Genomic DNA, 110,606 nt, shown 5'->3' on the forward strand with positions numbered 1-110,606 from the left:
GCCGATCCCACCGTTACCCCTATTCAGCCGGCGCTCATCCGTCCGCGCATGGAGGTGCTCGTCTACGGCGCCGGCGCGCTCGGGAGCCTCGTGGGCGGGCTGCTGGCGCGCGAACACGACGTGACGCTCGTCGGGCGCGACCCGCACATGCGGACGATCCGCGAGGACGGGCTCCGGATCGACGGCGAGGTCGACGTCCGCGTCGCGCCGCGCGCGCTCACCGACGGGACGCACCGCGCGGCCGACCTCGCGCTCGTCACGACGAAGGCGTACGACACCGACGCGGCCGCGAGAGCGCTCGCGACCGGCGAGTACGACGCGGTCTGCTCGCTCCAGAACGGCCTCACGGAGGAGCGGCTGGTCGCCGCGCTGGACGCGACGGTCCTCGCGGGCACCGCGAGCTACGGTGCCCGGTTCGCGGAGCCGGGACGGATCACGTGTACCGGCGCCGGCGAGGTCGTCGTCGGGGCGCTCTCCGGCGGCGCGAGCCCCGCCGCCGAGCGGGTCGGCGCCGCCTTCGCGGCGGCGGGCATCGAGACCGTCGTCGCCGACGACATACCGGCGCGCCGCTTCGAGAAGCTCGCCGTCAACGCCGGTATCAACGGCCCCTCGGCCCTTTCTCGGACCGAGAACGGACCGACCCTCGACGGGCCCGCGGGCGGAGTCGCCCGCGAGGCGGCACGCGAGACGGCCCGCGTCGCCCGAGCGGCCGGGGTCGACCTCGACGACGACCGCGCGGTCGACGCGGTCGAGCGCGTCGCCGCCGACACCGCAGCGAACCGGTCGTCGATGTACGAGGACGTCGCGAACGGGCGCCGCACCGAGGTCGACGCCGTCTACGGCGCGGTCGTCGACCGGGCGGACCGGCGCGGCGTCTCGGCGCCGACCTGTCGGACGCTCGCGTCGCTGCTCCGCGGCTGGGAGACGGAGCGCGGGCTCCGGTAGCCGCGGACGCGCTTCGGACGGTTGCTAAAAGACGGGCGGCGTTCGGGGTCGCTGCGCGCTCAACACCACTCCTCGAGGATGGTCGCGTCGGTCTCGTCGACCGACACCCACGCGTCCTCCCGCGAGACGTCCGCGATGACGAGCTCCGGCCGCGACGACGAGGAGTCGATGGACGCCATCACGTCCGGCGCGTCGGCGGCGTCGAGCGCCGGGTCCGTCGGCAGCGCCGTCCGACCGCGGTCGGGGTCCGGGTCGTCCCAAGGAGTGGAACTCCGTGACATGGTTGTGAATAGTTCACAGTACGTATAAGAGTTCCGAACCGGCCCGGTGTCGGCCGTCGGATCGGAGATTCCGGCGACTGCCCGCCGACGTATATCCCGAAAAACCGCCTCTCGGGCGACGATGTGCCCGAACGTGTCGATTTTCTCACCGGCTTTCGGGCTTTGGTGGGACGCCGGCGGACGGGACTGATCGCCGCGCGCCGTCGTCGCGGCTCGGTGATCCGCCTCCGCACACCTTCGCAGTATACAAGAGGTGGCACGCTGAAAGGCGGGCATGAACGTCGCAGACGCCATGACGCCCCGGTCGGAGCTCGTCGTCGTCGAGATCCCCGGGAGCCGCAACGACGTGTTGGAGTACATCCAAGAACACGGGTTCTCGTCGGTCCCGGTCGTGAAAGACGTCGACGGCGAGGAGGTGTACCGCGGGCTCGTCACGCGCGACGACCTGATCGATCAGCCGGACGAGGACCAGCTGGCGCTGCTGATGCGCGAGGTCCCGACCGTGGGGGCCGACGACGACCTCGTCGACGCCGCGCGGACCATGGCCGCCGAGGAGTCGCGGCGGCTCCCCGTGGTCGACGGCGACGAGCTCGTCGGCATCCTCACCGTCACCGACGTGGTGCGGGCGATCGCCCGCGGCGAGGTCGACGGCGAGACCCGCGTGGGCGAGCTCGCGACCCGCTCGGTCAACGCGACCCACGCCGGGACGCCGCTGCCGGTCGCGGAGCGGGAGATCGGGCTCTCCGGCGTCCCGTACGCGGTCGTCCTCGACGACGAGGCCGCGGTCGCGGGGATGCTCACCGAGGTCGACATCCTCGAGGTCGCCCGCGTCGTCGAGGGCGAGGCGAGCACCGGCGACTCGATCGCCGAGGAGGACTCGGAGTGGTCCTGGGAGGGGATCAAGGCGACCGGCGCCCGCTACCTCCCGACCCGGAACGTCGAGATTCCCGCCGAGGCCGTCCGCCACTTCATGACCGCGGACCTCATCACCGTCAACGCCACGCGGACGGCCAAGGAGGTCGCCCAAGAGCTCATCAGCAACGACATCGAGCAGGTGCCGCTCGTCTCGGGCACGGAGATCGAAGGGATCGTCCGGGACGTGGACCTGCTGGAGGGGCTGTAGATGGCCGCGGACGCGCTCGCCGAACTCGCGAAGCGCCGCGGGTTCTTCTTCGGCTCGAACGGCGCGTACGGCGGCACGGCCGGCTTCTACACGTTCGGCCCGCAGGGCGCTGCCCTGAAGCGAAACGTCGAGGACGCGTGGCGCGACCGGTTCACGATCCGCGAGGGGAACCGCGAGATCGAGGCGCCGACGGTGATGCCCGAGGCCGTCTTCGAGGCCTCCGGCCACTTGGAGGGGTTCGACGACATGCTCGTCGAGTGCCCCGAGTGCGGCGAGTCCCACCGCGCCGACCACCTCGTCGAGGACGCAACCGACATCGAGGACGCCGAGGCGCTCCCCGGCGAGGAGGTCGCTGAGCTGATCGCCGACAACGGGATCGCCTGCCCGGCCTGCGGCACCGAACTCGCCGGCCAGCCGGTCGAGGCGTTCAACCTCATGTTCGCGACCGACATCGGCCCCGGCGACGCACAGCCGGGCTACCTCCGCCCGGAGACCGCGCAGGGGATCTTCGTCGAGTTCCCGCGGCTGAAGGAGTACGCCCGCGGGAACCTCCCGTTCGGGATCACCCAGATCGGGCCCGCCTACCGTAACGAGATCTCGCCCCGCGGCGGGCTCCTCCGGCTCCGCGAGTTCACGCAGGCCGAGTTGGAGCAGTTCATCGATCCCGAGGAAGACGAGCCGCCGCTCGACCGCGTTCGCGATGTCGAGGTCCGACTGTACCCCGCGACGGAGCAGGAGGCCGACGACGGCGAGTACCTCGACACGACCGTCGGCGAGGCGGTCGACGAGGGCGTCATCGGCTCCCCGTGGGTCGGCTACTACCTCGGCGTCGCCCAGGAGTGGTACGAGCGCGTCGGCGTCGACCTCGACCGGTTCCGCTTCCGCCAGCACCTCGCGGGCGAGCGCGCCCACTACGCCGCCGACTGCTGGGACGCCGAGAGCGAGGTCGACGGCGACTGGATCGAGATCGCCGGCTTCGCCTACCGCGGCGACTACGACCTCTCGAAGCACGACGCTCACGGCGACGACTCGTTCACCGTGTTCAAGCGCTACGACGAGCCGAAGACCGTCGAGCGCGCGACCGTCGACCCCGACATGTCCGTCCTCGGCCCCGAGTTCGGCGGCGACGCCGCCGCGGTCGCCGAGGCGCTGGAGACGCTCGCCGAGCGCGACCCCGACGCCTTCGACGGCGAGACGGTCGCGGTCGACGTGGACGGCGAGACGCGCGAGGTCGACGCCGACGTCGCGAACTTCTCGGTCGAGGCGGTGACCGAGAGCGGCGAACACATCACCCCCCACGTCGTCGAGCCGTCGTTCGGCGTCGGGCGGACCGTCCAGACGCTGCTCGCGCACGCCTACGAGACCGACGAGGTCGACGGCGAGGAGCGCACCTACCTCTCGCTCGACCCCGAGGTCGCGCCGCAAGACGCGGCCGTCTTCCCGCTCGTGACGAACGACGACCGGCTCACCGCGCTCGCCGACGAGGTGGCGGGCGACTTGCGGGCCGCCGGGCTCGCGGTCGCGTACGACGACTCCGGCTCGATCGGCCGACGCTACCGCCGGCAGGACGAGGTCGGCACCCCGTTCTGCGTCACGGTCGACCGCGACGGCATCGAGGGCGACGGGGCCGACACCGTCACGCTCCGCGAGCGCGACTCCGCGGCGCAGGTCCGGATCCCGGTCGCGGACCTCGCGGACGAGCTGACCGCGCTGCGCGAGGGCGAGCCGTTCGCGTCGGTCGCCGACCGCTACGACGCGGTCGCCACCGACGTCGAGACCGAGGGGAACTGAGGGCGTGACGCTCCCGGCCGCCGAGTGGCGCGAGCGCGTGGAGTTCGAGCGGCGGCTGGTCCACGCGAGCGGCACCCTCTACCCGGTGCCGTACCTCTTGGGCTGGATCTCTTGGGAGGCGACCGGGCGGCTGATGCTTCTCGCCGTCGCGGTCGCGGCCCTCCTCGAGGCGCTCCGGCTCACCGACTCCGTGGGCCCGCTCGACCCGCTGTACGCCGCGCTCGTCCGCGACTACGAGGCCGACGGGGTCGCGGGCTACGCGCTGTACCAGGTCGGCATGGCGGTCGCCGCGCTCCTCTTCGCGCCGGTGTTCGCCGTGCCCGCGATGTGGATGCTCTCCGTCGGCGACCCGATAAGCGGCGGCCTCGGCGAGAACGCCGCCACGGAGCCGAAGCGGCTCTCCGTGGTGGCGGCGATGGTGTTCGTCTGCTTCGGGATCGCGGTCCCGTACGCGATCCCCGAGTTCGGCCCCGACCCCGGCGTGATCGTCGCGCTCGCGGGGGCGATTCCGGCGGCGATCGCCGACGGACTCCCACCGCTCATCTGCGGCGTCGCCGTCGACGACAACCTCACCATCCCGCCCGCCGGGGCCGGCGGGATGTTCCTCGCGGCGGCGCTGATCGCGTAGGGAACGGTAGCGCCGCCGCTCGCCGAAAAGGACTGAGAGAAGCGCCGAGGCGGAGATTTGAACTCCGGTGTCCGAATGGACAGTAGATTTCGAATCTACCGCCTTGGCCAGGCTAGGCTACCTCGGCTCGGTTCCACGTTGACCGGTTCCGCTGTTATGCGTTTCGATCGCGCCCGCGGCGCGGTCCCCGGATCTCTCTCCCACCGCAGTCCGGTATCTCAGTCCGACCGCCCCCCGTCTCCGAGCCGCCGGCCGACCGCGGCGCCGCCGACTCCGGCAACGCTTTTCGGCCCGGCCCCCGTGCGGTCGGTATGGACGTCCCCGAAGCGGCCGGCGCCTGCGGCCGCGTCGTCGACGAGGTCGGCGGCGCGGTCGTCGCCGACCGCGAGTTCCTCGACCGCGTCACGCTCGGCATCCTCGCCCGCGGCCACGTCCTCTTGGAGGACGTGCCCGGCACCGGCAAGACCCTCTCGGCACGCTCGTTCGCGACCGCGCTCGGCCTGGAGTTCTCGCGGATCCAGTTCACGCCGGACCTCCTGCCCGCCGATGTCACCGGCACCAACGTGTTCGACGAGCGCGACGGCTCCTTCTCGTTCTCTCCGGGGCCGATCTTCGCGAACGTCGTCCTCGCCGACGAGATCAACCGCGCGCCGCCGAAGACGCAGGCGGCGCTGCTTGAGGCGATGGAGGAGGGACAGGTGACCGTCGACGGCGAGACCCACGACCTGCCCAGTCCCTTCTACGTCATCGCGACGCAGAACCCCGTCGAGAGCGAGGGCGCGTTCCCGCTGCCGGAGGCCCAGCTCGACCGGTTCACGATCAAGACCTCGATCGGCTACCCCGACGAGGACGGGGAGCTGGAGCTGCTGCGTCGCCGCGCCGGCCGCGTCGAGCAGTCGCCGACGGTCGACCGCGTCCTCGACCCCGACGCCGTGGCGGCGCTGCGTGAGGTGCCGGAGTCCGTCCGCGTCGACGACGACCTGCTGCGCTACGCGGCGTCGCTCGCGCGGGCGACCCGCGAGGACCGCCGCGTCGAGGCGGGCGTCTCCCCCCGCGGCACCCAGCGCCTCTTCGAGACCGCGCGGGCCGCGGCGGTGATCGCCGGCCGGGAGTTCGTCACGCCGGACGACGTGAAGCGCGTCGCGGAGCCGGCGCTCGCGCACCGGCTCGTGTTGACGCCGGACGCGGCGGTCAACGACGTGGACGAGCGCGACGTGATCGCCGACGTCCTCGACCGCGTCGCGGTGCCGACGGTCGAGGCCGCCGAGGCGTAGGCGCCGCGGAGACCGCTCTTCTCGGCGCTACTCAGCGCTCTCGTCCCGCTCCTCCCGCCTACTCCTCTTCTCGCTCGGCCAGCAGCTCGGTCGCCGTGAGCAGCGACTCCAGTTCGATGTCGTGGTCCGCGAGCAACTCTTCAGCGCCCTCCTCGCGGTCGACGACGACCAGCACGCGGTCGACGGTCGCGCCCGCCTCGCGGAGCGCCTCCACGGCGTCGACCGCGGACTGGCCCGTGGTGGCGATGTCCTCGATGACGACGACCTCCTCGCCCTCGTCGAGCCGGCCCTCGATGCGGTTGCCCGTCCCATACTCCTTCGCCTGTTTGCGCGCGATGACGTACGGGCGGCCCAGCTCCGCGGCCGTGACGGCCACGAGCGGCACCGCGCCCAGCGCGACGCCCGCCAGCTTCGCGTCCGTCTCGGCGAGCCGGTCGGCGAACGCCTCGGCGACGAGCGTCAGCGCGTCCGGGTCGGTCTCGAAGAGGTACTTGTCGACGTAGTAATCGCTCGTCCCGCCGTGCGACAGCTCGAACTCGCCGAATCGGACGGCGTCGGCCGCGGTGAGCGCCGCGATCAGCTCGCGTCGTCGGTCCTCGTCTGTCATACGCGGAGGAGGGCCGCGGCCGACAATAAACGGGTCGGAACGCGGAAGCGGTTACCGCTCCGCCTCCCCGGCGCCCTCCGACTCGTCCCGCTCCGCCTCGCCGTCGAGGTCGACGTTCGCGGCGCCGTCGCCGCTCGGTCTGGACTCGCTGCCGTCGCCGAGATCCACGTCGTCGCGCAGTCTGACGACGACGCGATCCGGATCGGCGGCCGCATCCGAGTCGCCGTCCGCGCCCCGATCGCCGTCGCTCGCTCGGCGGACCCGCCTCTCCTCGGGAAGTTCTCCCCACTCGGCGTCAACCGCGGTTCCGACGTGAAGCGTCGGTTCAACGGTCATCCGTAACGAGAGGGTTCCGCTGTGGTCGTCCGCGACGAGGGTGGTCCGCGGCGGTCATTCCCGTTGCGGCCCCCCGTCTCGCGCACTCGGCCGGGCACTCGACGGGGTCCGGTCGCACCGTCCGGAGCGGTGCTTCCACAGTTCATCGGTTCGCTCATCCCGACAAGTACGGACGGGTCCCTGATAATCGTTGCTTCCGAACTCTCGGAAGCAAGATTTTGACTCGCACGCGCTTTCGGCGGCGATCGTCCCGACACGATTTAGGCGGCCCGCTCACAACGGGCCGGTAATGAGTACGCAGGCCGCGACGGCGGACCGGACAGTCGTGATCGGGCTGGAGGTCCACGTCCAGCTCGAGACCGACACGAAGATCTTCTGCGGCTGCTCGACGGAGCCCGCCGAGGACGAGGCGCCGAACACGCGCACCTGCCCGACCTGCCTCGGGCTGCCGGGCGCGCTCCCGGTCCTCAACGAGGGCGCCGTCGAGGCCGCCGTGAAGATCGGGAAGGCGATCGACGCCGACATCCCCGAGACCACCACGTTCCACCGGAAGAACTACTACTACCCCGACCTCCCGAAGAACTTCCAGCTCACCCAGTACGACGCGCCGATCTGCGCCGACGGCGAGCTGGAGGTCCGCGTCGACGGCGACCCGCGGACCATCGGGATCACCCGCGCGCACCTCGAAGAGGACCCCGGAAGCCTCCAGCACGCCGGCGGCTCCATCGAGTCCGCGACCCACACGCTGGTGAACTACAACCGCGCGGGCACCCCCCTCATGGAGATCGTCACGGAGCCGGACTTCCGCTCGCCGGCCGAGACGCGCGCGTTCCTCGCGAAGCTGGAGGAGGTCTTGGAGTACCTCGGCGTCTTCGACCCCGGCCGCGACGGGAGCCTGCGCGTCGACGCCAACGTCTCCCTCGTCCCCGCCGAACACGTCGCCGACGACGGGACGATCGACGGCGACGCGCTCGACGAGGTGAGCCGCGCGGAGGTGAAGAACATCTCCAGCCACAAGGGCGCCGAGCAGGCGCTCGCGTACGAGGTCACCAGACAGGAGAACGTCCTCCGGCGCGGCCGCGAGATCGAACAGGAGACCCGCCACTGGGACGAGGACCGCGGCGTCACCGTCGGGATGCGCTCGAAGGAGGCCGAGAAGGACTACCGCTACTTCCGGGAGGGGGACCTCCCCGCGCTGGAGGTCTCGGACTGGAAGGAACAGATCGCGATCCCGGAGCTGCCCGACGCCCGCCGGGAGCGCTTCCGCGAGGAGTACGGACTCGACCGCGAGGCCGCCTCGAAGCTCACCTCCACGAAGGCCGTCGCGGACTTCTTCGAGGACGTGGCGGGCGAGTTCGACCCCGACCTCGCCGCGACGTGGGTCGCCGACAACCTGCTCGGCGAGCTCAACTACCGCGAGATGGCGATCACCGACGTCGAGGACCGCCTCGACGAGTTCACGCACCTGGTCGAGCTCGTCGCCGCAGACGAACTGACCGTCAAGAACGCCGAGGAGACCGTCTTGCGCGAGATGCTCGACGAGGGCGACGACCCCGAGACGGTCATCGAGCGCGAGGGGCTCGGGAAAGCCGAGAGCGGCGAGGTCGAGGCCGCGGTCGAAGCCGCTATCGACGAGAATCCCGACGCCGTGAGCGACTACCACGACGGCGACGAGGGCGCGATCAACTTCCTCGTCGGGCAGGTGATGCAGGCGACCGGCGGCAGCGCCGACCCCGGACAGGTGAACGGGCTGCTGCGCGAGGAGCTGGACGGCTGAGCCGCGACCGACGCGCCCGCTTTTCCCGCGAACATGGCTATCGTCGAAACCGTCGTCGTCGGCCACGTCGTCGCCCTGCTCCTCCTGTTCGCATGGGCGATCCACGGCCGCGGGAAGGTCGGGCTGATCGCCGGCTACGACGGCGGTCTCCCGCCCGAGCGCGAGGCGGATCTCGCCCGCGACGCGGCGGTAGTCCTCGTCGTCGCCGCGGCCGCGACGAGTCTCATCGTCGTCGACGCGTGGACGGGTGCGGTCCCCCGGCCCGACGTGGCGGTGACGCTCGCGATCGCCGGCGCGGCCGGATGGTTCCTCTGGAAGTGGAACGGCAGCGAGGACCGCCCGGCCGGGTAAGCCGTCACGCGCTCCGCCCCGCCGAAACCGTGCGATTGACGCCCCCGGGCCCGCTACGGCGCACATGGACGTGACCGTCGAGGTCGTCGGCGAGGGGACCGACGAGTACTCCCTCGACGACGACGCGACGTACGACGACCTGATCCGCGCCGCGGGCTACCACCCGCAGGAGGCGTCGGCGCTCGTCGACGGCTCGCCGGTCCCGGGCGACCGCGCCGTCGACGCCGATGCGGTCCGTGTCCTCCGACTGATCAAGGGCGGCGCGACTGACCCCGGCGCGTGACTGGAGAGCGCGACGCGGGCGATTCGCTGGACGCGCTCGATCCACGCGACCTCCCTGACCCGCCCGCGGACGTGACCGTCGAGCCCGCGACGCCCGACGACCGGCTCGACGTGCTCCGAATGCTCGACGCCGCGATGCTGGAGACCGACGCGGCGATCGTCGACGACCGGATCGCGGCCGCGGACGTTCTCGTCGCGCGCTCGACGCGGACCGGCGGGGTCGTCGGCGCGCTGGTCGCGGTGCGGCCCGACCGCGATCGAATTCACGTCGACGCCGTCGCCGTTCGCCGGGCGCGTCGCGGCCGCGGAATCGGCTCCGCGCTCGTCGCCGCGGTGATCGAACGAGGGTCGTCGGACTCGGCCGTCGACGCGGTCACCGCGACGTTCGATACCGACTTAGAGCATTTCTATTCTGGTCTCGGGTTCGCGATTCGGCCGGGAAGCGAGATCGACGACGTCTCGGATGAGACACCGGACCGGCTCCGTGGGCTGGTGTCGGTGAACGACCGCGAGTAATCGTGAACCGGCCGCAAGCGGCGCGTCCGACTCGCGGCTGGCTGAAACTTTTTAGTATGGTATGTGTACACATGTCTCTCACGATGATGCCCGCAACGTCCGGCTCGCTCGACCCCGGTGGTATCGACGTCGAGGCGGTGGACTCGATCGACGGCCCCCGACTCCGACCGACCGCGTCCGCCGGTGACCGACCGGCCGTCGACGATCCCCCTGCCCCCCGACCAACGCGTCCGAATCGACGCCCTCACAACCGAGTGCGAGCTGCTCGCGGCCGAACGTGACCTGCTCGACGAGCGAGTCTAGGCGCTCACGGCCGAGGTGGCGTTGCTCGAAGCCGAGGTCGAGGCGCTCGAAGCGGAGGTGGCGTCGAAGGAGCGGCAGCGCCAGCAGGTGATCGACAACTACGAGTCGATCGTCTCGGCTCGGCGCTCGCCTGACTCCCCGTCCGAAACGGACTCCTCGCAGTCGACGGCGAGCGACGGCTGGCGGCCGTTCGCAGCGGTCGCGTCCCGAATCGGTCGGTTGACCGCGTGGCTGCGACGCGGCCGCGGATAGCCGGTCGTCGCCGACGGTCCGGCGAGTCGGACTGCGGGGATCCGTCCGGCCCCGCATTCGACGTTCATTTCCCGGTCGCCCTCCTCGTGACGGGTATGAGCGATATTTCGCCCTCGGTTTCGGCGGTTCCGTCCCCTCCCGCGGTGATCGAGACATGAGCGGAAAAGACGACTACTACAACCGATCCAAACAACAGGGGTACCGCGCCCGGTCCGCCTACAAGCTGAAACAGCTCGACGAGGAGGCGGACCTCCTCGCCCCCGGCGACACCGTGGTCGACCTCGGGGCCGCGCCCGGCGGGTGGCTCCAGGTCGCCGCGGAGGAAGTCGGTGAGGGCGGGACCGTCGTCGGCGTCGACCTCCAGCGCATCGAGGCCCTCGACGACCACGACGTCGAGACGATCCGCGGCGACATGACCGAGGAACGCACCCGCCACTACCTGCGCGAGGCGGTCGGCGAGCGCGGCGCCGACGTCGTCGCGAGCGACATGGCGCCGAACATGACCGGCGAGTACTCCCTCGACCACGCCCGCTCGGTCCACCTCGCGCGGCAGGCGCTCGACACCGCCGACGAACTGCTCGCGACCGGCGGCGACTTCGTCGTGAAGGTGTTCCAGGGCGAGGACCTCGACGCCTTCCGCGACGACGTGAGCGAGTCGTTCCAGTACGTCCGGACCGTCTCGCCGCCCGCCTCGCGGGACGCCTCCTCGGAGGTGTACCTCGTCGCGAAGGGGTACACCACGTCGCCGGTCGCCGAGGGCGACCGCGTCGAGGTGACGATAGAGGAGGAGGGCGACGAGGGGGACGGCATCGCCTACGTCGACGGCTACACCCTGTTCGTCGACGCCGACGTCGGGGAGACGCTCGCGGTCGAGGTCACCGACGTCAAGCCGCGCTTCGGCTTCGCGGAGCCCGTCGACGGCGCGGAGCCGTCGGCCTGAGCCGGCGCGGTCGGCCGGTCCCTCACGCCCGCGAGTTCGCCCCCGCTCGCGCGGTCGCTATCAGGCGGAATAATCTGACTCTCGATCTTATATATCCCCGCGGGCGAGTGGCGACAAATGAACAGTGACGACGCACGCTCCGGACCCGATCGCGGTGCCGTCGACGGCGACCGCTCGATGGCGACGACCGACTCGGACGCGACCACCGACGGCGGGGTCGCGTCCGGCGAGACGACGGCTCCCGGGTCGGGTGCCGGCGACGAGATTCCGGTCTCGGCGTTCCGTGACGCCGCGGAACGACTCGCAGAGGGCGACCTCGGGGCGCGGTTCCCGGCCGAGGACGCGGACGGCGAGGCGGCGGCGCTCGCGGCGACTCTCAACGAGTTCGTCGAGGACGTGAGCGAGACGGTGTCTGCCGTCGACGGCTTCGGCGACGAGGTCGCGGGCGCGACCGAACACGTCCGGTCGAACGTCGACCGGGCGAAGGCGCAGAGCGACGAGGTGTACGCCGCGGTCGACGACATCGAGGCGGCCGCGACCCGCCAGCGCGACGACATCGCGGCCGCGACGAGCGAACTCCAAACCGTCTCGGCCGCCACCGAGGAAGTCGCCGCCTCCGCGGACGAGGTGGCCGAGACCGCGGCCGGCGTCGCCGAGCGAACCGACGAGGGGACCGACGCCGCGACCGCCGCCATCGAGGAACTCCGCGTCGTCGACGAGCGGACGGAGGAAGCCCTCGACCGGGTCGAGACGCTTGAATCGGAGGTCGCGGCGATCGAGGACGTCACCGACCTGATCCAGGACATCGCCGACGAGACGAACATCCTCGCGCTCAACGCCTCGATCGAGGCCGCCCGCGCCGGCGAGGCCGGGGCCGGCTTCGAGGNNNCCAGCGAGATCGAGTCGTCGATCCGGTCGGTGCGCGCGGAGACGGACGCGACCGTCGCGGAGATGAGCGAGATGCGCGAGCGCGCCGACGAGGGGATAACCACCGCCGAGGAGGCGCTGGAGGCGTTCACCGACCTCGCGGCCGACGTCGAGGAGACGACGAGCGGCGTCGAGGAGATCCGCGACGCCACCGACGACCAGGCGGCCTCGATCGAGGCGGTGGTCGACGCGGTCGAGTCGGTCGGCGACCTCGCCGAGGAGACGGCCGCGGACGCGGGCGACGCCACCGCGGTCGCGCACGCGCAGAAGACCTCGCTGGCGGAGGTGGCCGCCGGCGCGTCGACGCTCGCCGACCGGACCGGGACCTTAGACGACGCGCTCGACGCCTACGACGCGGACGGCGCCGCGGCCGACGACGCGGTCGTCCTCGACTTCTGGCACGCGTTCAGCGGGCGCAAGGCGCGGCTCCTCGACGAGTTCGCGGCCGAGTTCGCCGCCGAGACCGACGGGGTCGCGGTCCGGCCCTCTTCGAAGGGGAGCTACCGCGGCGTGTTCGAGGCGACGCTCGCGGCGGCGGACCGTGGCGATCCGCCCGCGATCGCGCACCTCTACGAGATCGGTACCCAGCGCGCCCTCGACAGCGGGGCGTTCACGCCGGTCGAGCGCCTCCTCGGCGCGGGCGCGTCCGATGCCACCGGCAGCGTCGGGGCGCCCGACGCCGCGGGCGACCCGGCCGCCGGCTTCTCGCCCGACGACCTGCTCGACCCCGTGGCCAACTACTACCGGACCGACGGGGTCCTCCACTCGATGCCGTTCAACGCGTCGACGCCGGTGTTGTACTACGACCGCGCGGCGTTCGAGCGCGCCGGGTTGGACCCCGACGACCCGCCGGAGACGTTCGACGAGGTCCGGCGCTGCGCCGAGCGGCTCGTCGAGAGCGGCGCGACGGAGACGGGAATCACGTTCGCGACGTACTCGTGGTTCGTCGAGCAGTGGTTCGCCGAGGCCGGCGAGCCTCTCGTCGACGCCGACAACGGGCGGGGCGGCACGCCGACCGAGAGCGGGTTCGACGGGCCGGTCGGCGAGCGGGTCTACCGCTGGATCGCGGACATGGCGGCCGACGGCCTCTACCACGACCCCGGTATCGAGGCCCGCGGACAGGCCCGCGAGGCGTTTCACGAGGGGCGCGCCGGGATGCTGATCGGCTCCACCTCCTCGATGGTCGACGTCCGGGAGGGCGCCGCGTTCCCGGTCGGCGTCGGCTACTTCCCGGTCGCCGGCGAGCGGCACGGCGTCGTCGTCGGCGGCGGGTCGCTGTGGGTCGCGGGCGGTGCGTCGCCGGCCAAGCAGCGCGTCGCCGCGGCGTTTCTCGGCTGGCTCGCGGCGCCGGAGCGACAGGCGCGCTGGCACCGCGACACCGGCTACTTCCCGGTCCACGAGGGCGCGGTCGACCGGCTCGACCGCGACGGGTGGTTCGACGAGAACCCCGGCTACCGCACCGCGATAAACCAGCTGCTCGACGCCGAGGACGCGGTCGCCACGACCGGCGCCCGGATCGGCCCGTTCGACACGGTCCGGACGCTCGTCGCCGAGGCGTCCGTCGACGCCCGCGAACACGGGGTCGAGTCCGCGGTCGAACGGCTCGCGGACAGCACCGCCCTCCAGCTCGAACGGTACGCCGACGAGCGCGCCGACCGGTCGTAGACGTCGCCGCCGACACCGGAGCCGGAGAGAAATTCGGGCGCCGGTCGGCTCCTCGGCCGCTCAGCGCGCCCGCCGGACCCACTCGCGCAGCGTGAACCGGTCGTACGCCGTCTCTTTCGCGACCTCCCACTCGTCTTCGTCCCATTCCGGATAGTACGTGTCGCCCTCGTAGCCCCCGTCGACGTGGCTGAGGGCCATCCCGTCGAGGTGCGGCTGGAACCTGTCTCTTATACACATCTCTGATGGCGCNCCCGCTCAGAGATGTGTATAAGAGACAGGGCCGCATCGATCGCCTCGTCGACGCCGGAGACGACGGTCGCCGTCGGCACGTCGACGGCGTCGACGCTCCGGCTCACGACGATCTGCCGGCTCCCGGGGAGGTCGCCGCGCATCGAGTCGAAGGTGCGACGGCCGAGGATCACCGGCGACCCCGCGACGCGCTCGCGGTACTGCCTGACGTCCGCCTCGATGTGGGGCCACGGCACCTCCCCGTCTCTCCCGATCACGCGGTTCTCCGCCACGGCGGCGACGCTGACGAGTCTCACGGGTCCGATAGGGGCGCGGCGGTGAAAAACCCGCGCGTCGGGGGTGTTTGGTCGCTGCGGCCGGCGTTCGCCGGGGCTCAGCCGTCGAGGCCGAGCAGGTCGAACGGGTAGCCGTTGTCGAGTTCGTCGGCGCGCTCGTAGACGACGCGCGCGGCCGCAACGTCCTGGATCGCGAGCCCGGTCGAGTCGAAGACGCTGACGCCGCTCACGCCGTCGGCGTCGGCAGGGGTACCTGGCGTACCGGGGCGGCCCGCGCGACGGCCGACGACGATCTCGCCGATCTCGCCGTAGAGGTCGTCGTCGGTGAGCGTCCCCGCGGCGTAGGGGACGTTGATCTCGCCGGAGTGAGTACACTGCTCGTGGTCGTCGATGACGACGGTGGCGTCGAGCAGGAGGTCGTCCCCGAGTTCGTGTTTGCCCGCCGCGTCGGCGCCCATCGCGTTGATATGGGTGTGTTCACCCACGTTCTCGGGACCGACGATCGGGTCCTCGACCGGGGTCACCGTCGAGAGGACGTCGCAGTGGCCCGCCTCCGATACCGAGCCGGCGCGCACGTCGAACCGGTCCTCGAAGGCGTCGATGAAGTCCGCGACGCGCTCCTCGTCGAGGTCGCTCACGACGACCTCCTCGATGTCCCGGACTGTCGAGATCGCTTCGAGCTGCGTGTACGACTGGACGCCGGCGCCGACGATCCCGAGCGAACTCGCGTCGGGGACGGCGAGGTGGTCGGTCGCGACCGCGGCGGCCGCGCCGGTGCGTTTCATCGTCAGCGTCGTCCCGTCGAGAATCGCCAGCGGGAACGCCGTCTCCGGGTCCGAGTAGATCATCGTCCCCATCACGGTCGGGAGGTCGTGGTCCGCGGGGTTGTCGGTGTGGACGTTCACCCACTTGATCCCGGCGGCGTCCCACCCGTCGCCGGCCGCGGTCTCCTCGGCGACGTCCTCCTCGCGCACGTCGAGGTAGGCGGGCATCGACCGGAAGTCGCCGTTGTACTCGGGGAGGTCGATGTACGACTTCGCCGGCATCTTGGCGTCGCCGCGCTCGTAGGCCGTGAACGCGCCGCGGACCGCGTCGATCACGCGGTCCATCTCGGCGTTCTCGTCGACGTCGTCCGCGTTGAGGAGCAGCGTCTGCATGCCGCAGAATTTGCCGGCCGTCACTTAGTCCCTTCCGAACGCGATTTCTCAGCCGGAATGACGGACACGCGGAGGTCGTTGACGTTCGTCCCGGTCGGGCCGGTCCGGAGCAGCGCGCCCGCCGCGTCGAGGGCCGGGGACGCGTCGTGGGCGTCGAGCGCCCGCTCGGCCGTCTCCCGGTCCAACGGGCGCTCGACGCCATCGCCTGCGCCGTCGCCGACGAGGCGGTCGTCGACCAGCGCCCCCGCCGCGTCCGTGGCGCCGTCGATCCCGTCGGTGTCGACGCTCGCGACGACGACGCCGTCGCCAGCTTCACCGGCCGCGTCGAGTTCGAGCGCCGCCGACAGCGCGAACTCTTGGTTCGGTCCGCCGGCTCCGGGGTCGTTCCCGAGCGTCACCGTCACCTCGCCCGCCGAGAGGAGGACCGCGGGCGGGGCGACCGGCTCCCCGGCCGCGCGGCACTCCTCGGCGACCGCCGCGTGGGTCTTCGCCGCCTCGCGCGCCTCGCCGCGGACCCGCGAGGAGAGGACAAGCGGCTCGTACCTCCGATCCGCGGCGACCTCCCGGGCCGCGTTCAGGGCCGTCCGCGCGCTCGCGACGATCCGAACGTCGACGCCGTCGAACGCGGGATCACCCGGCTTCGGCGTCTCCGCGACCGCGCCCGCGACGCCGCGTTCGAGGCGGTCGGTCACGGCCGCGGGCGCGTCGACCCCGTGCCGGTCGAGGACCGCGAGCGCGTCAGCGAAGGTCGTCGGGTCGGGCGAGAGGGGGCCGCTCGCGATCACGGCCGGGTCGTCGCCGGTCACGTCGCTGATCGCGAGGCCGAGAACGTCGGCGGGGGCGGCCGCCCGCGCCAGCCGCCCGCCCTTCACCGCCGAGAGGTGTTTGCGGACCGCGTTGATCTCCGAGATGGTCGCGCCGCTGGCCAGTAGCGCCTCGGTCGTCTCGCGGAGGTCGTCGAGGTCGATTTCGGTCGCCGGCGCGGCCAGCAGCGCGCTCCCGCCGCCCGTGAGCAGGCCGATCACGAGGTCGTCCTCGTCGGCGTCGCCTGCGACCTCGCGCGCCGCTCGGGCGCTCTCGACGCCCGCCTCGCTCGGCGTCGGATGGTCGCCGGGGAGGACGTCGATCCGTTCGGCCTCGACGGGGTCGTCCGTGACGACCGCGCCGCCGTCGACCCGGTCGCCCAGCAGGCGCTCGACCGCGGCCGCGAAGTGGCCCGCCGCGTTGCCCGCGCCGGCGACCAGCACGCGGTCGTACGTGGCGAGGTCGCGGACCGTCTCGGTCCCGTCGACGCTCCGGACGGTGAGGCGGTCGCCGTCGAGCGAGAGCGCGTCCTCGACGACGTTTGCCGGGTGCGCCGCCTCGATCCCCGCGGTCACGCAGTCGAGCGCGAGTTCGCGCGCCGGGTCGCTCGCGTGTCCCTCGCGGTCGGCGACGGTCACGGTCGAGTCGTCGTCGGACTGCTCGGGCATTGGTTCGGTCGCCTCGGTCGGAATGCGTCCCGGCGGCTCAAGAGGATTCTGCCGCCCGTGGGACGGCTGCGCGTTCGACCGGTTCACGTCGTTGAAATCTGTTTATAAATGCGTACTAGCGATCCCGCGGCGAACACTGCCAAAGCCCCAGCCGCGACGGCTCGGTGCGCTCGCTGCGGTCCTCGTCGTTCTCCTCGCTCACTCCTGCGGTCCTTGCGTCGCGCGCCTTCGCCCTCGCGGCTGCCCCTTTGAGTCCCACCCACCGCAACCGCACCGCAGCCTCACGCCTCCCCAGCCTCGTCGGTGGTCCTCCGCTTCGCTCCGGACCACCGACTCCAGCGAGAATCGAAGATTCTCTGGCAGCCGGCGCGTAGCGCCGGCGACCTCGCGCGTGCTCCTCGCGGCCACCGGTGGCGGCCGCTCGCAGGCACGCGCCACCGCATCTGTTTTTTATAGGAGCCGTCGTTCTCGCTCGTGGACATTTATAAACTCAAAAACGGTGGACGGAACACTCACCGCGGCGCGTTGCCCGCCTCAGAGGATGATGCCGCGCGTCTGGAGCACGTAGTAGACCGCCAGCAGGACGGCGATGACGTACTGGCCGAGCGCGACCTCGTCGGCCTCGCCGACCGCGACCTTGATCAGGGGGTAGGCGACGATGCCGGCCGCCAGGCCGTCGGCGATGGAGTAGGCGAACGGCATCACGGTGACCGTCAGGCCCGCGGAGACCGCCCACGCGGGGTCGTCCCACTCGACCTCGACGAGCCCCTGGAGCATCATCACGCCGACGACGATGAGCGCGATGAAGGAGGCGTACGCCGGGATCGCGGCCACGAGCGGGATCAGCACGAGCGAGGCGGCGAACAGGAGCGCGACCACCAGCGCCGTCAGGCCGGTCCGTCCGCCCTCCTCGACGCCGGTCGACGACTCGATGTACGTCGTCACCGTGGAGGTGCCGAGCATCGCCCCGGCGGTCGTCCCCACCGCGTCGGCCATCAGCGGTTTGTCCATGTCCGGAAGGTCCCCGTCGTCGTCGAGGAAGTCACCGAACTGCGAGACGCCGATGAGCGTTCCGGCGGTGTCGAAGAAGTCGACAAAGAAGAACGTGAACACGACCAAAACGAACGTGAGCGGCTCGATCTGTCCGAGGCCGTCGACGAACGCCCCGGCCAGCGGCGAGATGTCGTACTGCGCGTTCGGCAGCGACTCCGGGGTGACCGTGCCGCGCCCGAACACGCCGGCGAGGGTGAGCCCCCAGCCGACCAGCGAGGTCGTCACGATGCCGATCACGATCGAGCCCGTGATCCCGCGCGCCCAGAGCCCGAAGGTAAATGCGAGTCCGAGCAGCCCGAGGATCGCCCACGGGTTTCCGAAGATCCCGCCCAGCGTAACCAGCGTCGCGTCGTCGGGAACAACGATCTGGAGCTCTTGGAAGCCGATGAACAGCAGGAACAGGCCGATACCGGCGCCGACGGACTTCTTTACCGGCTCGGGGAACAACCGAATGACGTACTCGCGCGCGCCGACGACGGTCAGGACCATGAACAGGACGCCCTCGACGAACACCGCGGCCAGCGCCGTCTGCCACGGGATGCCGAGCCCCAGCACGACCGTGTACGCGAAGAAGGCGTTCAGCCCCAGTCCCGGCGCCAGCCCGAAGGGACGGTTGGCGTAAAAGGCCATCACGAGGGTCGCGATCGCCGCCGACAGCACCGTCGCGATCGCGATCATCTGGAACACCTCTCCCTGCCCGTACCCCTCGATCTGGACGGCCTCCGAGAGGATTGCGGGGTTCACCACGATGATGTACGACATCGCGAGGAACGTCGTGAGCCCGGCTATCAGTTCGGTGCGGACGTCCGACCCGTGCGCCTCCACGTCGAACCGCGCGGCCAGCGTGTCTGAAAGCCCCATTGAACGCGTGGAGGTTCCCGCGGATCGGGTGATAAGCCTTGCTGAACGAGCCGAGTGATGATCCACTACCGTGGATCAGAAACACCGTTACGGCGATTTTTTCTCGAAGAGTATGCGTGAACGTGGCTACTCGAACGTCGTCAGCGCCCCGACCGGCGCGTCGGTGATCGCTCGCGCGCGGTCCATCCCCTCGTCGCCGACCGCGATGAGCGCGAACACGCCGGTGACGTCGGCGTCGCCCTGGAGCGCGATGTCGAGGAGGAGCTCTTGGGTCTCGCCCGAGCGGATCAGGTCGTCGACGACCAGCACCGTGTCGCCGGCGTCGATGGCGCTCGCGGGGAGGTAGTAGGTGAGTTCGATGCCGGAGGCGAGCCGCTGGCGCGACTCGATGAACTCCTCGACCGCGGTCTCTTTCGACTTCTTGGCGTACGCCAAGCGCGCGCCGAAGAAGGAGGCCATCGCCGCGCCCAGCGTGATCCCGTCGGTCGCGGCCGTCAGGACCACGTCCGGCGACTCGAACTCGAACGTCTCCGCGGCGACCGGCGCCACCAGGTCGAGGAACGACTGGTCGAAGACGACGCCGGAGTTGTCCACGTACCCCTCGTCGTCGAACTCAACGCGCGCGACAAGTTCGTCGGCGAGCGCCTCGCGACCGACCGACTCGACGACCTCGCTCGCGCGGTCGGTGCCGGGCAGCACGTGCCCGTTCACGTACCGGTTCAGGTCGCCCGCGGGCAGCCCCGTCACGTCGGACAGCTCCTCGTACGTGCGCGTCTCCTTCAACATCCGCAACACGGCGACCGCCTGTAGCTGGAGGGCCGCCTTCTCTGCGCGATTCATACTGATGATCGCGATCGCACAAGTATGAATACGTCGAAGTCGATCGCGGCACCGATACCCACGAGCGTGCGTTTCGGCGCACGAGCGTGCGCCTCGGCGGGCGAGACCCGGAGCTACGTCGACCCCCTCACGCCTCGGGCGCGTCGAAGAAGACGGCGGGCTCGTCGATCGCGATCTCGACGTGGTCGCGGTCGTCGAGGGGTCGCAGGCGCACGGTGAGGGTCCCCGCCGCCTCAGCGGCCGCGCGCAGGGCGGCGAGGTCGTCGCTCGCGAGGTACGTCGGCACGCACAGCGCCACCTGCGCCGCCTCGTCGGTCGCGACCACCAGCCGGTACACGGCCCCGTCGGCGGCGCCGGCGTACACGTCGACACCGTCGATCGCGGCCTCGTCGGCCGCCGCCAGCGCCGCGTCGAACTCAGACCCGGGCAACAGCACGTCGATCCGGGCGGCGTCCGCGACGGGGTTCACCTGCCCGGGGTGCCCGGCGATCGCGGTCCAGCCGCGCTCTCGGTACGCCGCCGCCGTCGACTCCGCGTCCTCCTCGACCGCGTCCCATCGCGGTCCGGGATCGGGTGCGTCCATGTCGCGCGGCTACCGTCCACGCCCGTACATAAGCGTCGGTTTCCGGATACGCCACATCCGTCTCGCCTTTCGGCCGCGCTGAATCTCGCTCGTTCGCCCCTCGCGCCCCGGAAACCGTGGCGTTCATTCTGTCAACAGATCGCCAGCAGGCGGTAGCGACAGACGCTGTGTCCGCCGGTAGGTTCATAATGCTCTGTTGTTTGAGATAGCCTATGCCTACTGACAACGACGATCACGTCGACAGGCGGACGGTGCTCAAGTACGCCGGAACGGCCGGTGCGGTCGGTCTCGCGGGCTGTTCCGGAAACGGCGGCGACGGCGAGGACGGCATGGACGGCGGCGACGGCGAGGACGGCATGGACGGCGGCGACGGCGAGGACGGCATGGACGGCGAGGACGGCTCCGACGGGGGCGACGAGGCGTTCGAACTCGGCGTCACCATGGGGCAGATGGACTCCGGACTCGACCCGCAGGACCACGCCGAGACGAACACCGAGATCATCGTCGGCCAGCTGTACGAGGGCCTCCTCGACCGCGACAAGCAGGGCGGCATCATCGCCGGCCTCGCGAACGAGTGGGAGCGCACCGACGACGGCAGCGTCCGCTTCATGCTGCGCGACGGGCTCACCTTCCACAACGGCGACGAGGTCACGCCGGAGGACGTTCGGTACAGCATCCGCCGGATCGTCTTCGAGGACGTCGGCATCGTCAGCCCGCAGTCCAACGACCTCGGTTCGGTCTCGGAGGTCACGACCGGCGACGGACAGGTAACGGTCTCCTTCGAGGGGTTCAATCCGATCGCCTTCCAGCTGTTCGCGACGAACGGCCCGATCATGCAGCAGTCGTGGGTCGAGGAGAACGGCGGCGACTACATCAACCGCAACGCCAACGGGACGGGGCCGTTCCGCCTCACGAACTACGAGTCGGGGAATCAGGTCGTCTACGAGCCGAACGAGGAGTACTGGGACGGCGCGCCCGAGGTCGACGAGCTCACCATGACCGCCTCCAGCGAGTCGAGCACGCGGGTCAACCAGCTGCTCGCCGAGGAGACGGACATCGTGACGAACGTCCCGCCGAACGAGGTCTCCCGGGTGAACGGCTCCGACGTGGCGACGATCAACTCCGTGGCGAGCGCGCGGATCATCTTCCTGCAGATGCGGTACGACGTGGAGCCGTTCTCCAGCCAGCAGTTCCGGCAGGCGATGAACCACGCGGTCGACGTCGAGAGCATCATCGAGAACGTGCTCAACGGGTTCGGGAACATCACCTCCCAGCCGACCCTCGACGGCCACGTCGGCTACAACCCCGACATCGACCCGTACCCCTACGACCCCGAGGAGGCGGAGCGACTCGTCGAGGAGTCCGGCCACGCGGGCGTCGAGATCACGCTGGAGACGCCGATCGGGCGCTACCTCCGCGATGTCGAGATCGCGCAGGCGGCCGCCAGCCAGATCGACTCGCTGTCGAACGTCTCCTGTGAGGTCGAACAGCGCGAGTTCTCCTCGCTCGTTCAGGACGTCACCGCGCCGAACATCGAGGACCGTCCGCACTTCAACCTTCTCGGCTGGGGGAACGGGGAGTTCGACGGCAGCCAGACGCTGACGCCGCTGCTCTCTTCGAGCGGCGCGCTCACCGTGCTGAAGAACGACGAGCTCGACGGGCTGCTCACCGACGCCGAGGCGACCGAAGACCCCGACGAGCGCGTCGACATCCTCCAAGAGGCGAACCAGCTCGCCCACGACCTCGCGCCGTGGGTGTTCATGCACCAGCAGTTCAGCGTCTACGGCGTCTCGAACGATATCTCGTGGGAACCGCGGGCCGACGAGTTCATCGACCCGGACACCGCAACCCAGCAGTAACGCGACTCACCTCTCCCCACACCGTTATTAATGTCACTCGGCAGATTCGCACTCAAAAGAAGCCTCCAAGGGATCGGCGTCGTCTGGGGCGTCGTCACCGTCGTGTTCGCGCTCCGGTTCGTCACTCCCGGAAGCCCGATCAACGCGGTCGCGCCGCTCGACGCGTCACAGGAGACGCGACAGGCGATCGCCGCCGAGCTCGGCCTCGACCAGCCGCTGTACGTCCAGTACGGGCAGTACGTCTTCGAACTGCTTCAAGGGGACATGGGGCGGTCGTACATCCGCGGCCAAGACGTGACGACGCTCGTGTTCGAGCGGCTGCCCGCCACCGTGGAGCTCGCCGTCGCCGCGAGCGTCGTGGCGATCGCCCTCGCGATCCCGCTCGGCGTCATCAGCGCGACCCGCCGCAACGAGCCGGTCGACTACGGCGCGACGCTGCTGTCGCTCGGCGGCATCTCGACGCCGAACTTCTGGCTCGGGATCATGCTCATCCTGATCTTCGCCGTGGAGTTCAACATCTTCAACACCAGCGGCCGCGGCGTCGACGTCGGCGACGTCGCGCTGTCGGTGATAAACGCCGAGCCGTTCGTCGGGACGCTGTTGACGTGGCTCGCGTACATCACGCTGCCCGCTATCGCCTTGGGAACCTACTTCATGGCGCTCATAACCCGCCTGACGCGGTCGGGGATGCTCGACGAGCTCAGCAAGGGCTATGTCCAAGCCGCGCGGGCCAAGGGGCTCCCGCAGACCCTGATCCGGTACAAACACGCGCTCCGGAACACGCTTATCCCGGTGATAACCGTCCTCGGGCTCCAGCTCGGGACGCTGATCGGCGGCGCCGTGATCACCGAGGCGGTGTTCTCGTGGCCGGGGCTCGGCACGCTCGTCATCGAGAGCATCAACCAGCGCGACTGGCCGGCGCTTCAGGGAAGCCTCATCGTCATCGGGACGAGCTTCGTCCTCGTCAACATCCTCGTCGACGTGGTGTACGCCTACCTCGACCCGGAGGTGGTGACTGACTAACATGGTCTCTTCACGTGTCATACGCAATCTCAAAAAGGAGTTCAGACAGAGCGGGCTCGCGAAGCTCGGGCTGGCGCTGGTGGTCCTCATCACCTTGACCGCCGTGTTCGCCCCGTTCATCGCGCCCCACAACCCGACAGACCAACAGCTCGACCAGAGCGAGCTGCCGCCGATCGGCTTCTCGCAGACGGAGGAGCGGACCTCCTCGCAGATGGTCGACGGCGAGATCCAGACCGTCACCGAGGAGGTCGAGATCAGCGCCGAACCCGACCACGTGTTCGGCACCGACGGGCTCGGTCGCGACATGTTCTCGCGGGTGGTGTACGGCGCTCGGACGTCGCTCGTCGTCGGCGTGCTCGGCACGCTCTTGGCGGCGTCGATCGGCGTTCCGGTCGGGCTGCTCGCCGGCTACCACCGCGGGCGCGTCGACGACGCGCTGATGCGGATCGCGGACATCAGCCTCGCGTTCCCCTCGCTCGTGCTGGCGGTCGCGCTGATCGGGCTGTGGGGGCGGGCGGCGGTGAACGTCCCCGACCCGTTCGTCGTCGCCGGGTTGGCGCCGGAGATGCCGGAGAGCTTCGTGTTGCCGATAACGGTGGTGATCGTCGTCGGCCTCGTCAACTGGGTGTGGTTTGCCCGGGTCGCCCGGGGAGAGGCGCTCTCCCTGCGCGGGCAGGAGTACGTGAAGGCGTCGCGCGCGCTGGGCGCCAACGATAACACGATCATCCTTCGCCACATCTTCCCGAACGCGATCACGCCGATCATCGTCCTCGGGACGGTGCAGGTGGCGGCGATCATCCTCTTGGAGAGCTCGCTGTCGTTCCTCGGCTTCTCCGGGACGACGCTGTCGTGGGGCTTCGACATCGCGCAGGGGCGCGACTACGTCTCCTCCGGCCAGTGGTGGATCGCCTCCATCCCCGGGGTCGCGATCATGCTGTCGGTGATCGGGATCAACCTGCTCGGCGACTGGCTGCGTGACGCGCTCGACCCCGGTATCGAAGGCGAAGGGGGTGCCGCATGAGCGACGCCGAGCGGACCGACGAGCCCGCCGCCACCGACGGCGGCGGTACGGGCGACGCCTTCGGGAGCGGCGACGCAGCTCCGACGGGAACGCCCGCGGCCGGCGACGTGCTGTCGGTCCGAGACCTCTCGACCCGATTCTTCACCGAGGAGGGGCAGATCAACGCGGTGGAGTCCGTGTCGTTCGACCTCCGGGAAGACGAGATCCTCGGCGTCGTCGGCGAGTCCGGCTCCGGGAAGTCCGTGACCGCCCTGTCGCTCGTCGACCTCGTCGAGACGCCCGGGCGGATCACCGCCGGCGAGGTGTGGTACCGCGACCCCGACCTCGCCGAGGAGTTTCGCGGGAACGGCGACGTGCGGGTCGACGGCGACCACGTCGACCTCCGGACCGTGCCGCCGCGCGTCCGGCGCTCGCTGCGCGGCCCCTCGTTCAGCGTCATCTTCCAGGACCCGATGAGCAGCTTCAACCCCTCGATCACCGTCGGCGAGCAGATCGCCGAGGCGGTCGAGGTGCAGCGCCGGGCGCGGGCGAACCCCCGCTCGACGCGCTCGCGGACGCAGGGGTACGGGCTCGGCAAGTACCTCCTCGACGGGATCGTTCCCGGCCGCGACTACACCAGCGAGGAGAGCATGGAGCGGGCCGTCGAGCTGCTCGGGCAGGTCGGGATCCCCGACCCCGAAGAGCGCGTCGACGAGTACCCCGGCCAGTTCTCCGGCGGGATGCTCCAGCGCGCGATGATCGCGCAGGCGCTCGCGGGCGAGCCGGACGTGCTGATCGCCGACGAGCCGACGACCGCGCTCGACGTGACGATCCAGGCGCAGATCCTGAACCTGCTGAAAGAGATTCAGGCCGACCGCGGGATGAGCATCGTGCTCATCACCCACGACCTGGGCGTGATCGCCGAGATGTGCGACCGCGTCTGCGTGATGTACGCGGGCGAGGTCGTCGAGCGCGGCACGCTCGACTCGGTGTTCGAAGACACGGTTCACCCGTACACACAGGGGCTCCTCGGTTCGATCCCCGACGTGGACGACCCGCGGGCGCGGCTCGAACCCATCACGGGCAACGTCCCGAGCCTGCTCGACGCCGAGATGGGCGACCGGTGTTACTTCGCGGACCGGTGTCCGAAGGCGATGGAGGCGTGTCTCGACAAGCCGCCCGAGACGACCGTCGACGCCGCCACGGGCCACGGCGCCAAGTGCGTGCTGGCGGACCGCGAGTACGACCCGGCCGACGCGCTCCCGGACGGATACTTCGACGCCGGTCCCGGCGACGCCGCGGCCCCCGACGAGGAGGCCGCGACCGACGGGGGTGAGGGCGAATGAGCGACCCGCTGCTCTCCGTCGACGGGCTGAAGAAGTACTACGCGGACGACCAGTCGCTCGTCGACCGCCTGATCGGCACGGAGTCGGAGAGCGTGAAGGCTGTCGACGGCGTCTCCTTCGACGTCCACGAGGGCGAGACCCTCGGGCTCGTCGGCGAGTCGGGCTGCGGGAAATCGACGACCGGCGAGACGGTGCTGCGGCTCCGCGACCCCACCGAGGGCGAGATCACCTTCGACGGGACCGACGTCCGCGGGATGACCGACGCGGAGCTGAACCAGTTCCGACAGCGCGCACAGATCGTGTTCCAGGACCCGTTCTCCAGCCTCGACCCGCGGATGACCACCGGCGACATCGTCGCCGAGGGGCTTCGGATCCACGGGCTTCCCAAGACCAACCCGAACGTCGAGACCGTCGCCGACGTGACCGTTGAGGGCACCTCTCTCCGCCCCGGAGACGTCGAGGTTCGCGTCGACGACGACGTCGACCGCGTCGTCGACGCCAAGCAGGGGGTCGCGCGGGTCGCCGTTACCGTCCGCGAGGACGAGGAGGGCCCGCTCGCCGCTCTCGACCGGCAGGGCGACCTGCTCGCGACGACCGTCGAGACGGCCGAAGACGACACCGTCGTCGTGACGGTCTCCGTCGACGCCTCCGACCGGGAGATCCGCATGGCTCGCGTCGCGAGCCTACTCGAACGCGTCGGCCTCTCGGCCGACCAGCTCGACCGCTACCCCCACGAGTTCTCCGGGGGCCAGCGCCAGCGGATCGGGATCGCGCGGGCGCTCGCTCTGGACCCCGACTTCGTCGTCCTCGACGAGCCGGTGTCGGCGCTCGACGTGAGCGTTCAGGCCCAGATCCTGAACCTGCTCGAAGACCTGCAAGAGGAGTTCGGGCTCACGTTCCTCTTCATCGCGCACAACCTCGGCGTGGTCCGGCACGTCTGCGACCGCGTCGCGGTGATGTACCTCGGCGAGATCGTCGAGATCGGCCCGGTCGAGGAGATATTCGACGATCCCGCGCACCCGTACACGAAGGCGCTGCTGTCGAGCGTCCCGCGCGCAAGTACGGAGGCGCGCGACGAGGAGTTCACCACGCTCCACGGCGACGTGCCCTCGCCGCGCAACCCGCCGGCGGGCTGTCGGTTCCACACGCGCTGTCCGGAGGCGCGCGCGGCCTGCCGGGAGTCGGCGCCGCCGGCGTACGACCTCGGCGACGGTCGAGCGGCGACCTGCTTCCGGACGGACGACGACCACGCGTACTGGGACAGCGAGCCGATCGGCGAGAACGCGGCGGCCGAGGAAGCGGGCGACACCGGCGAACCGGCGGACGACTGAGCGGGCTCCGGGCGACCGCCTCCCGGTCAGGGCGGCGGTCTCCGCGACCGCGGTTTGTTTTATCTACTACGCACCGAACCCGTTCGTCAGTCGTACCTCGACGCGGGAAGCCGCGCCCGGGTTATCTCTCCCCGTCCCCTCGCTTGAGACATGACGCACAGCGACTCCGGTTCCGACGGCGGCTTCGCCCGGCGAACGATCCTCCAGGCTGCCGGCCTCTCGGGCGTCGCCGGGCTGGCGGGCTGTCTGAGCGAGGCGGCCACCACCGCGACGACCGGCGACGGCGCGGACGCGGCGGAGACCGACGACGGGGAGCCCGCGCTCCCCGAGACGGGGTCGCCGGAGGTCGTCGACCTCGACGGGCGCGGCCGCGAGGTGACGCTCCGGTCGGTCCACGCCAGACACGCGGCCCACCCCGAGAGTTCGCTCGGCGGGCCGGTCGAGATGCCGGTAACGTGGGCGTTCCAGGCCGACGACGGCACGCCGAGCGTGCCGGGACCGGTCCTCTGAGCGACCGAGGGCGACGACCTGTCGATCACGCTCGACAACACTGACGGGGAGATGCCGCACACGCTCCACTTCCACGGGGTCTCGAAGTCGTGGAAGGACGACGGGGTCCCGTCGACGACGGGGATCACGGTGATGCCCGGCGAGAAACACACCTACGAGATCGGCGCGGACGTGCCCGGAACCCACCTCTACCACTGCCACTTCAACACCCCGATGTACATGGACATGGGGATTGTACGGGATCCTCCGCATCGACCCCGAGGGGTACGAGGCGGCCGACGTCGAGCAGTTCATGACGCTGAAGGACTGTGACACGCGGCTCTCGCGCTCGTACGGCGGCGAGGACGCGACCTACGACCTCCAGAACCGCCGCCCCGACGCGTTCACGATCAACGGGCGCGTCGCCCCGTACACGTTCAACCCCGACCACGGCTCGCCGATCGTCGTCAGCGAGGGCGACACGGTGCGGCTCCACTTGGTCAACGCCTGGTTCATGTCGCACCCGATGTACACGCACAACCACCGGTTCCGAACCGTCGAGAAGGACGGCGCCGAGTACCCGGAGGTGATGTAACTCCCGGAGGACGTGGTGAACGTCGCGCCCGCGGAGCGGTACACCGCCGAGTTCGAGGCGGACGCGGACCCCGGCATCTACCCGATGCACTGTCACAAGGTGGACCACGTCCGGAACGGGGGCGTCTCCCCCGGCGGGATGCTCACTGCCATCGTCTACGAGCAGGTGATGGGGACGGACGTGTTCGCGGACCTCATGGAGAAGGCGGGCTACGAGCTCTGAGGTTCGGAAACTGACCGCACGAACGCTCTTCTCTCCCCCTACCGCTCGCGGACGACGACGAACTCGGCGAGGTCGCGCAGGTACTCGATCGCCTCCGTCTCGGGCGGGTCGGCGTCGTCGAGGGCGGCGAGCGCGCGCTCCGACTCCGCCCGGGCGCGCTCGTTGATCTCCTCGGGTGACAGCGACGTGACCTGGAGGACCGAGGGGCGGTCCATCTCCGCGTCCTGCCCGGTCGGCTTGCCGAGGTCGTCGGCGTCGGCGGTGGCGTCGAGCACGTCGTCGCGCATCTGGAAGGCGACGCCGACCCGCTCGGCGTACTCGCCGAACGAGTCGATCGCGTGGGGGTCCGCCCCGCCCGCGACCGCGCCAAGCTCGGCGGCGGCGCGGAACAGCGCGCCCGTCTTGCGGCGCGCCAGTTCCATGTACTCCTCTTCGTTGGTCGGTCGTGCCGCGAGCTCCGTCGCCTCGCCCTCGCCGAGTTCGACCATCGCCTCGGCGACGGTGCGCATCGCGCGCGGATCGGCGGAGAACAGCGCGAACGCCTCGCCGAGCAGGCCGTCGCTGGCGATGATCGCCGGGCCGTAGCCGAACTCCGCCCACGCGGCGGCGGTGCCGCGGCGGACCTCCGAGCGGTCGATGATGTCGTCGATCACCAGCGAGGCGTTGTGGACGAACTCGATGCCGGCCGCGAAGTCGACCGCCTCGTCAGGGTCGCCGTCGAACGCCTCGCAGGCGAGGACGGTCACCGCTGGCCGGACGCGCTTGCCACCCGCGAGGACGACGTGGCCGACCTCGTCGGACAGTTCCTCGGGCTCGACGTCGTCGATGACCGACTCGATCCGGTCTTCGACCAGCCCGACCCGACGCTCCAAGTACTCCATCTACTGCCCGGAGGGCCCCGGCGCGCAAAGGCCTAACGGAACGCCCTCCGAACGCGGGATTCGGACGACGGCGACGACGCGGTTCACCGCTCGGTACTGCGGCGGCGCGCGCCTGCGAGCGGTCGACGATTCGGCCGTGTTCCCGGTGATCTGACAATCACTTACCGGGCGTTCGTCGGTCACTCCGGCGACTCCACGCCGATGAACTCGAAGCGAGCACCGCCCGCCGCGCTCTGCTCGACGCCTATCTTCCACCCGTGAGCGGTGGATATCTGCTCGACGATACTCAGTCCGAGCCCCACGCCCTCACCGCCGGCGGTCACGCCGTCTTCGAGCACCTGTCCGCGGAGGTCGTCCGGAATGCCTGCGCCGGTGTCTTCGACGTAGAACCCCTCGGCGAGCGGTCCGACCGTGACCGTCACGTCCTCGCCTCCGTGCTGAATCGCGTTGCGGAACAGGTTCTCCAAGACCTGTCTCAAGCGGCTCTCGTCGGCGTAAATCTTCCCCTCGGCCTCGACGGTCAGCGATGCGTCTCTCGTCTCGACGCTGCCCCACGCCGATCGACTCACCGCGCCGAGGTCCACGGGAACGACCTCCTCGATCTGGTCTCCGGCCTTCGTCAGCGAAACGAGGTCGTTGATGAGCGTATTCATCCGCGTGAGGGCGTCGTCCACCGTTTCGAGGTGTTCGCTGTCCTCCTTCGACTCCTCGCGAGCGATTTCGAGCCGCCCTTGGGCGACGTTCACCGGGTTTCGGAGGTCGTGACTGGCGATGTCGACGAAATGGTCCAGCTGCTCGTTCTTCCGTTCGAGGCGGTCGTTCGCCTGTTCGAGTTCGGTTACCGTCTCCGCGAGCAGCTCGTTCGTCCGGTGAATCCGAGCCGCGTAGATGCCGATGACCGTGCCGAGCGCCGCACCGACGCTCAACGACCCGCTGATCGAGAGCAGCGTCGACGTGTTCGTCCGAGCGGCCATCTCCCCGAACCAGGCCCCGAGAACCGTAAACGCGAGCAGCCCCGCCCCGGTCCACTTCAGCACCGTCCACCGCTTCGACTCGACGATGGTGTCCGCTCGGAGCCATCCGTAGGCGACCAGTCCGGTCCCGATACCACCCGGAACCGTGGCTTGGAGGGAGAGCACCCCCAACTCGACGTCCGCGAGTATCCCCACCGCCGCCGTTGCGACGATGATCGACGCCCCCACGACACTGACAGGATTCACCCGGTTTCCGGGGGCCATTGTCCTATGATCCATCTCGCTGTCCGGTATGTTAAAAGATTGTGACGATTCCGAGTGGATGCCTATTCGCAGTTCACCCGTCGTATCCGTCTGTTACAGATATCGAACCGTTCTGACCGGCAGTTCTTTTCAGATCTTATTCATTAATAGGCGGCGCTGTCGCACCGTCCACACGCCCGATTCGGGGAGTTCTTCGCGACAGCTACTCGGTGTTTGACTGGAGCCGAGGGGCGTCGAGTAAACGGGCGTTCCGTTCTCTTCGTTTCACACACGGAACCGCTTCGCGCTCTCCTACTGGAACCTGACGCCGAGGTCGTGGAGCCCCTCGTTGTTCGAGGCGACGTTGATCAGAAGCGGCGTCAACCCCTCAATTTCGGGTGCGTTTGCGATCCCGCCGGCGTCGAGCGCGCGGAGCCCCTCGATCCCCTCGCCGACGTCCGCGACCGTCCGTTTCGCGTCCTCGTCGTCGCCGATGACGAGCGTGTCGACGCCCAACTCGGCGTCGAGGTTCGCCAGCCGCGCGGCCGCGAGGTTGTGGAACGCGCCGACGACGGCGACGCCCCCGGGCGCCGCGCCGGCGACGATTTCCGTCACCGAGCCCGCGCCGGGCTTGTGGTAGTGGAACCCCTCTTCGTCGCGTTTCATCCCCGTCGCCGGCGAGACCAACACGTCGCCGTCGTCGAGCGCGTCCGCGACCGCCTCCACGGTGTCGCCGACGTGGTACGGCGGGACCGCGAGGACGACGATCCGCGCCTCGGCGGCGACCGCGCTGTTCTCGCCGCCGGTCACTTCCGCGTCGAGCCCGCGGCTCTCCAGTTCGGTCGTGTACTCCTCGGCCTTTGTCTCGGCCTTCTCGGCCTCTCGCGACCCGACCGCGACCCGGTGCGGCGTGTCCGCCGCCAATCGGAGCGCGAGCCCCTCGCCGATGTCGCCGGTGCCGCCCAAGATGGCGATTCTCATACTGTTCGTGTGGTCTCTCGCGTCTTAGGGGTTGCGTGACCGGCCGTCCTCGCCACCGTTCGGAACGGGGAATTCTTTGTCGAGGCGAGAGAGGCGACACGCATGGACGAGCAGGACCGCGTCGCCGCGTTCATCGCCGAGCACGGGCTGGAGACCGACCTCGCGCACCGGGTCCTCGACCTCGAAAGCGAGGTCGGGGAGATCGCCAAGGAGGTGAACACGTCCACCGACTACGGGCACGAACCGGCCGCGGCCGCGATCGCGACCGACGAGATCGGCGACGCGCTGTTCGCGCTGCTCGCGCTCGCCGAGACGGCGGACGTCGACGCCGACGCGGCCCTCGACGAGGCGCTGGCGAAGTACGAGGCGCGGGTCGAGTCGTCCGGCGACGCCGGGTCCGGACGATAGCGACCCGGCCGGCGACCCCGAGTCCCGGCGATAGCGACCCGGCCGGCGACCCTGACTCTCCGCGATAGCGCCGCGGGGCGGGCGTCGGTTCAAGTGCTCTGGACGCGTACCGGGCGTATGACCGACGCCCCGTCGCTCGCGCTGCGCTACGTCGCCTGCGACGCCTGCGAGACGGTGTTCGCTCGGGCCGGCGCCGCCGCGGCGTCCGAGGCCTGCGACCGGTGCGGGGCCCGCGCGCTCCGCGAACTCGCCGACGTGCGGGGCCCGGACGCCTACTTCTCGCCCTGAGTTCCGCCCGCGGTCCACGGGCCGCGAGCCGTCGCGGCCGACGGCTCCGACCGACTCACCGCAGGTCGTCCGTCTCTCTCTCACCGGCCGCGATCGCGCGCAGCTCTTCGTCGGAGAGGCGATCGATAACGAACTCCGGCATTCCCTCGGGAAGCCCCGAGGGGATCGATCCGCCGCCGTCGCGCTCCGCTGTCACCCGCCCACCGTCCGTGCGAGACGCCCGGGCAGGCCCGCCGTCGTTCCCGTCGTCCACGGCCAACCGGCGCACGGTCCGTTCCAGCTCGCCGACCGCCGCCGACTGGCGCTCGCTCTCGGCCGCTAACTCCTGTGTCTCCTCGGTGATGCGGTTCGACTGCTCGACCACCCCGTCGATCGTCGCGGCGATCTCCTCCGCGGCGGCGGCCTGTTCGTCGGTCACGTCGGAGACCTCGTCGATCCCGTCGGCCGTCTCCGTCACCGCCTCGGTGATGTCCGTGAGGCTCTCCGCCGCGTCGCCGACGCGCTCGCTCCCCTCGTCGACTCGCACCGTCGTCTCCGAGAGGCTCTCGACTGTCTCCTCGGTGTCGGCCCGGATGCCGTCGACCATCGACTCGATGTCGCTCGCGTGCCGCTGTGACTCCTCGGCGAGCGACTTGATCTCGTCGGCGACGACGCCGAACCCGGCGCCGGCCTCGCCGGCCCGCGCCGCCTCGATCGAGGCGTTCAGCGCGAGCAGGTTCGTCTGGTCGGCGATCCCGTTGATCGCGTCGACGAACTCGTCGATCTCTTGGACCCGCTCTTGGAGCGCCTCGACGTCGTCCGCCACCTCGTCGACGGCGTCGCCGATATCGTCCATGGCGGCCGCGGCGTCGTCGGCCGCCGCTCGCCCGTCCTCGGCGAGTTCCTCCGCCCGGCCGCTCGTGCGCTCGACCTCGTCGGCGGTCGAGGCCACCTCCTCGACCGTCGCGGAGAGGTTCGCGACCTCCGAAGAGATCTCCGCGACCCGCTGTGACTGGTCCTCCGACGCCTCGCCGACCGCGGCGGCGCTGTCCGCGACGTCCCCCGCCGACTCGCGGAGGTCGCTGATCGGTTCTTTGACCTCGTCTTCCACCTCGGCCATCAGCCGCTCGTTCTCCTCGACCGCCTCCGAGAGCTTCTGGCTGTACGAGTGGATATACGTGTCCGTGACGACCTGCATGTCGAGGTTGACGATCCGGAGGACCGAGAGCAGGTCCTCGATCGCGTCGTCGACCTCCGCTTCGACCGCCGTCGCGGTCGCCTCGTCGACCTCCCCGCCGGCGTCGGGAGCGAGGCGCTCGGTGAGCGAGTCGACGAGGCGGTCACCGATGAGCGGGAGGATGAGGTCGTAGTACACGCCGTACTGCCCGAGGTAGTGTTTCATCGGCATCTCCAGCATGTCGTGGATCTTGCCGATCCGCGCCCGGTCCTCGAAGTACTCCTCGCCGTACTCGCCCCCCGCGAGCGTCACGAGGTACGCCGACTGGGTCCGTTTGAGCTGTTCGAGCCCCTTGTCGGACCGATTGAACACCTCGACCGTCTGACCGTGCTCGGTGAGGTTCTCGTAGAAGTCGTCCGCGATCTGCTCTGCGTTCTCCGCGAACGCGTCCTCGTACCGGCTCAGCCGCCGCTCGTCCTCGGCGTCGAAGCCGACGAACTCCTTTCGCCACGCGATCTCGTCCCCGTCGAGCCCAATCTCGTCGACCAGCTCACTCACGTCGAGCCCGTCGTTCAAGCCGCCCTGACCGAAGTCGTGCCGGCCGTACTCTCCCGATGTAGCCATACTGAGACCTCTCCGCTTGGGTTATATAAACGGCCACCCTCCAGGTCTCACAGCTGATACCGGCGAGTCGTGCCGCCTATCCGCGACGGACGGCCGACTCCGCGGCCGCCGCGACGCTCATTCCGGCCCCGGCGCCGGCTAGGACGATCGCTCCGAGTGCGCGGATCGCTCGTGTCACGGCCCCGACTCCGGACCCCAGACCGATACCGCCCGTCGATCAGTATTGCGGGTGTTCTCTGTGAGACCCGGTCACGGGACTGGTGCGTCGTGGATCAGGCATTTGTACCCGTCGTGCTAACCCGAATCCGATGGGAACCGGAGGGAAGCCGGCGGACGACGGTGCCGCGGCCGTGCCCGGGGGCGTTCGCGCCGGCCTCGCGATCCACGGGACGGGGAACTGCCCGGTCGTCACCGCGTCGACCGCCCACGACGGCCCGATAACGGGCGTCAACTGGACGCACGCGGGCGACACGCACACCGAGGAGTTCCGCGCCCGCGACCCGGACGCGGTCGACCGCGCGGAGGGGGTCCCGGCGCCCACCTCGGTCGTCGACCTCGGCGACGAGCGAGTGTACCGGTACGACCGCCCGCGCAACGGGAGGTGCGCCTGCCGGATCGTCGAGGAGTTGGACTGTCCGATCGCGGACGCCCGCGCCGAGGACGGCGTCCTCGTTCTCACGCTTCACCTCCCCGACCTCGACCGCCTGCGCGACGTCGTCTCGGCGCTCGACGGGACGGCGGAGCTCGTCGAGGTCCGATACCTCGTTCAGGGCGCGGCGCGCGGCGACGGGGCGTCGGACCGGACCCTCGTCGACCGCGGCCGCCTCACCGACCGCCAGTCCGAGGTGTTACGAACCGCCTACCGCATGGGGTACTTCGAGCGCCCCCGCGACGCCAACGCGCGCGACGTCGCCGAGGCGCTCGACATCTCCCCCTCGACGTTCGCCGAACACCTCGCGACCGCCCAGCGGAAGCTCCTCGACGAGACGCTCGCCGAGAACTGACGGTTCCGCCCCCCGCCGCGTCAGGCGGCGTGTTCGTCGATAGCGGCTTCGAGCGTCGCCCGGTCCTGCGCGCCGACGAACCGGTCGACCGCCTCGCCGTCCGCGTACAGGACGAGCGTCGGGATGCTGCGCGCGCCCAACTGCTGGGCGACCGCCTGATTCGCGTCCACGTCCACCTTCGCGACCGCGGCGTCGGTCTCCGCCGCGAGCGCCTCGATCGCCGGCTCCATCATCTGACAGGGGCCGCACCAGTCGGCGTAACAGTCCACGAGGACGACGTCGTGGTCGTCGACCGCGCGGCGGAGGTCGTCCGGTCCGTTCACGTGGATCGGCTCGCTCGGGGTCGTTGCTCCGTCGTCGTCGACCGTGTCGGTCCCCGCGGCCCTCTCGGGCGCATCGCCGTCCCCGAGACGCGCCTCCAGCTCTCGGCGCTTCCGCTCCCGGATGCGCTCTCGCTCGGTCTCCGCGTCGTCGCCCGTCGGCTCGTCTGGTTCGGCTGCGTCGCTCATACCGCAGTATTGAGTGTTTAGAACAATATACCTTGCGCCGCCGGATCCCCGCGTCGCCTCACTCCGCCGACCCGAGGAGGTCGCCGAGCCCGGCAGCGGCGAGGTCAACGTTGTCCGCGACGAGGTCGGCCGCCCGCTCGTACGGGGAGCGGTCGGTCCTCCCTGCGTCCGGGCGCGTTCGGCCCGCGCTCGCGAAGACCCGCTCGACGAACGCCTCGCGCACGGCCTCCGCCTCGAAGAGCCCGTGGAGGTACGTGCCGAGGACGCGGTCGGCGGCGACGCTCTCCGCACCGAGCGGCTCCGTCGCGACCGAGGACGACTCGTTCTCCTCGCAGCGCAGTCGCGTCCGCCCGGCGCGGATCTCGTAGCCGGTCGCGCGTCCCTCGGCGCCCGCGATCGGCCCCGCGCCGTCGACGGCGCAGGTCACGCGCTCGACGCGCTTCTCCGTCGAGAACTCGGTCTCGACGGGGAGGAGTCCGACCCCGGGGACCGTCTCGCGGTCGCCGACGCCCTCGACGTAGGCGCCGACGAGCCGCTCGCCGAGGATCTGATAGCCGCCGCAGACGCCGACCACGGGGCCGTCGAACGCCCGCAGCCGCTCGTCGAACCCCGCCTCGCGGAGCGCGAGCAGGTCGTCGACCGTGTTCTTCGACCCGGGAAGGACGGCCGCGTCGACCCCGTTGAGCGCGGCGTCGAGCGGGAGATAGGCGACGCGAATACCCGGCTCGCGCGCCAGCGGTTCAAGATCGGTGAAGTTCGAGATGCGCGGCAGCCGCGGGACGCCGATCCGGACGCTCTCCCCGTCCGGGACGCCGTCGTCGTCGCCGAGGACTCCTTCCTCACTTTCACCCTCGCCCGCCGTCTCGTCGGGCAGCGAAAGACTGTCCTCCGCCGGCAGCCCCGGGTCGTCGTGCGGGACGACGCCGACGACCGGGACGCCGGTCCGGGCCTCGATCTCGTCGATCCCCGGTTCGAGGAGCGCGGGGTCGCCGCGGAACTTCGTGATCACGGCGCCGCAGACGCGCTCGCGGAGGTCGTCGGGGAGCAGTTCGAGGGTCCCGTAGAGGCTCGCGAACGCGCCGCCGCGCTCGATGTCGACCGCGATCAGGATCGCCGCGTCCGCGAACCGCGCGCACTCGACGTTCGCGAGGTCGCGGTCGCGGAGGTTGATCTCGGCGACGCTCCCAGCGCCCTCCGCGACGATCACGTCGTGGTCGGCCGCGAGGCGCTCGTGGGCGGCGACCGCGGCCGCGCGGGCCTCGTCCCAGTACTCGTCGTAGTACGTCGACGCCGGGGCGTTCGCGACCGCCTCGCCGTCGACGATCAGCTGGCTCTCGCCGCCGCCGCGGGGTTTGAGCAGGACGGGGTTCATGTCGGTCGTCGGCACCGTCTCGGCCGCCCGCGCCTGGACGTGCTGGGAGACGCCGACCTCGCCCCACTCGCCGCCGGGCGTCAGCGCCACCCGGGCGTTGTTGCTCATGTTCTGGGCCTTGTACGGCGCCACGTCGACGCCCCGCCGCGCGAGCAGCCGACAGAGCCCGGCCGCCAGCGTGCTCTTGCCGACGTGGCTCGCGGTGCCCGCGACGAGGACCGTCTCGGCGTCGCTCATGCGACACCGGACCGCACGGTCAGTACTCCGTCCCGCGGCGGGCGCGCTGGCCGTCGTCGAACGGGTGCGCGACCTTGCGGACGTTCGTTATCAGGTCGGCGACGCCGTCGAGGTAGTCGGGCTCGGCGTGGCTCCCGGTGAGGACGAGTTCGAGGTCCTCGGGCTTCGACTCGGCGAGGCGGACGACGTCGTCGGGGTCGACGAGGCCGCGGTCGGCCGCGTACAGCACCTCGTCGAGGATCAGCATGTGGACGCCCGCCTCGGGGTCGCCGTCGAGCGCGAGGGGTTCGGTCAGGTCCGCCGCCGTGGCGCCCGTGACGAGCGTCTCCGCGCGGTCGAAGGCGGCCGCCGCCTTCGCCTCGTGTTCGTCGTCGGCCGAGCCGTCGAGCAGGCCGTGCCAGCCGTAGTGGCCGGCGTTCTCGTAGGAGAAGCCGGGGACGGCCGAAATCGCGTTGTACTCGCCCCTGACGCCCTCGACGCTGTCCGCGCCTCCCTTCATGAACTGGAGCATGTGGACGCGGTAGCCGTGGCCTGCGGCCCGGAACCCCATCCCCATCGCCGCCGTGGTCTTCCCCTTCCCGTCGCCCCAGAACGCCTGAACCAGCCCGAACTCCTCGGGCGTGGCCGGTTCGATGGGCTCCGGTTCGGGGGCCGCGCCGCCGCCCGGAGTGCGGGCGCGGTCGTGGTCGGCCTCGCTCGGTGCCTCGTCGCCGGTCGATGTCTCGTCGGCAGCGTCGGTCGCTGCGTCTTCGGTCGATGCCTCGTCGTCGGTGTCGTCGTGGTTCGTGGTCATGGGTCGAAAACCTCCGCCCGCTCGTCGGTGACGACGCCGTGTTCGGCGTCGGCCGCCGGACCGGGCACGTCGCCGTCCAGATACCGCGACCGCAGGCTCGCGCGGACCGCGTCCCGGACGCAGGCGCGGGCCGCCCCGCCGACCGCCGTGGCGCTGCCGGAGAACTCGGCCGGCTCGGCCTCAGGGTCGTCGCCGACGACGACGGCGTCGCTCGTCGTCCCCGGGACCCCGGCCGCCGCGAGCAGCGTCGCGGCCTTCGCCTCGGCCGCGACCGCGACGAGGTTCGCCGCCGCCCCGGGGCCGAGCCGCCGCGTCGCGCCGATGATCAGGTTCACCGTTCCGGGCGAGTCGGCCGGCGAACCGGCGGCGTCGGGGGGCGAAGCGTCCGAACCTGTCGCCTCTGACACCCCATCCTCCGCCGGCTCTATCGGCAGCATCGCGGGGTTCGAGAGCCCGACCGTCGCGTACGCGACGACCGGCCCGAGCCGCGCGCCCCGGGCGTGCTCCATCGAGACGCCCGTGAACAGTGTCGGCGGCGCGTCGCGGTCGGCCGCCGACCCCGGGGCGCGCCCCCCGTCTGCCCCGTCGGTGAACCCCGCCCGTGCCAGCCGCTCGTCGCGGTAGGCCGCGAGGTCCGTCCGGGCGAACCCTTCCGGGACACTGACGTTGTACGCGGTCGCCGCCCGCGACCGCCCGCCGTCCCACCCGGTCGAGAGCCAGCGCGTCCCCGGCCGTCGGAGCCGGAGGACGCCCTCGCTGACGGCCGCCTCAAACATCGGCGTCGCCACCTCGATTCTCGTTGCCTCCGTCTGCTCCTCCCCTCTCGCCGCCGACGCCGAGCGCCGCGAGGAGGCGGTCGTTCTCCGCCGGGCGCCGGACCGCGACCCGGACGTGCGAGTCGAGGCCGCGGAAGGTCCGCGCGTCGCGGACGGCGACGCCCCGGTCGCGGGCGCGCTCGATCACGCCGTCGACGTCGCGGTCGCCGGCGTCGAGGAGCAGGAACGGCGCCTCCGAGGGCGCCACCTCGTAGCGCGCGCCGAGCGCGGCTCGCATCCGCTCGCGCTCCCGCCGGACGCGCTCGCGGGTCTCACGGACGAAATACTCCTGTCTGAGGCAGTACTCGCCGGTCGCCAGCGCCGGGGCGCTCAGGTTCCACGTCCGGCGCGCGCCCCGCATCGCCGCGCCGAGGTCCCCCGTCGCGACCGCGAAGCCGGTCCGGATCCCGGGGAGGCCGAACAGCTTGGTGAGCGCCCGCGCGACGACGACGCCGTCGGTCCCCGCGAGCGACTCGCGGTCGGTGAACCCGAGGAACGCCTCGTCGACGAGCAGGACGGTCCCCGCCGCGCGGCACCGCTCCGCGAACCCGAGCAGCGCCTCCCGGTCGTAGCCGGTCCCGGTGGGGTTGTTCGGCGTACAGACGACCGCGAGCGCGTGGCCGCTCGGGTCGGCGTCGAGGACGCGCTCGGCGTCGACGAACGACGGCTCGCCGCCTTGAAGCCGGACCTCGCGGGCGTACTCGCCGAAGCTCGGCGCGGGGAGCAGGGCGCTGTCGCCGTCGCCGACTGCGAGCCCGATCGCCAGTCGAATCGCCGCCAGCCCGCCCGGCGTCGGAATCACGCTCTCGGGGTCGCAGCCGACGTAGTCGGCGGCGGCCGCCCGGAACCCGGCTGGCGGCTCCGGCGGGTACGTCCGCGCTGTCTCGAAGGCCGCGCGGTACACGCGCTCGACCCCTTCGGGGACCGCTGGGTTCGCGTTCGCGCTGAAGTCGAGCAGGTCGGGGTCGTCGCTGCTGCCGTGCGGCTCGCGGCCGAGCGCCGCCGCGCGCTCACGGTTCACGAGGGCCCACCTCCCGGCGACCCGGTTCCCGCGTCGCCCGCGTCGAGCCAGTCGACCCCGCCGCTCGGGAGCGCGGACGCGTCCCGGTCGCCGGCGAGGATCCGCTCGGCCAGCCGGCGGTCTCCGGGGCGGTTGACGTTGACGGCGAGGCGGGCGTCGCGGGTCGCGCGCACGGCCTCGTTGCCAGCGCCGTCGAGCGCGCCGACGACGTTGACCCCCGCGGGGACGCGGTCGGCGGCCGAGTCATCGTCGGCCGCGCTCGCGTCGGCGGCGCCGTCCCCGTACCGGGTCGCCGCGTCGGCGCTCGCGCCCAGTTCCCGCTTGCGTGCGACGGGCACGCGGACCGACAGCGAGTCGGTCCCGGCCGCGGCGCGCGCGTCGAGGACGGCGTCGACCGCCGCCCCGTCGAGCAGCGGGAGGTCGACCGCGACGGTGAGCGTCGGCGGTTCCGGGCCCTCGGCGAGCGCCGCTTGGAGGTCTGCGACGTACCCCTCTCCGGGCGTATCGACGACGACGAGTCCGAGCGACTCCGCCGCCGCCGTACCGCCGCCGCCGGTGCCGTCCCGGCGATCGACTATCCGTTCGCGCGTCCGCGGGGTGTGCGGCGAGACGGCGGCGTACGCGGTCTCGACGCGGCTCGCGGCGAGGGCGTCGAGCGCGCGGTCGACCATCGATCGTCCGGCGACCGGCGCCAGCGGCTTCTCGCCGTCGTCGAGCCGCGTGCCGCGGCCGCCGCACATCACGAGAGCGTCCACGCGATCACCCCCGCGTGGAGCCCGACGACGCGGGCAAGTTCGTTCGTCGCGCCGAGTACGTCGCCGCTGATCCCGCCGAGCCGGGCGTTCGCCCACGCGAACGCGAGCGCTGCCACGCCGGCCGCGCCGGTGAGGGCCCCCGCGACGAGGGTCCCCCCGCCGAACCGGACGACCGTCGGGCCAAGCAGCGCAGCGGGGAGGGCCACGAGCGCGACACCGAGCAACGATCGCGGGCCAGAGACCTCGGTCAGCGCGGATCCGAGGCCCTCGTGCGCGGCCTCGCCGACGCAGACGAGCGCCGCGGTCGCGGCCTTCGCCCCCACCTCCGCGACGATGACGAGGACGATCACGCTGACGGGGTAGAGGTGGACCACCTCCGCGATCGCCGTGCCGGCGGCGGCGAGGGCGACGACTGTCAGCGCGAGCGCGACGGTCCCGCCGACGCCGAGCGCGGAGTCCTTCAGCACCTCCCGGCGGCGGTCCGCGTCACCGTGGACGACCGCCGCGTCGCCGAGGTCGGCGACGCCGTCGAGGTGGGTGATCCCGGTGATGAGGTAGGCCCACGCGGCGAACGCGACGCCGACCGTGAGGCTCGGAATTCGGACCGGGAGCAGCGTCGCGGCGGCGACGGGGAGCGCGACGAGGGCGCCGATCGCGTACCCGACCGCCGGCAGCGCGGCGGGCGTCCGCCGGAACGCCTCCCAGTCCGCGTCGGCCCGACCGACGGGGACCCGCGAGCAAAACCCGAGCGCGCCCCGGAGCGCGGCGAGCGTCAGGACCACGCGATCACCCCCGAGAGCGCGAGGAGCCAGCCGGCGGCGGCCGCGACCGCGACGCCGCCGGCGGCGCGGACGAGCCGGACGGCGTTGCGCGCGGCCGCGGATGTCGGCGGCTCCGTCCCCCCGTCGAGGGCGTACGCGCCCGGCTTCTCCAACCGAACCCCGAGCGCGACCGCGGCCGTCGCCATCGGCCACCCCGAGTTCGGCGAGGCCGGTTCGCGGGCCAGCGGCCGCGCGCGCCGTAGGCTCCCGGGCGACCGGGCGGCGACGGCGAGACAGCACGCCGCGGCGCGCGCCGGGAGGAACATGGCGGCGTCGTCGAGCCGGGCGCTCGCCCGGCCGATCGGCTTCGACCGGTAGCCGAGCATCGAGTCGAGCGTGTTCACGGCCTTCGCCCAGACCGCGGCCGCGACCCCCGCTGCGAGGGCGGTCGCGGCGATTTCCGCGGTCGGCGCTTCGCCGGCGACCGCGCCGACCGCGACGGCGGCCTCGGACCCGAGCGCGAACCAGAGCAGCGGCGCGACGAACCCGTCGGCGAGGTTCTCGGCCGCGCTCTCGACCGCGGCGCTCCGGAGTGCGGCCGGCGAGAGAGCGGCGGGATCGCGCCCGACGAGCGCCCGGACCGACTCGCGGGCCGCGTCGGGGTCGGCCTCGGTCTCGGCGACGACCTCGCTCGTCACGTCGAGTAGCATCCGAAGGCTTGCGGTCGAGAAGAGGGTCCCGCCCGCGACGGCGACGGCGAGGACCGGCACATCGCCGACTCGCGGTCCGTACTCGGCCGCGAGCGCGACGCCCCCGCCGGCGGCTGCGGCCGCGGCGAGCGGGAGCGCGACCGCGACCGCGACGCCGACGAGCCCCGGACGGGTCCACTCTCGGTCGAATAGCCCGACGACGCGCCCGAACAGCGCGACCGGGTGGATCCGCCGCGGCGGCTCCGCGAACGCGAGGTCCAGCGCGACGGCGAGGAGGAGCGGACCGAGGAGCGTGACGGCCGGGGGGACGAGCGTGGCGGCCGCCGTCATCGCTCCACCTCGTCGAGGAACGCGTCGAACGCCCCGCTCTCGGGGTGAACGTGGCAGTACGTCCCGAGCGTCCGGTGTTCGATCAGCCCCTCCCGGTCGCCGTCGATCCCGGTCCCGCGCTCCACGTCGAAGGCGAACCGGGCGTCGGCCCCGACCTCGGCCGCGGAGTAGTGGAACTCGTGGCCGCGGAGCCGGTCGCCGGACCCCGCCGTGAGGGTCCCTCGCCGGGCGCGGAGTTCGACGTGGTCGAGCGCCTGATACCGCTCCCGGCGCTCGACGGTCGCGGGGAGGACGCCCGCCATCTCGTGGGCGTCGCCCTCGACCGTCGTCAGCGTCTCCGCGAGCGCCATCAGCCCGCCGCATTCGCCGAGGACGGGCGTTCCCTCGGCCGCGGCGTCAGCGATCGAGTCGAGCGCGGGCCCTTCGGCGAGCGCGCCGGCGTGGAGTTCCGGGTAGCCGCCGGGGAGGTAGACGCCGTCGCACTGGGGGAGGTCGTCGCCGGCAGCGGGCGCGAACGGGACCACGGTCGCGCGCTCGCGCAGGCGCTCTCGGGTGGCCGGGTAGACGAACCGGAACGCGGCGTCGTCGGCGGCCGCGATCCGCGGCGCGTCGCCGCGGTCGCCTTGGGCACCGTCACCGCCGGGGGAGCCGGGCGCTCCCGCGGCCGGTTCCCGCGCGAGATCGAGCAGCCGGTCGGTCCGGAGCGACTCGGCGGCCGCGTCGAGCGCGTCGTCGTCGAGCGGCGCCTCCTCGCCCATCCGCAGGCCGAGGTGCCGGTCGGGGATCTCCAGGTCCTCGCGCGGCGGGATTCGACCGCAGTAGGCGAGCGACTCGGGGAGCGCCTCGCGGATCCCGTCCTCGTGGCGGCCGCCGTGCGCCCGCTGGGCGATCACGCCCGCCACGTCGATGTCGGCGTCGACCTCCTCGGCGTACGCTTCGAATCCGAGCGCGGTCGCCGCGACGCTCTCCATCCCGGCGCTCGCGTCGACGACGAGGACGACCGGGAGGTCGAGCGCGGCCGCGACCCCGGCCGTGCTGGCGGCGCTGCCGTCGTACAGTCCCATCATCCCCTCGATCACGCAGACGTCGCCCTCGCCGCGGGCGTAGTTGCGGCGGAGCCCGTCCTCGCCTTGGAGCCACGGGTCGAGCGTCCGCGACGGGCGCCCGGCGACCCGCGCGTGGTGGCTCGGGTCGATGAAGTCCGGGCCCGCCTTCGCGGGCTGGACGCTCCGCCCCGCGGCCTCTAACGCGCGCAGCGCCGCGAGCGTCGCCACCGTCTTGCCGACGCCGGAGGCCGTGCCGGCGAGGACGAGTCCCCTCACGGCGGGTCGCCTCCGTTCGCGGCGGGGCGTCCCGCTTCGCCGTCAGCCGCCGTTCGCTCCGCGAGCAGTCGGTCGGTCACGCTCGCGATCCGGTTGCGGACGGCGGCGTCGCCGACGCCCGCGCGGTCCGCGAGAGCGAGCGCCCCGCCCATGCCGACGCCCTCCTTCGCCTCGCCGCGGGCGTACGCCGCCATCGCGGGGTGGTCGCTCTCGGCGAATCCGGGGTCGGCGGCCGAGAGGGCCAGGTCGAGGTCGTCGGCGAGCGCCGGCAGGTCCGCGGTGGGGTCGCCGGCGACCAGCGACGTGGTCGCCAGCGGGAGCGGGTGATCGACGCCCGCGTGCCGGGCGAGCGCCGCCGCGGCCGCGAGTTGGGTGCCGCCCGCGAGGGTGACGTCGACCCCGGCGTCCGCGCAGCCGACGATCAGTCCGGCGACCGCGGCGAGGACGGGGTCGCCCGCCAGCCGGACCGCCTCGATCGGGTCGCCGGCCGCGTCGCCCGGGTCGAGGCCGCTCGCGTCCAGCCCCTCGTCGACGACGCGGCGCTTGCGTTCGACCGGGTTCGCCGGCAGCGACGAGGAGACGGCGGCGCGCTCGCCGAGCGCGGTCAAGGCCCCGAGCGCGGTCGTCGTCCCGCCGGGGATCGTCTCGGCGACGAGCAGTTCGGCCGGTCCGTCTTCCGTGTCACCGCCGCGCTTCGTTTCAGCCAGCTCCGGCGCCAGCGAGCGCGCGCGCTCGAAGACCGTCGCCGCTTCCGGGACCGGTTCCGGGGCGCGCACGTCGCCCCCTGGGGACGCGCCCGCGTCGCGGACGGTCGCCGCGGTCGGCGCGCCGAGTCCGGCATCGAGGAACTCGACGGGGAGCGACTCGGGGCCGAGCAGTTCCCGGACCGCCCGGGTGACGACCGCAGGGGTCGGACAGCCGCTCGGGCTCACCGGCACGGGCGAGTCCGGCGCGGGGCACCCCGCCTCGACGATCTCGAGGTCGGCGCTCGGCGTGTGGACGCGAAGCTCGGGGTCGGCGCCCGCGGCGCTGATCCCCTCGATCGCGGCCGTCTCGGTCGTCCCGGCGACGACGACGAGCCTCACGTCGCCCATCCGGCCCCCCCTCCGTCGAGCCCGCTGAGTCCCGGCGCGGCGTCGATGTACACCACTGACGGTTCATGGATACAAGTGAACTTTAATCGGTCGACGCGCGGCGGTTCGCTCGTCTCCCCGTTCCGCTCGTCTCCCTGTCACCGTCCCCCACGCGACCCGCGGAGCGAAGCGGTTAAGAGTGAACCGCGGATAATTTCGCCAACTCGCTGGTGCGGACACAGCGGGCACTCGCCGCCGAGGCCGCGGTCGGACCGACCGCCGCGCGCCCCGGGACGAGACGACATGTGGCCCCTCGCGGCTGAATCGCAACCGTCCGCGCAACACACAATGGCACGAAGCTTCTACTCGCACATCAAGGAGGCGTGGCGGTCCCCCAAGGAGGGGAAATTAGCGGAGCTGCAGTGGCAGCGCAAACAGGAGTGGCGCGACCAGGGCGCCATCGAGCGCATCGAGCGCCCCACCCGGCTGGACAAGGCCCGCGAACTGGGCTACAAGGCCAAGCAGGGCGTCATCGTCGCCCGCGTGAGCGTCCGGAAGGGCGGCTCGCGCAAGCAGCGCTTCAAGGCGGGTCGCCGCTCGAAGCGCCAGGGCGTCAACCGCGTCTCGCGGCGAAAGTCGATCCAGCGCATCGCCGAGGAGCGCGCCTCGCGGAAGTACCGTAACCTCCGCGTGCTCAACTCCTACTGGGTCGGTGAGGACGGCTCCCAGAAGTGGCACGAGGTCATCCTCGTGGACCCCGCCCACCCCGCGATCGAGAACGACGACCAGCTGAACTGGATCTGCTCGGACGACCACAAGGGTCGCGCGTACCGCGGGCTCACCTCCGCCGGCACCAAGGGCCGCGGCCAGCGCAAACGCGGCAAGGGCACCGAGAAGACGCGCCCGAGCGTCACCTCGAACGACCGGCAGGGCAAGTAGCGCCCGCGCCGACGCCGGCGCTTTTCCTCGCGGTTCGCTCTCCCGACGAGCGGCCGCGCCGTCTCCTCCGACGAACGGCCACGGCGTCTCTCCCGACGCAAGAGCAAAGAGACCGCGTCACGTACTAGCGGACCACGTGGCGATCCACCGGTGACCGCGAACACCCCGATTCCGCTCGACGCGTTCGCGACCGAACTTGAGTCGCTCGACAGCGACGCGTTCGCGACGCTCGTCGGCGAGACGTACGCGGCGACCGCCGACGATGTCGAGGTCGACGCGCCGCGCGTCACGGTGTCGGAGGGTGACCGCCGGACCGAACTGCTCGCCGTCGCGGCCGCGGCCCGAGACGCGCCCGACGATCCCGTCGACATCGTCGACGTGGTCGACGCCGTCGCTCCCGACGCGATCGACGCCGTCGTCGTCGCGAGTGACTCGCTCGGCGACCTCGGCGTCGAACTCGACGCTGACCTCGTGACGCCGGCGGCCCTCCGACGGCGTCTCCTGTACGCCGTGCCGCCGGCGGAGGCGAACGCGATCGCCGACCGACTCCTCGGCACTTCGGTCCGGTCCGAAGCGTACGAGGCGGTGGATCCCGCCGCCGGCACGGCGGACGTCGAGGCGACGGATGTCGAGGCGACGGACGGCGAGGAACCGGACGACAGCGGCGTGCCGGGCGACGACGGAGCGGACGACAGCGACGCGACCAACGACGACGTACCGAACGATGCCGCGGCAACCGGCGCCTTCGCGTCGGGCGCGACGGGAAGCGATACCGCCACCCCGCGCACCGACCGGACCGCGACCGAATCGGCCGGCGACTCGCGGACACAGGACCGACCGGCCGCCGCCGCGTCGGAGCCGAGCGGCGAGGCGACGGCGACCGCCATCGACGCGCCGAGCGATCGGCGCTCTCCGCGAACCGTCCTCGCGGCGGTCGCCGTCGCCGCGCTCCTCGTCGCGGCGGCGGGAGCCGGGTTCGCCGCCGGTACCGCCGGACTCGGCGGTCCGGACGGTATCGCCGGTGTCGGAGGCGACGGAACGACAGACCCGTCGGCGACGGACCCGGACGCGAGCGGGTCGACGAACGAAAGCGGATCGACGAGCGACACCGACGGCGGGAGCGGGGGATCCACCGCTGACGGCGACGGCGCGAACACCGTCTCGGTCGCCGAGGGCGATCCGACCGGCGAGGCGGCGCGGAACACGGCGCTTTCCCCCACCTGCGAGCGGTCCGCGCTTCAGGTCGTCCAGATCCAGCTGAACGCGCTCCGCTACAACGACGACGAGACCAACGACGGCATCCGGACCCTTCGGGCGTTCGCGTCGCCGGAGAACAAGGAGGCGGTCGGCTCCGTCGACCAGTACGCCGAACTGTTCGAAACGGAGCGGTACGGACCGATGCTCACGTACGACACGGCGCAGTACTCGGTGCCGGAGATAGCCGACGACGCGGCGACCGTCGAGGTGGTCACCCGAGAGAACGGCAGCGTCACCGGCCGCTACGAGTTCCGGCTCGTCCGCGTCGGCGGCGGGAGCGGCGACACGGACACCTCCCTCGGCGACGTGGAGGACTGCTGGATGACCGACGCCGTGGCGGCGTCGAGGGAGTGAGTCGGCCGCGCGGCACCGCCTCGGGAACACGGTTATATCCGCGCCGGCACTGGTCACGGGCATGAGCCTCTCGCTCGACGCGACCCAACTCGACCGCTACTCCCGACACGTCATCCTCGACGACGTCGGCCCGGAGGGCCAAAAGCGGCTGCTCGACGCCCGCGCCCTCGTCGTCGGCGCGGGCGGCCTCGGCTCGCCGGCGATCCAGTACCTCGCGGCCGCGGGCGTCGGGACGATAGGCGTCGTCGACGACGACGTGGTCGAGCGCTCGAACCTCCAGCGACAGGTGATCCACGGCGACGACGACGTGGGGCGCAAGAAGGTCGACTCGGCGGCCGACTTCGTCGCCGACCTCAACCCCGACGTCGACGTCGAGCGACACGAACTGCGGCTCGACGCGGGCAACGCACGCGAACTAATCTCAGATTACGACGTCGTCCTCGACTGCTCGGACAACTTCGCCACCCGCTACGTGGTGAACGACGCCGCCCGGATCGAGGAGGTGCCGGTCTCGCACGGCGCCATCTACAAGTTCGAGGGGCAGGTGACGACGCTCTCGCCCGAGGGGCCCTGCTACCGCTGTCTATTCCCGGAGCCGCCGGAACCGGGGACCGTGCCGGACTGCGCCAGCACCGGCGTCCTCGGCGTCCTTCCCGGGACCGTCGGCTGCCTTCAGGCGACGGAGGCGGTGAAGCTGCTCATGGACGTGGGCGACCCGCTCGTCGGTCGCATGCTGTTTTACGACGCGATGGACCTCTCGTTCGAGACGGTGCCGTACGCGCGCAACCCCGACTGTCCGGTGTGCGGCGACGACGGCATCGACAGCATCGACGGGATCGATTACGCGGCCGGCTGTCAGATCGACGCGGCCTGATTCTCTCGGACCGGCGAGTTCGTCGACCAGCCTCGAACGGTCACAGCGACCGGTCGGTCATCGCGGTTTCCGCGGTGCCCCCCGACTCCTCGTCGACGAGCCCCGACCGGACGCACCAGCGGCAGTAGCGGTAGTCGGCGCGGTTCTCGGCGCCGCAGTGGCGGCAGACGGCTGTCTCCCCGTCGGCGTCGAGCGGCGGGGGGCCGTCCTCGGCGCCTCCGTCGCTCGCTTCGCCGGTCCGGTCGGCGTCCGGCTCGCCGTCAAGTGCGAGCGCCGGCCCGACCCCCTCGCCGTCCGCGTCGGGCGACCGGGTCGCGACCGAGCCGAACAGCTCCGCGGGATCGCGGTTCCGCCTGACGAGCAGCCACGTCACCGCGAGGTTGAGCGCCGCCACGCCGACGAAGACCGCGGCGAGCGGCAGGAGCTGATCTCCCGTCATACGTGTCATGTTACCATTCCAGCCGCTTGTGTCTGACGGTGGGTTCGCCGCCCGCGTCCGAGATCCCGTCGCCGGCTTCCCTCCAGAGTACTCTTGAGTCCGCCGGTCGAAGACGCACCCACATGAAGGAGACCATCCACACGGACGACGCGCCGGCGGCGGTGGGCGCGTACAGTCAGGCGACGACCGACGGCGACATCGTGTTCACGGCCGGGCAGATCCCGCTGACGCCCGAGGGCGACCTGCTCGACGACGCGCCCATCGCGGTCCAGACCGAGCAGGCGCTCGACAACCTCCTCGCGGTGCTGGAGGAGGCGGGCGCCGCCCCCGAGGACGTGCTCAAGACGACGGTGTTCCTCGCCGACATGGACGACTTCGACGAGATGAACGAGACGTACGCCGGCTACTTCGACGAGTCGCCGCCGGCCCGCTCCGCGGTCGAAGCGGGCGCGCTCCCGAAGGGCGCCGGCGTCGAGATCGAGGCGGTCGCCGTCGTCGAGTAGATGGTTGACGGCGGGGCGGGATCGGCGGAGCAGCCCGGCGCACCCGCGACACCGCGCGCCAGAGCGCGGTCCGCGGCGCTGTGGGGCGTCGTCGGCGGGTTCGCCTTCCTCGCGCTCGCGCAGGGGTACCGGCTCCTCGGTCCCGGATCGCTGCCGGTCGGGTACTGGGGATTGGCACTCGTCGCGTTCGCGGTGGCGGTCGCGTCGGCGGGTCTCGCGTATGTGGCCGAGGTTCGACTCCGGGCGAAAAGAAGGACTTAACAGTCGCACCGGAGTATCATCGGGTGAGCCAGGATGGCCGAGTGGTAAGGCGCACGCCTGGAAAGCGTGTTCCCATCCGGGATCGGGGGTTCAAATCCCTCTCCTGGCGTTTTGCTGTCGCAATAACGAGCGAGGAGCGACGGCGACGAACGGCTTCAGAGTTCCAACCGCCCGGTGATACGTGAACGTCCACTGAGCGACGACGAACACCTCCAAAGCCCCAGCCGCGAGGCGGGCGCACGCTCGCTGCGCTCCTCATTCGGTCGCTGCCGCTCCCTCGTTGCGGTGCTTACATCGCCTGCGCCCGCCTCGCGGCTGCCCCTTTGAGTCCCGCCCCGACAGCACCGCAACCGCCGGAAGACGGTCCTGCTCGCTCCTTCCAGTCGCTGCGCGGGCTGCGACTTCCGTGCTCCCGCTCGCTCCCTTCGGTCGCTCGCGGGACCGCACCTCACACCTCCCCAGCCTCGTCAGTCGCCTCCGCTTCGCTCCGGTTACTGACTCCCCCGCGCGTGCTGACTCGCGGCCGCCGGAGGCGGCCGCTCGCAGGCACGCGCCACCGCGGTTCTCTCGTGACCGATCGCTGTCGTTCGCGGGTATTTATCCGCTATATCGCTGCTGTCGGCCAGATCCACTCCTCGCTGACACGTCTTCACTCCGACACAAGACTCATATGTGTGGGTGTTGTTGTCACGGGTGACGATGCCAGACACGAAATCGGGCCGCGAGCGGAAAGGGAGGAACAAGCGCCGCCAACTGGAGAACCACCTCGCACGGCGTGAACTCAAGGCGGACGACGAACCCCCGGAACCGTATGCCGAGGCCACAGACGCGGAGTTCCTCGCCGAGTCCGAGGACGCGGCCACGTGACCGGCCGCGCCCGGCCCGTCCCTTCTCGCTGACCGTCCGCTGCCGAGCCTGCCCGTAATCTCGCGTCGCGAAAGCTTTAGACCCGGGAACGGCGTATCTCGGCGCAATGAGTCGCGGCCCCGAGCTGATAATCACGGAGAAGGACAACGCGGCGCGGCGCATCGCCGACATCCTGAGCGGCGAGTCCGCGACCGCGGAGCGGATGAACGACGTCAACGTCTACGAGTGGGGCGGCAAGCGGTGTATCGGGCTCTCCGGCCACGTCGTCGGCGTCGACTTCCCCGCCGAGTACAACGACTGGCGCGACGTCGAGCCGGTCGAGCTGATCGACGCGCCCGTCACCAAGACGCCGACGCAGGAGGGGATCGTCGCCGCGCTGCGCCGGCTCGCCCGCAACGCCTCCCGCGTCGTCATCGCGACCGACTACGACCGCGAGGGCGAACTGATCGGCAAGGAGGCGTACGAACTCGTCCGCGAGGTGAACGAGGACGTCCCCGTCGACCGCGTGCGCTTCTCCTCGATCACGGAGAACGAGGTACAGGAGGCGTTCGCGAACCCCGACGACCTCGACTTCGAGCTGGCGGCCGCCGGCGAGGCGCGACAGATCATCGACCTCACGTGGGGCGCGGCGCTCACTCGCTTCCTCTCCCTGTCCGCGCGCCAGCGCGGCGACGACTTCATCTCCGTCGGCCGGGTCCAGGGGCCGACGCTCAAGCTCATCGTCGACCGCGAGCGCGAGATACAGGCGTTCGACCCCGAGTCCTTCTGGGAGCTGACGGGCGAGCTGGCGAAGTCGGGCGGCGATCCGTTCGAGGCGCGCTACTTCTACCTGAACGACGAGGGCAACGAGCGCGAGCGCGTCTGGGACGAGGCGGTCGCCGAGACGCTCGCGGATGCGCTCGACGCGGCCGACGGCGCCACGGTCGACGACGTCACCCGGCGGACCCAGACCGACGACCCGCCGACGCCGTTCAACACCACCGCGTTCATCCGCGCGGCGGGGTCGCTCGGCTACTCCGCGCAGCGCGCCATGTCGCTTGCGGAGGACCTCTACACCGCCGGCTACGTCACCTACCCGCGGACCGACAACACGGTGTACCCGGAGGACTTGGAGCCCGAGGAGCTGATCGAGGAGCTCTCGGCGGCCTCGACGTTCGGGAAGGACGCCGCGAGCCTGCTCGACGGCGACCGCGATATCGAGCCGACCGAGGGCGACGAGGAGACGACGGACCACCCGCCGGTCCACCCCACCGGCGAGCTCCCCTCGGCCGCCGACCTCTCCGACGACGAGTGGGAGGTGTACGAGCTGATCGTCCGCCGGTTCCTCGCCACCTGCGCCGACCCCGCGACGTGGGAGCGCCTGCGCGTCGTCGCGCTGGCGAACGGCGAGGCGACGCCAATCGCCGAGGGGGCCGACGGGCTGGCCGCCCTTCGTAATCCCGACGACGCGGCGGGGGCGGCCGACCTCGTCGCGGACGGCGGCCTGCGGCTGAAGGCGAACGGGAAGCGGCTGCTGGAGGCCGGCTACCACGACGTCTACCCGTACCGCTCCAGCGACGAGCGGATCGTGCCGGACGTCGAGGTCGGCGAGACGCTGTCGCTGTCCGACCGCACTACCGAGGGGAAGGAGACCCAACCCCCGCGGCGCTACGGACAGTCCCGGCTCATCGAGGAGATGGAGAAGCGGCAGCTGGGGACGAAGGCGACCCGCCACCGCACCATCGAGAAGCTGTACGACCGCAACTACGTCGAGAGCGACCCGCCGCGCCCCACGCGGCTCGCCGAGGCGGTCGTCGAGGCCGCCGAGGAGTTCGCCGACCGGATCGTGAGCGAGGAGATGACCGCCCAGCTCGAACGGGATATGGCGGCCATCGCGGCCGGCGAGAAGGAGTACGACGAGGTGACCGAGGCCTCGCGCGACCTGCTCTCGCGCGTGTTCGACGACCTCACGGAGTCGCGCGAGGCGGTGGGCGACCACCTCCAGAGCTCGCTGAAGGCGGACAAGACCCTCGGCCCGTGTCCCGAGTGCGGCGCCGACCTCCTCGTCCGCAAGTCGCGGCAGGGGTCGTACTTCGTCGGCTGCGACGGGTACCCGGACTGCGAGTACACCCTCCCGCTCCCGTCGACCGGGAAGCCGCTCCTCTTGGACGAGACCTGCGAGGAGCACGACCTCCGCCACGTGAAGATGCTCGCCGGCCGGAAGACGTTCGTCCACGGCTGCCCGCAGTGTAAGGCGGACGAGGCCGACGAACAGGAGGACGAAGTGATCGGGACGTGTCCCGACTGCGGGGCGGAACACGGGGGCGAACTCGCGGTCAAGCGCCTCCGCTCCGGCTCCCGGCTCGTCGGCTGTACGCGCTACCCGGACTGCGACTACTCGCTGCCGCTCCCCCGGCGCGGCGAGATAGAGATCACCGACGAGACCTGCGAGGAGCACGACCTCCCGCACCTCCGGGTCCACTCCGGCGACGAGCCGTGGGAGCTCGGCTGCCCGATCTGTAACTACCGCGAGTTCACGGCCCGACAGGAGGGCTCGGAGCTTCAGGCGGTCGAGGGGATCGGCGAGAAGACCGCCGCGAAGCTGAAAGACGCCGGGGTCGACGGCGTCGACGAGCTCAAATCCGCCGACCCGAACGACATCGCGGCCGATGTCGACGGCGTGGGCGCGGACACGGTTCGCGACTGGCAGGCCAAGGCCGACTAATCGCGACCGCGTCACCGACCGCTTCGGTCCCGACGAGATCTATTAAACCACAACCACATATGCGCGGAGCCTCTCGACTGCCGACAGATGGGTGACCGCGACGCGGACTCGTCGGCCGACGACCGATCGCCGTCGAGCGGCGACGCCGCCGCGACCGGGATCCTCCGGGCGTTCGTCGAAGCGGTGCCGACCCCGACGCTCGCCTGCGACCCGGACACGCTGGCCGTCCGCGCCGCGAACGCGCCGGCGGCCGACCTCGTCGGCCACGATCGCGGCACGCTGACGCTGATGGGCCTCCCCGACCTCGGCGAGACCGACGCCGCCGTCTCCGGCGAGCCGATCGCCGACGTCGCGGGCGCCGCGTCCGCGTCTGGTTCCCCCGACTCCAACGGCGCGAACGCCGGAGTCGAGCGGTTCGAGTGGGACCTCCGGCTCGGCGACCCGGGACTCCGGGTCGACGCGGCGGTCCACACGGCGACGATCGCCGGGAGCGAGTGGCTCGTCGTCGGGCTCTCCGACGCCACCGCCCGCGTCGCCGCCGAGGCCGAGCGCGACGGGGAGCGCCGGCTCGTCGACGCGCTCGCCAACACCGTCCCGCTCGCGCTGTTCCGCTGTACCGAGGAGGGGACGCTCTCCCGGTGGAACGACCGGCTGGCGGCCGACTCGGGCTACGAGCCGACGTCGCTGTCCGGGCGGGCGCTCACGTCGCTGTTCGACGAGGCGACGCGGGACGAGGTCAGCGAGGCGCTCTCGCGGGTGTACCGTGACGGGGAGGCCGTCTCCTGCGAAGCGCGGCTGCTCACCCGCTCCGGAGAGCGCATCCCGTACCGCCTCTCGGTCGGGCCGGTGACCGACGGCGACCGGGTCGTCGGCGCGGTCGGCGTCGGCGAGGACCTCACCGAGGCGTCGCTCAGAGAGGAGCGGCTCGCGGTGTTGACCCGCGTGCTGCGACACAACTTCCGGAACGACCTGAACGTGGTCACCGGGTTCACCGGGCGGGCCATCGAGGCGGTCGACGACCCCGACCTCGTCGCCGAACTCGAACGCGTCGTCGACACCGCCGAGCGGCTGTTGCGCCTCGGCGAAACCTCGCGGAAGGTGGAGCGACTGCTCTCCCAGCGACCCTCACCGCGACCGATCACGCTCGCGCCCGGGGTCGACGCGGCCTTCGAATCGCTCGATCAGACGCTCCGCGCCCGGGCCACCGTCGACGTCGACGTTCCGGAGGGGCTCGCCGTCTCCGCGGTCGCGTTCCTCCCCGAGGCGATCAGCGAACTCGTCGACAACGCGATACGGCACAACGACGCCGACGACCCGCGGGTCCGGGTCTCCGCCGCGGAGCTACCCAGCGAGTCGTGGGTCTCGCTCGTCGTCGCCGACGACGGTCCGGGTATCCCGCCGGCCGAACGCGCCGTCCTCACCGGCGAGGAGACGCCGCTCGACCACGCGAGCGGGCTCGGCCTCTGGTACGTGAACTGGATCGTCACCGCCGGGGGCGGGAGCCTCGACATCGCCGAGAGCAAGGCCGGCGGCAGCCGGATCGAGCTGTCGCTGCGCGCCGCGGAAAGAGAACCGCCCGAAGACGGGGAGCTGTTCGCTCCCGACGAGTTCGGCGACGGCGCGTAGGCAGGTCGCGCGGCGGTCGGTCACTCGTCGAGCCGGAGTTCATCGCCGACCGAGGCCGACTCGGCCGCCCCGGCCGGCAGTTCGACGACGGTGTCGGCGCGGCCGCGACCCAGCCCGATGAACGGCGCGAGCCGCTTTTTCGCCGTCACCTCGCCGTCGGCGAGCCACACCGCGTCAATCGCGAACGGCACGAACAGCATGTGGAGCCACTGCGTCTCGGGCTCGTCGAACGGGAAGACGAGAGCGTAGTCGTCCGGGATCGACCGCCGGAACATCAGCCCGCGGGCCTGTTCGAGCGTCGACCGGGCGACGTCGACGTCGCTGGCGAGGACGGTCTCGGTCCGGTCGCCCGTCGCGTCGGGGCGATGTACGAGTCGCACGCTCGCCACCTTGCCGCGGGCGGATAAATAGCCTCTCGTTCGATCGGCGCCGGCGCCTTAGCTCGCGCTCCCGTACGTCTCTTCGAGGTACTCGACGATGTCGTCGCTCTCGGGCATCCCCTCGACCCCGTGGTCCTCGTCGACGAGGACGGGGACGCCGGTCTGCCCGGAGACCTCCTCGACCTCGGTGCGCTCGCCGTGCGAGCGCGGCACCATGATCGACTCGTACTCCAGGTCGAGGTCCGCCAGCTTCGTCTTGACCTTCGCGCAGTACGGACAGCCTTCCAGTTCGTAGAGAGTTAGGTTTGCCATCACCGTCTCGTAGGAGATGGATCCGTAAAGAGGTGCGGCCGCGGATGCGTCTGCCGCGCACGGACGAGCGACGCTGCGCTCGTCGACGCCGCTGGCCTCTCGGCTGGTCGTGGTCGAAACGGGGGAAAACGGAGCGTCTGTGGATTGAGACAGCGGCGGGCGGTGGGAGTCAGTCTGTGACCGACTTCACATCGCGCCGCCCATGCCGCCCATACCGCCCATACCGCCGCCGGGGGCGCCGCCCTCGTCGTCGCCGCCCGCCGTCGAGAGGTCGCCCGCCGAGATGATGTCGTCGATTTTCAGGACCAGGTTCGCCGCCTCGGCCGCGGAGGCGATCGCCTGTTCCTTGGCGTGGGCCGTCTCGACGACGCCCGCGTCGGCCGTGTCGACGACCTCGCCGGCGAACACGTCGAGCCCGGCGTGCTGATCGCCCGCCTCGTGGGCCGCGCGCAGGTCGACCAGCAGGTCGATCGCGTCGAGGCCCGCGTTCTCTGCGAGCACGCGGGGGATCAGTTCGAGGGAGTCAGCGAACGCCTCGACCGCGAGCTGCTCGCGCCCGTCGACGGAGTCGGCGTAGTCGCGCAGCCGGCGCGCGATCTCGACCTCGACCGCGCCGCCGCCGGGCAGGGTGCGCCCGTCGGAGACGGTCGTCGAGACCACGTCGAGCGCGTCCTGAATGCCGCGTTCGAGCTCGTCGACCACGTGGTCGGTGGTGCCGTACAGGAGGAGCGTGGCGCCGTGGGAGTCCTCACCCTCGACGTAGAACAGCTCTTCGTCGTCGTCGCGCTCGATCGAGCCGACCGCGAGGTCGTCGGCGGTCAGCGAGTCGAGGTCGGTGACGATCGGCGCGCCGAGGACGTTCTTCAGGAACGTCAGGTCGGACTTCTTCGTGCGGCGAACCGCGAGGATTCCCTCTTTTGCGAGGTAGTGCTGCGCGAGGTCGTCGACGCCCTTCTGACAGAAGACGACGTCCGCGCCGGAGTCGACGATCTGGTCGACCTTCTCGCGGAGCTGCTCCTCTTCCTGGTCGAGGAACTTCTGGAGCTGGTCCGGCGAGTCGACGTTGACGGAGGTGTCGACGTCGGCCTCCTCGACCTCGATCGGGTCGTTGAGCAGGAGGACGTTCGCCGACTCGAAGTCGGTCGGCATGTCCTCGTGGACCGGGTCCTTGTCGATCGCCGCGCCAGTGAGCAGGCGGGACTCGCCTGCCGCGCGGCCGGTGCGCGTCTCGATGTTGAGGTTCGCGAGGTCGACCACGTGGGAGCCGTCGTCGGCCTCGACCGTGACGCCCTGTACCGCGCGGACGACGAGGTCGGCGAGGGTCTTCTTGTCGAGTTCGGCGCCCTTCCCGGTCATCGACGTCTCGGCGACGTTCAGCAGCGTCTCCGTATCGTCGGGGTCGACGGCCGTCGCGACCTCGTCGACCTGCTCACGGGCGTACTCGCTCGCGAGGTTGTACCCGTTGATCACCGCTGTCGGGTGAATGTCCTGTTCGAGGAGATCCTGCGCGTTCTTCAGCAGCTCGCCCGCGATGGCGACCGCGCTGGTCGTCCCGTCGCCGGCCTCGTCCTCTTGGGTCTCGGCGACCTCGACGACCATCTCGGCCGTCGGGTTGTCGATGTCCATCTCTTGGAGGATGGTGACCCCGTCGTTGGTGATCGTGACGTCGCCCATCGAGTTGACGAGCATCTTGTCCATCCCCTTCGGTCCGAGCGTCGAGCGGACTGACTCGGCGACGCCGCGCGCCGCGGAGATGTTGTACTCCTGTGCGTCCTTGTCCTGGACGCGCTGGGCGTCATCGCCCATGATGATCATCGGCTGACCCTGCTGCATTCGCTGACTCATACAGCGTTTGATTGATTGTGATTCTATATAAATGTCTCGGTGAGGGCCGACCGGTCCTATTGGTGAGGCGCGGCCACCGATCGGCGAAAACCGCACGACAACGGAGCTTTTGTCCGAAATTCATGCGAGGAGTTAGCATTGATCTCTCTCGAACCGAGAAGGCCCTTTCGCTCTCGTTTATATACTCCGCTCTCGGTTCTGCTACCCCGGTATCCCGCCGGCGAGGAGCGCGGCGTCGACGAGCAGTAGGACGGCCAGCCCACCGCTCGCAAGGAGGTAAGGGCGGGCGACGGACGCCAGTCGGGCACCCCCGGGAACGCTTCCGGCCCCGGCGAGCGCATCCATCGGAAACCCCTCGGTCATGTACCGACCCCACCCGACGTCGGGGTCGACCTCGCGGCGCATCCGGAGGACGCCGAGTTCGACAAGCCCGTTCATCGCGCCCCACAGCGACAGCATCGCGAGGACTGCCCACCCCTGCCCGGTCGTCACGAGGACTTCGAGCGGCGTGTACAGCCGCCAGACCATGTACGTGCCGGTGACGGGGAGGACCACCCCGGTCCAGCGCGTGATCATGAGGAGGCGGTGCGCGGCGTCGACGAACGCGTCGCGACCGAGCGTCCCGTCGGTCGCCCGCGGCAGGGTCGCGTAGACGACGTACAGCGTCGCGCCGGTCCACAGCGCGCCGGAGAGCACGTGGAAGACGAAGGCGGTCGTGAGCAACACGGGATCGGCTGGGAGCGAGAGCGGCAAAAAGGCCGTCCCGGACAGGATCGGTTCGCTCGATCGGCCGGTTAGTTTTCGGCCGGCCGATTAGTTTTCGTCGACCGGCACCGCGTCGAGCGCCGCTTCGACGACCCGCACCGCGTTCGCGCCGTCGCGCCGCGAGACGACGCAGACGAGCGCGTCGCCCGCCACGCCCGCGGCCGCGATGTCCACGTCCGCGGCGGCGAGTCGACCGAGCGCGTTCGCCAGCGCCGCGACGTCGACGTCGCCGGTCGCGAGGATCGCCGTGCGGTCGCCGCCGTCGACGACCGCCGCGTCGCCGACGCGGAGGAGGAGACTCTCGCCCGCTCGGTTCCCGTCCCCGTCGCTCGCGTCGTCGACCACGCCCACGCCGCTCCGCATGGTGACGCTCGCGGCCCGGGGGTCGGTCTCGTACGCCGGGAGGTCCTCCCGGAACCGGCGGAGCGCGGCCGCGATCGCATCCGAGTCGCCGTCGAGGCCGGCCCGCTCGGCGAGCCAGGTCGCGGCGGCGCTGTGGTTCACCAGTCCGGCGCGGAGCGCGTCCCGGAGGAACGGTCGCGCCCTGACCGCCTCGCGCGTCTCGGCTGCCAGCGACATGTGCTGGGCTGCGCGTCGGGCGGGCAAGATCGTTTCGGTCGGAGGCCGCTCGCCGGAACGCGCTGACTGTTCCCGGACCGCGCGGACCGCTCGCCGCCGACGGCTCGGCGTTCTCGGCCGCGACGGCTCGGCGTTCTCGGCGCCCCGCAGCCTCCGAAGTCCCTAAGAGCGGCGCGGCCCCAGCACGGGTATGCAGTCGCTCGTCATCGTCGCGCACGGCTCTCACCTCAACCCCGAGTCGAGCGCGCCGACGTACGACCACGCCGACACGATCCGCGCCACCGGTGCCTTCGACGAGGTCCGCACCGGGTTCTGGAAGGAGGAGCCCCACTTCCGAGAGGTGCTCCGCACCGTCGAGGGCGACGAGATATACGTCGTCCCGCTGTTCATCTCGGAGGGGTACTTCACCGAGCAGGTGATCCCCCGCGAGCTCCGGCTCGCCGGCTGGGACGTCTCCGAGTGGGGCTCCGACGGCCTCTCCGCCGATCAGGCCACGCTCGTCGCCGAGGACATCGACCGCGAGGTCCACTACTGCGGCCCGGTGGGGACGCACCGCGCGATGGCCGACGTGATCGTCCGGCGCGCGGAGTCGGTGACGGACGATCCCGACGTGGGCGACGGGTTCGGGCTCGCGGTCGTCGGCCACGGCACCGAGCGCAACGAGAACAGCGCGAAGGCGATCGAGTACCACGCCGACCGGATCGCCGAGCGCGACCGCTTCGACGAGGTGAAGGCGCTGTACATGGACGAGGACCCGGAGGTCGACGACCTCCCGGAGCACTTCGAGAGCGACGACGTCGTCCTCGTCCCGCTCTTCATCGCCGACGGCTACCACACGCAGGAGGACATCCCGGAGGACGTGGGACTCTGTGAGGACCACACGGAGGGGTACGACGTGCCCGAGACGGTCGACGGCACCCGGATCTGGTACGCGGGCGCGGTGGGGACGGAGCCGCTCACGGCGGACGTGGTGTTGGAGCGCGCCGCCGACGCCGGCGCCGACCTCGGGACCGCGCTCGACGACGTGCGCGAGACGACCCGCGTCGCCACGGGGGACTGACCGTGGACGACCAGCGCCCCGAGACCGCGGACCCGACGGCGGCCCACGAGCCGGCGGTCCCGGAGGTCGACCTCCCCGGTGACGCCTTCGACGCGGTCCTCGACTCGCTCGACGACCGCGACCCGGACGAGATCCTCCGGTTCGAGGGGTTTAGCGTCGCACGCGGCGCCGAGGGCGCCGACGAGGACTTGTCCGGCGACGCGGCGGACGCGTACCGCCTCGACCCCGCCGACGGCGACCGCCGGACCGGGCTGACCGAGCGCGACCTCCACGAGGCGTTGTCCGAGCGCGCCGCCGCCGTCACCGACTGGTACGTCTTCGAGCGCGTCGTCGGCGAGTTCGGCCCGCGCCGCGCGTTCCTCCGCTGGATCGAGGACGCCGACGGCGAGACCGTGGAGACCCGGTACGCCGCGCTCGCCGAGGGGATCGAGCGCGCGTGGGGCGAACTGAAGATTACGGCCACGGTCACCGACCGCGGGGAGCGCCGCTACGACGTGCGCCACGCCGACGACGCCGGCATCCCGGTCGACGAGCTCGACGCGTACGAGGACCCCCTCGACGCGCGCGACTTGGTCACCTTCGACGAGAAGGGGCGGTACCGCCCCCTCAAGACGGCGCCGTCGCTGGCCGGCGGCTGGGTCTTCCCCGACCTCGGCCCGCGCGACCTCTACGAGACGGTCGAGACGATCTACCCCGCGACCGTCGCCAACTGGCACCGGGAGCGCGAGGACGAACTGGACGTGACCCACTGGCGCGAGACGATGGAGCGCCAGTCGGGCATCTACGGCGTCGTGAAGACGTGGGACCGCGGCGAGGGCCACGAGCACGTCGACTGGGTCGCGGAGGCGTGCTGCGACGACTCCCAGTGCCTGAAGCGCCGCGAGTGGGAGTACGACGAGGACACCGACCTCGACGTGGACGGCGGCGACGGCGCGTTCCCCTGCCGCGAGCCCTGCTCCGTGGTCGTGTCGGCCGCGCGGAAGTGGACGCGGCTGGAGAGCGAGCAGCCGCGGACGTACGAGTTCGACCTGACGCCGAGCGAGAAGGAGCAGGTGGAAGATATCATCGACGCGGTCGCGGACGGCCGGACCGACGAGATCCGCGAGGCGGACACGAAGGAGGGCGCGAACCGGTATCGGACCCGGTTCCTCCGCGCGAAACTGTTCGACGAGGACGGGAACCTCGGCGGCGTGCCGACCGAGCCGGACGAGGAGTGACTCCCTCCGGGGGCTGGACCGACTGCTCCGCCCCGGAAACATCGCCGCGCCCCGCAGGCTTTTCTCGGCTCCCCTGAAACGGTGGGGCAATGAACGCCATCACGTTGGGTCCCGCCGGTACGTACTCGCACCGCGCCGCGCGCGCCGTCGCCGCCGAGGTGTCGTTCCGCGAATCGGTCACCGCCATCGTCGACGCCGTCGCCGACGGCGAGTTCGAGCGCGGGGTCGTCCCCATCGAGAACAGCATCGAAGGCTCCGTCACTGAGAGCCTCGACGCGCTCGCCGACTACGACGTCGCCGTCACCCGCGAGGTCGTCACGCCGATCCGGCACGCCCTCCTCGCGCAGGACGACGCGTTCGAGGTCGTCGCGAGCCACTCGCAGGCGCTCGCGCAGTGCCGCAACTGGCTGGAGTCGAACTATCCGGACGCCGGCCTCGAAGCGGTCGCCTCGACGGCTCGCGGGGTCGAGCGCGCCCGCGAGGACGCCCGCGTCGCCGGTATCGGACACCCGGACAACACCGGCGACGACCTCGAAATCCTCGCGGCGGACATCCAGGACCGGACGTCGAACGCGACCCGGTTCCTCGTCGTCGCGCCCGAGTCCGCTCGCGCCGACGCGGGCGGAAAGACCACGCTGATCGTCTACCCGAACGCGAACTACCCCGGCCTGCTGCTCGAACTGCTGGAGGCGTTCGCCGACCGCAACCTCAACCTCTCGCGGATCGAGTCGCGTCCGAGCGGCGAGCGCCTCGGCGACTACCTCTTCCACTTCGACGTGGACGCCGGCCTCTACGAGGACCACATGGCGAAGGCGGTCGAAGACGTCGAGGCCATCACGGACAAGGGCTGGGTCAAGGTGCTCGGCTCGTACGACACCGAACACGTGTTGGACTGAGGGCTGAGCCTCGGAACGTGGTGGCCCGACCTCACTGCTCCGGTATTTAAATTACTATACGTGTGGATGACGACGGTATATAAATGAACGCGGCTGTGCGGTGGCGCGTGCCGACGAGCGCCCGGAGGGCGCGAGGAGCACGCGCGAGGGAGTCGGTGGTCCGGAGCGAAGCGGAGGACCACCGACGAGGCTGGGGAGGCGTGAGGCTGCGGTCCGACGAGCGGAGCGAGCGGGAGCACGGAAGTCGCAGCCCGCGCAGCGAAGCGAGCAGGAACGTCTTCCGGCGTTGCTGTCCGGGCGGGACTCAAAGGGGCAGTCGCGAGGACGACGCAGGCGACGCAAGGGCCGCAAGGAGCGAGCGCAGCGAGCGTGCGTCGTCCTCGCGACTGGGGCTTTGGAGGCGTTCTCTCCTGATCCGTCGGCAGCTGTTTATAAACGAGCGACCGAGACATCCACTACTATCGCCATACTGACGATCCCTCCGACGAAAGTCGAATTACCGTCTTACTCGAACCGGTACGTCGCGCCGTCCGGGCCGTCCTCGATTTCGACGCCGACCTCGCGGAGCGCGTCCCGGAGCTCGTCCGCGCGCTCGTAGTTGCCGGCCTCGCGCTCGGCCTCGCGCACGTCGAGGACGAGCTCGACCAGCTCGCCCGCGAGGTCGACGTCGCCGTCGCTCGGCGACTCGAACTGGAGCCCGAGCACGTCGCCGGCGAGCGCTTCGAACGCCTCGACGGCCTCGCGCAGGCCGCGGTAGTCGTAGGCGGGCTCGGCGCCACCGCTTTCGGCCGCCGCGCCGCCCGCCTCGTCCACGTGCCGGTTCACCGCGTCGGTGAGGTCGAGGAGCGCCGCGGTCGCCTCTCGGAGGTTGAGGTCGTCGTTCATCGCGGCCGCGAAGTCGCCGCGGGCGGCCTCGACCGCGTCGCGGAGGTCGCTGTCTGTCGCCTTCGCGCCGGCGTCGGTCGAGTCGAGCGCGTCGACGGCGCGGTCGTAGGTGCGCGAGAGCCGCTCCCAGCGCTCCTCGGCCTCGGCGATCGTCTCCTCGGTGAGCGCCTGCTCGGAGCGGTAGGCGGCCCCCGCGTAGAAGGTCCGGATCACGTTGACGCCGAGTTCGTCGAGGGCGTCCGGCACGGTCCAGAAGTTGCCGATCGAGGAGGACATCTTCTCGCCGTCCATCTCCAGTAAGCCGACGTGAAGCCAGTGGCGCGCGAACGCCTCGCCGGTGGCCGCCTCCGACTGTGCGATCTCGTTTTCGTGATGCGGGAACACGAGGTCGCGGCCGCCCATGTGAATGTCGAGCGTGTCGCCGAGATGCGTCGTCGACATCGCCGAGCACTCGACGTGCCACCCGGGGCGCCCCTCGCCCCACGGCGACTCCCACGTCTCGCCCGCGGGCGTCTCGGCGCCGTGGTCGTGTTTCGCGTGTTCGCGCGCGGCGGTCTCGCTCACGCCGTCGGCCTTCCAGAGCGCGAAGTCCGCCGGATTCCGCTTCTCCGACCGCTCGTCGGGCTCGCCCTGCGCTTCGAGCGCGTCGAGGTCTTGGTTCGAGAGCTTCCCGTACTCGTCGAAGGTCGTCACGTCGAAGTAGACGGAGCCGTTCGACTCGTAGGCGTACCCCCGCTCGATCAGGGTCTCCACGAGGTCGACGATCTCCGGCACGTGTTCGGTGACGCGGGGGTACACCTCGGCGCGCTTCAGGTTCAGCCCGCGCATCGAATCGAAGACGCTCGCCGTGAACGTCTCGGCCACGTCGCGCTCCGCGGTCCAGCCGTCGCGCTCGCCGACCCGGGCCGTGATCTTCTCGTTGACGTCCGTGACGTTCTCGACGTGGCGCACGTCGTAGCCGACGTGGTCGAGCCAGCGGTGGAGCACGTCCGCGTGGAACCACAGGCGGGCGTGCCCGAGGTGGGGGTCGTCCGACACCGTCAGGCCGCAGACGTACAGCGTGACGTCGCCGTCGGCCGTGAAATCGACGCGCTCGTCTTCCAGGGTGTCGGTAACGACGAGACTCATTACGACGTGGTTGCCGAGGTGAGCGTTTCAAATCGTCGGATCTAACAAGACGAGGAAGCTGTACCCGATCCGGTTGGGAATCGGTGGCGACGGGCACCTCCAAAGCCCCAGTCGGGAGAGCGCCGTACGCTCGCTGCGCTCCTCACTCGGTCGCTCCGCTCCCTCGTTTCGGTGCTTACGTCGCCTACGGCGCTCTCCCAACTGCCCCTTTGAGTCCCGCCCCATCCGCACCGCACAGCAGCCTCACGCCTCCCCAGCCTCGCCGCTCACGCCCTGCGGGCGTTCGCGGCGTCCCTCGCGCGTGCTGCTCGGCCGCGGTGCGGCCTCGCAGGCACGCGCCACCGCAGTTATTCTCAGGAGCAGATGCGATCTCCCCCCTCACATTTCCTGCGTCGTCCACGCCACCTCGTACCCCGCCTCGCGCACCGCGTTGAGGACGCGGTCGACGTGCGCCGGGCCGTTCGTCTCCACCTCGAACACGAGGTCGGCGTCGCCCACCGGCAGGTCCGAGCGGCTCCGCTCGTGGCGCACGGTCCGGATGTTCGCGCGCTCCGCGCCGATCAGGGTGGCTATCTCGCCCATCGTCCCGGGCGTGTCGTCGATCCGGACGGAGAGCTCGATCAGCTGGTCGCGGTCGACGAGGGCGTGGGTCACCACCTCCTTCAGCGTCGTCACGTCGATGTTGCCGCCACAGAGGAGGGGGACGACGGTCTCGTCAGCGAGGTCGAGGTCGGCGACCGCATCGTCGTTCAGCAGGGCTGCCGCGGCGGTCGCGCCCGCGCCTTCCACCATCTGCTTCGCGCGCTCCAAGAGCAGCAGGATCGCGTTCGCCACGTCGTCGTCGCTCACGACGACCACGTCGTCGAGATGTTCGTCGAGGAGACCGAAGGTGAGTTCGCTCAGGCCGCCGGTCGCGATGCCGTCCGCGATGGTGTCCGGCTCGTCGCGCGTCACGAGTTCGCCGGCCGCGAGGCTCTCCGAGAGCGTGGAGGCGCCCGCCGTCTGGACGCCGACGACCCGCGTCCCGGGCGAGCGCGCCTTGATCGCGGTCGCGACGCCGCCCGCGAGTCCGCCGCCGCCCACCGGAACGAGGACGGTGTCGACGTCGGGCACCTGGTCGAGTACCTCCAGCCCGAGCGTCCCCTGCCCGGCGACCACGTCCGGGTCGTCGAACGCGTGGACGAACCGCGTTCCGGGGTCGTCGGTCAGCGTCCGCGCGTGCGCCATCGCCTCCGGGAACGCGCTCCCGCGGAGCACGACCTCGGCGCCGTACGCGCGGGTCGCCTCGATCTTCGCCGCCGGCGCCGACTCCGGCATCACGATCGTCGCGTCGATCCCGGCGTCCGACGCCGCCAGCGCCACCCCCTGCGCGTGGTTGCCCGCGCTCGCCGCCACGACGCGCTCGATCGCGGGCTCGCCGGACCTCTCCTCCGACCCGTCAATCGCCAGCGAAATCGCGTTGTACGCGCCGCGCGTCTTGAACGAGCCGGTGCGCTGGAGGTGTTCCATCTTCAGGCGCACGTCGGCGCCGCACCGCTCGCTCAGCGACCGGCTCCGCTCGACGGGCGTCCGCTGGACGATGTCGGTGCCGGCGAGCCGCTCGGCGGCGGCCTCGACGTCGTCGATCGTGACTGGGGACATAGCGGAGCCGTTCTCGGTGGCCCCCGAAAAGGACTCGGTTACGGAACGCGGTTTTCCCCACCGTTTCGGGTCGAGCCGCCGCTCGCGGTCGCTCCGCGGCGTCAGCGCTTCCCGAGCGCCTCCTCGAAGACGCGCTGCGCCCGCTCGTACCCCTCGTTCCGGTCGACGATCGGGTGCGGGTAGTCGGGCGCCAGCTCCTCGCGCTCCGCCCGCGAGAGGGTCGGCCAGTCGACGACCTTGCCGGCCGGTACGTCCGACAGCTCCGGGACGTACTCTTTCACGAAGCGCGCGCCGTCGTCGTACTTCGACATCTGGCTCACCGGGTCGAAGATGCGCACGTCGACGGAGTCGGTCCCGGTCGAGGCGGTCCACTGCCACGCCCCGTGGTTCGAGGCGTAGTCGTGGTCGATCAGCTGCTTCGTGAAGTAGCGCGCCCCGCGCCGCCAGTCGATCAGGAGGTGTTTCGCGAGGAAGCTCGCGACCACCTGACGCGGGCGGTTGTGGATGTATCCCTCTTCGTTCAGCTGTCGCATCCCGGCGTCGACGAGCGGGTAGCCCGTCTCGCCCCGCGTCCACGCCGCGAAGTCGTCGTCCGCCTCCCGCCACGCGATCTCGTTGGGGAACGACTTGTAGTTCGAGACGGCCAGGTCCGGGTTGTAGTACAGCAGGTGATACATCTGCTCGCGCCACGACAGCTCGTACCGGTACTTGTCGACGTTGCGGCGCTCGCCGCCGGTCGCGGCGTCGTAGGCGTCGCCCGCGCCTGCCCACAGCTCTCGGATCCCGATCGCTCCCGTGGCGAGATACGGGGACATCCGCGAGACCGCGCGCGTCGGGGCCTCGACGGCCTCCGCGAGGTCGTCGCGGGTGTCGTTGTACGAGGTGATCCCGTCGTCGAGGAACTCGTCGAACCGCTCGCGCGCGGCCTCGTACCCTGCCGCCGGGAGGTCGATGTCCGCATCGGGCTCGGGAACGGTCTTCCCGTCCCGCACGTCGGCCAGCGCGCCCGGGTCGGGTTCGGCGTACGGCCCGCGCTTCGGCACCGCCTCCCAGTCGTCGTGGAACTGACTGTGGTTCGGATACCGCTCGTTCAGTCGCCCGGGATCGACCAACACGAGGTCCGTCCGCGAGTCCGTCTCGACGCCCGCCCCCGCGAGCGCGCCCTCGACCGCCCGCTGTCGGTTCCGACGGGCCGGTCGGTAGTGGTCGTTGTAGATCACCGCCTCCGCGTCGTACTCCGCGGCGAGGTCGACGAGAACGTCTTCCGGGTCGCCCGCGCGGACGATCAGGTCGCTTCCGAGGTCGCGGTACCGCGCCTCCAGTCGCTTCACGTGCCGGAGGAAGAACGCGCGCTGGCGCGCACCGACCGTCGCGAGCAGGTCGGAATCGTAGACGAAGACCGGTACGACATCCCCCTCCCGGGTCGCGGCCGCGAGGCCGGCGTTGTCCCGCGTCCGCGCGTCGCCTCGGTGCCAGAACAGGCGCATACGATCGAGTAGGGCGCGAGCGGATAGTGTCTGTCGGCCGGCCGTGCGGTCGGCTCCGGGCGCGGTCGTTTCCGGGCGCGGTCGCGCCAGTACGTTCAAGACGCTCCGTCCCGAATCCTGTCCTGTATGACCCGACGCGATCCCTTCGACGAGATAGAGGACCTGCTCGAACGGATGGGCCGCGAGTTCGAGGAACTCGGCGGCACGCTGGAGGGGACCGGTCCCGAAGTCCCGCGCTTCCCCGGCGCCCGCGACGTCGACGTCGACGTGATCGAGGACGACGAGGCGGTCACCGTCGTCGCCGACCTCCCCGGGTTCGACGCCGACGACGTCGAAGTCGAGTTTCGCGACGACGCGCTCGTGATCACCGGCTCCCGCGAGGAATCGAGCGAGTTCGAGGTCGCGGATGCGGACGACGACGCCGGTGCGACCGACGCGGGCGACGCAGCCGACGGCGCACACGAGGCCGACGACGAGGTCCGCTACCACCGACGCGAACGTCGCCTCCGGTCCGTCTCACGGCGTGTCCCGATCCCGGAACCGATCGAGGCCGACGCGGCGACGGCCTCGTTCGACGCCGGCGTGCTCACCGTCACACTCCCCAAGCGCTCGTCCGAGGACGACCGCGGGCACACGATCGACGTCAGTTGAACGCCGGCGGCGCCGCGCACGGCGTCGGCCGCGGCCGCGAGATAGCACGCGTCAGTCACCCTTTACTATCTCACGGCGCGTTCCTGTTGCTATGAACACGACGAATCCCTTCGACGAGATCGAGCAGTTCCTCGGGCGCACTCCCTTCGCGGGTGACCGAGCCTGGGGTCGCGACCTCCGCACGGCCGACATCGACGTCGCCGAGTACGACGACGAGTTCGTCGTGATGGCCGACCTCCCGGGGTTCGACCGCGACGAGATCGACGTTCGCGCCCACGAGGGCCGGCTCACCATCGCCGCCGAGCGCGACGCGGAACGCGAGGACGCGGACCGCCGGTACCTCCGACGCGAGCGCCGCCACGAGTCCGTCACCCGGACCGTCGACCTCCCCGCGACCGCCCGTCTCGACGACGCGGCCGCGACGTACCGACACGGCGTGCTCACCGTGACGATCCCGCTCGACGCCCCCGACGCGGATGAGGGACACCGGATCGACGTGAACTAAACGGACCAAATCGCCCCCCTTTCCCTCCGGCCGGTGCTTTCTCCACGCTCCCCGTGCTAACTACCCGCATGAACGACGCCGACCGCGCGGCCGCCAGACGCGAACTGGTGAGCGCGCTCCGCGACCGCCTCGACGCGAGCGAGCGGACGCTGTCGGCGATCGGCGCCGTCCCGCGCCACGAGTTCGTCCCGGAGGCGCAGCGCGCGTCGGCGTACGCCGACCGCCCGCTCCCGATCGGCCACGATCAGACGGTCAGCGCGCCGCACATGGTCGCATTGATGTCCGACCTCCTCGGCGTTGAGCGCGGCGACCGCGTCTTCGAGGTGGGGACCGGCTGCGGTTACCACGCCGCCGTCGTCGCCGAGATTGTCGGTCCCGGGAACGTCTTCTCCGCCGAGCGGGTCCCGGAACTGGCCGCAGCCGCCCGCGAGCGGCTCGCCTGGCTCGGCTACGACGTGACCGTCGCGACCGGCGACGGCCGCGAGACGTTCGCCGACGAGGCGCCGTTCGACGCCGCCTACCTCACCTGCGCGGCGCCTGAATCGGTCCCGGACGCGATTGTTGACCGCGTGCGGACGGGCGGCCGCGTCGTCGCTCCCGTCCGGGAGGGCGGCCGACAGCGGCTCGTCCGGCTCACGGTCCGCGAGGACGGGATCGACCGCGAGGACCGCGGCGGCGTGCGGTTCGTCCCGATGCGGTAGTCGGCCCGCCGAACGCACGGTTTTAGAGGACCGAGCCCCGAAAGCGGTCATGGACGACGCGTCGCTCAGGGCGGACATGATCGAGGGGCTCGAACACCAGATCGGCGAGCCGATCGAGCCGCCCGTGCTGACCGCCCTCCAGCGCGTCCCGCGCGACCCCTTCGTCGACGACTTACCCCGGACCGCCGACGGCGACGACCCGCACTCGCTTGCGCTCCCGACACTGGTCCGACTCCTCACCGCACTCGACGCCGAGGAGGGCGACTCGGTCCTCATCGTCGGCGCAGGGGTCGGCTACTCGGTCGCGACGCTCGCGGAGATCACTGGCGCGCGCCACGTCCACGCGATCGACATCGATCGGTCCGCCGTCGTCGCCGCGCGGTCGAACCTCGACGCGGCCGGCTACGGAGCGGTCCTCGTCGACCGCGCGGACGGCGCCGACGGGCTCCCCGCGTACGCGCCCTACGACCGGATCCTCCTCGAAACCGCCGTCGTCGAGCCGCCGCGCCCTCTCAGAGAACAGCTGGCGTCCGGCGGCCGGATCGTCTACCCGCGCGGCGCGGGCGTTCAGACGGTCGCGGCGATAGAGCCGACGGCCGAGGCGAACACCGACGCGGTCGACGCGGACGACGACCCGGCGCCCGAAGGCTTCGCAACGGTCGAGACGCACGGGCCGGCGCGGCTCCAGCCGATGCTCGTCGACGGCGAACAGCCCGGGGCGGAACGGAACCGGACCCGGCGAGAGGAGGCCGAACGCGCCGAGCGGGGCCGTCAGCGCCGACACGGATGGGAACAGGACTGGATCGACTGGGACGACCGGCTCTGACCGGAGTCCGTCTTTTGATCGCCCGCGGCGTCACTCCTCGACCACGAGCACCTCGGTGTTCCCCCGCTCGTCGACGTAGTCGCCCTCCGCCGGCGGCTTGACGTCGATTGTGAGCGTTCCGTCGGCCTGATTCGGGCCGAGTTCGGGGTCGACGTCCACGGTCGCGACTCCCTCCCCGTTCGTTTTCGCGGTGACGACGCCGTCGATCTGTGCCGAGCCGCCGCGGACGATGACCGTCGCGTCCGCGACGCGGGCACCGTCGGGGTCGACGACCGCGACGTCGATCGACTGGTCGCCGGGCGTGGTCACCTCCGGCTGCGGCTGCGCGTCGAGTTCGGTCGCGGCCAGTCCGTCGATGTCGCCGATCATCCCCATCATCACGCTGAGGCTGGCGACACCGACGACGAGCGCGATGACGAGCCTGACCGGGAGCCCCTCGATCGCGCGGGTGTCGGTGCTGAACGTCCGGCGGTTCGCGGTCCGCGAGTCGTGTGTTCGATCGGACATACGGCCCGCTGGCCGCGGCATTGCTTATAAGGAGTCGGACGGACCGGACGGCGGCGAAACGGGTGCCAGCGAGACGCGCTCGCCGCCGGGGGGGAAGGGTACCGTCCCGACCGCCCGACCGTTTTTATTCGATACCGCGGCCACCCGTCCGCGTGTACGTACTCGGCCGCGGCGGAACGGACCCGGACGGCGACGGAACGGAACCAGACCGCGACGGAACGAACACCGACCGCAACGCCGTGAGCATCCCCGACCGTCCGCCCCACACCGCACGGATCGGATCCTTCCTCGCCCGCGACGGGAGCGCCGGCGCGGCGGTCGGCGTCGACCTCGACCGCCCGCACGCGGGCGTCGTCTTCGGGAAGCGCGGGACCGGGAAGTCGTACACGCTCGGCGTCCTCGCGGAGGAGCTCGCCGACGCCGACGGCGTCGTCCCGGTCGTCGTCGACCCGATGGGCGTCTTCGGCGGCCTCGAGGCGGCCGGCGACCGCGTCGTCGACCCTGCGGTCCGGCCCGCCTCGATACCCCCGTCCGCGTGGCCGGACCTGCTCGGGCTCGATCCGGCGAGCGGCCCCGGGAGCCTCGTCTGGCGCGTCGTCGCGGACGCGGTCGACGCCGAGGGCGGTGCCGGGAGCGGTACCAACGACGCCGCGGGAGGGAATCTCTTGTCCCCGTCGCTCGCGGCGCTCCGCGAGGCGGTCGACGCGGTCGACGCCCCCCCGGAGACGCGGCGCGCCGCGGCGAACCACCTCCGGCTGGCGGAGTCGTGGGGGGTCTTCGACGCCGACGCGCCGCCGGTCGCGTCCCTCGCGACCGACGGCGATCCCGCCGTCCTTGACCTCGCCGGGGTCCCGGACGCCGCCGCGTCGGCCGTCGTCCGCGCGGTCGCTCGCGGGCTCTACGACGCGCGGATCGACGGGGGTCTCGATCGCCTTCCGTGGCTGCTCGTCGACGAGGCACACGCCTTCTTCGGCGGGGTCGCGGACCCGGCGCTCCGGACGCTCCTCACCCGCGGCCGCGCGCCCGGCGTCTCGGTGGTCTGTGCGACCCAGCGGCCGGCCGCGCTGCCGAGCGTCGCCGTCTCCCAGTCCGACCTCCTCGTCTCCCACCGCCTCACGGCCGCGCGCGACGTCGACCGCTTGGCGGAAGCGGAGGCGACGTACCTCGCCGGCGACCTCGCCGCGCGGCTCCCCGAGGGCGTCGGCGAGGCGCTCGTCGTCGACGACGCGACCGAGACGGCCCACACGGTCCGGATCCGAGAGCGTCGAACGCCACACGAGGGGGAGAGCCCGCGTGCGAGTCGGTTGTCGGACGGCGAGTCCCGGTGACGCGACACGGAACGCACAAGCCGTCCCGGACGCACGCACGGGCATGGAACGGACGCCGTACGGGTTCCTGCTCGTCGCGGCCGGCGGCTTCCTCGGTGCGGTCGCCAGACACGCGGTCGACGTCGGCGCTGGCGCGGTCCTCAGCGGTACCCCGACCGGCGCGGGAACGCTCGTCGCGAACGTCGCCGGATCGTTCGCCCTCGGGCTCCTGTTGACCCGCGCGTCGAGCGATCGAACTTTCCTGTTCGTCGGCACCGGCGCGCTCTCGTCGTTCACGACGTACAGCACGTTCGTCGCCGACGCGGTCGCGCTCGGAACGCCCGCCGGCGCTTGGTACGTCGCCGTCAGTTACGCGACCGGATTCGCCGCGGCCGCGCTCGGACTCGCGGTGGGAGGCCGAAACCCCCGATGACCGCCGCACCGATCTTCGCGACGGCGCTCGTCGGCGTCGGCGGCGCGCTCGGCGCCGTCTCCCGGCACGCGGTCGGGCTCCGCGTCGAGGGGCGCCGGTCGGTCCTCCTCGTCAACGCGCTCGGGAGCTTCGCCCTCGGCGCCATCACCGCAGCGCCGATCGGGTCGACGGCGGCGCTGCTCCTCGGTGTCGGCTTCTGCGGCGCGTTCACGACGTTCTCGTCGTTCGCGGTCGGGACCGTACGGGCGGCGAGCGAGACGGGCGCCCGCGCCGGCGCGGCCGTCGCCGCGTCGAACATCGCGGCCGCGCTGCCCGCGTTTCTCCTCGGCTCGTTCCTCGTCGCCGAGAGCTTCGGCTGACTGACGATCCCTCACCACCCGACCGACGCCGCCTCGGCAAGCGATAGGTACAGCATCCCCCGTCCCCTATCAAATCCCGTGACCGATACCGACCGCTCCGTCGACGGCGAGTCGACAGATCCGACCGACTCGGGACCGCGCTCCGACGAGCCGGACCCCGACGATGTCCCCGAGTTCGGCGACCTCTCGATCCCCCAGCGCGCGTTCGTCGCCGCCGCGCAGAATCCCTCTCGCGGACTGCTTGTCGTCGGCCTGTTCGCGTTCGCGCTCGCCTTCTACGCCGCGTTCTGGCTGTCGTTCCCCCGCGCCGCCGGGCTCCTCTCCGCGGTCGCGCTGATCGTCGCCGCCGTCGCCGCGCTCGTCTACCGGCTCCTCGACGGCGTCTCTCGCTGATCCCCGGTCGCTCGTCGCCCTTCCGATTCGGCGCGACGCGGCGGTCTGTCCCTCGACGGCGCTCACGGTCGCGGCTCGTAGAACTCCCGAAGCGGTCGGCCGAACGCGGGCGCGAGCGTCGCGACCGCCTCCCCGACCAACACGTCGCGGTCGGCGAACGCCGGCTCCACCTGCGCGCCGAGCGCGACGTCGCTCGCGGCGTCGCTCTCCAGGTATTCCCGGACCGTGGCAAACTCCCGCTCCCGCTCGACGACGTACCGATTCTCGTCGATGAAGGGGCCGTAGGTGTCCGGGTCGACATCGTCGACGTACGACTCGTAGAAGCTCGCGGCGTGCTTCCGGACCGCGACCGGCGGCCCCTCGTGGCGCTCGACCGCCGGCCGCTCGGTCACCTCCAGTTCCGCGTACAGCGCGGCTCGGATCGCCCCGCCGGACAGGTTGCGGTCGGCCGTTGCCCCTCCGTCGCTCGTCCCGGCGTTGCTCGTCCCGACGGCGCCCGCCGCTCCCGTCGCGTTCGTCATCGCTCGCGCCCGGAGAACGTCGAAGCCGTGATCGTTCAGCCCGCCGACGATCCCGTCAAGCGAGCGGCGGAGCTGCGGCCACAGCTGGTCGTCGACCACCTCGGGCGCGTCGAAGACGACCGCGACCGGCGTCGTCCCCCGCCGGTCGAGGTGGGCGCGGACCTCTTTGGAGTCCAACGGCTCCGGCTCGGCCGGCTCGAAGAGCGCCTCGCTCGGGGCCGCGAGCAGCTCTCGCGCGTAGTGTTGGAACCGCGCGAGGTTCGCCGCCGACAGCACCGCGGCGACGTTCCGCGTCGGGTCCGTGGGGTCGACCACGACGAGCGGGTCCTCGAACGTGCGCTCGGCGTGCCCCTCGGGGTCGAACTCCACCGGCGGGTGCCAGCTCCGCGCCGACTCGACGAGCGGGACGAACCCGCCCAGTTCCAGCACGAGCAGCTCCGTGAGATACCCCGAAAACCCCTCCGTGCGGAGGTCGCTCCCGTACGCGCCGATACCCTTCAGGAACGCCTTCGCCAGCACCACGTCCCCCGCGAGGCCGTCGTCGAGCCGCGCCGAGAGGTACGCGTCGTGGAACGGGGTCCGGTCGACCGCGGAGACCAGTTCGGCCGCCGTCTCCACGTCGTGACAGGGGACTAGGTCGACGTCGAACCCCTCGTAGCTCCCCTTCACGTACGGGTGTTCGGCGTACTCCTCGTGACCCTCGGGGAGGACAGCGTGGCCGACCGCGAGGCCGTACTCCTCCAGTTCCGCGCGGTCGAGGTCCGCGTCGAACCGGACGAAGAGATCGATGTCGCGGTCGCCCGCGACCCACGTGCCGCGCGCCGTCGACCCGACTTGGACCACGTCGGCGTCGACGGGGAGGTCGGCGATGGCCTCGCGGGTCCGCTCGGTCAGCGTCGCAGCCGCCTCGCGCAGCCGTTCACGCTCCTCCGGCTCCGGGAGGACGCGCTCGCGGACCCGCGACAGCACCGCCTCCAACTCGTCCATACCGACCCGTCTCGCGGTCCGGCCGAAAACGTGTCGGTCGTCGCGGCGGTGCGGTGAGGCGGTCGATGCGAGTCGTCTTACTGCGTTCCGCCCCCCGCCGTCGGGCGGAAACGAAAGCCATATCAAAACGACGCGAGTACGCGGAAGTGAGCCGAAGTAGCTCAGTTGGTAGAGCGCCTCGCTGTTACGACGTTCGGCGGAACTTCCCCCGACCGTCACAGTCACGAGGCGGTCCCAGGTTCGAGTCCTGGCTTCGGCGTCCTTCCGTACCGCTCCGCTCGTAGCCACATCTCTTGTCCGATACCGGCACAGACGGTCGTATGTCGCTCCTCGAACGATACGACCGCCTCAAAGAACCACAGAAGCGCGGCCAAGCGACGGAAGCGATCGTCACGGCGGAACTGATCGCTCGCGACGTTTCCGTACTTACGCCGGCGTACGACAACGAACCATACGATCTCGTCATCAGGATCGCCGACGAATTCTATCGGTTACAGGTCAAGACGGCGTACGACGGAAAAAACGACGGTGCGGTGGAGTTCCGAACTCGGAGCGTCCGAACGAAGAGCGACGGATACGAACGGGAGGGGTACGGCGGAAAGATCGACTACTTCGCGGTTTTGAACGTCCGAACGGAGGATGTGTATCTCGTCTCGATCGACGACGCGGGGTCGGCGGCGACCACGATCCGGTACGAACCCGCCGCGAACAACAACCGATCGAACGTCAACTGGCACGCGGAGTACCGGCTCGATACGGTTCTCGACGGGCTTCGGTCGGGGTAATGCGGTAACCTAAAGAACGTCCCTCGTGTATCCAATATCGTCGGGCCTTTAGCTTAGTCTGGCTCAAAGCCCTCCGCTCATAACGGAGTGATCGCCGGTTCAAATCCGGCAAGGCCCATCGTCTCCGAACTCGCTACCGGTTGGTCTCCAGTTCGTCTGTCGCCGAAATGAATGATCGTCGAAGTCCGATCCCCGTCGCGCCTGTCTACTCCTGTCGAAGCGTCACGTCGGTCGCGGTCTCGTTCGCGAGGTTGTCGCTCACCGGGCACCGCTCCTCGACGGCGGCGGTGAACTCGGCGAGCGCCTCGTCGTCGACGTCGCCCGCGAAGTCGACGTCGACGGACGCCTCCACGCCTTGGTAGCCGGCGCGTGGGTCCCCGTCGCGGCCGAGGTGCTTCCGCGGGTTGAACTCGCCGGCGACCTCGACTGCGACGCCCTCGACGTCGAGGTCGAAATCGGGCGCGGTCGCGCGGACCGTCGCGTTGAGACAGCCGCTCCAAGCGGCGAGCAGGTACTCGACCGGCATCGCGCCCGCGTCGTCGCCGCCCATCCCCTCGGGGTCGTCCATCACCAGTTCGTGGCCTCTGGCTTCGGCGACGAACTTCGACTCGCTGTCGCTCTCGCCGCTGACCGCCATCCGCTGCGTCGCGTTGGCTTCGCTCATTACCCGTCGTAGTGCCCGGACTGGCGTAAACCGTCCACGTCGCTCGGATTCGTGCCGGTGGCCGTGACGCGGCCGCATCCTCGCGTGAACGCCGTCCGTAACGGCTAAACCCGTCTGACACGCCGTTTCAGGCGATCGAACCGATCGCGACGCGTCCCGGATAGCGGCGATTTCCGCGATCGACTTGGGAAGCCGTCAGGGAGTAACCGAGCTAACGTGCGAGACGCGGGGGTCCGAGTCGTCGCGATACGCGGCCGATTACTCCACCAACTCCACCAGTTCGTTCACGTCGTCGATCACCGCGTCGGCCCCGTTCTCGGCGAACTTCTCGCGGCCCGCCTCACCGGTGAGGCCGCCGGTAAGGATACCGATACCGTAGTAGACGCGTGTCTCGTCGGCCTCGTCTGCGTTGCGCGCGGTCCGCACGTCGTCGAGGGTGTCGCCCGCGAACGCGACTCGCTCGGCGCCGAACCGCTCCGCGAGTTCGACGAGCGCCCGCGGGTGCGGCTTCCCCTCCTCCCAGTCGTCCATCGTGAACCGCCGGTCGTCGGGCACGTCGAGGCCGACGCGCTCCAAGGCGATGTCGGCCTCCGCGGCCGGGCGCCCGGTGAGGACGCCGACGTCGAACCGTGCGGTGAGGTCCGCTATCGTCTCGGGGTCGACGAGCGTCGGCTCGTCGTGGATATACCCGTCCGTCTCCAGTGGCGGCTCGTCACCCTCCAGCTCGCGGTACAGCTCAGCGCCGAGGTATAACGCCTGGAACGTCTCGCGGAGCGCGTCTCTGTCCCACTGGTCGCGGACGCGGGCCTGCGCGACCCGCGGGAGGTCGCCGACGACCTCCTTGGCGGCGTCGAGCCCGCCCCCGAGGTCGGCGACGCGGTCGGTGAACTCGTCGACGTCCATCCCGAGCCCCTCGCGGCGGGCCAACACGTACAGCGCGGCCGCGTCCGTCAGCTCCCAGTCGTTGTTGAACCCGCCGGCGTCTTTGAACGCCTGGACCGCGTCGCGGTCGATCGGCTTGCCGCAGACCCGGTCGACCGATTCGAGGATCGCCCGACGGTAGGAGTCCGCCACGTCGACCAACACCCCGTCGATATCGAGGACCACTGCGTCGACCTGCATACCGCTACCCCGCCCGGCGGCGGAATGAACGTTCGGGTTCGCGGCCGGCGTCGCCGGTTCGAGTGCGTTGCTGGAGCGGTCGCCGGTCCGTCACCGGGCGACGGACGCGAGAGTCATCAGGTGACGGACGCAACGATCACCGGGCGACGTACACGACAGTCTCCGACTCCCCCGACCGCCGGCGGACGTCGACGACCGGCTCCTCGAAGCCGAGCGTGGTGAACAGGCAGGCGGCGTCGAGCCGTTCCGCAAGCGCGACGGTCGGCCGCTGGAGTTCCGCGGGGAGGTTCCGCGCGTACACGGCGTCGACGGCGAGCGCGTCCGAGTCGGCCTCGCCGCTTGCGCCGAGTCCCAGTCCGTCCCGCATCGCCCGGTCGTCGTCGGTCGCAAGCGCCGTCACGTCCGCCGTGACGACGCGGAGCGATCCGGCGGTCGACGCCCGGGTCTCGGTCGCGGCGTCTCGCGCCGCCTCGCTCACGCCGACGTCGACGGCGACGACCTCGCGGGCGCGCTCGGCGAGCGCGCGAGCGACCTCCGGGCGCCGCCCGATGCCGACCTCGATCAGTCGCTCGTATCGGTCGAGCGCGGCGACGAGCGCCCGTTCCGACGGCGGTGGTTGGCCCACGGCGCGGCCTTTATGACCGCGGCGGTCAAAAGCGATTCCATGCTTGTGGACATCGTCCCGGTCGGGGAGGTCACCCCCCGAGTGAAACGGGAGGCCTCCGGTGCGCTGCGTTCCGTATACGACTGCGACGTGACGGTCCACGACGATCAGGCGATCCCCGACTCCGCGTTCGACGCCGACCGCGACCAGTACCGCGCCGAGGACCTCATCGAGACGGTCACGCGGGTCGGCGGCGGCGAGAAGAACATCGGCATCACGCCCGAGGACCTCTACTACCGCCGCCGGAACTACGTGTTCGGGCTCGCATACCTCAACGGCAGCGGCTCCGTCATCTCCACCCACCGTCTCCGCACCTCCTCGGACGGCGGCGTCTCGACCAAGCCTGCGGCCGACGTCTTCGGCGACCGCGTCCGCAAGGAGGTCGTTCACGAGATCGGCCACACCCTCGGCCTAGAACACTGCGACAACAGCAAGTGCGTGATGTCCTTTTCCCCGACCGTCCGCGAGGTCGACGTGAAAGAGGAGAACCTCTGTGGCACCTGTTCTCGGATCGTTCGCTGATCTCCCCTCCTCCTCGCTCGTCGACGAGCGTCGCCCGATCGCCCCGCTCGTCGCTTCCCCCGCTCCGACGTTGGTTTCTCTCCCCCGACGTTGGTTTCTCTCCCGCCGTGACGCCGGGTCTCTCTCCCGTCGCCGGTAGACGTAAAGTCCGCCCCGTGTAAGGGCCACGCATGGCCGCAAAGCCGGAATACCGCGACCGGCCGGACGTCGAAGTCGCGCTGCTCGACGCGCTCGTCGACCGCGGCGACGAGGGGATGACCGTCCTCGAACTGCGCGCGGCCGTCGACGCCGATATCGACGCCGTCGAGGAGGCGCTCTCGGCGCTGAAAGAGGACTCGCTCATCACCGTCGAGTCCGAGGAGCGCGTCCGGGTGTATGCCCACGACCGGGTCGTTCCGGACCCCGAGGCGCCGGACGACGACCCCTCGGAGAGTCTCGTCGACGCGATCCGCGACCGTCTCGGACTGTAGCCGCCGGAGACGGCGCCCTTTTGGCTCTCGCTCGCGTCCCTCCGACCATGACGCTCGTCTCCGGCACCCACGACGCGCACGACGCCGTGTATCGCGACCGCGGCGGCCGCGAGGTGGTCGATCACTACGGGAAGCCCGTCCGCGTCGGCAAAGCGGTCCGCAACATCGCTGGCGTGATCGAGATGGGGTACGGCGTCCTCGCCGTCAGGGGGGCCGACCGCGTCGAGTTCGTCGACAACGCCGTCTCGAACCGCGTCCCGACCGCGGACGGCGAGGGAACCTACGCCCTCCTACTCGACCCGCAGGGCGGGATCGAGACGGACATGTACGTGTACAACGCCGACGAGCGACTGCTCGTCTTCCTCCCCCCGGAACGGGTCGAGTCGGTCGCCGCCGACTGGGCGGAGAACGTGTTCATCCAAGACGTCGAGATAGACGATGTCTCCGACGAGTTCGGCGTGTTCGGCGTCCACGGCCCCAAGTCGACCGAGAAGGTCGCCTCCGTCCTCGGCGGCCCGGGCGCGCCGGAGGGGCCGCTCTCCTTCGTCCGCGGGTCGATGGTCGACGCCGGCGTCACCGTGATCGCGACGGACGCGCCGCTCGGCGAGGAGGGGTACGAGATCGTCTGCGCGGCCGCCGACGCGGGCGACGTGTTCGACACCCTGATCAACCGCGGGCTCAACGCCGCGCCGTTCGGCTACCGGACGTGGGACGCGCTCGCGACCGAGGCCGGCACGCCCCTCTTCGAGTACGAACTGGCCGGAACGGTCCCGAACGTGCTCGGCCTCCGGAACGCCCTCGACTTCGACAAGGGGTGTTACGTCGGCCAGGAGGTCGTCTCGCGCGTGGAGAATCAGGGGCGACCGAGCCGCCGGCTCGTCGGGCTCGAACTCGACGGCGTCGCTGAGGCGGTCGCCGACCTCGACGCGAACGCGGACCCGCAGGGGATCGACGACGCGCTCCCTGCGGCCGGCGCGGCCGTCTTCGACGGCGACGAGGCGATCGGCGAGGTGACGCGGACCGCGGTCGGCCCCGCAACGGATGTACCGGTCGCGCTGGCGCTCGTCGCGTTCGACGCTGACCGCGGCGGGGTGACCGTCCGCGTCGACGGCGAGGAGGTCCCGGCGGCCGCCGTCGACCTCCCGTTCGTGGACGGAAGCGCGGCGTCCGCGCGGCTGCCGACGTATCCGGAACTGCGGACCTAAGACGGACAAGAAAGGTCGGGAGTGGTCCGGAGCCCCCTCACACGACGAGGTCGACCGCCGAGTAGACGACGAATCCGAGCGTGAACGCGCCGACGAGCGACCCGACCCACGCGAGCACCGTGTACCCCATCTTCTTCCGGCTCACGCCCGCGTCGCCCGCGGCGTAGCCCGCGCCGACGATCGCGGAGACGATGATCTCGTTGAACGAGACGGGGATCCCGAAGGCGACGGCGGTCTGCGCGATCGCGAACGACGGGATGAGCGCCGAGATCGACCGCCGCGGGCCCATCGAGGCGTAGTCCTGCGCGAGCGCCTTGATCATCCGCGGCGCGCCCGTCCAGGACCCGGCCAGCAGTCCGACTCCGCCGCCGACGAGCAGCGCCCACAGCGGGACGCCCACGTCGCTGAATATCGGGACGAGCGGCCCGATCGCGAGCCCGACCTGCGACCCGCCCGCCGAGAACGCGACGAGCCCGCCCATCGCGAGCAGGAACCGCCGCTGGGCGCCCTCGCGGTCGCGGCCGAGGTCGGCGTACACCGCGACGGTGACCAAGGCGGCGATCGCGAGGCTCACCGCGGGCAGCCCCGCGCCGCCGATCCCGAGGTCCGCCCCGAGGACGCTCGCGACCGAGGCCTGCTCGCCGGCGGGACCGAGCAGCGCGAATCCGACGTTCGCGAGGATCGCGCCGACGACTCCGGCGAGCGCGGCCGTGAGCGGTCGCTCGGGCAGCGACTCGCCGATGAGCATCCGGGCGACGCCGTAGGCGACGCCGCCGCCGACGAACGGGGTGAGCACCCACAGCGTCGCGATCTCGGCGTACTTCGGCCACGCCGGGTCGCCGCCCAGCGCGAGGCCGACGCCGACGACCGCCCCGGTGACGGTGAACGCCGTCGCGATCGGGTACCCCGCGAAGACGCCGATCGCGACCAGCGCGGCGGCCGTGACGAGCGCGACGATGGCCGCCGCCGCCGTGAGCGTCACCCCGCCGATCAGTTCGGTCCCGACCGCCTCCGTCACGTTCGCGCCCTGAAGGATCGCGCCGAGGAGCCCGAGGACCCCGACGATCAGGCCGGCGCGCATCACGGAGATGGCGTTCGCGCCGACGGCGGGTGCGAACGGGGTGGACCCGGAGGAGCCGGCCCCGATCGACCACGCCATGAAGAGGCTGGCGGCGGCGGCGACGAGCAGCGTCGCGGCGGTGACGACGACCATCAGTTCCGCCCGTCGTTGTAGCCCTCGTTCAACCCCCTCACCGTGCGCCGGACGAGGAGGAACCCGAAGAAGAACAGCCCGAGAAGACCCACCAACAGCAGGACGAACAGCGGTTGGACCGGGAGCATACGCTCGAATCCGTCGGCACGGGGTTATAAGTTTCGAGGTGGGCGGTCGCGCTCCGCCGAGCCGGTCCGTCTGCGGGCGATCGGACCGATGACTAAAACGCGCCTTTGTCTCTCGGCCAGGTATATGTCGGTACCCGCACTACGTGTAGTCGCGACCCCCGCTTCGGCCCTCACACGCTCGAACGCGCCGGCCGACCCGCCGGCCGGTCGGACTCGCGGCCGCTCCCTCCCATCCCTGCCCGGAACCCCTCCCCGGCCGCCCCGTCCGACCGCCGGCGCCGCACCCGCGCCCGCACCGATCCGGGTCTACCACTGCGCACACGACCGTCGGCCGGTTCGGCCGTCCGCGGGGCGTCGCGATCGGTCCCCGCCGACGCAGCGGCGACGCGCTCCGCTCGCTTCTCGCTGTCCGCTCCGATGCCTACTCCGTTACTCCGCGCTGCCGCCCTCGATACGGAACGTCTCGAAGGAGTCGCCCGCCGGCGTCACCAGTTCCCCCTCCAGCGCGTTTCCGCGCTCTCGCTCGCTCGGAGTCAGCTCCGCGTGGGCCGGGCGGTTGCCGCGCGGCTGCGCGTGGCTGCCCGGGTTCAGGATCGGGAGCCCGCCCGAGTCGTCGAACCGCGGGCGGTGGCTGTGGCCGCAGATCACGGCGTCGGCGTCGCGGCCGCGACCGAGCATGACGAGGCCCGTGTCGCCGCTCCGATGGCGGTGCGTGACCGCGAACCGAACCCCGGCGTACTCGACGGTCCGCACCTCGGGGACCCGGTCGCGGATCGCCGCGTCGTCGTTGTTCCCGTAGACTGCCCGCAGACCGGCGGCAGCCGACCGAAACGCGTCCAAGACCGGCTCGCGATAGAAGTCGCCCGCGTGGATCACCAGCTCCGCCTCGCGGACCGCCGCCGCGGTCCGTCCCTGAAGCTTCGACTCCTCGCGTGCGTGCGTGTCGGAGACGACGACGAGCATACCGACCGTCGTCGCCGCCGTGATTTAAAAAGCGCGCCTACTGCGGTGGCGTCGCCGGCGGCTCTGCTGCCGGCTGTAAGAGGCGCGTCGCGCCTCCCTGCGTGCCGACGAGCGCCCGGAGGGCGCGAGTCGCACGCGCGAGGGAGTCGGGCGGCCGGAGCGAAGCGGAGGCCGGCCGACGAGGTTGGGGAGGCGTGAGGCTGCGGTGCTGTGCGGGGCGGGAATCACAGGGGCAGCCGCGAGGACGAAGACGGGCGACGTACGCACTGGAGGGAGCGAGCGCAGCGAGCGACTGAAGCGCGCAACGAGCCCATCGAGTCCTCGCGGCTGGGGCTTTGGAGCCGTTCACCGCCACATTACGGACACTCAATTATCGCCGAGCGACTGGGGCTTCGGCGGTGTCCACTCCCGATCCGCGGTCAACGGCTCGTGAGAAAACGAGCAGAGGCTTGGAACCAGTTTATTCGTCCAAGGTGAGCGCTGCGAGCAGCGACTCCAACTGAACCTGCTCGTTCGCGCCCTCGGCGATCCGGTAGTCGGCCTCGCCGATGCGCTCCATGAGCCGCACTGCCTCGCGCTCGTTCAAGTCGAACTCCCAGACTGAGCGGTGGAGCTGGTCGATCACGTCGCCGCCGGCCATCCCCGTCTCCGTGAGCAGCGTGTCGAGCTGTCTCTTATACACATCTCTGATGGCGCGNGTGTCGAGCGTCGAGCGCGCCCGCGCGAAGTCGCCCGCCAGCGCGTCGGTCACCATCGACTCGATCTCCTCCGGGCGGGCGGTCGCCGTGATCGCGTACACCGCCTCCTCGTCGACGACGTCGCCGGTCGTCGCCGCCGCCTGAAGCGAGTTGATCGCGCGGCGCATGTCGCCGTCGGCCGCGTAGACGAGGGCGTCGACGCCCGCGTCGGTCACCTCGATCTCCTCGGCCGCCGCGATTTCGCGGACCATCCCGCTGACCGCCTCGTCCGATAGCGGCGAGAACCGGAAGACGGCACACCGCGACTGGATCGGGTCGATGATCTTCGACGAGTAGTTACACGAGAGGATGAAGCGCGTGTTGTCGGAGAACTGCTCCATCGTGCGGCGGAGCGCTGACTGTGCGTCGTCAGTGTTGTGGGTCAACACACCGTTCGCGAGCATGAAGTTCGGCGTCCCTTCCATGCTGATGTTGTACGCCCTGCCGCGATGGCTGTACTCGATGCTGTTGATCGCGACCGTCTGAACGCTCTGAACTCCGCCGTCCGTGACGACCGCCGGTTCGAACTCCTCTTTCTCGTAATGTTCGTGGTGAGGCATGGCGCCGTCGCCGACGACGACATACGTGTACTCGTCTCCGTACGTTTCGAGGAACTCCTCGACTTTCTCGGTCTGTCCCCACAGCTCGGCGACTCCCTTGACCTCGATCACCGTCTCTCCGAGTAGGAAATCGGGATGGTATACGGAGTCAGACAGCTCAAACGCCGGTTCGTACTCGTACTCGATGCCTGCCTCCTGTAGCGCCTTCGCGACATCGTACTCCCAGTCGGATCGAACCAGATGTCCGAGTTCGTCGCTGTGTCTGATGTTCTCGCCTCCGGTTGGTTCGTGCCCCTTCAACGCCTCCGAGACTTTCTGGGCGACCTCCGGGTCACGCATCGGATTGTTGTCGCCGGTGATGTCGCAGACGGGATAGTCGCAGTTTTCGACGCTCTTGTCGATTACCGCCTGTCTCTCGTCGTCGTCCAAGCTTTCCCACCACTCGACCGTGGCCGCACCGATGTCTGCTTTCACCTCGTCGGGATCCGCGTCGACGACCCACTCCTCCCACGACGTTCCCGACCGCATCTCGCTGATCGTCTCGCGGACTCGCTCCACCGTCTCCTCGTCCATTTCCCACACGTTGACGCCGTGGAACTCCCCGTCGTAGTTCGGGTTGTTACTACCGGCAAACCGGCCGTCGGAGAGCTTGTCGACGATCTTTTTCCGACGCTCGTCGGACCACTCGGTTCCGTACATCGGGTTTCCGTCCCCGCGCATCTCTCGGCTGTGGCCCTCATCCTTACAGTCCATGGAACAGAACCGTCCCGCCGTCCACGACTCACAGATCTCACACTTCGAGACCCCGATATCATCTTTGAAGTCCGCGATTTCGTCACCCGGTGACAGTTCCCTGAGCTCTTTTTCTACGAGTCTTCCGTCTTCGCCGACCACAAAGAACGGGTGAGTCGGACTCGCGACCGTGGTTCGACCGTCCTCTAACTCCACTTCGAGGAAGTCCGCAGTACCAGAGTCGACGAGTTTCCCGTTGTCAGACTGTATCTCGTTGGTCTCGAAATTGACGGACGGGATCGGTTCTCCTTCTCCACTCACTTCCTCGATCGGTTTTACCTCGGGCTTCGACGGATACCCCGTGACGACCTCGGTTCCCGGCGGCACACACAACGAGTCGGACTCGTCGAGGAACACGATCCGGAAGTCGCCGCCGAACGACGAGCGCGCGAACCCCTTGATCCGGTCGCGCACCACGTCGATCCCGCGCTGGTCGGAGGCGTTCAGTTCGAGGAAGTTCCCCCGCCAGTTGTCCTCGCCGTAGATCTCGCGGGCGATGGCGGTGGCCGCGGTCGTTTTCCCGATGCCTGCAGGCCCCGAAAAGAGCAGGTGGGGCACGTCGTCCTGCGCGATGTAGCTCTGGAGGCGCTCGACGATCTCCTCTTGCCCGTGAATGTCGTCGAGCGTCTGCGGCCGGTACTTCTCGATCCAGATCTCCCGGCCGGTGGCGGTCGCGGCCTGCTGCTCGTCGGCCTCGCTCATTGCCCGATCTGAGGGTCGGCGGGGTGATAAACGAACCGAGACTCGGCCGATCCGGATCGCGGCCGCGCGACGCGGCGCTCCGGATCGACTGCGTCGCGTCGCGCGGCCGTCAGTCGCTCCGCGAGAGCCGCTGGAGTTCGTAGGCGAACACCCAGATGCCCATCAGCACGCCGAGGGGGACGACCACCTCGGCGATCTCCCGCGACACCGGCAGCTCCGCGACGTCGACGAGCAGGTGCGTCGTCGTCGCGGCGAACTGCGCGAACAGTTCGTACTCCTCGCGGATCGTGTTCGTCAGCACCGACCCCACCACGAGCATCACCATCGCGGCGACGCCGTGGATCGTTCCTCGAATATGTGGCATAATCGTCATATCCGCGACGAGTGTGATAGGTGTTTCTCCCTTGGCAGACGCTCGTCCGAGGTCGCGGTTCGTTACGTCGTGGCACCGCTCGAACCCTTCGCGGGGCCGTTACATCCGCCGCCGGACGGCCTCGCCGAACGCGGTCACCGCGTCCGCGTCGGCCTCCGCGTCCCGCAGGCGCGCGCTCTCGGCCGCGTCGAACTCAGGCGCGACGACGACCGCGGCGGCGCCCGTCGCGACGGTCTCCGTCCGCCAGTCGACGTACGGCTCGCCGACCCAGTCGGGGAGATCGGCACGTAACACGGCGTTCCGCCAGGCGAACTCCCGGACTCCTCGCAGACCGAGCAGCGCCAGCCGGTCGTCGAGTGGATCGAGCAGCCGGTCGATCCCGGCGATTCCGACCGCGGCGTACGCCTCGACGAGGGCGTCCTGCGCCGTCTGGACGAGTCGCGCGAGGATCGCGTTTATCCGGTCGTGGTCCTCGCGCTTGGCGTCGCGGTCCGGGTCGATCCCGATATCTCCGAGCGTGTACGTGAGGTCGTAGGTGATGTGCGCGTTGATACCCAGCAGGGCGTCCTGCGCGACGAGCGTCTCCCCGCGGGCCGCGGCGGCGAAGGCGATCAGCCACGGCCGCGGGAGCGAGTCGAACGCCCAGCGCTCGAACGCGACCAGCGCCCGGCGGTAGCGCTCCGCGAAGGCGACGAGGTACGACGCCGCCCACTCGGGATCGACGAACGCGCCGTCGTCGATGGCGGTCCGGACGGCGGCCGTCATCCGGCTGTACACCGTGAGAAACACCGCGCGCCGGTCGCCGCGCTCGCGGAGGTACGACTCGGTCCGCGCCAGCCGCTCGGCGACGTCGTCGACGGACGCGAACGGCTCCGAGGCCAGATCGAGCAGCCCCGCGTCCGGCTCCTCGCCCGCCAGCTCCGCGACGACCGCGTCGGCGTCGACGTCGGCCGTCCGTCGGAGGCCGGCGAGCAGCGCCTTGGCTTCGGTCAGGGTCGGGGCGGCGGTGCGGATCGGGATCATCGGGAACCGACGGCGGACGCCGTCTGTCCGGCCGGTACTCCGCCGGAGTCAAAGAACGTTGCTGCCGGAGCGGAACCGGTCTCCTACGCGAACTCGTCGATGAGTTCGGGCACCACGTCGAAGAGGTCGCCGACGATCCCGTAGTCGGCGATATCGAAGATGGGCGCGTTCGGGTCGGTGTTGATCGCGATGATCGTGTCCGATCCCTTCATCCCGGCGACGTGCTGGACCGCGCCGGAGATGCCGACCGCGATGTACACGTCCGGCGTGACGACCTTCCCCGACTGGCCGACCTGCCGGTTCTTCGGCAGCCAGCCGTTGTCGACGATCGGCCGCGAGGCGGACAGCGTCGCGCCGAGCGCGTCGGCGAGCTCCTCGACGAGTTCGAGGTTCTCCTCCTCCTCGATGCCGCGGCCGACCGAGACGAGCACGTCGGCGTCCGCGATGTCGACGTCGCCGCCGCCGACCTCCTCGAAGCCCGTGACGCGGGCGCCCGACTCCGGGATGTCGACGTCGGCCGCCTCGATCGCCGCGTCGCCGACCCCCTCCGCGGGCGGCCACTCGCCGCCGCGGACCGTGAGGACGAACCGGTCACCGGCGACGTCGACGGTCGTCTCCACCTTCGAGCCGTACATCTCGCGGGTGACGGTGAGCCCGTCGTCGTACGCCATCCCGACGGCGTCGGTCACGATCGGGACGCCGAGGGCCTCGCCGAGCGCGGGCGCGTAGTCGAGGCCGTTGACGGAGTTCGGCAGGACCACCGCGCCGACGTCGAGCCGGTCCGCGAGCGTCGAGACCGCCGCTTGGTACGCGTTGTGGTCGAACTCCTCGCCGTCCTCGACCGCGTGGACCGCGTCGACGCCCTCGCGGTTAACGTCCTCCGCGAACCCGTCGACGTCGCCGCCGACGACGGCCACGTGGAGGTCGCCGCCGCGCGCGTCGGCGAGCTCTCGTCCCGCCGTGATCGCCTCGTACGTGACGTCTCGGAGGGCGCCGCGGCGGTGTTCGGCGGCGACGAGTACGTCGGACATCACGCGCCCACCCCCTTCTCGCGGAGGACCTCAGCAAGGCGACCGGCGGACTCGCCGGCGTCGCCCTCGATCATCTCCGCGTCCGACTCGCTCTCCGGCTCGTACATCTCGGTGATCGTGAGCGCGCTCTCGATGTCGTCCGCGGTCAAGCCGAGGTCGGAGAGGTCCTTCGCGGCGATCTCCTTGCGCTGGGCCTGCCGGATCCCGCGGAGGCTCGCGTACCGCGGCTCGTTGAGCCCGGTCTGGACGGTCAACACGGCCGGGAGGTCGACGTCGGTCAGCTCCTCGACCCCACCCTCCAGCTCGCGGTGGACGTGCGCCACGCCCGCGTCCGCGTCGACGTCGAGGTGGTTGACGACCGCGGCGTGTTCGAAGCCGATCCGCTCCGCGAGCGCGACGCCCGTGGCGCCGAACCCGGTGTCCGCGGCCTGGACGCCGCCGAGGACGAGGTCCGGCTCCTCCTCCGCGACGACCGCCTCGAACAGGGCGACCTTCGAGGCGACGTCCGCGAACCCGCCGTCGAGCGCGTCGTCCCAGACGCGGACCGCGCGGTCAGCGCCCTTCGCGAGCGCCATGCGGATCGTCTCCTCGGCGCGCTCCGGGCCGACGGTGACGGTCACAACCTCGTCCGCGATCCCGGCCTCGGCGAGCTGGACGGCGGCCTCGACGGCGTAGTCGTCCCACTCGTTGAGGTCGTACTCGAGGTCGGACTCGGCGATGTCGGTCCCCTCGATCGCGAAGTCGTCGTCCGCCTCCGCGACCTCCTTGACGGTCACCAGAACCTTCATGATCGATACTCGGTCGCTCGCCCTGTAATGGTTTTCGGAACGGACGACGGCGGACCAGCGGTTTCCGCTCGGTCCGGTCGACGTTCCGCCGCTCGGTCCGGTCGACGTCTTGCCCGATGGTCGCTCCGTCACGGCGGCGACGCGCTACTCGCCGACTGCGCCGCGACTCTCCCCGTCACCCTCGCCGTCCTCGTCGTCGGGCAGCGAGATGAGGTTCTCGCGGCCGAGCCGGAGCTTCTCGACGCGCCCCTCGTCGGCCATCGCCGAGAGCAGCTGCGACACCTTCGCGTCCGACCACCCGGTCTCGGCGACGATGTCGGCCTGTCGCATCCGCCCGCCGTTCGCGTCGAGGAGCCGCTCGACGCGCTCCTCGTCCGAGAGCAGCGAGAGGTCCTCCTCGTCGCCGTCGTCCGCCTCGTCGGTCGCGTCGGGCCCAGCGTCGCCCCCCGGACCCGGACCGGCGCCGCCGGCGCCCGCCGCGTTCGGACCGTCGCCGCTCGCCGCTTCGCCGCCGCCGTTCGCGACCGACTCGTCCGTGCCGTTCTCCTCGGTGCCGATCCGGCGGTACCCGACGACGCTCCCGGCCACGAGGGCGGCGGCGAGCACGATGGCGGCTATCAACATCGTCCACGGGGCGCCCGCACCCGCGGGCCCGTACACTATCACCACGGGTTCGCCCCCTCCGAACGTCTGGGGGCCCTCGATTATCACGTCACCGTCCGAAAGCTGCGTCACGGCGCTGCTCGGCGTCCCGGTGACGGTGTACCCCTCCGGCGTCGCCACCTCCAGCGTCTGGCTCGCTTCGAGGCTGCGGAGCCACGTCTCGTTGCCGGGCGTCGTCAGCGCGTCCCCGAGGACGAGGCTCTCGCCGTCCTGTGCGAGGAACGACGTCCAGGTGAAGCGCAACCGGAGTTCGCCGACGGCGACCGCCTCCTCCGTGGCCACGTCGAACTCGTCCGGGTTCTCGTGGACGACGACCTCGCGTTCGACGTCTTCGATCGCCATCGTCCGGTCGACGTTGCGGTTCGCCTCGCGGCGGAACCCTTCGAACAGTTCGGCGCTGGGACCGAACTCGCCGTCGCGGAAGCGGTCGCCGGCGTCTCTGAACACTCTCGTCTCGTTCTCGTCCGCCAGCGAGTACCGGATCGCGACGGTCCAGTCGGCGCTGCGGTCGGGGTTCAACGCGAGTCGGATCCGCGTCGTCGACGGCGACGTGATGGCGTCGTCGGTCTGCTGACGGACCGTCGTCGAGCGGTCGTCGACCGAGTCGCGGACGCGCGGTTCGTCGTCGACGGCCGGCACGTGGACCGGGACCTCGTCCACGTCGAGGGGGGAGGGGGTCGTGGTCGCGCCGTCGGCTGCGCCGCCGACGCTCGCGATCAGCGCGAGCGCGACGACAGCGACCAAGAGCGCGCGAAAGGCGGGGTTCCGCATACGTTTCGGGCCACTCGCGCGCCGGGCAAAACGCTTTCCATACGATATTTTTTGACACGAAACCGAGCAGAATCACTGATCCAACCCCGGCCGGGCGGCGCGTCCGCGGGGCCCGCCCGTACGACCCGCCCGCCGACCGCAGTGGGTGGACTTTTTATATCGCGGGTCGAACCCGAAGACGATGAGAGCCCTCCCGATCGCCGCGGTCGCGGCCCTGCTGCTCGTGGCCCCGGTCGCCGGCGTCACCGCGCCCGGCGCCGTCCCGCAGTCCGCGGATTCGGCCGTTTCGGTCGACTCCCCACTGTCCGCGGATTCGGCCGTTTCCGCCGGCTCCCCGCAGTCCGCCGGTTCGGAACCGACCGCCACCGGGGAGACGACGCCGCAGATCGACACGACGAACCTCACGCTCCGAACCCTGTCGACGCCGCGCGGGGCGGCGACGCGCGTCAGCGGATACACCCGCGGTCCCGATATCGGGTCGTCGCTCGGGTTCGCGACCGCCGACGCCGACGCCGCCTTCGAGACCGCGGCCGTCGTGGACCGGATCGAACGCGCCGAGGCGGGCGTCGAGCGCCAACAGCAGATCCTCGCGGAGATCAACCGCGTCGAGCGCGCCGAGGTGGCGCTGTCCAGCCGCCAGTCGAACGCATTCAGCGCGCACGCGGCCGGCGAGATCAGCGACCGCGAACTGGTCGACGAACTCGTTCGCGTCGCCGCGACCGCCCGCGAGTACGACGAGCGGCTCGACGCGATCGACGCGCTCGCCGAGTCGACGGACGGGTTCAGCTCGCCCGGCCGGCTCGACGAGCTTCAGGTGGCGCTCCAGGTGTACGAGGGGCCGGTCCGCGACCACGCGCTCGCGACCGCCCGCGGCCAGTCCTCCCCGAACGAGCTGTACGTCGCGTCGAGTCAGGGCGCGGTCGTACTCGCCACCGTCGTCGACGGCGAGTACGTCCGCGAGGTGTTCCGGACCGACCGCTGGGACCGCGGCGGCAGCGACATCTCGAACGACGCGGCGATCGAGATAACCGAGGCGGCATACCCCGAGACGGCCGCGCTCCGCGAACCCGACGCGTTCGGCGCCGGCTCCGTCCAGCGGATCACCATCCCGCACGAGATCGGCACCCTCCGGACGTTCGTCAGCGGCGGGACCGAGCAGGCGTTCGTCGAACACCAGCGCATCAACCTGTCCGCGTTCCCCGACACGGAACCGGTCGCGGCGACGGGCGACGGGTTCAACGTCACCGTCGAACGGACCTACGCCGGCGGCCCGGTGACCGTGACCGTCCTCGACGACGAGACGGGCGAGCCGGTCCCCGACGTTACCGTCACCAAGTCTGTCGGCGGCAACGACAGTCAGTCGATCGGGACCACGAACGAGGCGGGAGTCGTCCGGACGCTCTCGCCGGCCGAGACGTACCGCATCACGGTCGTCGACGAGCCCCGCGTCGTCGTCCTCGGCGATATCGAACCCCTCCCGACGCCGCGGCCCGTCGACGACGAGTGACGGCCCGACTCGGGGCGTCGCTTTTCGGCCCGACTCTTTCCCGCCCGAACCTTTTATCAGAAACCGTCGCACTGCCGCCGTGTCACCAGTCGTTCGTCGCGCCCGAGGGATGGCGCCCGTCGCCGGCGTGCTGCTCATCGCGATCACGGTCGTGTTGGCCGGCGGCGTCGCGGCCGCGGCGCTCGACGGTCCGAGCGCGACGGTGCCGCCGTCGGCGGTGCTGTCGCTGTCGGCCACCGACGACCGGATCGCGATCGATCACCGCGGCGGCGACCCGATCGACGTCTCCGCGGTGACGATCCGGGTCAGCGTCGACGGCGAACCGCTCGACGAACAGCCGCCGGTCCCGTTCTTCTCGGCCGCCGGCTTCCACCCCGGCCCGACGGGCCCGTTCAACTCCGCGGGCGACGACGCGCTGCGCGCCGGGGAGACGGCGACGTTCCGCGTCGCGGACACCAACGACCCGACGCTCGAACCGGGCCGGCGGGTCACGGTCGAAATCACGGCCGACGGCCAGCCGGTCGCGACGCTGGAGGCGTTCGTCGAATCGGGGTGAGAAGGTCTGCGCCGGCGTCCTCGGCGTTACTTGGCGTCGGGCACCGAGGGATCCGCATCGGCGACGGTCGACCGAGTCTCGTCGTCCGTCTCCTCGCCGCCCGGGACGCGAGCGACGGTCGTAATCGCTCGCGGGCTCTGCGGCGTCGCCTGTTGGATGTGGTGTTCGAACTCTTCGTAGCCGGCCGCCTCGAACATCCGGTCGGCCTCGTCGGCGTCGTAGAACAGCATGATCGCGTCGGCGACCCGCTGGAGGATCGGGTTGTGCGGGTAGTCGGGGCCGACGACGAGCACCTGTGCGCCCGGCTTCGCGACGCGGCGGAGTTCGCGCAGCCCCTCGACGGGATTGGGCCAGTACTCGATGGAGCCGGACGACCAGACGACGTCGAACGTGTCGTCGCGGAACGGGATCCGCTCGGCGTCGCCGCGGTAGAAGTTCACCCGGTCGTGCTTGCCGAACTTCTCGAACGCCTTTTCCATCTGGTGGATGCTCTGGTCCAGCCCGTGGACGTCGTCGGCGTGTTCGAGCAGCCCTTCGGTGCCGAACCCGGTGCCGCAGCCGACGTCGAGCACCGTCGGGTCGTCGCCGAACTCCAGCCACGAGAGCGCCTCGGCGCGCATCTCCTCGTTCCAGTTGAAGGAGTTGATCTGGTCGTACACCTTCGAGAGGTACTTGTAGAAGAGCCGGGCGTTCGACTTGTCCTCGAGGATCCCCATTTACCGGTTCTTTGGGTCGCCGGCCCAATAACGACACGGATCCGCGAGGAGGTTCCGAACGTCCATGGCCGCGCCGACACGCTTCCGACCGGCTTTTCCGCCCGCCGCCCCACCGACGGGTATGGACCCGACGACGAGCGGCCGGTTCCGCGTCCACGACCGCCGCCAGCGGCCGGACATCGACGACGGCTCGGGCGGGACCGACGCGGTCGACGACGGGACAGACTCGTCCGGCGTCGACGGCGACGAGGAGTTCGTCCTCGTCGAACTCGCCGACGGCCCGGTCGACCCGACGGACCCCGACGCCGAGGACCGCTTCGACCCCCTCTACGCCACCGCCGAGGGGTACGAGGGCGACCTCGCCGACGCCGTCGAGGCGCTCCGGGCCGGCTTCGTCGTCGACGCGACGCTGGCGTGGACTGACGGCTCCGCGCGCTTCCGCGACGTCGAGGTCGTCCGCGAGACGCGGTTCCGCTTCGCCGACGAGGTGGAGGGGATGTTCGAGGCGGCCGTCGAGACGTGGCAGCAGATCCGCGCCGAGGGCGAGCCGGTCGGCTCGATCACGACCCGCTCGAACGACGGCGACCCCAACGGGGCGCTGTACCTCTTCGCGGACGCGCCGGGCAGCGACACCTTCGACGAGGTGCGCACGGGCCGGCTCCCGATCGAACCCCTCGTCGCGCGGGTGAACGAGTCGCGGGAGGACGACGACCCGCGGGAGGTGTTCGTGTTACGCCCCGCGGAACACGAGTTCGTCGCCGTCTACGTCGTCTTCGACCGCGACGGCGTCCTCGCGCAGACGGTCCGGGACACCTACGACCTCGGCGCCGGCCTCGCCGCGGGGCTCGACGCGAACTACCCCGACGGCGACGGCGGCGATTCCGTCGTCTCCGACGCCTCGGACGACTCGGGGGAGGGAAGCGAGTTCGACGGGGATGACGACCTCGACGGCGGCGACGACTTCGACGCGCTCGACCGGCTGTAGGCCCTTCCTCTCTCGCGGACTACCGCCGCACTACAGCCAGTCCGCGTCGGGGTCGACCCGGCCGTCCGGCGTCTCGCCGTTCAAGACGGCCGCCACGTCGGCGGCGCCGCTCCGGTTCAGGTCGTCTCTCGCTTCCTCGCTGTACCACGCCGCGTGCGGCGTGACCACGGTGTCGTCGCGCCCGACGAGCGGGTCGTCCTCCGGCGGTTCCTCGGCGAGGACGTCGAGCCCGGCGGCCTTGATATCTCCCGCCTCCAGCGCGTCGAGCAGCGCGTCGGCGTCGACGACCGGGCCGCGGCTGACGTTGACGAGGACCGAATCCTCGCTCAGTCGCGCCAGTGCGTCGGCGTCGACGATCCCCCGCGTCGCGTCCGTCAGGGGGGCGTAGACGCCCACGTGGTCGGCGCGGTCGAACAGCGCCTCGAACTCGACCTTCTCGACGCCGTAGTCGGCCATGTCGTCCGCGTCGACGAACGGGTCGTGCGCGACGAGGTCGGCGCCGAACCCGGAGAGCTGTTCGGCCGCCCGCCGCGCGATCGGTCCGAACGAGAGCAGCCCAATCGTCGACGCGCTCACGCGCCGGATCGGGGCGCCGACCTCCCAGCTCCAGTCGCCGGCGGCGACCGAGTCGTCGTACGCCTTCAGCGAGCGCAGGCAGGCGAACAGCAGCGAGACGGAGTGGGTCGCCACCTCGTCGGTGCAGTACTCGGGCACGCGGGTGACCGTCACGCCGCGTTCCGCCGCCGCCGCGACGTCGATGTTGTCCACCCCCACCGCCGAGCGGACGACGACGTCGAGGTCGGTGGCGTCGAGCGCCGCCTCGGTGACGGGCGTGTTGATGTCGGTAACGACGGCGTCGGCGCCGGCCGCCGCCTCGATCAGCCGGTCGGTCGACCCCAGCTCCGCGACCTCGATGTCGACCGGCTCGTCGACGGCGTCGGCGAGGACCTCGCGGTACGTCTCCGGGTCTATCATCGGGAACGCCGACAGCACGACTCTGGGCATACGCGGCGTTTCCTCGCCCCGCCACTTTACGGCTGTCACTGACGCTGTCAGGCGCTCGTACGTCCGTTTCGATCGTGAGGGATCGTCGCGCGGCGGGTCGCGTTCCGATGGCTCTTTGCGGTCGCCGGCCGTACGGGGTGCCGTGAGCGAGGACAGTTCGAAGCCGCCGATGCTGGTTCTCTTGGAGTCGCTGTCGTTCTACCGCAACGTCCGCGTCGGAGCGGCGGCCGGCGCGCTGCTCGCGGTCCTGTTGTACCTCGTCCGGACCTTCGAACTCCTTGGACCGGTGATCGACACGCGCGACTACCCGCTGTTCGGCCCGGACGTCTGGTTCCTCCTGCTCGCGTTCGTGCTGGCGGCGACGTCTGCGCTGTCCGTGGCGGTCGTCCTCACGATAGCGGCGGCGGTCCGCGGCGCACGCGAGGGCGGCGCGGAGCGCCCGGAGTAGCCGTACGCCCCGGACCCTTATGCGCGAGGGAGCCGCACCGCTCGAAGTCGTCGGCGTCCCTGTTTGAAAAACGAACTCCGTGCGGCGGCGACGCGTCAGTCGGCGGTACAGGAGGCCTCGCCCTCGTCGGCGGTGAACTCCTGTGCCGGCTCCGTCAGCTTGTAGAGGTTCTGTCTGGCGTCCGCGAAGTAGACGTCCTCGTCGACGACCCCGATTCCTTCGAGCCGTTCCAGCGCGTACCGGACGGTGCGGGCCGACAGCATCGACTCTTGGACGATCCCCTTCTGGGTCAACGGTCCGTTGTACTCGAGCACCTTGAAGACGAGTTTGGCGCTCGGTGGGAGGTCGTCGAGCCCCTCCGTTTGAGTTCCTTCCATCGTTACGGTTCGAAACCGCACACGGTGATAAATGTTGATGGAGTATCCCCGTCTGAGCGGTGTTTACCGGCAAAATGCTCCGAATTCTGTGCCGGAAGCCGGCAGAATACACCGGTAAGTGGCCGCTGGACTGACCAGTCAGTCAGCAATTCGGCTCGCGCGCGCCTCGGCCGCGCCGCCGCGAGCCGGACCGACGGGGTGCGGCCCTCGGGGTCTCGGTGTCCGGGTCTCGGCGTCTCCCCGTCGCGGTCGCGGGCGACGGTCGGAACGAACGGCTTTTCACGGGCGCTCGCGGATCCCAAAGCATGAGCGACGATTCGGGCCTGTCCGACCACGCGCGCGGCGTGGTCGTCACGACCATCTGCTGTCTCGCCGGGATCGCGGCCGGTGTCGTCTCGGCCGTCTACGTCGGCACCGATCCGGCGTCCGCCGCGAGCACCACCGCGGTGTTCGTGCTGGGGGCGTTCGTCATCGCGCAGTACCCGATATTCAAGGCCGTCGGCGTCGGCGACCTCGGGATCAAGGACAACCTCTACGTGGCCTTTCTCACGTTCACCCTCTGGTTCATCAGCTACACCGTCCTGCTGACCTCGGCCGTCGACCTGGGGGTCTGAGATGGCGGACGACAGTATCGCGGTCGTGGACCTCGATCGGTGTCAACCCGACCGCTGCAACTACGAGTGTATGAAGGACTGCCCGCCCAACCGGACGGGTAAGGAGTGTATCACGAAACGGGGCGAGGACACCGAGGAGGGCGACCCGGACCAGATCCACATCTCCGAGGAGATCTGTCTAGGCGAGACCTGCGGCATCTGCGTCAACTCCTGCCCGTTCGACGCGATCGAGATCATCAACCTCCCCTCCGAACTCGACGACGATCCGGTCCACCGCTACGGCGACAACGCGTTCTCGCTGTACGGCCTCCCGACGCCGGAGCCGGGCAGCGTCACCGGCATCCTCGGGCCGAACGGGATCGGGAAGTCGACCGCCGTCCACGCGCTCGCCGGTGAGATGGTCCCGAACCTCGGCGACTATTCCGCCGACGGCGACTGGGAGCGCGTCCTCGACCGCTTCCGCGGCACGGGGATCCAGAGCTACCTCGAATCGCTCCGTGACGGCGACGTGACGGTCGCGCGCAAGCCGCAGTACGTCGACCAGATCCCGAACCAGTTCGACGGCAACACCCGCGAACTGCTGGAGCGCACCGACGAGCGCGGGGCGCTCGACGGCCTCGTCGACCGGCTCAACATCCGCCCGGTGATGGACCAGGACATCGACTCCATCTCGGGCGGCGAGCTCCAGCGCGTCGCCATCGCGGCGTGTCTCGCCCGCGACGCCGACTTCTACTTCCTCGACGAGATCACGCCGTACCTCGACATCGGCCAGCGGATGATCGTCGCCCGGCTCATCCGCGAGTTGGCGGACGACGACACCGCGGACCGGTCGATGCTCGTCGTCGAACACGACCTCGCTATCCTCGATCTCCTCGCCGACACCCTCCACGTCGCGTACGGTGAACCCGGCGCCTACGGTGTCATCACCGACCCGAAGTCGGTCCGCAAGGGTATCAACGAGTACCTGAAGGGGTACCTCGACAACGAGAACATGCGAATTCGCCCCTCGGCGATCACCTTCGAGGAGCACGCGCCGCGGGTCGCCTCCCGGAGCGAGACGCTGATCGAGTACCCCGACCTGACGAAGTCGTACGGCGACGGCGAGTTCGAACTTCACGTCGAGGGCGGCGAGATCAACCGCTCCGAGGTGCTGGGCGTCGTCGGCCCGAACGGGATCGGGAAGTCCACGCTCGCGGAGCTGTTCACCGGCGACTTGGAGCCGGACGGGGGCGAACTCGACTTCGCGCTCGACATCTCCTACAAGCCGCAGTACATCGACATCGACCGGCACATGCGGGTGGACGCCTTCCTCTCCTCTATCACCGACGAGTTCGGCTCCTCCTACTGGAACACCGAGATCGCCCAGCCGCTCCAGCTGGAGCGCGTGATGGAGCAGAACCTCTCGGACCTCTCGGGCGGGGAGCGCCAGCGCGTCGCCATCGCCGCCTGTCTCTCGGACGACGCCGACCTCTACCTGCTCGACGAGCCCTCCGCGCACCTCGACGTGGAACAGCGCGTGCGGGCGACGACCGCGATCCGCCGGTACGCTGAGAACCACGACGCGACGGTGATGGTGATCGACCACGACATCTACATGATCGACCTGCTCGCCGACCGCCTGATGGTGTTCGACGGCGAGCCGGCCGAGCGCGGGCGCGCGGCGCCGCCGCAGGAGATGCGCGCCGGGATGAACGAGTTCCTCGCCGACCTCGACATCACCTTCCGCCGCGACGAGCGCACGGGCCGCCCCCGCATCAACAAGCCGGGCTCGCAGCTCGACAGCCAGCAGAAGCGCGACGGCGAGTACTACTACTCCGGCTGAGGCGGTCGCAGAAACGACCCGTCCGCCCTCGCCGCTACCCCGAACCTTTCCTCGTCCGCCGCCGGACGCTCCGCCATGCCCGAGACCGACGCCGACCTGTTCGGCATGACGTGGGAGGACGCCGAGAGCGCGATCGACGATGCCGACTTCGCGGTCCTCCCGACCGGCAGTATCGAGCAGCACGGCCCGCACCTCCCCGTGTCGACCGACACGCTCCGCGCGGACCACCTGACCGCGGAGCTCGTCGACGCCGCCGGCGAGTTCGATCTCGACCTGCTGCGGCTCCCGACGCTGCCGTACGGCCAGTCGGAACACCACATGCGGTTCCCGGGGACGGTCACCCTCTCGACGGAGACGTACGTCGACGTGATCCGCGAGATCGGCGAGTCGGTGGCCGAACACGGCGCCGACCGACTCCTCATCGTGAACACCCACGGCGGGAACCGGGAGCCGCTGTCGGTCGCCGCCGACCGACTCGGGCGCGACACCGACCTCACGGTCCACTTCGTCCACTGGACGGACTTCGCGCGCGAGGACCTCGAAGCGGCGTACGGTGAGGGGTGGGGTCACGCCGGCGACCACGAGACGAGCTTCGTCGAGCTGTACCGCCCGGACCTCGTTCGGACGGCGAAGAAGGAGCCGCAGGAGGCCGACGAGATGCCGCGCACCCGGAGCTACGAGTACTTCGACGAGGTGACCGAGCTGGGCGGGCTCGGTGACCCGACGAACAGCGACCCGGACGCGCTCGAACCGATCGTCGCCGCGACGACGCGCGAGATACTCGGCGCGCTCGTCGAGGACATCGACGCGGGGTGGTAGGGGGCCGCCGCGATCCGATCCGCGGTATCGAAGCGATTAAGCCCGGAACACGCGAACCGCAGCACATGTACCACCTCATCATCCGCGGCGACCCCGACATCCGGAAGGACGCGGTGATCGAGCACGAGGGCGAGGAGCTGGTCTGTTTCGGCATCAACGTTCAGGGCGGCTGGCACGGCCCGGACGAGCCGCAGCTCTGGTGTACCGTCGGCACCGAAGACGAGCGCGAGGCGTACGACAAACGCGAGTACGTCCCCCACTGGCTCGACGTCGAGACGGTCGACGCCGAGGACCTGAACGTGGTCAAAGCGAAGGGCGAACTCTCCGTTTAAGCCCGGACGACCGACGTTTTCTCCCGGCTCTCCTCAGTCGTCCACCGGCGGGTCCGCCAGCCACGCCTCGATGGCGCCGGCCATCGCGCCGCGCCGGTGGATCGTCCCCGCCTCGGGATCGACGACCGTGCTCTCCGTGCCGGGCGTCTCTCCGCCGTCGATTACGGCGTCCACGCCATCGCGGATCCGGTCGTCGAGGTCGGCCGGGTTCGTGACGCTACCGGTCCCGGAGACGTTGGCGCTCGTCGCGGTGAGCGGCCCGGTCTCGGCCAGTAGCGCCCGCGCGAGGTCGTGGTCCGGCACGCGGATCCCGACGCGGTCGCGCCCGGCGGTGAGCGCGTCGGGAACCCGGTCGCCCCGCTCGACGACGACGGTCACCGGGCCGGGGAGGAACGCCCGCGCGAAGGCGACCGCCAGCTCTGTCGGCCGGGTGTAGCGGAGCGCGTCGTCGACGCTCGCGACGCCGAGCGAGAGGGGGTTCGACCGGTCGCGGCCCTTCAGCTCGAAGGCGCGCTCGACGGCGGCCGCGTGGAGCGCGTCCGCGCCGAGCCCGTACACCGTCTCGGTCGGGTAGACGACGAGGTCCCCGCGGTCGACGGCGGCGGCCGCCGCGCGCAGCTCGTCGGCTCGGTCCGAATCGTCGCTCGTGTCGGCTGTCACGGTCGTCCGTTCGACGCGGAGTTGAAAAAGGGTGACGAGTGGGTGCGCGGCGCTCGCACCGCCGCGGGCGGTCGCGATCGCGCGAGCGGGCGACGGGCAGTGATCGCGGCAGTCGGCGACGGCCGGTCAGTCGACAAGGTCGGCGACCGCGTCGCCGATCGCCTCTGAGTCGGGGAACTCGGGGTGTTCGCTCGCGACCCACGCGTGTTCGACGGTGCGGTCGGCGTCGAGGAGGAAGACGGCCGGGCGGCTCTCCGTGATCCCCGTCATCCCGTCTATCTCGTGTGCGAGGCCGTACTCCTCGATCACGTCAGCGCCCGGGTCCGAGAAGATCCGGACGCCGTCGCCGCGCTCGGCGAGCAGGCGCTTGTGGGCGTACGGCGTCGAGATGGAGACGCCGAGGACGTCGACGTCGTCGCTCCACCCGTGGTCGTCGACCGTGTTGTAGAGGTACGTCCCCTGGAAGGCGCCGTCCATCGGGTGGAACAGCAGCAGGGTCGGCCCGTCGACGACGTCGGCGAGCGCGCGGTCCTCCCAGTACTCGCCGTTCACGAGCGGGCGGGTGAAGTCGGGCGCCGTGTCGCCCTCGTCGACGTGGTCCGTCTCGGGTAAGGAGACGACGTCGAAGTCGACCATCTCAGGCACCTCCCTCGCCGTAGGTCCCTTCGAGGTACTCGACGATGTTCGCGCTCTCGGACATGGTGACGCCGGTCTCGCGGTCGACGATCGCCGGGACGCTCCGGGCGCCGGAGACGCGCTTGACGACGTTGCGCTCGGAGTGCATCGGCTCGACGTACCGGGAGCGGTACTCCAGGTCGAGCTCGTTCAGCGTCCGGACCACGCGCTCGCAGAACGGACACGCCTGGAGCCGGTACAGGGTGATCTGTGGCTCGCTCATGTCTCCGGATTCGCCCGCAAGACGGGTAATCGTGTCGGCAGCGGCACGGGCATCGTGTCGGCAGCGGCACCCTCGGAGACGGGTTCGGTGAGCGGCGAGCGGTGCGCGTCCCAGCGAGTCTCGACACGCGCCGCGGCGACTGGCGGGGCGCTTCGAGGGTAGTCGAAGGGAACGCTTTAATCGCGGGCCGACGGAAGACAAACGAATATGGGCTTGTCGTCTAGCGCGCCGGTGGTCGATGTCCTTCAAGTACCGATGCCGGGCGACGGGGTTATCACCGCCCTCGGCGTCGTCGCGATCCTCTTCTTGGTCGGGCTCTCGGCGTTCTTCTCCTCGTCCGAGATCGCGATGTTCTCGCTGCCGCAACACCGCATCGACAGCCTCGTCGACGAGGGAGTGACGGGGGCGAAGACGATCCGCGAGATGAAACAGAACCCCCACCGGCTGCTGGTGACGATCCTCGTCGGCAACAACATCGTCAACGTGGCGATGACCTCCATCGCCACCGCGCTGTTCGGGATCTACCTCTCCCGCGGCCAGTCCGTGCTGGCGACGACGTTCGGGATCACGACGCTCGTGTTGATATTCGGCGAGAGCGCGCCCAAGTCGTACGCCGTCGAGAACACGGAGTCGTGGGCGCTCCGGATCGCCCGCCCGCTGAAGGCCTCCGAGTACGCGCTGTACCCGCTCGTCGTCCTCTTCGACTACATCGTCAAGGGGGTCAACAGCATCATCGGCGGCTCGGCGGCCATCGAGTCAACGTACGTCACCCGCGACGAGATCCAGGACATCATCGAGACGGGCGAGCGCGAGGGCGTCATCGAGGAGGAGGAACGGGAGATGCTCGACCGCATCTTCCGGTTCAACAACACCATCGCCAAGGAGGTGATGACGCCGCGGCTCGACGTCACCGCCGTCGCGAAGGATGACTCCGTCGAGGAGGCGATCGAGACGTGTATCCAGGCCGACCACGAGCGCGTCCCCGTCTACGAGGGGAACCTCGACAACATCATCGGCGTGGTGACGGTGCGCGACTTGGTCCGCGAGCTGCGCTACTCCGAGGGGACGCCCTCCTTGGAGCGGGTGGTCAAACCGACGCTCCACGTCCCCGAGTCGAAGAACGCCGACGAACTGCTCGCGGAGATGCAGGACAACCGCCTCCAGATGGTGACGGTCATCGACGAGTTCGGGACCACGGAGGGGATCATCACCCTCGAGGACATGGTCGAGGAGATCGTCGGCGAGATCCTCGAAGGCGACGAGGAGGCCCCGGTGGAGTTCGTCGACGAGAACGTCGCGGTCGTCCAGGGCGAGGTGAACATCGACGAGGTGAACGAGATCCTCGGGATCGACCTCCCCGAGGGCGAGGAGTTCGAGACGCTCGCCGGCTTCGTCTTCAACCGCGCCGGCCGCCTCGTCGAGGAGGGCGAAGAGATCGAGTTCGACGAGATCCGGATCCGCATCGAGCGCGTCGACAACACTCGGATCATGTCGGCGCGCGTCACCGTCCTCGACGGCGGCGCCGCGGCGGCAGACTCGAGCGCGCCCGTGGAGACGACCGACTCGACCGACGGGGACGCGGCGGTCGAGGCGGACGGCGACGGCGAACCCGCGCAGAACGACGCGGAATAGGACGCGGAATACGACGTTTTCGGAGCCCGGAGCGATTGTTTATAATCGGCTGATGGTGATTTAGCCGCGACTACCGCCAAAGCCTCAGTCGCTCGGCTATACGTGATTGACCACGGAACGATAGACACCACCTCCAAAGCCCCAGCCCTGAAGCCGGCGCAGGCGACGTAAGCACCGCAGCGAAGGAGTGAGCAGCGCGAGCGACTGATCGAGGCGCGCAACGAGCGTGCGCCGGCTTCGCGGCTGCCCGTTTGAGTCCCGCCCCGCACGGCACCGCACCTCACGCCTCCCCAGCCTCGTCGCCCGCTGCTCGCGGTTTCACCGCTCGCAATCGAGGTGCTCGCTTCGTCGCCGGCGCTTCGCGCCGGCTGCTTGAGGGACCTGCGGTCCCTCTCGGCTCGCACCTCGCACCGCTCGCGACTCCCTCGCGCGTGCTGGTTCGCGCCCTTCGGGCGCTCACAGGCACGCGCCGCCGCAGTTCCGTTTATAAAAATCGTCGAATAATCCGGTTCCGTCTCTCTCTCGCCTCGCTTCAACCCGGCTGTCCGCGCACCGTGTTTAAACGGCGTACGCGCGGGCGGCCGCCACGAGCGCCTTCCGGTAGTCGCTCTCGGAGGGGTCGTGGCCGAGGTCGAGGAACCTATCTTTGAACGCGTCGACGTCGACGGCGTCCGTGTCGCTCCCGGCCGCGCGCGCGAGGTCGTAGATCCGGTGGTCGGGGCCGGCGATGTCGTGCCGCTCCACGAGCGCGAGCGCGAACGCGGCGTTGACGGCGGTTATCTCCGGGTCGGCGCCGGCCGTCACCGGCGGCGAGCCGGTGCGCGACACGTCGGGGCGGTCCGCGACCGCGGCCGCCAGCGTCGATTCGAGGAAGCCGAGCAGCTTGTCCGCGGGCGCCACCGAGAGCGTGATGTCGTCGGCGTAGATGTCTTTCATGTGGTTCGCGATCTGGTAACAGTGCGCGAGCTTGCGACGCTCGACCTCTTCGCCGGAGAGCCCGAGGTACAGCGCTTCCTCCGTCGACTGGAGGTGCGAGGGGTGTCCCTCCTCGTACCGGGCCATGTGCGCGAGTTCGTGGATCGCCAGTTCGCGCGCCATCGCGCTCGTGGCGGCCCGCCGCGAGACGTTCAGGACGTGGTGGTCGTCGTAGTGGCCGGCCCAGGTCCGCTCGTCCGGGTCATCGCGGACCACGACGCGGACCGGCGCCTCCACGGAGCGCTCGGTCTCGAAGAGGTCCGCGGCGCCGAGAAACGGGTCGGGGGGAACGTCCCCCTGAACGCGAAGATCCATGTGTACAGTTCACACGGGAGGCGGCGGTAAGTCTCTTGCGCTCGTGGAACCTCGGGTCGCCCGCGCGCCGGAGACATGTCGACGCCGTGACCCCGCCCGCCCCGGCGTACGCTTTTGAGCCTCCTCTCCGAATCCAGACCCATGCGCATCTACGCGGCCTACGACGACGGGCTCCGGATCGTCGACCCCGCGACCGGCGCGGTCGAGACGCGCCTCTCCGGTCAGCGCGTCGAGTGCCTCTCCGTCGCGCGCGGCGAGGCCGCCGCCGACGCGGACGGCGCGGCCGCCCCGCCGCGCGTCCTCGCGGGGACGTTCGACGCGGGCCTGTTCCGCTCCGCCGACGGCGGGAGCCGGTTCGCGTGCGTGGCTGCCTCGACGCTCGGCCCCGACGGGTCCGGCCCGGACGCGGTGACCGCGGTCGCGACGAGCCCGCACGACCCCGAAGTCGTCTGGATCGGCACGGAGCCCTCGCGGGTGTACCGCTCCGCGGACGGGGGCGAGACGGCCGAGCGCGTCGGCGGGCTGACCGACCTCCCCTCCGCCGACGAGTGGTCGTTCCCGCCGCGGCCCGACACCCACCACGTCAGGTGGATCGAGCCCTCCCCGGCCGACCCGGAACGGTGGCTCGTCGGCATCGAGGCGGGCGCGCTCGCCCTGACGGCCGACGGCGGCGAGACGTGGACCGACCGCCCGCCGGGGTCGCGCCGCGACACCCACGCGATGGCGACGCACTCCGACGCGCCCGACCGCGTCTACGCCGCCGCCGGCGACGGCTTCGCCGAGAGCGACGACCGCGGCGACTCGTGGCGCGTCCGCGACGCCGGCCTCGACCACGGCTACGTCTGGGGGCTCGCGGTCGACCCCGGTGACCCCGACACCGCCGTGGTCAGCGCGGCAGAGAGCGCGACGGCCGCCCACCGCCGCGGTGAGGCGCACCTGTACCGCTACCGTCGCGGCGGGGAGGAAGGAGGCGAAGAAGAGGTGGAGGCACCGGGGTCGACGGGCGACGCTGGCGGATTTGAGCGCCTCGACGACCGCGGGCTCCCGACCGGCGAGGGAACGTATCGAGCGGTCCTCGCGACCGGGCGGTCCACCGGCGAGATCTGGGCGCTCTCGAACCAGGGGCTCTTCGTGACCCGCGACGCTGGCGACTCCTTCGAGCAGGTCCCGGTCGATCTCCCCGACCGAGCGGCGCGGGCGCTGGCGGTCGCTTGAGCAGCGAGCGAGGCGAAAAGAGGCGCAACCCGGTCGGACGCTGCCGAGCGCGGTCAGTCCCGGACGGCGCCGACGATCAGGTAGACGACCGGCGTGTCGATGAGGGCGATGGCGAGCTTCAGCAGGTACTGGCCCAGTCCGAGCGCGAGCAGCGCCGGCGGGTCGAACACCGGCCCGATCCCGAGCAGGAGCGGGGCGGCGTAGAAGGCGACGCCGACGAAGATGGCGGTGTCTATCGCTTGGCTCGTGGCGGTCGAGCCGATGTTGCGGAGCCACAGCATCCCCTCGCCCGTGCGGTCGCGAATCGCGTGGAAGACGAACACGTCCCAGTTCTGGCTCACGACGTACGCCAGCAGGCTGCCCGCGACGATGTTCGCCGCCGGGCCGAGCGCCGTCTGGAAGGCGGCGGACACCTCGGGGTCGACCCCGGGCGCCGCGAGCGTCGACCACACCAGCGCCAGCACGATGAAATTCGCGAGGAACGCGACGTTGACGACCACCTGCGTCGCCCGCCGGCCGTACAGCTCCGCGTAGCAGTCGGAGGCGAGGAACGTGAGCGCGTACGCGAGCGCGGCGCCCGGCAGCAGAATCTCCGCGCCGACCACCGGCAGCGAGAACGGGAGCGGCAGCGCGAGCACCTTCGCGGCGGTGAGCTGCGCGGTCCCGAGCGCGACCGTGAACAGCGTGATGAGCGCCACCGCCGCGACCGCCGACCGGTCCAGCGGGTCGGTCCGGAAGGGGCCGGCCTCGCCGGCCGCCGTCCGACTACTCATCGGTCTCCTCCGCCGACTCGCTCGTCTCCGAACCCGCCGCGGTCGACGCGGAATCGTCGTCGAGCCGGTCGTGGCGGGCGTCGATCTCGTCGAGCAGGTCGAGGTTCTTCCGGATCGACGCGCGCACCGCGTCGCTGCGGTTCACGAACTTCCCGTCGTCGCCGACGTGTTCGTCGAGGTCGGCGAGCAGCTCCGCCGGGATCTCGACGCTTATCTTGGGCATACTCGCGTCGTGGACGCCGGGTAGGGATGAACGTTATTATCCGAGGATTATCGAGGGAGTACAGGGATGCTCGGCTCGACGGTCGGCCGCGCTCAGCCACGCCACCCGCCCGCCCCGAACTCGTAAACCGCTACGTTGAAGTGAGTTTACGAGACCGTTCAGGCATGGCAACGAACACGGAGTCCGTCGACCTCGTCGGCGACGAGGCGGCGACGAACCTCGCGCGCGCCGCGCTGTTCGCGGCGCTCGTCGGGGCGTTCGCGTACGTCTCGTTCCCGAACCCGCTCTCGGCGGGGGTGCCGATCACACTCCAAGTCCTCGGCGTGTTCCTCGCGGGGATCATGCTCGGCCCGGTGTGGGGATCGCTCTCGATGGTCCTGTACCTCGCCGCCGGCGCGGTCGGCGCGCCGGTCTTCTCCGGCGGCACCGCGGGGCTCAGCTACCTGATCGCCAGTCCGACGCTCGGATTCCTCTGGTCGTACCCCTTCGCCGCGGCGGTGATCGGACTCGTCGCCCACCGCGGGACGAGCCTCTCGGACGTCGACGCGGTCCCGACGCCGGTGCTCGTGGGCGCGATGGTCGTCGGGACCGCGATCATCTACGGGTTCGGCACGGTCGGCTTCGCGGTGATACAGTACGACCCGTGGTACGCGTCGCTGTGGCAGGCGTTCGTCGTCTCTTCGCTCGCCTTCGTCCCGGTCGAGGCGGTCAAGATCGCCGCCGCCGTCGGCATCGTGAAGAACGACGCGATCGCGGCGGCCTGAGTCGACGTGATCGCCGTCAGCGACCTCACGCACGAGTTCGACGGGACGGTCGCGCTCGACTCGGTCTCGCTTTCCGTCGACGACGGCGAGTTCCTCCTCGTCGCGGGCCCGAACGGCTCGGGCAAGACGACGCTCGTCCGTCAGTTCAACGGCCTCCTCTCGCCCACGGACGGTGAGGTCCGCGTCAACGGCGTCCCGCCCGAGGAGGACCTCGTCGCGGCGCGGACGGCGGTCGGGATGGTGTTCCAGCGCCCGGAGGACAGCTTCGTCGCCGCGACGATCGCGGCCGACGTCGCGTTCGGCCCCGAGAACCTCGGGCTGTCCCACGACGAGATCGACCGCCGCGTGGCGACGGCCCTCGACGCGGTCAACCTCGCCGGGCGGGGCGACGAGCGGATCGACGCGCTCTCGGGCGGCGAGAAGGCCCGGGTCGCCGTCGCCGGCGCGCTCGCGATGGAGCCGGACCACCTCATCCTCGACGAGCCGTTCTCGGGGCTCGACGAACCCGCCCGTCGCTCGCTGCTGTCTCACCTCGCGTCGCTCTCGGCGGACGGAACGGGGATCGTCGTCGTCACTCACGACCTGCGCGGCCTGATCGACCGGTGCGACCGGGTGATCGCGCTCGCCGATGGGTCGATCGCGTTGGACGCTCCGCCCGAGGCGGCGCGCGCCGAACTCCCCGCCCTCAATGTCCACGTCCCGACGAGCGAGCCTCCCAACGACGAGCCTCACGCGCGATGATCGGTTACGTCCCCGGCTCGACGGTCGCGCACCGGCTCGACCCGCGGGCGAAACTCGCCGTCCAGGTCGCGTTCGCCGCCGCGGCGTTCGCGTACACGACCCCCCGCGGGCTCGCCGTCCTGTCCGTCCTCGCGCTCGCGGTCACCCGGCTCGCGTCGCTGTCGCTCGCGAGCGTCGCGCGCTCGTTCAGGGTCTTCTTCCCCTTCCTCGTCGCCGCGCCGCTCGTCGCGACGGTCCAAATCTCCCCGCCGGCGATCGACCCGGAAGCCGCCGTCTACCCGGCGCTGTCGAGCTACCGCGTGCTGCTCGTCGTCGCCGTCAGCGCGGCGTACGTCCGCACGACGACGGTGCGAGAGTCGCGCGCGGCGATCCAGCGGACAGTCCCGGGTCGCCCCGGCGTGTTCCTCGGCGTCGGCGTCTCGCTCGTCTTCCGGTTCCTCCCCCTCATCCGGCGGGAGATCACGGCGGTCAGGGAGGCGTCGGCGGCCCGACTCGGCACCGAACGCCCGCTCATCGACCGGATCGAGCGCGTCGCCGTCGCGGGCGCGACCCGGACGCTAAGGCGCGCGGACCGCCTCTCGACGGCGCTTTCGGCCCGCTGTTTCGCGTGGAACCCGACGCTGCCGCGGCTTTCCCTCACTCGGATGGACGTCCCGGCGCTGGCGCTCGCGGGGGCGCTACTGGCGGCGACGCTGTTTCGGGCCGTCTGACCCCCGTCGTTCGCGCGAGGTCCCACGGTCCGTCTCCGCGAAGGGAGTCCCCGTCCGTGTGAACGCCGGGCGACGATCCCCGCGTTGTGGCAAGTTTTAACCCGACCGTATCCGGGTGATCGATCATGATTCCCTTACAGGCGGCAACCCGCGAGACCTTCTGGACTATCGGTCCGGTGGGAAAGGCGGCGTTCTACTGGCTCGCCGCCGTCGCGGTCCTCGTCTTCTTGTACGGCGTCTACGCGCGGTTCGCCGCGTACGCGCGCGGGAGCGCGGACCCCCGCGATCGACTGTCGAACCTCCCCGGCCGAGTGGTCGGGGCGACGAAGACCGTCCTCGCGAACGAGAACCAGTTCGACGGGGACCTCTACACCGGCGTGATGCACACGTTCGTGCTGTGGGGGTTCCTCGTCCTGCTCGTCGCGACGACCATCCTCGGGATCGACATCGACATCTACCGCCCGCTCACGGGCGAATCCTTCTGGGTCGGCGACTTCTACCTCGCCTACCAGTTCGCCGTCGACGCGTTCGGCCTGCTGTTCGTCGTCGGCGTCGGCATGGCCGGGTTCCGTCGCTACCGGAGCCGCGAGGGCCGACTGTGGGGGAAACACACCTCGTTCGAGGACGACGCGTTCGTCTGGACCCTCTTCCTGCTCGGGGTCGGCGGCTTCGTCGTCGAGGGCGTGAGCATGGTCGGCCAGCCGCAGCGGGCGACCGAGACGGTGAGTTTCGTCGGGATGGCGCTCGCGACCGGGCTGGAGACGGCCGGACTCACGGCCGCGGGCGCGGAGGCTGCCTACGGCGTCATCTGGTGGAGCCACTCGCTGCTGGCGTTCGCGTTCGTCGCGTGGATCCCGTACGCGAAGCCGTTCCACATGATCTCGTCGTTCGCCAACGTCGTCGCCCGCGATGAGCAGGCGGGCGCGCGGCTCCCGAACGTCCCCGCTGACCTCGATCACACGAACGCGGAGTCGCTCGACGACTTCACGTGGAAAGAGCTGATGGACGGCGACGCCTGTACGAAGTGCGGGCGGTGTACCGACGCCTGTCCCGCGGACACGGTCGGGCGCAACCTCGACCCGCGGAACGTCATCCTCGACCTGAAGGCGTACCGCGAGTCGGTGAGCGACGACCCGGTTGCGGGGTCCGGCGGCGGGCCGGTGGCGACCGACGGCGGAACCGCTGCGGTCAGCGACGGCGGCGTGGCCAGCTCCGCCGCCGTCAACGACGGAGGAACGGTCCCCATCGTCGCCGACGAAGGGGGCGTCATCGACGCCGAGTCGATGGAGTCGTGTATGTCCTGTATGGCGTGTATGGACGCCTGCCCGGTCGACATCGAACACCTCACGTCGTTCACGAAGATGAACCGCCAGCTCGTCGATGAGGGGGCGGTCGACTCGAACCTCCAAGACGTGTTCCAAGACGTGATGCAGAAGGGGAACACCTTCGGCGAGTCGCAGTCGACGCGGGGCGACTGGGCGGACGACCTCGACGACGACGTCGACGTGCCGGACGCCCGCGAGACCGAGGTGGAGTACCTCTGGTACGTCGGCGACTACCCGAGCTTCGACGACCGGAACAAGAAAGTCGCCCGCGCGCTCGCCCGTCTCTTCGATGAGGCCGACGTCTCGTTCGGCATCCTCTTCGACGACGAGAAGACGGACGGCAACGACATCCGCCGGATCGGCGAGGAGTTCCTCTACCTCGAACTGGCGGGCCACCACGTCGAGACGTTCGCCGACTGCGAGTTCGAGAACATCGTCTGTACCGACCCGCACTCGTACAACACGATCAAAAACGAGTACCCCGAGGTCGACTTCGCGGAGTTCGCGGACGACCCGATGATGCCGTTCGACCGCGAGGAGCCGTGGAACCCGGCGGGAGAGGTCGACGTGTTCCACTGGACGCAGGTGGCCGAAGAGCTGGTCGAGGCGGGGCGGCTCGGCCTCGCCGGCGACGAACTCGACTACACCGTCACCTACCACGACCCCTGCCACCTCGGTCGGTACAATGACGAGTACGAGGCGCCCCGCGAACTAATCCGGGCGACCGGCGCCGACCTGTACGAGATGCCGCGCTCGCGCGACGACTCGTTCTGCTGTGGCGGGGGCGGCGGCGGGCTCTGGACGGAACACGAGGAAGAGGTCAAGCCGAGCGAGGAACGCCTCCGCGAGGCGGTCGAGGACACCGACGCGGGCGCCGACATCGAGAAGTTCGTCGTCGCCTGCCCGATGTGTACGACGATGTTCGAGGACGGACGGAAGACCGGGAACTTCGAGGACGACGTGGAGATCGTCGACGTTGCGGAGCTGCTGATCGAGGCGGTGGAGGCGGGCTCGTAGGGATCGGGAACCGCTCGGCGGCGGCCCCTACGCGCGTCCAGAGAGCGCGTCCGCGCCGTCGTCGGTGCGGCGCAACAGCGCGCGACCGGGGGCTCGGTCGCGCACCGGCGCGTCGCCGAGGTAGTCGACGAGCGCGTCTCGGAGCAGCGCGATATCCTCGTCGTCGAGCGCCGCGCCCCGCTCTATCGACTCGATCGGACGGCGGTACGCGACGTCCTCGTCGGTCGTATTCCGCGCGGCGTCGAGCAGCGCAGCGTGAGCCACCCACGCCTCCTCCCGGGAGGTAGTCGGCGCCGGCGGCCCGTCGGTGGTGGGAGGGGTCATTCGTCCGGGTTCTCCCGGCACGGGTACTTAAAACCACGTCTCGGTTCCCGACCGGACCCGACGCCGCGGCGCCGTCGACACTGATTTGATCCGCTGATTCGGTGCTATATAGTGTTATATAGAAAAAATTCCAAAACATAGCCGTACCGGGTAGTATGCTTCGCCCTGTACCGCTCATAGCATACTACTTAACCAGAACTCGCCCACTCATCGGTAATGGCTTCTAGCCACGACGCGGACACAGCGGGAATCACGCGGCGGAAATCGCTCGCGGCGATCGCCGGTGCCGGCGCGCTCGGACTCGCCGGCTGTACCCAGAGCGGGAACGGCGGCGACGGCGGCGACGAGCTCTCCGGCCCGATCAACATCGCCGGTTCGAGTACGGTGTTCCCGCTGATGAGCGCGGTCATGGAGGACTTCGCCGAGCAGCACCCGGGCGTCGACCCCGACATTAGCTCGACGGGCTCGGGCGGCGGCTTCTCGAATTTCTTCTGTACGGGCGACACCGATTTCAACAACGCGAGCCGGCCGATCCAGCCGGAAGAGGAGACGCTGTGTGAGGAGAACGGCGTCGAGTACATCGAGCTGATCGCGGCGACCGATGCGCTCACCGTCGTCGTCAACCCCGACGCCGACTGGATCGACTCGCTCACGACCGAAGAGCTCGCCCAGATCTGGAAGTCCGACCCCGCCCAGACGTGGGACGAGGTCCGCGACGAGTTCCCGAACGAGGAGATCGAGCGGTTCGGCGCCGCCGACACCTCCGGCACGTACGACTACTTCATCGAGGCGATCCTCGAAGAGGAGGGCCACACCAGCGACTATCAGGCCACGGAGCAGGACAACACCATCGCGCAG

Annotated in this window: 112 protein-coding genes, 4 tRNA genes and 4 pseudogenes (1 of these 120 only partly in view); 62 read left to right on the top strand and 58 right to left on the bottom strand. The window is 70.7% G+C overall.

Annotation, left to right across the window (positions count from 1 at the left end; translation table 11 throughout):
* Window positions 1-48: 48 nt before the first annotated feature.
* Window positions 49-945: a ketopantoate reductase family protein gene (locus tag C463_RS08830; RefSeq protein WP_008442863.1), complete on the top strand. Its 897-nt coding sequence runs from the start codon at window positions 49-51 to the stop codon at window positions 943-945.
* A gap of 59 nt (window positions 946-1,004) precedes the next feature.
* Here the strand turns inward: C463_RS08830 and C463_RS08835 are convergent, their stop codons facing one another.
* On the bottom strand, window positions 1,005-1,226 hold the full coding sequence (locus C463_RS08835) for a DUF7556 family protein (protein WP_008442864.1): 222 nt from the start codon (window positions 1,224-1,226) through the stop codon (window positions 1,005-1,007).
* A gap of 274 nt (window positions 1,227-1,500) precedes the next feature.
* On the opposite strand from C463_RS08835, the gene C463_RS08840 reads away from it, so the two are divergent.
* Genes C463_RS08840 through C463_RS08850 form a run of 3 tightly spaced genes read left to right on the top strand, consistent with a single transcriptional unit; the run spans window position 1,501 to window position 4,768 of the window.
* Window positions 1,501-2,349 (top strand): CBS domain-containing protein, encoded by an 849-nt coding sequence (locus C463_RS08840; protein ID WP_008442865.1) that lies wholly within the window; start codon window positions 1,501-1,503, stop codon window positions 2,347-2,349.
* Entirely contained in the window at window positions 2,350-4,140 is a 1,791-nt protein-coding gene (gene glyS / locus C463_RS08845; protein WP_008442866.1) for a glycine--tRNA ligase, read from the top strand.
* A gap of 4 nt (window positions 4,141-4,144) precedes the next feature.
* Window positions 4,145-4,768 carry a hypothetical protein gene (locus tag C463_RS08850; protein WP_008442867.1) on the top strand — a complete coding sequence of 208 codons (624 nt, stop codon included), beginning with the start codon at window positions 4,145-4,147 and terminating at the stop codon, window positions 4,766-4,768.
* 42 nt (window positions 4,769-4,810) lie between these two features.
* Here C463_RS08850 and C463_RS08855 read toward each other — a convergent pair.
* Window positions 4,811-4,895, bottom strand: a tRNA-Ser gene (locus C463_RS08855).
* Window positions 4,896-5,079: 184 nt separating this feature from the next.
* Between C463_RS08855 and C463_RS08860 the strand changes: the two genes are divergently transcribed.
* Window positions 5,080-6,042, top strand: a complete 963-nt coding sequence (locus C463_RS08860; protein ID WP_008442868.1) for an AAA family ATPase — start codon at window positions 5,080-5,082, stop codon at window positions 6,040-6,042.
* Window positions 6,043-6,100: 58 nt separating this feature from the next.
* On the opposite strand, the gene pyrE is transcribed toward C463_RS08860, so the two are convergent.
* A complete protein-coding gene (gene pyrE / locus C463_RS08865; protein ID WP_008442869.1) occupies window positions 6,101-6,649 on the bottom strand; it encodes an orotate phosphoribosyltransferase in 549 nt (182 codons plus the stop codon).
* 51 nt (window positions 6,650-6,700) lie between these two features.
* Window positions 6,701-6,985: a hypothetical protein gene (locus C463_RS08870; protein WP_008442870.1), complete on the bottom strand. Its 285-nt coding sequence runs from the start codon at window positions 6,983-6,985 to the stop codon at window positions 6,701-6,703.
* Window positions 6,986-7,274: 289 nt separating this feature from the next.
* On the opposite strand from C463_RS08870, the gene gatB reads away from it, so the two are divergent.
* From gatB to C463_RS08905, 7 genes are all read left to right on the top strand, one after another.
* Window positions 7,275-8,762 (top strand): Asp-tRNA(Asn)/Glu-tRNA(Gln) amidotransferase subunit GatB, encoded by a 1,488-nt coding sequence (gene gatB, locus C463_RS08875; protein ID WP_008442871.1) that lies wholly within the window; start codon window positions 7,275-7,277, stop codon window positions 8,760-8,762.
* Window positions 8,763-8,795: 33 nt separating this feature from the next.
* A complete protein-coding gene (locus tag C463_RS08880; protein WP_008442872.1) occupies window positions 8,796-9,113 on the top strand; it encodes a hypothetical protein in 318 nt (105 codons plus the stop codon).
* A gap of 64 nt (window positions 9,114-9,177) precedes the next feature.
* Window positions 9,178-9,396, top strand: coding sequence for a ubiquitin-like small modifier protein SAMP2 (gene samp2, locus C463_RS08885; RefSeq protein ID WP_008442873.1), 219 nt, complete (start codon window positions 9,178-9,180; stop codon window positions 9,394-9,396).
* On the top strand, window positions 9,393-9,911 hold the full coding sequence (locus tag C463_RS08890; RefSeq protein ID WP_008442874.1) for a GNAT family N-acetyltransferase: 519 nt from the start codon (window positions 9,393-9,395) through the stop codon (window positions 9,909-9,911). The genes samp2 and C463_RS08890 overlap by 4 nt, the downstream gene beginning before the upstream one ends.
* Window positions 9,912-10,235: 324 nt before the next feature.
* Window positions 10,236-10,466 (top strand): hypothetical protein, encoded by a 231-nt coding sequence (locus tag C463_RS19640; protein WP_239638873.1) that lies wholly within the window; start codon window positions 10,236-10,238, stop codon window positions 10,464-10,466.
* A 154-nt stretch (window positions 10,467-10,620) separates the two neighbouring features.
* Window positions 10,621-11,406 carry a 23S rRNA (uridine(2552)-2'-O)-methyltransferase gene (locus C463_RS08900; RefSeq protein ID WP_008442876.1) on the top strand — a complete coding sequence of 262 codons (786 nt, stop codon included), beginning with the start codon at window positions 10,621-10,623 and terminating at the stop codon, window positions 11,404-11,406.
* A gap of 117 nt (window positions 11,407-11,523) precedes the next feature.
* Window positions 11,524-13,998, top strand: coding sequence for an extracellular solute-binding protein (locus C463_RS08905; protein WP_008442877.1), 2,475 nt, complete (start codon window positions 11,524-11,526; stop codon window positions 13,996-13,998).
* A gap of 60 nt (window positions 13,999-14,058) precedes the next feature.
* Here C463_RS08905 and C463_RS08910 read toward each other — a convergent pair.
* The 6 genes and pseudogenes from C463_RS08910 to C463_RS08935 all read right to left on the bottom strand — a co-directional run bounded on the left by C463_RS08910 (window position 14,059) and on the right by C463_RS08935 (window position 20,488).
* Window positions 14,059-14,543: pseudogene (locus tag C463_RS08910) on the bottom strand (dihydrofolate reductase).
* Window positions 14,544-14,620: 77 nt separating this feature from the next.
* The gene (locus tag C463_RS08915; RefSeq protein WP_008442878.1) at window positions 14,621-15,679 is read right to left on the bottom strand and encodes an alanine dehydrogenase; all 1,059 of its coding nucleotides are present in this window, start codon (window positions 15,677-15,679) and stop codon (window positions 14,621-14,623) included.
* Between the two features lie 20 nt (window positions 15,680-15,699).
* Entirely contained in the window at window positions 15,700-17,151 is a 1,452-nt protein-coding gene (locus C463_RS08920; protein WP_008442879.1) for a glycerate kinase type-2 family protein, read from the bottom strand.
* Window positions 17,152-17,685: 534 nt separating this feature from the next.
* Complete coding sequence (locus tag C463_RS08925; protein ID WP_008442880.1) at window positions 17,686-19,065, bottom strand: NCS2 family permease; 1,380 nt, start codon at window positions 19,063-19,065, stop codon at window positions 17,686-17,688.
* 126 nt (window positions 19,066-19,191) lie between these two features.
* Window positions 19,192-19,905 (bottom strand): phosphoribosyltransferase family protein, encoded by a 714-nt coding sequence (locus tag C463_RS08930; RefSeq protein ID WP_008442882.1) that lies wholly within the window; start codon window positions 19,903-19,905, stop codon window positions 19,192-19,194.
* A gap of 127 nt (window positions 19,906-20,032) precedes the next feature.
* Window positions 20,033-20,488 carry a DUF7529 family protein gene (locus C463_RS08935; protein WP_008442883.1) on the bottom strand — a complete coding sequence of 152 codons (456 nt, stop codon included), beginning with the start codon at window positions 20,486-20,488 and terminating at the stop codon, window positions 20,033-20,035.
* A gap of 212 nt (window positions 20,489-20,700) precedes the next feature.
* Here C463_RS08935 and C463_RS08940 point away from each other — a divergent pair, with 212 nt between their 5' ends.
* The 6 genes and pseudogenes from C463_RS08940 to C463_RS08965 all read left to right on the top strand — a co-directional run bounded on the left by C463_RS08940 (window position 20,701) and on the right by C463_RS08965 (window position 28,353).
* A complete protein-coding gene (locus tag C463_RS08940; RefSeq protein ID WP_049905736.1) occupies window positions 20,701-22,347 on the top strand; it encodes an ABC transporter substrate-binding protein in 1,647 nt (548 codons plus the stop codon).
* A gap of 30 nt (window positions 22,348-22,377) precedes the next feature.
* Complete coding sequence (locus C463_RS08945) at window positions 22,378-23,370, top strand: ABC transporter permease (protein ID WP_008442887.1); 993 nt, start codon at window positions 22,378-22,380, stop codon at window positions 23,368-23,370.
* Between the two features lies 1 nt (window position 23,371).
* Window positions 23,372-24,391, top strand: coding sequence for an ABC transporter permease (locus C463_RS08950; RefSeq protein WP_008442888.1), 1,020 nt, complete (start codon window positions 23,372-23,374; stop codon window positions 24,389-24,391).
* Entirely contained in the window at window positions 24,388-25,716 is a 1,329-nt protein-coding gene (locus C463_RS08955) for an ABC transporter ATP-binding protein (RefSeq protein WP_008442889.1), read from the top strand. Before C463_RS08950 ends, C463_RS08955 begins: the two co-directional genes overlap by 4 nt.
* Complete coding sequence (locus C463_RS08960) at window positions 25,713-27,047, top strand: ABC transporter ATP-binding protein (protein ID WP_008442890.1); 1,335 nt, start codon at window positions 25,713-25,715, stop codon at window positions 27,045-27,047. The genes C463_RS08955 and C463_RS08960 overlap by 4 nt, the downstream gene beginning before the upstream one ends.
* A gap of 150 nt (window positions 27,048-27,197) precedes the next feature.
* Window positions 27,198-28,353 (top strand): annotated as a pseudogene (locus C463_RS08965) (multicopper oxidase domain-containing protein).
* Window positions 28,354-28,391: 38 nt separating this feature from the next.
* Here C463_RS08965 and C463_RS08970 read toward each other — a convergent pair.
* The 3 genes from C463_RS08970 to npdG all read right to left on the bottom strand — a co-directional run bounded on the left by C463_RS08970 (window position 28,392) and on the right by npdG (window position 31,432).
* Complete coding sequence (locus C463_RS08970; protein ID WP_008442893.1) at window positions 28,392-29,234, bottom strand: polyprenyl synthetase family protein; 843 nt, start codon at window positions 29,232-29,234, stop codon at window positions 28,392-28,394.
* A 179-nt stretch (window positions 29,235-29,413) separates the two neighbouring features.
* Window positions 29,414-30,472 carry a sensor histidine kinase gene (locus C463_RS08975; protein WP_239638874.1) on the bottom strand — a complete coding sequence of 353 codons (1,059 nt, stop codon included), beginning with the start codon at window positions 30,470-30,472 and terminating at the stop codon, window positions 29,414-29,416.
* A gap of 291 nt (window positions 30,473-30,763) precedes the next feature.
* Window positions 30,764-31,432 (bottom strand): NADPH-dependent F420 reductase, encoded by a 669-nt coding sequence (gene npdG, locus C463_RS08980; protein WP_008442895.1) that lies wholly within the window; start codon window positions 31,430-31,432, stop codon window positions 30,764-30,766.
* A gap of 102 nt (window positions 31,433-31,534) precedes the next feature.
* Between npdG and C463_RS08985 the strand changes: the two genes are divergently transcribed.
* A complete protein-coding gene (locus C463_RS08985; RefSeq protein WP_008442896.1) occupies window positions 31,535-31,840 on the top strand; it encodes a MazG-like family protein in 306 nt (101 codons plus the stop codon).
* Window positions 31,841-31,957: 117 nt separating this feature from the next.
* Window positions 31,958-32,128, top strand: a complete 171-nt coding sequence (locus tag C463_RS19000) for a hypothetical protein (protein ID WP_158294451.1) — start codon at window positions 31,958-31,960, stop codon at window positions 32,126-32,128.
* Between the two features lie 55 nt (window positions 32,129-32,183).
* Here the strand turns inward: C463_RS19000 and C463_RS08990 are convergent, their stop codons facing one another.
* On the bottom strand, window positions 32,184-33,908 hold the full coding sequence (locus C463_RS08990; RefSeq protein ID WP_008442897.1) for a globin-coupled sensor protein: 1,725 nt from the start codon (window positions 33,906-33,908) through the stop codon (window positions 32,184-32,186).
* A 308-nt stretch (window positions 33,909-34,216) separates the two neighbouring features.
* Between C463_RS08990 and C463_RS08995 the strand changes: the two genes are divergently transcribed.
* Window positions 34,217-34,912, top strand: coding sequence for a helix-turn-helix domain-containing protein (locus tag C463_RS08995; RefSeq protein WP_008442898.1), 696 nt, complete (start codon window positions 34,217-34,219; stop codon window positions 34,910-34,912).
* Between the two features lie 20 nt (window positions 34,913-34,932).
* Here the strand turns inward: C463_RS08995 and trxA are convergent, their stop codons facing one another.
* From trxA to C463_RS09045, 10 genes are read right to left on the bottom strand one after another with little or no spacing between them, the layout of a single operon-like run.
* Window positions 34,933-35,421, bottom strand: coding sequence for a thioredoxin (gene trxA, locus C463_RS09000; RefSeq protein ID WP_008442899.1), 489 nt, complete (start codon window positions 35,419-35,421; stop codon window positions 34,933-34,935).
* A 58-nt stretch (window positions 35,422-35,479) separates the two neighbouring features.
* Window positions 35,480-37,030 (bottom strand): cobyric acid synthase, encoded by a 1,551-nt coding sequence (locus C463_RS09005; RefSeq protein WP_008442901.1) that lies wholly within the window; start codon window positions 37,028-37,030, stop codon window positions 35,480-35,482.
* A 19-nt stretch (window positions 37,031-37,049) separates the two neighbouring features.
* Window positions 37,050-37,823 (bottom strand): cob(I)yrinic acid a,c-diamide adenosyltransferase, encoded by a 774-nt coding sequence (locus C463_RS09010; RefSeq protein WP_008442903.1) that lies wholly within the window; start codon window positions 37,821-37,823, stop codon window positions 37,050-37,052.
* The gene (locus C463_RS09015; RefSeq protein ID WP_049905757.1) at window positions 37,820-38,599 is read right to left on the bottom strand and encodes an adenosylcobinamide amidohydrolase; all 780 of its coding nucleotides are present in this window, start codon (window positions 38,597-38,599) and stop codon (window positions 37,820-37,822) included. The genes C463_RS09010 and C463_RS09015 overlap by 4 nt, the downstream gene beginning before the upstream one ends.
* Window positions 38,592-39,659: an aminotransferase class I/II-fold pyridoxal phosphate-dependent enzyme gene (locus C463_RS09020; protein WP_008442911.1), complete on the bottom strand. Its 1,068-nt coding sequence runs from the start codon at window positions 39,657-39,659 to the stop codon at window positions 38,592-38,594. Before C463_RS09020 ends, C463_RS09015 begins: the two co-directional genes overlap by 8 nt.
* Window positions 39,656-40,399 (bottom strand): GTP--adenosylcobinamide-phosphate guanylyltransferase, encoded by a 744-nt coding sequence (locus tag C463_RS09025; protein WP_049905759.1) that lies wholly within the window; start codon window positions 40,397-40,399, stop codon window positions 39,656-39,658. Before C463_RS09025 ends, C463_RS09020 begins: the two co-directional genes overlap by 4 nt.
* The gene (gene cobS / locus C463_RS09030) at window positions 40,399-41,196 is read right to left on the bottom strand and encodes an adenosylcobinamide-GDP ribazoletransferase (RefSeq protein ID WP_008442915.1); all 798 of its coding nucleotides are present in this window, start codon (window positions 41,194-41,196) and stop codon (window positions 40,399-40,401) included. The genes C463_RS09025 and cobS overlap by 1 nt, the downstream gene beginning before the upstream one ends.
* The gene (locus tag C463_RS09035) at window positions 41,187-42,215 is read right to left on the bottom strand and encodes a CobD/CbiB family cobalamin biosynthesis protein (protein ID WP_008442917.1); all 1,029 of its coding nucleotides are present in this window, start codon (window positions 42,213-42,215) and stop codon (window positions 41,187-41,189) included. The genes cobS and C463_RS09035 overlap by 10 nt, the downstream gene beginning before the upstream one ends.
* Entirely contained in the window at window positions 42,212-43,537 is a 1,326-nt protein-coding gene (locus C463_RS09040) for a cobyrinic acid a,c-diamide synthase (RefSeq protein WP_008442918.1), read from the bottom strand. The genes C463_RS09035 and C463_RS09040 overlap by 4 nt, the downstream gene beginning before the upstream one ends.
* The gene (locus C463_RS09045; protein WP_008442920.1) at window positions 43,534-44,631 is read right to left on the bottom strand and encodes a nicotinate-nucleotide--dimethylbenzimidazole phosphoribosyltransferase; all 1,098 of its coding nucleotides are present in this window, start codon (window positions 44,629-44,631) and stop codon (window positions 43,534-43,536) included. Before C463_RS09045 ends, C463_RS09040 begins: the two co-directional genes overlap by 4 nt.
* 327 nt (window positions 44,632-44,958) lie before the next feature.
* On the opposite strand from C463_RS09045, the gene C463_RS09050 reads away from it, so the two are divergent.
* The 3 genes from C463_RS09050 to ubaA all read left to right on the top strand — a co-directional run bounded on the left by C463_RS09050 (window position 44,959) and on the right by ubaA (window position 48,034).
* On the top strand, window positions 44,959-45,549 hold the full coding sequence (locus tag C463_RS09050; RefSeq protein WP_004598111.1) for a 50S ribosomal protein L15e: 591 nt from the start codon (window positions 44,959-44,961) through the stop codon (window positions 45,547-45,549).
* Between the two features lie 150 nt (window positions 45,550-45,699).
* Window positions 45,700-47,160, top strand: coding sequence for a hypothetical protein (locus tag C463_RS09055; RefSeq protein WP_008442929.1), 1,461 nt, complete (start codon window positions 45,700-45,702; stop codon window positions 47,158-47,160).
* 61 nt (window positions 47,161-47,221) lie between these two features.
* Entirely contained in the window at window positions 47,222-48,034 is an 813-nt protein-coding gene (gene ubaA / locus C463_RS09060; protein ID WP_008442930.1) for an SAMP-activating enzyme E1, read from the top strand.
* 40 nt (window positions 48,035-48,074) lie between these two features.
* Here the strand turns inward: ubaA and C463_RS09065 are convergent, their stop codons facing one another.
* Window positions 48,075-48,473, bottom strand: coding sequence for a zinc ribbon domain-containing protein (locus C463_RS09065; protein ID WP_008442935.1), 399 nt, complete (start codon window positions 48,471-48,473; stop codon window positions 48,075-48,077).
* 122 nt (window positions 48,474-48,595) lie between these two features.
* Between C463_RS09065 and C463_RS09070 the strand changes: the two genes are divergently transcribed.
* The 6 genes from C463_RS09070 (at window position 48,596) to C463_RS09090 (ending at window position 54,434) form a co-directional block, all read left to right on the top strand.
* Window positions 48,596-48,976 carry a Rid family detoxifying hydrolase gene (locus tag C463_RS09070; protein ID WP_008442937.1) on the top strand — a complete coding sequence of 127 codons (381 nt, stop codon included), beginning with the start codon at window positions 48,596-48,598 and terminating at the stop codon, window positions 48,974-48,976.
* On the top strand, window positions 48,977-49,237 hold the full coding sequence (locus tag C463_RS09075; protein WP_008442940.1) for a hypothetical protein: 261 nt from the start codon (window positions 48,977-48,979) through the stop codon (window positions 49,235-49,237).
* A 27-nt stretch (window positions 49,238-49,264) separates the two neighbouring features.
* Window positions 49,265-49,346 (top strand) — tRNA-Ser (locus tag C463_RS09080).
* 590 nt (window positions 49,347-49,936) lie between these two features.
* On the top strand, window positions 49,937-50,104 hold the full coding sequence (locus tag C463_RS19205; protein WP_008442942.1) for a hypothetical protein: 168 nt from the start codon (window positions 49,937-49,939) through the stop codon (window positions 50,102-50,104).
* A gap of 106 nt (window positions 50,105-50,210) precedes the next feature.
* A complete protein-coding gene (locus tag C463_RS09085; protein ID WP_008442944.1) occupies window positions 50,211-52,808 on the top strand; it encodes a DNA topoisomerase I in 2,598 nt (865 codons plus the stop codon).
* Window positions 52,809-52,895: 87 nt separating this feature from the next.
* Entirely contained in the window at window positions 52,896-54,434 is a 1,539-nt protein-coding gene (locus tag C463_RS09090; RefSeq protein WP_008442946.1) for an ATP-binding protein, read from the top strand.
* 20 nt (window positions 54,435-54,454) lie between these two features.
* Here the strand turns inward: C463_RS09090 and C463_RS09095 are convergent, their stop codons facing one another.
* The 5 genes from C463_RS09095 to C463_RS09115 form a co-directional block, all read right to left on the bottom strand.
* Window positions 54,455-54,823: a DUF192 domain-containing protein gene (locus C463_RS09095; protein WP_008442948.1), complete on the bottom strand. Its 369-nt coding sequence runs from the start codon at window positions 54,821-54,823 to the stop codon at window positions 54,455-54,457.
* 48 nt (window positions 54,824-54,871) lie between these two features.
* A complete protein-coding gene (locus tag C463_RS09100) occupies window positions 54,872-55,126 on the bottom strand; it encodes a glutathione S-transferase N-terminal domain-containing protein (RefSeq protein WP_008442950.1) in 255 nt (84 codons plus the stop codon).
* Window positions 55,127-55,312: 186 nt separating this feature from the next.
* A complete protein-coding gene (gene thsB, locus C463_RS09105; protein WP_049905762.1) occupies window positions 55,313-56,959 on the bottom strand; it encodes a thermosome subunit beta in 1,647 nt (548 codons plus the stop codon).
* Window positions 56,960-57,172: 213 nt separating this feature from the next.
* Window positions 57,173-57,697 (bottom strand): hypothetical protein, encoded by a 525-nt coding sequence (locus C463_RS09110; RefSeq protein WP_049905740.1) that lies wholly within the window; start codon window positions 57,695-57,697, stop codon window positions 57,173-57,175.
* An 87-nt stretch (window positions 57,698-57,784) separates the two neighbouring features.
* Entirely contained in the window at window positions 57,785-58,315 is a 531-nt protein-coding gene (locus C463_RS09115; RefSeq protein ID WP_008442955.1) for a DUF7523 family protein, read from the bottom strand.
* Window positions 58,316-58,505: 190 nt separating this feature from the next.
* Between C463_RS09115 and C463_RS09120 the strand changes: the two genes are divergently transcribed.
* The 3 genes from C463_RS09120 (at window position 58,506) to pheA (ending at window position 61,488) form a co-directional block, all read left to right on the top strand.
* The gene (locus C463_RS09120; RefSeq protein WP_008442956.1) at window positions 58,506-59,375 is read left to right on the top strand and encodes a CbiX/SirB N-terminal domain-containing protein; all 870 of its coding nucleotides are present in this window, start codon (window positions 58,506-58,508) and stop codon (window positions 59,373-59,375) included.
* 2 nt (window positions 59,376-59,377) lie between these two features.
* Window positions 59,378-60,592, top strand: a complete 1,215-nt coding sequence (locus C463_RS09125) for a DR2241 family protein (RefSeq protein WP_008442957.1) — start codon at window positions 59,378-59,380, stop codon at window positions 60,590-60,592.
* Between the two features lie 89 nt (window positions 60,593-60,681).
* A complete protein-coding gene (pheA, locus tag C463_RS09130; protein WP_008442958.1) occupies window positions 60,682-61,488 on the top strand; it encodes a prephenate dehydratase in 807 nt (268 codons plus the stop codon).
* A 504-nt stretch (window positions 61,489-61,992) separates the two neighbouring features.
* On the opposite strand, the gene cysS is transcribed toward pheA, so the two are convergent.
* From cysS to C463_RS09145, 3 genes are all read right to left on the bottom strand, one after another.
* Window positions 61,993-63,501, bottom strand: coding sequence for a cysteine--tRNA ligase (cysS, locus tag C463_RS09135; protein ID WP_008442959.1), 1,509 nt, complete (start codon window positions 63,499-63,501; stop codon window positions 61,993-61,995).
* A 378-nt stretch (window positions 63,502-63,879) separates the two neighbouring features.
* Entirely contained in the window at window positions 63,880-65,142 is a 1,263-nt protein-coding gene (gene ilvA / locus C463_RS09140) for a threonine ammonia-lyase (protein WP_008442960.1), read from the bottom strand.
* 101 nt (window positions 65,143-65,243) lie between these two features.
* Window positions 65,244-66,629, bottom strand: a complete 1,386-nt coding sequence (locus C463_RS09145; RefSeq protein WP_008442965.1) for a cryptochrome/photolyase family protein — start codon at window positions 66,627-66,629, stop codon at window positions 65,244-65,246.
* Window positions 66,630-66,755: 126 nt separating this feature from the next.
* Between C463_RS09145 and C463_RS09150 the strand changes: the two genes are divergently transcribed.
* The 4 genes from C463_RS09150 to C463_RS09165 all read left to right on the top strand — a co-directional run bounded on the left by C463_RS09150 (window position 66,756) and on the right by C463_RS09165 (window position 69,312).
* Window positions 66,756-67,280, top strand: coding sequence for an Hsp20/alpha crystallin family protein (locus tag C463_RS09150; protein ID WP_008442966.1), 525 nt, complete (start codon window positions 66,756-66,758; stop codon window positions 67,278-67,280).
* A 91-nt stretch (window positions 67,281-67,371) separates the two neighbouring features.
* Entirely contained in the window at window positions 67,372-67,785 is a 414-nt protein-coding gene (gene hsp14 / locus C463_RS09155; protein ID WP_008442967.1) for an archaeal heat shock protein Hsp14, read from the top strand.
* A gap of 68 nt (window positions 67,786-67,853) precedes the next feature.
* Window positions 67,854-68,486, top strand: coding sequence for a protein-L-isoaspartate(D-aspartate) O-methyltransferase (locus C463_RS09160; protein ID WP_008442968.1), 633 nt, complete (start codon window positions 67,854-67,856; stop codon window positions 68,484-68,486).
* 49 nt (window positions 68,487-68,535) lie between these two features.
* On the top strand, window positions 68,536-69,312 hold the full coding sequence (locus C463_RS09165) for a protein-L-isoaspartate O-methyltransferase family protein (protein ID WP_008442969.1): 777 nt from the start codon (window positions 68,536-68,538) through the stop codon (window positions 69,310-69,312).
* A 30-nt stretch (window positions 69,313-69,342) separates the two neighbouring features.
* Here C463_RS09165 and C463_RS09170 read toward each other — a convergent pair whose 3' ends face one another.
* Entirely contained in the window at window positions 69,343-69,819 is a 477-nt protein-coding gene (locus tag C463_RS09170) for a DUF7382 domain-containing protein (RefSeq protein WP_008442970.1), read from the bottom strand.
* A gap of 152 nt (window positions 69,820-69,971) precedes the next feature.
* On the opposite strand from C463_RS09170, the gene C463_RS09175 reads away from it, so the two are divergent.
* From C463_RS09175 to C463_RS09190, 4 genes are all read left to right on the top strand, one after another.
* Window positions 69,972-71,147, top strand: coding sequence for an ATP-binding protein (locus tag C463_RS09175; RefSeq protein WP_008442971.1), 1,176 nt, complete (start codon window positions 69,972-69,974; stop codon window positions 71,145-71,147).
* 43 nt (window positions 71,148-71,190) lie between these two features.
* Entirely contained in the window at window positions 71,191-71,559 is a 369-nt protein-coding gene (locus C463_RS09180; RefSeq protein ID WP_008442972.1) for a fluoride efflux transporter FluC, read from the top strand.
* On the top strand, window positions 71,556-71,918 hold the full coding sequence (locus C463_RS09185) for a fluoride efflux transporter FluC (protein WP_008442974.1): 363 nt from the start codon (window positions 71,556-71,558) through the stop codon (window positions 71,916-71,918). Before C463_RS09180 ends, C463_RS09185 begins: the two co-directional genes overlap by 4 nt.
* Window positions 71,919-71,996: 78 nt before the next feature.
* The gene (locus C463_RS09190) at window positions 71,997-72,311 is read left to right on the top strand and encodes a hypothetical protein (RefSeq protein WP_008442975.1); all 315 of its coding nucleotides are present in this window, start codon (window positions 71,997-71,999) and stop codon (window positions 72,309-72,311) included.
* A gap of 62 nt (window positions 72,312-72,373) precedes the next feature.
* On the opposite strand, the gene cca is transcribed toward C463_RS09190, so the two are convergent.
* On the bottom strand, window positions 72,374-73,819 hold the full coding sequence (cca, locus tag C463_RS09195; protein ID WP_008442976.1) for a CCA tRNA nucleotidyltransferase: 1,446 nt from the start codon (window positions 73,817-73,819) through the stop codon (window positions 72,374-72,376).
* Window positions 73,820-73,969: 150 nt separating this feature from the next.
* Between cca and C463_RS09200 the strand changes: the two genes are divergently transcribed.
* The 3 genes from C463_RS09200 (at window position 73,970) to C463_RS09210 (ending at window position 74,722) form a co-directional block, all read left to right on the top strand.
* Window positions 73,970-74,078, top strand: a tRNA-Asn gene (locus tag C463_RS09200).
* A gap of 61 nt (window positions 74,079-74,139) precedes the next feature.
* Entirely contained in the window at window positions 74,140-74,604 is a 465-nt protein-coding gene (locus tag C463_RS09205) for a group I intron-associated PD-(D/E)XK endonuclease (protein ID WP_008442977.1), read from the top strand.
* Between the two features lie 42 nt (window positions 74,605-74,646).
* Window positions 74,647-74,722 (top strand) — tRNA-Ile (locus tag C463_RS09210).
* Between the two features lie 87 nt (window positions 74,723-74,809).
* On the opposite strand, the gene C463_RS09215 is transcribed toward C463_RS09210, so the two are convergent.
* The 3 genes from C463_RS09215 to C463_RS09225 form a co-directional block, all read right to left on the bottom strand.
* Window positions 74,810-75,268: an OsmC family protein gene (locus tag C463_RS09215; protein ID WP_008442978.1), complete on the bottom strand. Its 459-nt coding sequence runs from the start codon at window positions 75,266-75,268 to the stop codon at window positions 74,810-74,812.
* Window positions 75,269-75,526: 258 nt separating this feature from the next.
* A complete protein-coding gene (locus C463_RS09220; protein WP_008442979.1) occupies window positions 75,527-76,390 on the bottom strand; it encodes a TIGR01548 family HAD-type hydrolase in 864 nt (287 codons plus the stop codon).
* A 136-nt stretch (window positions 76,391-76,526) separates the two neighbouring features.
* Complete coding sequence (locus tag C463_RS09225) at window positions 76,527-77,015, bottom strand: UPF0146 family protein (protein WP_008442980.1); 489 nt, start codon at window positions 77,013-77,015, stop codon at window positions 76,527-76,529.
* A gap of 39 nt (window positions 77,016-77,054) precedes the next feature.
* Between C463_RS09225 and C463_RS09230 the strand changes: the two genes are divergently transcribed.
* The 3 genes from C463_RS09230 to ygfZ all read left to right on the top strand — a co-directional run bounded on the left by C463_RS09230 (window position 77,055) and on the right by ygfZ (window position 79,251).
* A complete protein-coding gene (locus tag C463_RS09230; protein ID WP_008442981.1) occupies window positions 77,055-77,576 on the top strand; it encodes an archaemetzincin family Zn-dependent metalloprotease in 522 nt (173 codons plus the stop codon).
* Between the two features lie 170 nt (window positions 77,577-77,746).
* Window positions 77,747-78,046 (top strand): DUF6432 family protein, encoded by a 300-nt coding sequence (locus C463_RS09235; protein ID WP_008442982.1) that lies wholly within the window; start codon window positions 77,747-77,749, stop codon window positions 78,044-78,046.
* A gap of 47 nt (window positions 78,047-78,093) precedes the next feature.
* On the top strand, window positions 78,094-79,251 hold the full coding sequence (ygfZ, locus tag C463_RS09240) for a CAF17-like 4Fe-4S cluster assembly/insertion protein YgfZ (RefSeq protein ID WP_008442984.1): 1,158 nt from the start codon (window positions 78,094-78,096) through the stop codon (window positions 79,249-79,251).
* Between the two features lie 37 nt (window positions 79,252-79,288).
* Here ygfZ and C463_RS09245 read toward each other — a convergent pair whose 3' ends face one another.
* The 10 genes and pseudogenes from C463_RS09245 to C463_RS09280 form a co-directional block, all read right to left on the bottom strand.
* Window positions 79,289-80,464 carry an inorganic phosphate transporter gene (locus C463_RS09245; RefSeq protein ID WP_008442985.1) on the bottom strand — a complete coding sequence of 392 codons (1,176 nt, stop codon included), beginning with the start codon at window positions 80,462-80,464 and terminating at the stop codon, window positions 79,289-79,291.
* Window positions 80,464-80,595, bottom strand: a pseudogene (locus C463_RS19920) (DUF7859 family protein); the annotation flags it as partial. The gene C463_RS09245 and the pseudogene C463_RS19920, both read right to left, overlap by 1 nt.
* A gap of 426 nt (window positions 80,596-81,021) precedes the next feature.
* Window positions 81,022-81,555, bottom strand: a complete 534-nt coding sequence (locus C463_RS09250) for a metallophosphoesterase (RefSeq protein WP_008442987.1) — start codon at window positions 81,553-81,555, stop codon at window positions 81,022-81,024.
* Between the two features lie 460 nt (window positions 81,556-82,015).
* A complete protein-coding gene (locus C463_RS09255) occupies window positions 82,016-84,001 on the bottom strand; it encodes a replication factor C small subunit (protein WP_239638875.1) in 1,986 nt (661 codons plus the stop codon).
* Window positions 83,975-84,346 (bottom strand): annotated as a pseudogene (locus tag C463_RS19645) (AAA family ATPase); the annotation flags it as partial. The gene C463_RS09255 and the pseudogene C463_RS19645, both read right to left, overlap by 27 nt.
* Before the next feature lie 109 nt (window positions 84,347-84,455).
* Window positions 84,456-84,710, bottom strand: a complete 255-nt coding sequence (locus tag C463_RS09260; protein WP_193365863.1) for a hypothetical protein — start codon at window positions 84,708-84,710, stop codon at window positions 84,456-84,458.
* Window positions 84,711-84,818: 108 nt separating this feature from the next.
* Window positions 84,819-85,742, bottom strand: a complete 924-nt coding sequence (locus C463_RS09265) for a DUF5995 family protein (protein WP_008442993.1) — start codon at window positions 85,740-85,742, stop codon at window positions 84,819-84,821.
* Between the two features lie 83 nt (window positions 85,743-85,825).
* Window positions 85,826-86,773, bottom strand: coding sequence for an electron transfer flavoprotein subunit alpha/FixB family protein (locus C463_RS09270; RefSeq protein ID WP_008442996.1), 948 nt, complete (start codon window positions 86,771-86,773; stop codon window positions 85,826-85,828).
* Window positions 86,773-87,561 carry an electron transfer flavoprotein subunit beta/FixA family protein gene (locus C463_RS09275; protein ID WP_008443010.1) on the bottom strand — a complete coding sequence of 263 codons (789 nt, stop codon included), beginning with the start codon at window positions 87,559-87,561 and terminating at the stop codon, window positions 86,773-86,775. Before C463_RS09275 ends, C463_RS09270 begins: the two co-directional genes overlap by 1 nt.
* Before the next feature lie 144 nt (window positions 87,562-87,705).
* Window positions 87,706-88,995, bottom strand: coding sequence for a helix-turn-helix transcriptional regulator (locus C463_RS09280; RefSeq protein WP_008443017.1), 1,290 nt, complete (start codon window positions 88,993-88,995; stop codon window positions 87,706-87,708).
* Window positions 88,996-89,176: 181 nt separating this feature from the next.
* Here C463_RS09280 and C463_RS09285 point away from each other — a divergent pair, with 181 nt between their 5' ends.
* Window positions 89,177-90,502, top strand: coding sequence for a DUF7094 domain-containing protein (locus tag C463_RS09285; protein WP_008443018.1), 1,326 nt, complete (start codon window positions 89,177-89,179; stop codon window positions 90,500-90,502).
* A gap of 109 nt (window positions 90,503-90,611) precedes the next feature.
* A complete protein-coding gene (locus C463_RS09290; RefSeq protein WP_008443019.1) occupies window positions 90,612-91,058 on the top strand; it encodes a type IV pilin in 447 nt (148 codons plus the stop codon).
* Window positions 91,059-91,084: 26 nt separating this feature from the next.
* Here C463_RS09290 and C463_RS09295 read toward each other — a convergent pair whose 3' ends face one another.
* Window positions 91,085-91,774: a methyltransferase domain-containing protein gene (locus C463_RS09295; RefSeq protein ID WP_008443020.1), complete on the bottom strand. Its 690-nt coding sequence runs from the start codon at window positions 91,772-91,774 to the stop codon at window positions 91,085-91,087.
* Between the two features lie 121 nt (window positions 91,775-91,895).
* Between C463_RS09295 and C463_RS09300 the strand changes: the two genes are divergently transcribed.
* Window positions 91,896-92,759, top strand: a complete 864-nt coding sequence (locus C463_RS09300) for a DUF6663 family protein (protein WP_008443021.1) — start codon at window positions 91,896-91,898, stop codon at window positions 92,757-92,759.
* Window positions 92,760-92,789: 30 nt separating this feature from the next.
* On the opposite strand, the gene C463_RS09305 is transcribed toward C463_RS09300, so the two are convergent.
* Complete coding sequence (locus C463_RS09305; protein ID WP_049905743.1) at window positions 92,790-93,764, bottom strand: C-terminal binding protein; 975 nt, start codon at window positions 93,762-93,764, stop codon at window positions 92,790-92,792.
* 142 nt (window positions 93,765-93,906) lie between these two features.
* Between C463_RS09305 and C463_RS09310 the strand changes: the two genes are divergently transcribed.
* Window positions 93,907-94,212 carry a DUF7536 family protein gene (locus C463_RS09310; RefSeq protein WP_449271961.1) on the top strand — a complete coding sequence of 102 codons (306 nt, stop codon included), beginning with the start codon at window positions 93,907-93,909 and terminating at the stop codon, window positions 94,210-94,212.
* A 95-nt stretch (window positions 94,213-94,307) separates the two neighbouring features.
* Here the strand turns inward: C463_RS09310 and C463_RS09315 are convergent, their stop codons facing one another.
* Complete coding sequence (locus tag C463_RS09315; RefSeq protein WP_008443026.1) at window positions 94,308-94,589, bottom strand: MarR family transcriptional regulator; 282 nt, start codon at window positions 94,587-94,589, stop codon at window positions 94,308-94,310.
* A gap of 305 nt (window positions 94,590-94,894) precedes the next feature.
* Here C463_RS09315 and C463_RS09320 point away from each other — a divergent pair, with 305 nt between their 5' ends.
* From C463_RS09320 to C463_RS09335, 4 genes are all read left to right on the top strand, one after another.
* Window positions 94,895-95,203, top strand: a complete 309-nt coding sequence (locus tag C463_RS09320; RefSeq protein ID WP_008443028.1) for an EMC6-like membrane protein — start codon at window positions 94,895-94,897, stop codon at window positions 95,201-95,203.
* 1 nt (window position 95,204) lies between these two features.
* Entirely contained in the window at window positions 95,205-97,025 is a 1,821-nt protein-coding gene (locus C463_RS09325) for a ribosome biogenesis/translation initiation ATPase RLI (RefSeq protein WP_008443030.1), read from the top strand.
* A gap of 75 nt (window positions 97,026-97,100) precedes the next feature.
* Window positions 97,101-97,844 (top strand): creatininase family protein, encoded by a 744-nt coding sequence (locus C463_RS09330; RefSeq protein WP_008443031.1) that lies wholly within the window; start codon window positions 97,101-97,103, stop codon window positions 97,842-97,844.
* Window positions 97,845-97,909: 65 nt separating this feature from the next.
* Complete coding sequence (locus tag C463_RS09335; protein WP_008443032.1) at window positions 97,910-98,176, top strand: HAH_0734 family protein; 267 nt, start codon at window positions 97,910-97,912, stop codon at window positions 98,174-98,176.
* Window positions 98,177-98,209: 33 nt separating this feature from the next.
* On the opposite strand, the gene C463_RS09340 is transcribed toward C463_RS09335, so the two are convergent.
* From C463_RS09340 to C463_RS09350, 3 genes are all read right to left on the bottom strand, one after another.
* Entirely contained in the window at window positions 98,210-98,836 is a 627-nt protein-coding gene (locus C463_RS09340; RefSeq protein ID WP_008443033.1) for an L-threonylcarbamoyladenylate synthase, read from the bottom strand.
* Between the two features lie 126 nt (window positions 98,837-98,962).
* Window positions 98,963-99,472 carry a redoxin domain-containing protein gene (locus C463_RS09345; RefSeq protein WP_049905745.1) on the bottom strand — a complete coding sequence of 170 codons (510 nt, stop codon included), beginning with the start codon at window positions 99,470-99,472 and terminating at the stop codon, window positions 98,963-98,965.
* A 1-nt stretch (window position 99,473) separates the two neighbouring features.
* Window positions 99,474-99,734, bottom strand: a complete 261-nt coding sequence (locus C463_RS09350) for a glutaredoxin family protein (protein ID WP_008443047.1) — start codon at window positions 99,732-99,734, stop codon at window positions 99,474-99,476.
* 207 nt (window positions 99,735-99,941) lie between these two features.
* On the opposite strand from C463_RS09350, the gene C463_RS09355 reads away from it, so the two are divergent.
* Window positions 99,942-101,366, top strand: coding sequence for a hemolysin family protein (locus C463_RS09355; protein ID WP_049905746.1), 1,425 nt, complete (start codon window positions 99,942-99,944; stop codon window positions 101,364-101,366).
* Between the two features lie 558 nt (window positions 101,367-101,924).
* On the opposite strand, the gene C463_RS09360 is transcribed toward C463_RS09355, so the two are convergent.
* The gene (locus tag C463_RS09360) at window positions 101,925-102,656 is read right to left on the bottom strand and encodes a DUF5781 family protein (protein ID WP_008443049.1); all 732 of its coding nucleotides are present in this window, start codon (window positions 102,654-102,656) and stop codon (window positions 101,925-101,927) included.
* A 141-nt stretch (window positions 102,657-102,797) separates the two neighbouring features.
* On the opposite strand from C463_RS09360, the gene C463_RS09365 reads away from it, so the two are divergent.
* On the top strand, window positions 102,798-103,871 hold the full coding sequence (locus C463_RS09365; protein WP_008443050.1) for a hypothetical protein: 1,074 nt from the start codon (window positions 102,798-102,800) through the stop codon (window positions 103,869-103,871).
* Between the two features lie 53 nt (window positions 103,872-103,924).
* Here C463_RS09365 and C463_RS09370 read toward each other — a convergent pair whose 3' ends face one another.
* Both C463_RS09370 and C463_RS09375 read right to left on the bottom strand, forming a co-directional pair.
* Window positions 103,925-104,644, bottom strand: coding sequence for a queuosine precursor transporter (locus C463_RS09370; RefSeq protein ID WP_008443051.1), 720 nt, complete (start codon window positions 104,642-104,644; stop codon window positions 103,925-103,927).
* On the bottom strand, window positions 104,637-104,867 hold the full coding sequence (locus C463_RS09375) for a ribbon-helix-helix domain-containing protein (protein WP_008443052.1): 231 nt from the start codon (window positions 104,865-104,867) through the stop codon (window positions 104,637-104,639). Before C463_RS09375 ends, C463_RS09370 begins: the two co-directional genes overlap by 8 nt.
* A 164-nt stretch (window positions 104,868-105,031) precedes the next feature.
* Between C463_RS09375 and C463_RS09380 the strand changes: the two genes are divergently transcribed.
* From C463_RS09380 to C463_RS09395, 4 genes are all read left to right on the top strand, one after another.
* Window positions 105,032-105,631: a biotin transporter BioY gene (locus C463_RS09380; protein ID WP_008443053.1), complete on the top strand. Its 600-nt coding sequence runs from the start codon at window positions 105,032-105,034 to the stop codon at window positions 105,629-105,631.
* A 6-nt stretch (window positions 105,632-105,637) separates the two neighbouring features.
* Complete coding sequence (locus C463_RS09385; RefSeq protein WP_008443054.1) at window positions 105,638-106,372, top strand: energy-coupling factor ABC transporter ATP-binding protein; 735 nt, start codon at window positions 105,638-105,640, stop codon at window positions 106,370-106,372.
* Window positions 106,369-107,082 carry an energy-coupling factor transporter transmembrane component T family protein gene (locus C463_RS09390; RefSeq protein ID WP_008443056.1) on the top strand — a complete coding sequence of 238 codons (714 nt, stop codon included), beginning with the start codon at window positions 106,369-106,371 and terminating at the stop codon, window positions 107,080-107,082. The genes C463_RS09385 and C463_RS09390 overlap by 4 nt, the downstream gene beginning before the upstream one ends.
* 125 nt (window positions 107,083-107,207) lie before the next feature.
* Entirely contained in the window at window positions 107,208-109,424 is a 2,217-nt protein-coding gene (locus tag C463_RS09395) for a (Fe-S)-binding protein (protein ID WP_008443057.1), read from the top strand.
* Window positions 109,425-109,451: 27 nt separating this feature from the next.
* Here C463_RS09395 and C463_RS09400 read toward each other — a convergent pair whose 3' ends face one another.
* Complete coding sequence (locus C463_RS09400; RefSeq protein ID WP_008443058.1) at window positions 109,452-109,748, bottom strand: DUF7853 family protein; 297 nt, start codon at window positions 109,746-109,748, stop codon at window positions 109,452-109,454.
* 216 nt (window positions 109,749-109,964) lie between these two features.
* On the opposite strand from C463_RS09400, the gene C463_RS09405 reads away from it, so the two are divergent.
* A protein-coding gene (locus C463_RS09405) for a PstS family phosphate ABC transporter substrate-binding protein (protein ID WP_008443059.1) crosses the window boundary here: on the top strand, window positions 109,965-110,606 show its 5' portion. 351 nt of this gene lie beyond the right edge of the window; only the first 642 of its 993 coding nucleotides appear in the window; the start codon lies at window positions 109,965-109,967; the stop codon falls past the right edge of the window.

It is taken from the genome of Halorubrum californiense DSM 19288 (genome assembly GCF_000336875.1).
Taxonomy (GTDB): Archaea; Halobacteriota; Halobacteria; order Halobacteriales; family Haloferacaceae; genus Halorubrum; species Halorubrum californiense.

Bases quoted from the DNA above. Each gene is read 5' to 3' on its own strand.
- ubaA (WP_008442930.1), top strand. From the start codon at position 47,222: ATGAGCCTCTCGCTCGACGCGACCCAACTCGACCGCTACTCCCGACAC.
- thsB (WP_049905762.1), bottom strand. From the start codon at position 56,959: ATGCAGCAGGGTCAGCCGATGATCATCATGGGCGATGACGCCCAGCGC.
- C463_RS08950 (WP_008442888.1), top strand. From the start codon at position 23,372: ATGGTCTCTTCACGTGTCATACGCAATCTCAAAAAGGAGTTCAGACAG.
- C463_RS08975 (WP_239638874.1), bottom strand. From the start codon at position 30,472: ATGGCCCCCGGAAACCGGGTGAATCCTGTCAGTGTCGTGGGGGCGTCG.
- C463_RS09300 (WP_008443021.1), top strand. From the start codon at position 91,896: ATGGACCCGACGACGAGCGGCCGGTTCCGCGTCCACGACCGCCGCCAG.
- C463_RS09205 (WP_008442977.1), top strand. From the start codon at position 74,140: ATGTCGCTCCTCGAACGATACGACCGCCTCAAAGAACCACAGAAGCGC.
- C463_RS19205 (WP_008442942.1), top strand. From the start codon at position 49,937: ATGCCAGACACGAAATCGGGCCGCGAGCGGAAAGGGAGGAACAAGCGC.
- ilvA (WP_008442960.1), bottom strand. From the start codon at position 65,142: ATGTCCCCAGTCACGATCGACGACGTCGAGGCCGCCGCCGAGCGGCTC.
- C463_RS08915 (WP_008442878.1), bottom strand. From the start codon at position 15,679: ATGCAGACGCTGCTCCTCAACGCGGACGACGTCGACGAGAACGCCGAG.
- C463_RS08860 (WP_008442868.1), top strand. From the start codon at position 5,080: ATGGACGTCCCCGAAGCGGCCGGCGCCTGCGGCCGCGTCGTCGACGAG.
- C463_RS09360 (WP_008443049.1), bottom strand. From the start codon at position 102,656: ATGGATCTTCGCGTTCAGGGGGACGTTCCCCCCGACCCGTTTCTCGGC.
- C463_RS09320 (WP_008443028.1), top strand. From the start codon at position 94,895: ATGAGCGACGATTCGGGCCTGTCCGACCACGCGCGCGGCGTGGTCGTC.
- C463_RS09315 (WP_008443026.1), bottom strand. From the start codon at position 94,589: ATGGAAGGAACTCAAACGGAGGGGCTCGACGACCTCCCACCGAGCGCC.
- C463_RS08935 (WP_008442883.1), bottom strand. From the start codon at position 20,488: ATGGACGCACCCGATCCCGGACCGCGATGGGACGCGGTCGAGGAGGAC.
- glyS (WP_008442866.1), top strand. From the start codon at position 2,350: ATGGCCGCGGACGCGCTCGCCGAACTCGCGAAGCGCCGCGGGTTCTTC.
- C463_RS08995 (WP_008442898.1), top strand. From the start codon at position 34,217: ATGGGAACCGGAGGGAAGCCGGCGGACGACGGTGCCGCGGCCGTGCCC.
- C463_RS09185 (WP_008442974.1), top strand. From the start codon at position 71,556: ATGACCGCCGCACCGATCTTCGCGACGGCGCTCGTCGGCGTCGGCGGC.
- C463_RS09075 (WP_008442940.1), top strand. From the start codon at position 48,977: ATGGTTGACGGCGGGGCGGGATCGGCGGAGCAGCCCGGCGCACCCGCG.
- C463_RS08940 (WP_049905736.1), top strand. From the start codon at position 20,701: ATGCCTACTGACAACGACGATCACGTCGACAGGCGGACGGTGCTCAAG.
- C463_RS09220 (WP_008442979.1), bottom strand. From the start codon at position 76,390: ATGCAGGTCGACGCAGTGGTCCTCGATATCGACGGGGTGTTGGTCGAC.
- C463_RS09280 (WP_008443017.1), bottom strand. From the start codon at position 88,995: ATGCGGAACCCCGCCTTTCGCGCGCTCTTGGTCGCTGTCGTCGCGCTC.
- C463_RS08955 (WP_008442889.1), top strand. From the start codon at position 24,388: ATGAGCGACGCCGAGCGGACCGACGAGCCCGCCGCCACCGACGGCGGC.
- C463_RS09270 (WP_008442996.1), bottom strand. From the start codon at position 86,773: ATGTCCGACGTACTCGTCGCCGCCGAACACCGCCGCGGCGCCCTCCGA.
- C463_RS08830 (WP_008442863.1), top strand. From the start codon at position 49: ATGGAGGTGCTCGTCTACGGCGCCGGCGCGCTCGGGAGCCTCGTGGGC.
- C463_RS09070 (WP_008442937.1), top strand. From the start codon at position 48,596: ATGAAGGAGACCATCCACACGGACGACGCGCCGGCGGCGGTGGGCGCG.
- ygfZ (WP_008442984.1), top strand. From the start codon at position 78,094: ATGACGCTCGTCTCCGGCACCCACGACGCGCACGACGCCGTGTATCGC.
- C463_RS09090 (WP_008442946.1), top strand. From the start codon at position 52,896: ATGGGTGACCGCGACGCGGACTCGTCGGCCGACGACCGATCGCCGTCG.
- C463_RS09245 (WP_008442985.1), bottom strand. From the start codon at position 80,464: ATGGTCGTCGTCACCGCCGCGACGCTGCTCGTCGCCGCCGCCGCCAGC.
- C463_RS08900 (WP_008442876.1), top strand. From the start codon at position 10,621: ATGAGCGGAAAAGACGACTACTACAACCGATCCAAACAACAGGGGTAC.
- C463_RS09330 (WP_008443031.1), top strand. From the start codon at position 97,101: ATGCCCGAGACCGACGCCGACCTGTTCGGCATGACGTGGGAGGACGCC.
- C463_RS09355 (WP_049905746.1), top strand. From the start codon at position 99,942: ATGGGCTTGTCGTCTAGCGCGCCGGTGGTCGATGTCCTTCAAGTACCG.
- C463_RS08970 (WP_008442893.1), bottom strand. From the start codon at position 29,234: ATGGAGTACTTGGAGCGTCGGGTCGGGCTGGTCGAAGACCGGATCGAG.
- C463_RS09395 (WP_008443057.1), top strand. From the start codon at position 107,208: ATGATTCCCTTACAGGCGGCAACCCGCGAGACCTTCTGGACTATCGGT.
- gatB (WP_008442871.1), top strand. From the start codon at position 7,275: ATGAGTACGCAGGCCGCGACGGCGGACCGGACAGTCGTGATCGGGCTG.
- C463_RS09275 (WP_008443010.1), bottom strand. From the start codon at position 87,561: ATGAAGGTTCTGGTGACCGTCAAGGAGGTCGCGGAGGCGGACGACGAC.
- C463_RS09120 (WP_008442956.1), top strand. From the start codon at position 58,506: ATGCAGTCGCTCGTCATCGTCGCGCACGGCTCTCACCTCAACCCCGAG.
- C463_RS09265 (WP_008442993.1), bottom strand. From the start codon at position 85,742: ATGATCCCGATCCGCACCGCCGCCCCGACCCTGACCGAAGCCAAGGCG.
- cysS (WP_008442959.1), bottom strand. From the start codon at position 63,501: ATGAGTCTCGTCGTTACCGACACCCTGGAAGACGAGCGCGTCGATTTC.
- C463_RS09295 (WP_008443020.1), bottom strand. From the start codon at position 91,774: ATGGGGATCCTCGAGGACAAGTCGAACGCCCGGCTCTTCTACAAGTAC.
- C463_RS08870 (WP_008442870.1), bottom strand. From the start codon at position 6,985: ATGACCGTTGAACCGACGCTTCACGTCGGAACCGCGGTTGACGCCGAG.
- C463_RS09015 (WP_049905757.1), bottom strand. From the start codon at position 38,599: ATGTTTGAGGCGGCCGTCAGCGAGGGCGTCCTCCGGCTCCGACGGCCG.
- C463_RS09025 (WP_049905759.1), bottom strand. From the start codon at position 40,399: ATGTGCGGCGGCCGCGGCACGCGGCTCGACGACGGCGAGAAGCCGCTG.
- C463_RS09180 (WP_008442972.1), top strand. From the start codon at position 71,191: ATGGAACGGACGCCGTACGGGTTCCTGCTCGTCGCGGCCGGCGGCTTC.
- C463_RS09400 (WP_008443058.1), bottom strand. From the start codon at position 109,748: ATGACCCCTCCCACCACCGACGGGCCGCCGGCGCCGACTACCTCCCGG.
- C463_RS08835 (WP_008442864.1), bottom strand. From the start codon at position 1,226: ATGTCACGGAGTTCCACTCCTTGGGACGACCCGGACCCCGACCGCGGT.
- samp2 (WP_008442873.1), top strand. From the start codon at position 9,178: ATGGACGTGACCGTCGAGGTCGTCGGCGAGGGGACCGACGAGTACTCC.
- C463_RS08985 (WP_008442896.1), top strand. From the start codon at position 31,535: ATGGACGAGCAGGACCGCGTCGCCGCGTTCATCGCCGAGCACGGGCTG.
- C463_RS09375 (WP_008443052.1), bottom strand. From the start codon at position 104,867: ATGCCCAAGATAAGCGTCGAGATCCCGGCGGAGCTGCTCGCCGACCTC.
- C463_RS09150 (WP_008442966.1), top strand. From the start codon at position 66,756: ATGACCCGACGCGATCCCTTCGACGAGATAGAGGACCTGCTCGAACGG.
- C463_RS09335 (WP_008443032.1), top strand. From the start codon at position 97,910: ATGTACCACCTCATCATCCGCGGCGACCCCGACATCCGGAAGGACGCG.
- C463_RS09305 (WP_049905743.1), bottom strand. From the start codon at position 93,764: ATGCCCAGAGTCGTGCTGTCGGCGTTCCCGATGATAGACCCGGAGACG.
- C463_RS09370 (WP_008443051.1), bottom strand. From the start codon at position 104,644: ATGAGTAGTCGGACGGCGGCCGGCGAGGCCGGCCCCTTCCGGACCGAC.
- C463_RS08840 (WP_008442865.1), top strand. From the start codon at position 1,501: ATGAACGTCGCAGACGCCATGACGCCCCGGTCGGAGCTCGTCGTCGTC.
- C463_RS09345 (WP_049905745.1), bottom strand. From the start codon at position 99,472: ATGGTCGACTTCGACGTCGTCTCCTTACCCGAGACGGACCACGTCGAC.
- trxA (WP_008442899.1), bottom strand. From the start codon at position 35,421: ATGAGCGACGCAGCCGAACCAGACGAGCCGACGGGCGACGACGCGGAG.
- C463_RS09045 (WP_008442920.1), bottom strand. From the start codon at position 44,631: ATGGGCGACGTGAGGCTCGTCGTCGTCGCCGGGACGACCGAGACGGCC.
- npdG (WP_008442895.1), bottom strand. From the start codon at position 31,432: ATGAGAATCGCCATCTTGGGCGGCACCGGCGACATCGGCGAGGGGCTC.
- C463_RS09035 (WP_008442917.1), bottom strand. From the start codon at position 42,215: ATGACGGCGGCCGCCACGCTCGTCCCCCCGGCCGTCACGCTCCTCGGT.
- C463_RS09325 (WP_008443030.1), top strand. From the start codon at position 95,205: ATGGCGGACGACAGTATCGCGGTCGTGGACCTCGATCGGTGTCAACCC.
- C463_RS08990 (WP_008442897.1), bottom strand. From the start codon at position 33,908: ATGGCTACATCGGGAGAGTACGGCCGGCACGACTTCGGTCAGGGCGGC.
- C463_RS09215 (WP_008442978.1), bottom strand. From the start codon at position 75,268: ATGAGCGAAGCCAACGCGACGCAGCGGATGGCGGTCAGCGGCGAGAGC.
- C463_RS08960 (WP_008442890.1), top strand. From the start codon at position 25,713: ATGAGCGACCCGCTGCTCTCCGTCGACGGGCTGAAGAAGTACTACGCG.
- C463_RS09085 (WP_008442944.1), top strand. From the start codon at position 50,211: ATGAGTCGCGGCCCCGAGCTGATAATCACGGAGAAGGACAACGCGGCG.
- C463_RS09290 (WP_008443019.1), top strand. From the start codon at position 90,612: ATGGCGCCCGTCGCCGGCGTGCTGCTCATCGCGATCACGGTCGTGTTG.
- cca (WP_008442976.1), bottom strand. From the start codon at position 73,819: ATGGACGAGTTGGAGGCGGTGCTGTCGCGGGTCCGCGAGCGCGTCCTC.
- C463_RS09235 (WP_008442982.1), top strand. From the start codon at position 77,747: ATGGCCGCAAAGCCGGAATACCGCGACCGGCCGGACGTCGAAGTCGCG.
- C463_RS08925 (WP_008442880.1), bottom strand. From the start codon at position 19,065: ATGGGGCTTTCAGACACGCTGGCCGCGCGGTTCGACGTGGAGGCGCAC.
- C463_RS09250 (WP_008442987.1), bottom strand. From the start codon at position 81,555: ATGCTCGTCGTCGTCTCCGACACGCACGCACGCGAGGAGTCGAAGCTT.
- C463_RS09285 (WP_008443018.1), top strand. From the start codon at position 89,177: ATGAGAGCCCTCCCGATCGCCGCGGTCGCGGCCCTGCTGCTCGTGGCC.
- C463_RS09115 (WP_008442955.1), bottom strand. From the start codon at position 58,315: ATGTCGCTGGCAGCCGAGACGCGCGAGGCGGTCAGGGCGCGACCGTTC.
- C463_RS08945 (WP_008442887.1), top strand. From the start codon at position 22,378: ATGTCACTCGGCAGATTCGCACTCAAAAGAAGCCTCCAAGGGATCGGC.
- C463_RS09165 (WP_008442969.1), top strand. From the start codon at position 68,536: ATGGACGACGCGTCGCTCAGGGCGGACATGATCGAGGGGCTCGAACAC.
- hsp14 (WP_008442967.1), top strand. From the start codon at position 67,372: ATGAACACGACGAATCCCTTCGACGAGATCGAGCAGTTCCTCGGGCGC.
- C463_RS09390 (WP_008443056.1), top strand. From the start codon at position 106,369: ATGATCGGTTACGTCCCCGGCTCGACGGTCGCGCACCGGCTCGACCCG.
- C463_RS09050 (WP_004598111.1), top strand. From the start codon at position 44,959: ATGGCACGAAGCTTCTACTCGCACATCAAGGAGGCGTGGCGGTCCCCC.
- C463_RS09010 (WP_008442903.1), bottom strand. From the start codon at position 37,823: ATGACCACGAACCACGACGACACCGACGACGAGGCATCGACCGAAGAC.
- C463_RS09160 (WP_008442968.1), top strand. From the start codon at position 67,854: ATGAACGACGCCGACCGCGCGGCCGCCAGACGCGAACTGGTGAGCGCG.
- C463_RS09100 (WP_008442950.1), bottom strand. From the start codon at position 55,126: ATGGCAAACCTAACTCTCTACGAACTGGAAGGCTGTCCGTACTGCGCG.
- C463_RS09170 (WP_008442970.1), bottom strand. From the start codon at position 69,819: ATGTCCGATCGAACACACGACTCGCGGACCGCGAACCGCCGGACGTTC.
- pheA (WP_008442958.1), top strand. From the start codon at position 60,682: ATGAACGCCATCACGTTGGGTCCCGCCGGTACGTACTCGCACCGCGCC.
- C463_RS09005 (WP_008442901.1), bottom strand. From the start codon at position 37,030: ATGAGCGACGCCGAGACGGTCCTCGTCGCGGGCACCGCGAGCCACGTC.
- C463_RS09145 (WP_008442965.1), bottom strand. From the start codon at position 66,629: ATGCGCCTGTTCTGGCACCGAGGCGACGCGCGGACGCGGGACAACGCC.
- C463_RS09065 (WP_008442935.1), bottom strand. From the start codon at position 48,473: ATGACGGGAGATCAGCTCCTGCCGCTCGCCGCGGTCTTCGTCGGCGTG.
- C463_RS08880 (WP_008442872.1), top strand. From the start codon at position 8,796: ATGGCTATCGTCGAAACCGTCGTCGTCGGCCACGTCGTCGCCCTGCTC.
- C463_RS08930 (WP_008442882.1), bottom strand. From the start codon at position 19,905: ATGAATCGCGCAGAGAAGGCGGCCCTCCAGCTACAGGCGGTCGCCGTG.
- C463_RS09365 (WP_008443050.1), top strand. From the start codon at position 102,798: ATGCGCATCTACGCGGCCTACGACGACGGGCTCCGGATCGTCGACCCC.
- C463_RS09380 (WP_008443053.1), top strand. From the start codon at position 105,032: ATGGCAACGAACACGGAGTCCGTCGACCTCGTCGGCGACGAGGCGGCG.
- C463_RS19000 (WP_158294451.1), top strand. From the start codon at position 31,958: ATGACCGACGCCCCGTCGCTCGCGCTGCGCTACGTCGCCTGCGACGCC.
- C463_RS09230 (WP_008442981.1), top strand. From the start codon at position 77,055: ATGCTTGTGGACATCGTCCCGGTCGGGGAGGTCACCCCCCGAGTGAAA.
- C463_RS09260 (WP_193365863.1), bottom strand. From the start codon at position 84,710: ATGCCACATATTCGAGGAACGATCCACGGCGTCGCCGCGATGGTGATG.
- C463_RS08920 (WP_008442879.1), bottom strand. From the start codon at position 17,151: ATGCCCGAGCAGTCCGACGACGACTCGACCGTGACCGTCGCCGACCGC.
- pyrE (WP_008442869.1), bottom strand. From the start codon at position 6,649: ATGACAGACGAGGACCGACGACGCGAGCTGATCGCGGCGCTCACCGCG.
- C463_RS09350 (WP_008443047.1), bottom strand. From the start codon at position 99,734: ATGAGCGAGCCACAGATCACCCTGTACCGGCTCCAGGCGTGTCCGTTC.